The 111933-nt window shown below is 54.5% G+C and carries 109 protein-coding genes, 3 tRNA genes and 2 riboswitches (1 of these 114 only partly in view); of the genes, 55 read left to right on the top strand and 57 right to left on the bottom strand.

The window, feature by feature from the left end; genetic code table 11:
• Window positions 1–780, top strand: a 780-nt coding sequence (locus tag J4P41_RS11010; RefSeq protein ID WP_426067165.1) for a discoidin domain-containing protein, incomplete at its 5' end; no start/stop codon positions are given.
• A gap of 73 nt (window positions 781–853) precedes the next feature.
• On the opposite strand, the gene pqqE is transcribed toward J4P41_RS11010, so the two are convergent.
• The 5 genes from pqqE to pqqA form a co-directional block, all read right to left on the bottom strand.
• Window positions 854–1924: a pyrroloquinoline quinone biosynthesis protein PqqE gene (pqqE, locus tag J4P41_RS11015; protein ID WP_426067166.1), complete on the bottom strand. Its 1071-nt coding sequence runs from the start codon at window positions 1922–1924 to the stop codon at window positions 854–856.
• On the bottom strand, window positions 1921–2196 hold the full coding sequence (gene pqqD / locus J4P41_RS11020) for a pyrroloquinoline quinone biosynthesis peptide chaperone PqqD (protein WP_426067168.1): 276 nt from the start codon (window positions 2194–2196) through the stop codon (window positions 1921–1923). Before pqqD ends, pqqE begins: the two co-directional genes overlap by 4 nt.
• Window positions 2193–2912: a pyrroloquinoline-quinone synthase PqqC gene (gene pqqC, locus J4P41_RS11025; RefSeq protein ID WP_426067170.1), complete on the bottom strand. Its 720-nt coding sequence runs from the start codon at window positions 2910–2912 to the stop codon at window positions 2193–2195. Before pqqC ends, pqqD begins: the two co-directional genes overlap by 4 nt.
• Complete coding sequence (gene pqqB, locus J4P41_RS11030; RefSeq protein WP_426067171.1) at window positions 2909–3823, bottom strand: pyrroloquinoline quinone biosynthesis protein PqqB; 915 nt, start codon at window positions 3821–3823, stop codon at window positions 2909–2911. Before pqqB ends, pqqC begins: the two co-directional genes overlap by 4 nt.
• 89 nt (window positions 3824–3912) lie before the next feature.
• On the bottom strand, window positions 3913–3993 hold the full coding sequence (gene pqqA, locus J4P41_RS11035) for a pyrroloquinoline quinone precursor peptide PqqA (protein WP_010502998.1): 81 nt from the start codon (window positions 3991–3993) through the stop codon (window positions 3913–3915).
• 174 nt (window positions 3994–4167) lie between these two features.
• Between pqqA and J4P41_RS11040 the strand changes: the two genes are divergently transcribed.
• The 3 genes from J4P41_RS11040 to J4P41_RS11050 all read left to right on the top strand — a co-directional run bounded on the left by J4P41_RS11040 (window position 4168) and on the right by J4P41_RS11050 (window position 8953).
• Window positions 4168–5433: an AI-2E family transporter gene (locus J4P41_RS11040; RefSeq protein ID WP_211567943.1), complete on the top strand. Its 1266-nt coding sequence runs from the start codon at window positions 4168–4170 to the stop codon at window positions 5431–5433.
• A 95-nt stretch (window positions 5434–5528) separates the two neighbouring features.
• Complete coding sequence (gene gmk, locus J4P41_RS11045) at window positions 5529–6161, top strand: guanylate kinase (protein ID WP_211567942.1); 633 nt, start codon at window positions 5529–5531, stop codon at window positions 6159–6161.
• 185 nt (window positions 6162–6346) lie between these two features.
• Window positions 6347–8953 (top strand): TonB-dependent receptor plug domain-containing protein, encoded by a 2607-nt coding sequence (locus J4P41_RS11050; protein WP_426067172.1) that lies wholly within the window; start codon window positions 6347–6349, stop codon window positions 8951–8953.
• Window positions 8954–8997: 44 nt separating this feature from the next.
• Here J4P41_RS11050 and J4P41_RS11055 read toward each other — a convergent pair whose 3' ends face one another.
• Complete coding sequence (locus tag J4P41_RS11055; RefSeq protein ID WP_023944324.1) at window positions 8998–9771, bottom strand: SDR family oxidoreductase; 774 nt, start codon at window positions 9769–9771, stop codon at window positions 8998–9000.
• 129 nt (window positions 9772–9900) lie between these two features.
• On the opposite strand from J4P41_RS11055, the gene J4P41_RS11060 reads away from it, so the two are divergent.
• Window positions 9901–10806, top strand: coding sequence for a LysR family transcriptional regulator (locus J4P41_RS11060; RefSeq protein WP_426067173.1), 906 nt, complete (start codon window positions 9901–9903; stop codon window positions 10804–10806).
• A gap of 2 nt (window positions 10807–10808) precedes the next feature.
• Here the strand turns inward: J4P41_RS11060 and J4P41_RS11065 are convergent, their stop codons facing one another.
• Both J4P41_RS11065 and J4P41_RS11070 read right to left on the bottom strand, forming a co-directional pair.
• Window positions 10809–11732, bottom strand: coding sequence for an SPFH domain-containing protein (locus J4P41_RS11065; protein WP_426067175.1), 924 nt, complete (start codon window positions 11730–11732; stop codon window positions 10809–10811).
• Entirely contained in the window at window positions 11729–12172 is a 444-nt protein-coding gene (locus tag J4P41_RS11070; protein ID WP_426067176.1) for a GntR family transcriptional regulator, read from the bottom strand. Before J4P41_RS11070 ends, J4P41_RS11065 begins: the two co-directional genes overlap by 4 nt.
• A gap of 118 nt (window positions 12173–12290) precedes the next feature.
• Between J4P41_RS11070 and hisG the strand changes: the two genes are divergently transcribed.
• Both hisG and hisD read left to right on the top strand, forming a co-directional pair.
• Window positions 12291–12995, top strand: coding sequence for an ATP phosphoribosyltransferase (gene hisG / locus J4P41_RS11075; RefSeq protein WP_426067177.1), 705 nt, complete (start codon window positions 12291–12293; stop codon window positions 12993–12995).
• Window positions 12992–14290, top strand: a complete 1299-nt coding sequence (gene hisD / locus J4P41_RS11080) for a histidinol dehydrogenase (protein ID WP_426067178.1) — start codon at window positions 12992–12994, stop codon at window positions 14288–14290. The genes hisG and hisD overlap by 4 nt, the downstream gene beginning before the upstream one ends.
• A 749-nt stretch (window positions 14291–15039) precedes the next feature.
• Here the strand turns inward: hisD and J4P41_RS11085 are convergent.
• Entirely contained in the window at window positions 15040–15888 is an 849-nt protein-coding gene (locus tag J4P41_RS11085; protein WP_426067179.1) for a DUF6311 domain-containing protein, read from the bottom strand.
• Window positions 15889–16167: 279 nt separating this feature from the next.
• Between J4P41_RS11085 and infA the strand changes: the two genes are divergently transcribed.
• From infA to J4P41_RS11110, 5 genes are all read left to right on the top strand, one after another.
• The gene (gene infA, locus J4P41_RS11090) at window positions 16168–16386 is read left to right on the top strand and encodes a translation initiation factor IF-1 (RefSeq protein WP_007282896.1); all 219 of its coding nucleotides are present in this window, start codon (window positions 16168–16170) and stop codon (window positions 16384–16386) included.
• A gap of 13 nt (window positions 16387–16399) precedes the next feature.
• Window positions 16400–17047: a Maf family protein gene (locus J4P41_RS11095; protein ID WP_426067180.1), complete on the top strand. Its 648-nt coding sequence runs from the start codon at window positions 16400–16402 to the stop codon at window positions 17045–17047.
• Window positions 17044–18090 carry a ribonuclease E/G gene (locus J4P41_RS11100; protein ID WP_426067181.1) on the top strand — a complete coding sequence of 349 codons (1047 nt, stop codon included), beginning with the start codon at window positions 17044–17046 and terminating at the stop codon, window positions 18088–18090. The genes J4P41_RS11095 and J4P41_RS11100 overlap by 4 nt, the downstream gene beginning before the upstream one ends.
• Window positions 18087–18263, top strand: coding sequence for a DNA gyrase inhibitor YacG (locus tag J4P41_RS11105; protein ID WP_007282899.1), 177 nt, complete (start codon window positions 18087–18089; stop codon window positions 18261–18263). Before J4P41_RS11100 ends, J4P41_RS11105 begins: the two co-directional genes overlap by 4 nt.
• Window positions 18264–18324: 61 nt before the next feature.
• Window positions 18325–18400: transfer RNA gene (locus tag J4P41_RS11110), tRNA-Phe, on the top strand.
• 216 nt (window positions 18401–18616) lie between these two features.
• Here the strand turns inward: J4P41_RS11110 and J4P41_RS11115 are convergent.
• Together J4P41_RS11115 and J4P41_RS11120 are read right to left on the bottom strand one after the other, a co-directional pair.
• Window positions 18617–19087, bottom strand: a complete 471-nt coding sequence (locus tag J4P41_RS11115; RefSeq protein ID WP_023944334.1) for an MgtC/SapB family protein — start codon at window positions 19085–19087, stop codon at window positions 18617–18619.
• A 34-nt stretch (window positions 19088–19121) separates the two neighbouring features.
• On the bottom strand, window positions 19122–19412 hold the full coding sequence (locus J4P41_RS11120) for a hypothetical protein (protein ID WP_426067182.1): 291 nt from the start codon (window positions 19410–19412) through the stop codon (window positions 19122–19124).
• Between the two features lie 187 nt (window positions 19413–19599).
• Between J4P41_RS11120 and J4P41_RS11125 the strand changes: the two genes are divergently transcribed.
• From J4P41_RS11125 to J4P41_RS11145, 5 genes are all read left to right on the top strand, one after another.
• Window positions 19600–20565 carry a bile acid:sodium symporter family protein gene (locus J4P41_RS11125; RefSeq protein WP_426067183.1) on the top strand — a complete coding sequence of 322 codons (966 nt, stop codon included), beginning with the start codon at window positions 19600–19602 and terminating at the stop codon, window positions 20563–20565.
• A 145-nt stretch (window positions 20566–20710) separates the two neighbouring features.
• Window positions 20711–21457, top strand: coding sequence for a sulfotransferase family 2 domain-containing protein (locus tag J4P41_RS11130; protein ID WP_426067184.1), 747 nt, complete (start codon window positions 20711–20713; stop codon window positions 21455–21457).
• Window positions 21458–21673: 216 nt separating this feature from the next.
• Complete coding sequence (locus tag J4P41_RS11135) at window positions 21674–24166, top strand: TonB-dependent receptor (protein WP_426067185.1); 2493 nt, start codon at window positions 21674–21676, stop codon at window positions 24164–24166.
• Window positions 24167–24325: 159 nt separating this feature from the next.
• Complete coding sequence (locus tag J4P41_RS11140; protein WP_426067186.1) at window positions 24326–24832, top strand: DUF892 family protein; 507 nt, start codon at window positions 24326–24328, stop codon at window positions 24830–24832.
• Between the two features lie 258 nt (window positions 24833–25090).
• A complete protein-coding gene (locus J4P41_RS11145; RefSeq protein WP_426067187.1) occupies window positions 25091–25957 on the top strand; it encodes a helix-turn-helix domain-containing protein in 867 nt (288 codons plus the stop codon).
• A gap of 1 nt (window position 25958) precedes the next feature.
• Here J4P41_RS11145 and rfaE1 read toward each other — a convergent pair whose 3' ends face one another.
• The 5 genes from rfaE1 to flgE form a co-directional block, all read right to left on the bottom strand.
• A complete protein-coding gene (gene rfaE1 / locus J4P41_RS11150; protein WP_426067188.1) occupies window positions 25959–27401 on the bottom strand; it encodes a D-glycero-beta-D-manno-heptose-7-phosphate kinase in 1443 nt (480 codons plus the stop codon).
• A 129-nt stretch (window positions 27402–27530) separates the two neighbouring features.
• Entirely contained in the window at window positions 27531–29396 is a 1866-nt protein-coding gene (htpG, locus tag J4P41_RS11155; protein ID WP_426067189.1) for a molecular chaperone HtpG, read from the bottom strand.
• Window positions 29397–29463: 67 nt separating this feature from the next.
• A complete protein-coding gene (locus J4P41_RS11160) occupies window positions 29464–30531 on the bottom strand; it encodes a flagellin (RefSeq protein ID WP_426067190.1) in 1068 nt (355 codons plus the stop codon).
• A 2-nt stretch (window positions 30532–30533) separates the two neighbouring features.
• Entirely contained in the window at window positions 30534–32048 is a 1515-nt protein-coding gene (gene flgK / locus J4P41_RS11165) for a flagellar hook-associated protein FlgK (protein WP_426067191.1), read from the bottom strand.
• Window positions 32049–32074: 26 nt separating this feature from the next.
• Entirely contained in the window at window positions 32075–33334 is a 1260-nt protein-coding gene (gene flgE / locus J4P41_RS11170) for a flagellar hook protein FlgE (protein ID WP_426067192.1), read from the bottom strand.
• 299 nt (window positions 33335–33633) lie between these two features.
• Between flgE and J4P41_RS11175 the strand changes: the two genes are divergently transcribed.
• Window positions 33634–34929: an MATE family efflux transporter gene (locus J4P41_RS11175; RefSeq protein WP_415514793.1), complete on the top strand. Its 1296-nt coding sequence runs from the start codon at window positions 33634–33636 to the stop codon at window positions 34927–34929.
• Between the two features lie 38 nt (window positions 34930–34967).
• Here the strand turns inward: J4P41_RS11175 and J4P41_RS11180 are convergent, their stop codons facing one another.
• Together J4P41_RS11180 and J4P41_RS11185 are read right to left on the bottom strand one after the other, a co-directional pair.
• The gene (locus tag J4P41_RS11180) at window positions 34968–36014 is read right to left on the bottom strand and encodes an aldo/keto reductase (RefSeq protein WP_034880817.1); all 1047 of its coding nucleotides are present in this window, start codon (window positions 36012–36014) and stop codon (window positions 34968–34970) included.
• Between the two features lie 118 nt (window positions 36015–36132).
• A complete protein-coding gene (locus tag J4P41_RS11185; protein ID WP_426067193.1) occupies window positions 36133–38034 on the bottom strand; it encodes an alpha/beta hydrolase family protein in 1902 nt (633 codons plus the stop codon).
• A 150-nt stretch (window positions 38035–38184) separates the two neighbouring features.
• Here J4P41_RS11185 and J4P41_RS11190 point away from each other — a divergent pair, with 150 nt between their 5' ends.
• A complete protein-coding gene (locus J4P41_RS11190; protein WP_426067261.1) occupies window positions 38185–38790 on the top strand; it encodes a DedA family protein in 606 nt (201 codons plus the stop codon).
• On the top strand, window positions 38787–39758 hold the full coding sequence (locus J4P41_RS11195; protein ID WP_426067194.1) for an SDR family oxidoreductase: 972 nt from the start codon (window positions 38787–38789) through the stop codon (window positions 39756–39758). The genes J4P41_RS11190 and J4P41_RS11195 overlap by 4 nt, the downstream gene beginning before the upstream one ends.
• A gap of 16 nt (window positions 39759–39774) precedes the next feature.
• Here J4P41_RS11195 and galE read toward each other — a convergent pair whose 3' ends face one another.
• From galE to hemE, 5 genes are all read right to left on the bottom strand, one after another.
• On the bottom strand, window positions 39775–40761 hold the full coding sequence (gene galE / locus J4P41_RS11200) for a UDP-glucose 4-epimerase GalE (RefSeq protein WP_426067195.1): 987 nt from the start codon (window positions 40759–40761) through the stop codon (window positions 39775–39777).
• Window positions 40762–41012: 251 nt separating this feature from the next.
• A complete protein-coding gene (locus J4P41_RS11205) occupies window positions 41013–42533 on the bottom strand; it encodes a glycosyltransferase family 2 protein (RefSeq protein ID WP_426067196.1) in 1521 nt (506 codons plus the stop codon).
• Between the two features lie 155 nt (window positions 42534–42688).
• The gene (gene hemJ / locus J4P41_RS11210; RefSeq protein ID WP_023944354.1) at window positions 42689–43135 is read right to left on the bottom strand and encodes a protoporphyrinogen oxidase HemJ; all 447 of its coding nucleotides are present in this window, start codon (window positions 43133–43135) and stop codon (window positions 42689–42691) included.
• The gene (locus J4P41_RS11215; RefSeq protein WP_426067197.1) at window positions 43132–43836 is read right to left on the bottom strand and encodes an HAD family hydrolase; all 705 of its coding nucleotides are present in this window, start codon (window positions 43834–43836) and stop codon (window positions 43132–43134) included. The genes hemJ and J4P41_RS11215 overlap by 4 nt, the downstream gene beginning before the upstream one ends.
• Window positions 43833–44882, bottom strand: a complete 1050-nt coding sequence (hemE, locus tag J4P41_RS11220) for a uroporphyrinogen decarboxylase (protein WP_426067198.1) — start codon at window positions 44880–44882, stop codon at window positions 43833–43835. Before hemE ends, J4P41_RS11215 begins: the two co-directional genes overlap by 4 nt.
• A 354-nt stretch (window positions 44883–45236) precedes the next feature.
• On the opposite strand from hemE, the gene J4P41_RS11225 reads away from it, so the two are divergent.
• On the top strand, window positions 45237–45848 hold the full coding sequence (locus tag J4P41_RS11225) for a Maf family protein (protein WP_426067199.1): 612 nt from the start codon (window positions 45237–45239) through the stop codon (window positions 45846–45848).
• Between the two features lie 89 nt (window positions 45849–45937).
• Window positions 45938–46013 (top strand) — tRNA-Ala (locus J4P41_RS11230).
• A 64-nt stretch (window positions 46014–46077) separates the two neighbouring features.
• On the opposite strand, the gene J4P41_RS11235 is transcribed toward J4P41_RS11230, so the two are convergent.
• Window positions 46078–46563, bottom strand: coding sequence for an aminoacyl-tRNA deacylase (locus J4P41_RS11235; protein WP_211567914.1), 486 nt, complete (start codon window positions 46561–46563; stop codon window positions 46078–46080).
• Between the two features lie 97 nt (window positions 46564–46660).
• Here J4P41_RS11235 and J4P41_RS11240 point away from each other — a divergent pair, with 97 nt between their 5' ends.
• Genes J4P41_RS11240 through J4P41_RS11255 form a run of 4 tightly spaced genes read left to right on the top strand, consistent with a single transcriptional unit; the run spans window position 46661 to window position 49416 of the window.
• On the top strand, window positions 46661–47077 hold the full coding sequence (locus tag J4P41_RS11240; protein ID WP_010502927.1) for a lytic transglycosylase domain-containing protein: 417 nt from the start codon (window positions 46661–46663) through the stop codon (window positions 47075–47077).
• Window positions 47078–47134: 57 nt separating this feature from the next.
• Window positions 47135–47989 (top strand): metal ABC transporter solute-binding protein, Zn/Mn family, encoded by an 855-nt coding sequence (locus J4P41_RS11245; RefSeq protein WP_426067200.1) that lies wholly within the window; start codon window positions 47135–47137, stop codon window positions 47987–47989.
• A complete protein-coding gene (locus J4P41_RS11250) occupies window positions 47973–48632 on the top strand; it encodes a metal ABC transporter ATP-binding protein (RefSeq protein WP_426067201.1) in 660 nt (219 codons plus the stop codon). The genes J4P41_RS11245 and J4P41_RS11250 overlap by 17 nt, the downstream gene beginning before the upstream one ends.
• Complete coding sequence (locus J4P41_RS11255) at window positions 48625–49416, top strand: metal ABC transporter permease (protein WP_426067202.1); 792 nt, start codon at window positions 48625–48627, stop codon at window positions 49414–49416. Before J4P41_RS11250 ends, J4P41_RS11255 begins: the two co-directional genes overlap by 8 nt.
• On the opposite strand, the gene J4P41_RS11260 is transcribed toward J4P41_RS11255, so the two are convergent.
• The gene (locus J4P41_RS11260) at window positions 49413–49547 is read right to left on the bottom strand and encodes a hypothetical protein (protein ID WP_268828103.1); all 135 of its coding nucleotides are present in this window, start codon (window positions 49545–49547) and stop codon (window positions 49413–49415) included. The two genes, J4P41_RS11255 and J4P41_RS11260, sit on opposite strands and share 4 nt — an antisense overlap.
• 126 nt (window positions 49548–49673) lie before the next feature.
• Here J4P41_RS11260 and J4P41_RS11265 point away from each other — a divergent pair, with 126 nt between their 5' ends.
• Window positions 49674–51161 carry a sugar porter family MFS transporter gene (locus tag J4P41_RS11265; protein WP_426067203.1) on the top strand — a complete coding sequence of 496 codons (1488 nt, stop codon included), beginning with the start codon at window positions 49674–49676 and terminating at the stop codon, window positions 51159–51161.
• A gap of 32 nt (window positions 51162–51193) precedes the next feature.
• The gene (locus tag J4P41_RS11270; RefSeq protein WP_426067204.1) at window positions 51194–51634 is read left to right on the top strand and encodes an HIT family protein; all 441 of its coding nucleotides are present in this window, start codon (window positions 51194–51196) and stop codon (window positions 51632–51634) included.
• On the opposite strand, the gene J4P41_RS11275 is transcribed toward J4P41_RS11270, so the two are convergent.
• From J4P41_RS11275 to rfbB, 5 genes are all read right to left on the bottom strand, one after another.
• The gene (locus tag J4P41_RS11275; protein WP_426067205.1) at window positions 51631–52632 is read right to left on the bottom strand and encodes a glycosyltransferase; all 1002 of its coding nucleotides are present in this window, start codon (window positions 52630–52632) and stop codon (window positions 51631–51633) included. The genes J4P41_RS11270 and J4P41_RS11275 overlap by 4 nt on opposite strands.
• Window positions 52633–52699: 67 nt before the next feature.
• Window positions 52700–53590 (bottom strand): dTDP-4-dehydrorhamnose reductase, encoded by an 891-nt coding sequence (rfbD, locus tag J4P41_RS11280; RefSeq protein ID WP_426067206.1) that lies wholly within the window; start codon window positions 53588–53590, stop codon window positions 52700–52702.
• An 8-nt stretch (window positions 53591–53598) separates the two neighbouring features.
• A complete protein-coding gene (gene rfbC / locus J4P41_RS11285) occupies window positions 53599–54162 on the bottom strand; it encodes a dTDP-4-dehydrorhamnose 3,5-epimerase (protein ID WP_010502913.1) in 564 nt (187 codons plus the stop codon).
• A 95-nt stretch (window positions 54163–54257) separates the two neighbouring features.
• Window positions 54258–55130 carry a glucose-1-phosphate thymidylyltransferase RfbA gene (gene rfbA, locus J4P41_RS11290; protein ID WP_426067262.1) on the bottom strand — a complete coding sequence of 291 codons (873 nt, stop codon included), beginning with the start codon at window positions 55128–55130 and terminating at the stop codon, window positions 54258–54260.
• A 20-nt stretch (window positions 55131–55150) separates the two neighbouring features.
• A complete protein-coding gene (gene rfbB / locus J4P41_RS11295) occupies window positions 55151–56206 on the bottom strand; it encodes a dTDP-glucose 4,6-dehydratase (protein ID WP_426067207.1) in 1056 nt (351 codons plus the stop codon).
• 190 nt (window positions 56207–56396) lie between these two features.
• On the opposite strand from rfbB, the gene J4P41_RS11300 reads away from it, so the two are divergent.
• Entirely contained in the window at window positions 56397–58445 is a 2049-nt protein-coding gene (locus J4P41_RS11300) for a hypothetical protein (RefSeq protein WP_426067208.1), read from the top strand.
• Window positions 58442–59131 (top strand): histidine phosphatase family protein, encoded by a 690-nt coding sequence (locus J4P41_RS11305; RefSeq protein ID WP_426067209.1) that lies wholly within the window; start codon window positions 58442–58444, stop codon window positions 59129–59131. The genes J4P41_RS11300 and J4P41_RS11305 overlap by 4 nt, the downstream gene beginning before the upstream one ends.
• Window positions 59132–59284: 153 nt before the next feature.
• On the opposite strand, the gene J4P41_RS11310 is transcribed toward J4P41_RS11305, so the two are convergent.
• From J4P41_RS11310 to J4P41_RS11345, 8 genes are all read right to left on the bottom strand, one after another.
• Window positions 59285–59360 (bottom strand) — tRNA-Lys (locus tag J4P41_RS11310).
• 108 nt (window positions 59361–59468) lie between these two features.
• Window positions 59469–60347, bottom strand: a complete 879-nt coding sequence (locus J4P41_RS11315; RefSeq protein WP_426067210.1) for a ParB/RepB/Spo0J family partition protein — start codon at window positions 60345–60347, stop codon at window positions 59469–59471.
• A 6-nt stretch (window positions 60348–60353) separates the two neighbouring features.
• The gene (locus J4P41_RS11320; protein ID WP_062023480.1) at window positions 60354–61154 is read right to left on the bottom strand and encodes a ParA family protein; all 801 of its coding nucleotides are present in this window, start codon (window positions 61152–61154) and stop codon (window positions 60354–60356) included.
• Entirely contained in the window at window positions 61144–61725 is a 582-nt protein-coding gene (gene rsmG / locus J4P41_RS11325) for a 16S rRNA (guanine(527)-N(7))-methyltransferase RsmG (RefSeq protein WP_023944376.1), read from the bottom strand. The genes J4P41_RS11320 and rsmG overlap by 11 nt, the downstream gene beginning before the upstream one ends.
• Window positions 61722–63578, bottom strand: a complete 1857-nt coding sequence (mnmG, locus tag J4P41_RS11330; RefSeq protein WP_426067211.1) for a tRNA uridine-5-carboxymethylaminomethyl(34) synthesis enzyme MnmG — start codon at window positions 63576–63578, stop codon at window positions 61722–61724. The genes rsmG and mnmG overlap by 4 nt, the downstream gene beginning before the upstream one ends.
• Before the next feature lie 3 nt (window positions 63579–63581).
• A complete protein-coding gene (mnmE, locus tag J4P41_RS11335; RefSeq protein WP_426067212.1) occupies window positions 63582–64877 on the bottom strand; it encodes a tRNA uridine-5-carboxymethylaminomethyl(34) synthesis GTPase MnmE in 1296 nt (431 codons plus the stop codon).
• Window positions 64878–64991: 114 nt separating this feature from the next.
• Entirely contained in the window at window positions 64992–66428 is a 1437-nt protein-coding gene (locus J4P41_RS11340) for a c-type cytochrome (RefSeq protein ID WP_062023473.1), read from the bottom strand.
• Between the two features lie 34 nt (window positions 66429–66462).
• Window positions 66463–68727: a PQQ-dependent dehydrogenase, methanol/ethanol family gene (locus J4P41_RS11345; protein ID WP_023944380.1), complete on the bottom strand. Its 2265-nt coding sequence runs from the start codon at window positions 68725–68727 to the stop codon at window positions 66463–66465.
• A gap of 428 nt (window positions 68728–69155) precedes the next feature.
• On the opposite strand from J4P41_RS11345, the gene J4P41_RS11350 reads away from it, so the two are divergent.
• Complete coding sequence (locus tag J4P41_RS11350) at window positions 69156–69641, top strand: methylated-DNA--[protein]-cysteine S-methyltransferase (protein ID WP_426067213.1); 486 nt, start codon at window positions 69156–69158, stop codon at window positions 69639–69641.
• A 58-nt stretch (window positions 69642–69699) separates the two neighbouring features.
• Here J4P41_RS11350 and rho read toward each other — a convergent pair whose 3' ends face one another.
• The 3 genes from rho to J4P41_RS11365 all read right to left on the bottom strand — a co-directional run bounded on the left by rho (window position 69700) and on the right by J4P41_RS11365 (window position 73426).
• Window positions 69700–71001, bottom strand: coding sequence for a transcription termination factor Rho (gene rho / locus J4P41_RS11355; RefSeq protein ID WP_010504413.1), 1302 nt, complete (start codon window positions 70999–71001; stop codon window positions 69700–69702).
• 251 nt (window positions 71002–71252) lie between these two features.
• Window positions 71253–72782, bottom strand: coding sequence for a GMC family oxidoreductase (locus J4P41_RS11360; protein WP_426067214.1), 1530 nt, complete (start codon window positions 72780–72782; stop codon window positions 71253–71255).
• 14 nt (window positions 72783–72796) lie between these two features.
• Window positions 72797–73426, bottom strand: a complete 630-nt coding sequence (locus J4P41_RS11365; RefSeq protein ID WP_426067215.1) for a gluconate 2-dehydrogenase subunit 3 family protein — start codon at window positions 73424–73426, stop codon at window positions 72797–72799.
• Window positions 73427–73599: 173 nt separating this feature from the next.
• On the opposite strand from J4P41_RS11365, the gene sucB reads away from it, so the two are divergent.
• The 5 genes from sucB to J4P41_RS11390 all read left to right on the top strand — a co-directional run bounded on the left by sucB (window position 73600) and on the right by J4P41_RS11390 (window position 79376).
• Entirely contained in the window at window positions 73600–74697 is a 1098-nt protein-coding gene (gene sucB, locus J4P41_RS11370; protein ID WP_426067216.1) for a dihydrolipoyllysine-residue succinyltransferase, read from the top strand.
• Between the two features lie 110 nt (window positions 74698–74807).
• Window positions 74808–75806 carry a L,D-transpeptidase gene (locus J4P41_RS11375; RefSeq protein WP_426067217.1) on the top strand — a complete coding sequence of 333 codons (999 nt, stop codon included), beginning with the start codon at window positions 74808–74810 and terminating at the stop codon, window positions 75804–75806.
• 147 nt (window positions 75807–75953) lie between these two features.
• A complete protein-coding gene (locus tag J4P41_RS11380) occupies window positions 75954–77729 on the top strand; it encodes a TonB-dependent receptor (protein ID WP_426067218.1) in 1776 nt (591 codons plus the stop codon).
• 55 nt (window positions 77730–77784) lie between these two features.
• On the top strand, window positions 77785–78198 hold the full coding sequence (locus J4P41_RS11385; RefSeq protein ID WP_426067219.1) for a hypothetical protein: 414 nt from the start codon (window positions 77785–77787) through the stop codon (window positions 78196–78198).
• A complete protein-coding gene (locus tag J4P41_RS11390) occupies window positions 78195–79376 on the top strand; it encodes a histidine-type phosphatase (RefSeq protein WP_426067220.1) in 1182 nt (393 codons plus the stop codon). The genes J4P41_RS11385 and J4P41_RS11390 overlap by 4 nt, the downstream gene beginning before the upstream one ends.
• Window positions 79377–79457: 81 nt before the next feature.
• Here J4P41_RS11390 and J4P41_RS11395 read toward each other — a convergent pair whose 3' ends face one another.
• From J4P41_RS11395 to J4P41_RS11405, 3 genes are all read right to left on the bottom strand, one after another.
• The gene (locus J4P41_RS11395; protein ID WP_426067221.1) at window positions 79458–79847 is read right to left on the bottom strand and encodes a DUF3597 domain-containing protein; all 390 of its coding nucleotides are present in this window, start codon (window positions 79845–79847) and stop codon (window positions 79458–79460) included.
• Window positions 79848–79918: 71 nt separating this feature from the next.
• Complete coding sequence (gene ahcY / locus J4P41_RS11400; protein ID WP_426067222.1) at window positions 79919–81214, bottom strand: adenosylhomocysteinase; 1296 nt, start codon at window positions 81212–81214, stop codon at window positions 79919–79921.
• Between the two features lie 90 nt (window positions 81215–81304).
• Entirely contained in the window at window positions 81305–81658 is a 354-nt protein-coding gene (locus J4P41_RS11405; protein WP_062023457.1) for a hypothetical protein, read from the bottom strand.
• A 199-nt stretch (window positions 81659–81857) separates the two neighbouring features.
• Here J4P41_RS11405 and J4P41_RS11410 point away from each other — a divergent pair, with 199 nt between their 5' ends.
• Window positions 81858–82922, top strand: a complete 1065-nt coding sequence (locus J4P41_RS11410) for a transporter (protein WP_010504434.1) — start codon at window positions 81858–81860, stop codon at window positions 82920–82922.
• Between the two features lie 125 nt (window positions 82923–83047).
• Window positions 83048–83485 (top strand): hypothetical protein, encoded by a 438-nt coding sequence (locus J4P41_RS11415; RefSeq protein WP_426067223.1) that lies wholly within the window; start codon window positions 83048–83050, stop codon window positions 83483–83485.
• Window positions 83486–83575: 90 nt separating this feature from the next.
• On the opposite strand, the gene J4P41_RS11420 is transcribed toward J4P41_RS11415, so the two are convergent.
• Complete coding sequence (locus tag J4P41_RS11420; RefSeq protein WP_211567896.1) at window positions 83576–84019, bottom strand: hypothetical protein; 444 nt, start codon at window positions 84017–84019, stop codon at window positions 83576–83578.
• 234 nt (window positions 84020–84253) lie between these two features.
• Here J4P41_RS11420 and J4P41_RS11425 point away from each other — a divergent pair, with 234 nt between their 5' ends.
• Complete coding sequence (locus tag J4P41_RS11425; protein ID WP_426067225.1) at window positions 84254–85738, top strand: catalase; 1485 nt, start codon at window positions 84254–84256, stop codon at window positions 85736–85738.
• A gap of 81 nt (window positions 85739–85819) precedes the next feature.
• Here the strand turns inward: J4P41_RS11425 and J4P41_RS11430 are convergent, their stop codons facing one another.
• The 3 genes from J4P41_RS11430 to mutY form a co-directional block, all read right to left on the bottom strand.
• Window positions 85820–86998, bottom strand: a complete 1179-nt coding sequence (locus J4P41_RS11430; protein ID WP_211567894.1) for a Gfo/Idh/MocA family protein — start codon at window positions 86996–86998, stop codon at window positions 85820–85822.
• 109 nt (window positions 86999–87107) lie between these two features.
• Window positions 87108–87731: a hypothetical protein gene (locus J4P41_RS11435; protein ID WP_211567893.1), complete on the bottom strand. Its 624-nt coding sequence runs from the start codon at window positions 87729–87731 to the stop codon at window positions 87108–87110.
• Entirely contained in the window at window positions 87728–88789 is a 1062-nt protein-coding gene (gene mutY, locus J4P41_RS11440; RefSeq protein ID WP_211567892.1) for an A/G-specific adenine glycosylase, read from the bottom strand. The genes J4P41_RS11435 and mutY overlap by 4 nt, the downstream gene beginning before the upstream one ends.
• Window positions 88790–88799: 10 nt before the next feature.
• On the opposite strand from mutY, the gene J4P41_RS11445 reads away from it, so the two are divergent.
• Window positions 88800–89315, top strand: coding sequence for a DUF721 domain-containing protein (locus J4P41_RS11445; protein WP_426067226.1), 516 nt, complete (start codon window positions 88800–88802; stop codon window positions 89313–89315).
• 117 nt (window positions 89316–89432) lie between these two features.
• On the top strand, window positions 89433–90098 hold the full coding sequence (locus J4P41_RS11450) for a hypothetical protein (RefSeq protein WP_426067227.1): 666 nt from the start codon (window positions 89433–89435) through the stop codon (window positions 90096–90098).
• A gap of 15 nt (window positions 90099–90113) precedes the next feature.
• Here the strand turns inward: J4P41_RS11450 and serB are convergent, their stop codons facing one another.
• Window positions 90114–91007, bottom strand: coding sequence for a phosphoserine phosphatase SerB (gene serB, locus J4P41_RS11455; RefSeq protein WP_426067228.1), 894 nt, complete (start codon window positions 91005–91007; stop codon window positions 90114–90116).
• 42 nt (window positions 91008–91049) lie between these two features.
• Here serB and miaA point away from each other — a divergent pair, with 42 nt between their 5' ends.
• The 6 genes from miaA (at window position 91050) to speE (ending at window position 97278) form a co-directional block, all read left to right on the top strand.
• Window positions 91050–92057, top strand: a complete 1008-nt coding sequence (miaA, locus tag J4P41_RS11460; protein ID WP_426067229.1) for a tRNA (adenosine(37)-N6)-dimethylallyltransferase MiaA — start codon at window positions 91050–91052, stop codon at window positions 92055–92057.
• A gap of 9 nt (window positions 92058–92066) precedes the next feature.
• On the top strand, window positions 92067–93863 hold the full coding sequence (gene ilvB, locus J4P41_RS11465) for a biosynthetic-type acetolactate synthase large subunit (protein WP_426067230.1): 1797 nt from the start codon (window positions 92067–92069) through the stop codon (window positions 93861–93863).
• Entirely contained in the window at window positions 93863–94390 is a 528-nt protein-coding gene (ilvN, locus tag J4P41_RS11470) for an acetolactate synthase small subunit (protein WP_010504458.1), read from the top strand. Before ilvB ends, ilvN begins: the two co-directional genes overlap by 1 nt.
• Window positions 94390–95409 carry a ketol-acid reductoisomerase gene (gene ilvC, locus J4P41_RS11475; protein ID WP_010504460.1) on the top strand — a complete coding sequence of 340 codons (1020 nt, stop codon included), beginning with the start codon at window positions 94390–94392 and terminating at the stop codon, window positions 95407–95409. The genes ilvN and ilvC overlap by 1 nt, the downstream gene beginning before the upstream one ends.
• A 443-nt stretch (window positions 95410–95852) precedes the next feature.
• Window positions 95853–96332 carry an adenosylmethionine decarboxylase gene (gene speD / locus J4P41_RS11480; RefSeq protein WP_426067231.1) on the top strand — a complete coding sequence of 160 codons (480 nt, stop codon included), beginning with the start codon at window positions 95853–95855 and terminating at the stop codon, window positions 96330–96332.
• Window positions 96333–96405: 73 nt separating this feature from the next.
• The gene (gene speE, locus J4P41_RS11485) at window positions 96406–97278 is read left to right on the top strand and encodes a polyamine aminopropyltransferase (protein WP_415515886.1); all 873 of its coding nucleotides are present in this window, start codon (window positions 96406–96408) and stop codon (window positions 97276–97278) included.
• Between the two features lie 38 nt (window positions 97279–97316).
• On the opposite strand, the gene J4P41_RS11490 is transcribed toward speE, so the two are convergent.
• The 3 genes from J4P41_RS11490 to J4P41_RS11500 all read right to left on the bottom strand — a co-directional run bounded on the left by J4P41_RS11490 (window position 97317) and on the right by J4P41_RS11500 (window position 98465).
• On the bottom strand, window positions 97317–97682 hold the full coding sequence (locus J4P41_RS11490) for a MarR family winged helix-turn-helix transcriptional regulator (RefSeq protein ID WP_426067233.1): 366 nt from the start codon (window positions 97680–97682) through the stop codon (window positions 97317–97319).
• A gap of 203 nt (window positions 97683–97885) precedes the next feature.
• Entirely contained in the window at window positions 97886–98161 is a 276-nt protein-coding gene (locus J4P41_RS11495) for a putative hemolysin (protein WP_426067235.1), read from the bottom strand.
• 1 nt (window position 98162) lies between these two features.
• Complete coding sequence (locus tag J4P41_RS11500; RefSeq protein ID WP_034880839.1) at window positions 98163–98465, bottom strand: putative quinol monooxygenase; 303 nt, start codon at window positions 98463–98465, stop codon at window positions 98163–98165.
• A gap of 95 nt (window positions 98466–98560) precedes the next feature.
• Window positions 98561–98651, top strand: a riboswitch (glycine riboswitch).
• A riboswitch (glycine riboswitch) is annotated at window positions 98652–98728 on the top strand.
• Between the two features lie 61 nt (window positions 98729–98789).
• Between J4P41_RS11500 and gcvT the strand changes: the two genes are divergently transcribed.
• From gcvT to gcvP, 3 genes are all read left to right on the top strand, one after another.
• Entirely contained in the window at window positions 98790–99923 is a 1134-nt protein-coding gene (gene gcvT, locus J4P41_RS11505; RefSeq protein ID WP_426067236.1) for a glycine cleavage system aminomethyltransferase GcvT, read from the top strand.
• A gap of 17 nt (window positions 99924–99940) precedes the next feature.
• The gene (gcvH, locus tag J4P41_RS11510; protein ID WP_426067237.1) at window positions 99941–100300 is read left to right on the top strand and encodes a glycine cleavage system protein GcvH; all 360 of its coding nucleotides are present in this window, start codon (window positions 99941–99943) and stop codon (window positions 100298–100300) included.
• Between the two features lie 74 nt (window positions 100301–100374).
• Window positions 100375–103212, top strand: coding sequence for an aminomethyl-transferring glycine dehydrogenase (gene gcvP / locus J4P41_RS11515; RefSeq protein WP_426067238.1), 2838 nt, complete (start codon window positions 100375–100377; stop codon window positions 103210–103212).
• A gap of 67 nt (window positions 103213–103279) precedes the next feature.
• Here gcvP and J4P41_RS11520 read toward each other — a convergent pair whose 3' ends face one another.
• A complete protein-coding gene (locus J4P41_RS11520; RefSeq protein WP_010504474.1) occupies window positions 103280–103750 on the bottom strand; it encodes a YbaK/EbsC family protein in 471 nt (156 codons plus the stop codon).
• Between the two features lie 105 nt (window positions 103751–103855).
• Between J4P41_RS11520 and J4P41_RS11525 the strand changes: the two genes are divergently transcribed.
• Window positions 103856–104212, top strand: coding sequence for a putative quinol monooxygenase (locus J4P41_RS11525; RefSeq protein WP_061929144.1), 357 nt, complete (start codon window positions 103856–103858; stop codon window positions 104210–104212).
• Between the two features lie 84 nt (window positions 104213–104296).
• Complete coding sequence (locus J4P41_RS11530) at window positions 104297–104509, top strand: heavy-metal-associated domain-containing protein (RefSeq protein WP_062503366.1); 213 nt, start codon at window positions 104297–104299, stop codon at window positions 104507–104509.
• Window positions 104510–104526: 17 nt separating this feature from the next.
• Here J4P41_RS11530 and J4P41_RS11535 read toward each other — a convergent pair whose 3' ends face one another.
• From J4P41_RS11535 to glnA, 3 genes are all read right to left on the bottom strand, one after another.
• Window positions 104527–105519, bottom strand: a complete 993-nt coding sequence (locus tag J4P41_RS11535; protein ID WP_426067240.1) for an MBL fold metallo-hydrolase — start codon at window positions 105517–105519, stop codon at window positions 104527–104529.
• Window positions 105520–105548: 29 nt separating this feature from the next.
• Window positions 105549–106178 (bottom strand): trimeric intracellular cation channel family protein, encoded by a 630-nt coding sequence (locus J4P41_RS11540; RefSeq protein ID WP_426067241.1) that lies wholly within the window; start codon window positions 106176–106178, stop codon window positions 105549–105551.
• Window positions 106179–106262: 84 nt separating this feature from the next.
• Window positions 106263–107645 carry a type I glutamate--ammonia ligase gene (glnA, locus tag J4P41_RS11545; RefSeq protein WP_426067263.1) on the bottom strand — a complete coding sequence of 461 codons (1383 nt, stop codon included), beginning with the start codon at window positions 107643–107645 and terminating at the stop codon, window positions 106263–106265.
• A gap of 506 nt (window positions 107646–108151) precedes the next feature.
• Here glnA and J4P41_RS11550 point away from each other — a divergent pair.
• The 3 genes from J4P41_RS11550 (at window position 108152) to J4P41_RS11560 (ending at window position 111669) form a co-directional block, all read left to right on the top strand.
• Window positions 108152–109315: an aminotransferase gene (locus J4P41_RS11550; RefSeq protein ID WP_426067242.1), complete on the top strand. Its 1164-nt coding sequence runs from the start codon at window positions 108152–108154 to the stop codon at window positions 109313–109315.
• 77 nt (window positions 109316–109392) lie between these two features.
• A complete protein-coding gene (gene tldD, locus J4P41_RS11555; RefSeq protein ID WP_426067243.1) occupies window positions 109393–110856 on the top strand; it encodes a metalloprotease TldD in 1464 nt (487 codons plus the stop codon).
• A 600-nt stretch (window positions 110857–111456) separates the two neighbouring features.
• Window positions 111457–111669, top strand: coding sequence for a hypothetical protein (locus J4P41_RS11560; protein ID WP_426067245.1), 213 nt, complete (start codon window positions 111457–111459; stop codon window positions 111667–111669).
• 3 nt (window positions 111670–111672) lie between these two features.
• Here the strand turns inward: J4P41_RS11560 and J4P41_RS11565 are convergent, their stop codons facing one another.
• Window positions 111673–111933 carry the 3' portion of a YggT family protein gene (locus tag J4P41_RS11565; protein WP_010504486.1) on the bottom strand. The gene runs 45 nt beyond the window's last position, so the window shows 261 of its 306 coding nt (coding positions 46–306); its start codon lies beyond the right edge, outside the window — the gene reads right to left on this strand; it ends in the stop codon at window positions 111673–111675.

The raw sequence follows: 111933 nt of genomic DNA on the forward strand, positions 1-111933 counted from the left end.
GGCCAGCCGCTCTTCAACATCAAAGAAACCAGGCTGCTTCATCTGCCATCATCCCCAATCAACGCAGGAGAGATGGAATCACAGAGGAACCCTCAAATCCAGAAGGTTTTTCGAACCCTCCATCTCCATTCTGAGCGTTTTGATGACTTCACTATTGAAACCAGCCTTGATAGCGAAATATGGCGTACCGAATCTTTTGAACTTTCCAATCACCCTACAGACAAGACGATTTTTGTTACCTTCAGAGCACCGCCTTCAGCACGTTTTCTTCGTATTACCAGTCTGTCCAATGATTGCCTGCATCTACGCTCCTTAAAAGCACAGTCGCTGCCGCTAGGGTCAACTCAGGATCTGTCTCCTTATGCCATAGCTGACATGAGTACAGTTTCCTCCTACTCACAATCAGATGACACACAGGTAGAAGCTTCGTCTCTTTTTGTAGGGGCAGACGATTACAGCATCCACTCCAAAAATGAACCATACCCATGGTGGAAAGCCGAATTCGACCGATTGGTTGTCATTGAGCGCGTTAGAATATCCATTCGTTCCGGGTGGAACAGGCGCTTTATTCGCTTTGCATTCGAGACGTCTACCGATGGCAAAATCTGGACTGTCATACGCCTGGTTATGGACGGGAAAAGTCCTTCCGAAGCTCCTCAGAATGAGGTTATCTGGTCTCCGTCCAATCCCGCTGCCACACGCTATTTCCGTATTCGGTTACTCGAAAACGGAATTCTGAACCTGCAACAGATAGAACTTTCCGGTCGCCCGGCTCTGTAAAGTATTTCTCGAAAGGTCATCTGTCTCACAACTAACAGGATCCAGGCTCAGACCTATCGTACAACCAGTGTGGTTACAATCGACGATAGACAAATTCAGTAGTTGCGCCTGCATGTGTAACCGCTTCTTCAATTCTGTCATGAAATGGGGAGCGGCTACAGACCGGATCCATATTCGCCGCATTTCCTGTCAGGGCCAATGCCTGACAACGACATCCGCCCCAGTCGATCTCCCGGCGATCACAGACACGGCAGGCTTCCGGCATCCATTCCGTTCCACGAAACATGTTGAATAGACGGGAATTATTCCAGATCTCTGCCAAAGATTCATCCCGAACATTCGGAAAAGTTACATTGGGAATGATTTCTGCCGCGTGACAGGGCAAAACACGGCCGGAGGGGGAGATATTTACGAATCTCTGCCCCCAACCACCCATGCAAGGTTTGGGTCGGTCCGCATGATAGTCTGGCGTTACATAATCAATTGCCAAGCCACCTTTAGCACGTTCAGCTTCAACGGCCCGCGTGGAGTCTTCAAGCTGTTCTCGGGTCGGCAAGAGAGCATCCCGATTTTTCAGGCCCCAGCCATAATATTGTGTATGGGCGATCTCCACCCGTCCCGCTTTCAGTTCACGCGCTAACTCAAACATTTGCGGAATCCGCGCGACATTTTCCCTATGGACGACGAAATTCAGCGTCATGGGGATACCGGACTCCTCGATCAGCCGAGCAGCCTTCAGCTTGCGCTCCTGCGCACCTTTCAGGCCACCAATGCGCTCGGCACCTTCTTCCGTGACATCCTGAAATGAGAGCTGGATGTGATCCAGCCCGGCCTTATCCAGAGCTTCCAGTTTGTTAGCATCCAGCAGAACGCCGGATGTAATGAGATTGGTGTAAAGGTTCAGCTTTCGCGCGAGCGTGACCAACTCGACCAGATCCGGCCGCGCCATAGGTTCACCGCCAGAGAAATGGACCTGTAAAACACCCATCTCCGCTGCCTGCTCCAACACCCGACGCCACCCAGCCGTATCCAGCTCTGCCGCCTTCCGCTCCAGATCCAATGGATTAGAACAATACGGGCAGGCAAGCGGGCAACGATGGGTTAGTTCAGCCAGAAGGCTCATCGGGGGCTGGGGCAAGGTCATGCGCGAAGAACGCCCTTTTCCGTCAGATCAGAAAGAAGCGCGAGAACGTCCGTTGAGATGACCTCGCGGGGAGCAGAGAACTGTTCTGTCAACACCTCAATGATGATGCCGACAGTCCTCTCTCCGTCCACAAGACCCAAGATATGTGGGGCAGCGCCTTCTATAATAAAAGCCTTTTCGGGAGCCTGGACGAGCCAGAGATCCCGAACGCGGTCTTGTTGAAGGCGATGACCGCGCGCAAAAGACAGCACGGTGTCTTCCGTCACACTCATGGGACAAAAGCGCCCGGCGGGATATGGTCTTCCACATACGCATAATCCAGCGCATCCAGCATGGACCACAGAACGGAACACTTGAACTTCAGGGCGCCCAGAACTTCACGCTGTTGTTCCGGTGTACGGGCATTTTCCCTCACATACGCCAGCGCAAAATCGGAATCCCGAGGAGCCTGAGTGAGGCGCGGCGTAAAATAAGCCAGCGTTTCCTCAGAAATGAAGTCGTAGTGCCGCAACATACCAGAGACACGTTCGCTGATGATCGTTGGGGAAAACAACTCGGTCAGAGACGAAGCAATGGCAGCCAGTATGGACCGGTCTCGTACGAAATTTACATACGCATCCACGGCAAAGCGCGTAGCGGGCAACAGGCCGTCCGTGCTCTCCACGTAGTCCCGATCAAGACCCAAACCATCCGTCAACACGAGCCATCGGGCGACACCACCTGTTCCTGGCTCCGTGCCGTCATGATCTTCGATACGGCGACGCCATTCGCGGCGCAGCTCGGCGGTGGGAAGGCGAGCAAGGAGCGTTGCGTCCTTGGCTGGGATCTTGGCCTGATAATAGTAGCGATTCAGGGCCCAGGCCTGAACCTGCTGCTTTGTCAGCAGACCGTCATGCAGCTTGCGATGGAATGGATGACGGTTGTGGTAACGCTCAGCCCCGATCTGGCGGAGGCGGGCTTCGAGCTGGTCAGGTGTCAGGAGTGTCATGGTGTTTCCAGTCTGAAAGTCATGCCGTCTTCGGACACGGTCCACCCCGCGTTCTCGACGTCTTTGCGTTCCGGACTGTCTTCCATCAGAACCGGGTTCGAGTTGTTGATGTGAATCAAGACTTTACGCGGTTTTGAACAGGACGCGAAACACTCGACTGGTCCACCACTGTCCCGCACCGAAACATGCCCCATACGCTGACCCGTTTTCGGGCTCAGGCCCGCACGGATCATTTCATCGTCGCGCCAGAGTGTTCCATCGAAAAACAGGAGATCCGCCTGAGAGGCACGTTCGATAATGTCTGGTGTGATGTGGGCACAGCCGGGAATGAACAGAACCGTCTGTGTCCCATCAGTGATCGAAACCCCCAAAGTTTCATCAGGCCGCGAACCTTCAGCCTCAGCGTAAAGCGGTGCCTTCCCCGGAACCGCAAAAGCCGTCAGCGTCAGGCCAGACGGAGTACCATCTTTCAGGTTCAGTGCTGTCGGCGTGTCCAGCTTCAGAGTCACACGCGGGACAATCGCAGGGTCAAGCGCGCCGAAAATGGGATTGGCGGCCAGTTGGTCTAGTGTGGACTCGCTGCCCATCAGCGTGAAAGGCTCACGCTCACGTAGAGTCAGCAGGCCCGTGATGGCGTCGATTTCACCGCAGGTCAGGATGACACTCTGGATCGGCGTGCCACGAAGACTGCCCTGATGGTGAAGGGCTGGCATCTCGATGATCTGCTGTCGCAGGTCCGGGGAGGCATTGAGAACAAACCAATGTTCTCCATCAGCACTCACGGCGATAGAGGCCTGAGTGCGAGGGCGTGCGCCCTGTCGCGTGCGGGCAGCGACACATCCGGGAGCTGCGGAGTTCCATTGCGGGAATCCACCGCCGGCCGCGGAGCCGAGCACGATGACATCAATCATTTTTCAGAAAACCGTCTGGTAGGCGTCAACAGAAAAACGGCCGCCCCTGTGGGAGGCGGCCGCCATTTTCCCCAGAAAGGGAAAGATGATTACTTCTTCTCGCCGCAGACGTACGAGTTGATTTCTGCGCCCAGCGGAATTTCGGTAACTTTCGGCGTGTTCCAAGCCATGGCTGTTCTCCTAGCTCCAGGTTCGCCAACGGAGCAGGCCCCCGTCAGCTCTGATCATTATTTAGTGACCTCTTCCCACTGGAGTTCAAGAGGGTTTTTGGGCAGAACACGCAACTGTGTCCTCTGTCAGGTCTTCTCACCTGAACATCATCTCCTCCGATTCAGGCACCAAACATGTCCGGCCGTTCGACTGAGCCTTCCGCACTTCCCAGCCAGAAAGGCTCTCTTCCGCCGGAAGATGACGCCCCTTGTCCTCTTTCGGACTTTGTTAAAGAAGACGAGGATCTGCCGGACCCCACGCTGGATCGTGACATATTGCGTCAACATCTGAACGTCCGGGATATCTGTGTTCTAATCCTGACGATTCTGGCCGTTTTTTATTCTTTGTATTTCACAGCGCCCATTCTTCTGCCTTTCGTCTTCGCACTGGTGGTCAATCTCATGATGATTGCCCCAATGCGTTTCCTTCGACAGAAGCTCCACCTCCCCAAGCATCTGGCTGCGTTGCTTCTGATCGTCGCCATGTTTGGTGTGGTGGGTGGTATTGCCACGACGATCTCCGTTCCTGCAGCTGGCTGGATCTCCCGTGCTCCACAGACTCTTCCGGCACTTCAGAGCAAACTGGCCGTTCTGCGTGGCCCTATTGAAATGATACAGCGGGACTATCAACGGCTGTCCGGAGTGTTTGGCGGGTATCGGCCATCAGGCTCTCATGCCGTCGCTGGCCCTATTGGCGGGGAGACAGCGTTAAGCAAGTTGGGCACCTCTGTTCTTGCCGGCACACGGGAAGTCGCTGGAGGATTTTTCTCCATGCTGCTGATGCTGTTCTTTCTCATGACAGAGGGAGACACACTGCTTCGGCGTATTGTGGAAATCATGCCGACCTTTCGGAAGAAGCGCCGGTTGGTTCAGATCACAACCCAGATTGAGCGGAACGTATCTCTTTATTTGGCGACCATCACCATGATGAATTTCCTGGTGGGTCTGGCGAACATGATCCAGTGCTGGGCGACGGGAATGCCCAACCCTCTGCTCTGGGGTGTTTTGGCTTTTCTATTGAATTATATCCCCATCATCGGCCCGCTTACGGGTGTTGTGGTATATTTTTTCGTAGGGCTCTTTACCTTTCCATCCCTGCTTTACGCACTAGTTCCCCCATCCATCTACCTGCTGATCCATGTGCTGGAAGGCGAAACGATTACGCCGATGCTGCTGGCTCGGCGTTTTACGCTCAACCCCGTTTTTGTTATGGGATCACTGCTCTTCTGGGACTGGATGTGGGGAATTTCTGGCGCGTTCCTGTCCGTTCCAATGCTCGCGGTCTTCAAGATTGTCTGTGATCATATCGAAGTCCTCGCCCCGCTTGGACATATTCTGGGCGGCTCCCGCAGACGGTCACTCAGCAGCGCCATCACGGCACAACTTCAGTCCGAACCCTAAGAAGGTTGATTTGAGGAACATCTGGTCAGACAGGGGGTTTTCGGGGTAGAGGCTGCGGCATTGTCCGGCACAGGAACCATCTCAAGGAGACCTCCATGACCAAACAGTCCCGACGCGGCGTCTGTCTGGTGATCTCAGCCCCCTCCGGTGCGGGTAAATCCACGATCGCCAATGCCCTGCGTGCGTCAGAACCCAGCCTCAAGCATTCTGTCTCTGTGACGACGCGGAGCCCTCGCCCCGGTGAAGTAGAGGGCATTCACTATCACTTCCGGGATATCGAAGCCTTTCGTGCGATGGCTGAGGGCGGCGACCTTCTCGAATGGGCAGAAGTCTTCGGCCGTGGGTACGGCACTCCTCGATCCCCCGTAGAGGAAGCCCTGGATGCTGGTTATGACATGGTGTTCGACATCGACTGGCAAGGGCATAGGCAATTGCGTGCTGCGCTTCCGGAAGATGTTGTAAGCTTGTTCGTTTTGCCTCCCTCTCTGGAAGAACTCGAACGTCGCCTTCACAAGCGCGCCTCTGACGACCCTTCTGAAATCGAAAAGCGCATGAACGCTGCACTCAATGAAATCTCGCATTGGGCAGAGTTCGATCATACGATTGTCAACTCCGATCTCGATACCGCCATCTCTCAGGCGCGGTCCGTTCTAACAGCGGCACGGCTCACCACGCGACGTCAACGGAACCTTGTGAATGTTGTAGCGGGATTTAATCCTTCGCGCTGATTGGTCCTATCTTCACATAGAGTGCCTGCAAGGCTGCCCTCAGATAACGGCAGCCTTTTTATGACCTACCCACAAAACGACAAAACATTACGAAATAATAATTATCATAGTATATCGTAACGATTTCATTATGAATTACCGGGACAGCATCAGCTGCATCAAATTCCGTTCCGGGAGTCGCCAGTATGTCATCAAGACGTCTCTTTTTTCTTGCAACAACATCCCTACTGGCATCTTCCGTAGAATCACAAGCTCTCGCAGCAACAGATCCTACCGTTGTTCAGGCGCCTCCTTATCGAGCAGCCAGCCATACCAACAGGACGCTGTCCAGGACAAAGCAACAGATTGTTCATCCCCAGGCAACGCAGGCTGGCAACAACGAAACCATGATCGTTACGGGAACGCATGCAAGCAATAAGCATGCGCGTGAAAGCACAAGTCCGGTGACTGTCGTAACAGCCGCTACACTTCGTCGCTCAGGTCAAATGAATCTGGCTGACGCACTGACGCGAACCTACGCCTCGATCAACGTCTCTGCCAAGGGAAGCGATACGGCTGCTCTGACGTCCTCTATACGAATGCGCGGACTGAATCCGAACCAGGTTTTGATCCTGATTGATGGAAAGCGTCGTCACGTCACGGCCAATATCGTGCAGAATGCCGGACCACAGTTTGGTTCCACACCGGTTGATCTCAATATGATCCCGGCCAACATGATCGACCACATTGAGGTTCTCGAAGACGGCGCCGCCGCAATGTATGGTTCGGACGCGATTGCTGGCGTGGTGAATATTATTACCAAAAAGCAGGACCATGGTCTGAACATGTCTGCACAGACTGGTGCCAATGCCTATAACGGTGATGGGTGGCAGTACCAGCTTAATGCAGATGGTGGCTTCAAACTTGGCCACGATGGCTTCATGCACATCAGCGGGCAGGTCTATCATACAGACCATTTCGTTGCAGGAGCAAAAGATCATCGTCTTCTGGGGTACTGGCCTGCAGGAGCCAACACGAACGGTTATTACACCGGCGTTGTGGCTAACGCGCGAGGCGTGCCCACAGACTCCAACAAAATCATGAGCACCCCGGAAGAAACCCGTGAAAATCTGGGTATTGATTTCGGAAAGCCCATTACAGAGAAAATCGATTTCTATGGGCAGGTTACATATGCCCACCGTCATGCCGAAGCCATTCAGAATTATCGCGTTCCCAGCATTGCACCAACACTTTACCCATCCGGTTTCTCGCCGCTCGAAGTCATTGACGAAGATGATTATGCAGGAGAACTTGGTCTCAAAGGGCACGATTTTTATGGCTTCGATTGGGATCTGAGCACCGTTTATGGCGCCGACCAGGACAAAATCAGCAACAAGAACACAGCCAATACCGGTATGCTGGGATCGACCTGCAATAACGGTAACGTGGCCAATTATTCCTCAAGCGGTTGCGGTTGGTCTCCAACGACTGTTCGTGCACTGAACTATCGTAACGCGCAGTGGACCAACAATCTGGACTTCCGACGCAAGATCAACATTTTCAATACGGTGCCGATGGTTCTGGCTTTTGGTGGCGAACATCGTTTGGAAATGTATGACATCGTTGCGGGCGAACCCGCATCCTATGAAGTTGGCGGAACGCAGGGTTATGCCGGTCTACGCCCCCAGAACGCAGGCTCCTGGAGCCGTAACATCTGGGCCGCCTATATCGATGGTGACTTCCATCCGTTGAAGCACTGGGATCTCGATTTCGCAGGACGCTTTGAACACTACACGGATGTTGGCAATGCCCAGAACGGCAAGGTCTCAACACGTTATGATGCGACACCGTGGCTGGCATTCCGTGGTACGATCAGCACCGGTTTCCGTGCTCCAACACTTGCGGAACAGCACTACAGCACCATGAGCGTTAGCCCGACCAGCGCCAGTGGTCTGCTTCCCGTCAGTTCTGCTGCTGCCCGCATTCTTGGTGCCAGCCCACTCAAGCCGGAATATTCTGTCAGTTCCAGCGGTGGTGTTGTGGTGGAACCTGTGAAAGGCTTCCATGTGGAAGCGGACGTCTACCAGATCAATCTGCGTAATCGTATTTCACAGGGTGGTACGACCAAGGGTCAAGCGGCCGTCGATGCCATTCAGGCTATGGGTTATGCTCTACCCGTCAATTCGTTTGATATAAGCAATGTTTCTGCTTATTATTTCGCAAACGTAGCAAGTACACGAACGCAAGGTCTCGATATCAAAGCAGATTATACGTTCCATCTGCACCGTTATGGCAATCTTGCACTAAGCATGGCGCTAGACCTGAACCGTACCCGCATGCATCATGTCGCAAGTGATACGAATGGCAGCCCACTGCTTAATGCACAGACGATCGGCTACCTTACAACAGGCTATCCCCGCAGCAAAATTATCCTCAACGCTTATTACACAATTGGAAAATGGGATCTGAACATTCGCCAGACCCGTTACGGTGAAACAACATCCATGATGACGTATCAGGACTGGACGCCAGCTTCCGCAACCTGCCCCGCATCCGGCGGAGCGCTCCGCTACTCCAACGTCTGCTTTGGCCAATTCAAAAACACGCCACGCTGGCTGACAGATCTTGAAGTTGGTTATCGCTTTAACGAACATTGGCATGTCGCTGTTGGTGGCAACAACGTCTTCAACATTCGTCCGCGCAAGCTGCCTGAAGAGCTAAGCTCCTACGGTGCTGCTGTCTATGACTCCAACTCAGCACAGGTGCCGATAAACGGCGGTTACTACTACGGTCGTATCAACGCGACATTCTAATGCCCAACAGGACCGGTGAGGAAAATATCCTCACCGGTTTTTTCTTATTTGGTCGTATAGCCACCGTTGACGAGAATGGTCTGACCCGTCATCCACCATCCATCAGACACAAGCATCCGTACAAACGGTACAACATCCTCAATATCCGTCAGACCCGTTTTACTCAGTGCGGATAAAGCCGCCGCTGTCTTGTGGTATGCCACGGCATCCGCGCCTTCCTGTCCATAAAAGAAGGGCGTATCCATTGGTCCAGGGCCAATGGCATTTACGGAAATACCACGCGCTCCATATTCCTTGGACGCCGCACGCGTAAAATGCTCCACCGCTGCCTTGCTGCCAGCATAAGTGGAATAGAATGGCGTGTAGGCTCCCAGAAGGGATGTGACGAGCGTTAGAAGCTTACCATTGTCTTTGAGATGCAAACCGGCTTCCTTGATAAAAAAGAATGCCGACTTCGTATTCACATCGAACATCTCGTCAAATTCATCTTCAGACGTCTCGGCGATCGGTTTCTTCAGAACCTTTCCGACGGTATTGATGGCAATATCCGGCTGGCCAATCGCCGCCACAGTCTCTCTGAACAGGTCTGCGTTTCCGGCGGCGGTTCTCAGATCTTTCTGGAAGGCTACGGCCTCGGCGCCAGCCTGCCTAAGTGCGGCAAGAGTTTCATCCGCGGCGCCTTTTGTTTCTGCGCTATTATAGTGAATGGCAATGGCACGCACACCTTGAGCCGCAAGGTCCCGGGCAATAAGGCCGCCAAGATTTTTGGCACCACCGGCGATAAGAGCCGTTTTTCCCTTCAACGTATGATCTGCCATGATTGGGGTCTCCATCTTTCGCAATTAAGGCCCACAGGCTACCGTCCTGCGAAACAGGACCAAGACTCTATTCCTGATCATACCTGTCAGGAATTTCGAACAAACCTTCCCCAATATGACGAGGTTCTTTTGGATCGGATCGACCTTTTCCGCATTTTCATCAGAGTGGTTGAAACGTCCAGTTTCACTCGTGCCGCTGACATATTGAACATGCCTCGATCCACTGTGTCCACAGCCATCCGGGATCTGGAAATCCGGACAGGAACCCGGCTGCTTGCCAGAACCACCCGCGCCGTCTCTCTCACGCAGGATGGCAAAAAACTCTATGAGCACTGTCTGCGACTTGTCGCAGATGTGGAAGACATCGATACTTTGTTTCGAAAAAAAACCGATGGGCTTTCAGGTGTTTTACGCGTCAATCTTCCAGGCCGGATCGGACGGTTGATCGTTACGCCGGCACTGCCAGATTTTCTGTCCTGTCACCCCGACCTCTGCATCGAACTTGGCATGACGGACCGTGCCGTCAATCTCGTAAAGGAACAGACAGACTGTGTTCTGAGGGTCGGGCCACTTCAGGACTCAGAACTTATCAGCCGCAGGATAGGCGAACTCAGCCTTCTGAATGTCGCAAGCCCCGCTTATCTGGAGCAGTCTGGCATCCCGGCGCACCCGGATGACCTGACCCGTCATCATGTTATCCGCTACGCATCTCCTGTGACGGGTCGTGTAGAACCTTGGGAATGGATGGAAAATGGCGCAAATAAATCTACCCTTCCTCCAGCCCACATCACGGTTGATAATGCGGAAGCCCTGATTGCAGGTTGCCTTGCAGGAATGGGATTAATCCAGGTTCCTGCCTATGACGTGCAAGAGCATCTTCGAAACGGAGAGCTTGTAAGCGTCATGCCAGAATGGTGCGCAGAGCCCTTGCCGATGTCTATTCTCTATCCCCACAGACATCATACAGCGGACAGGGTCACCACATTCGTGGAGTGGCTGGAGCGTCTCCTCAAATGTCACGTGCTTCCGGACTGAATTTATTCCGCTGTCGTGTCAGGATCCGTTTGCGCAGCGGCCTGAACAGCCGCCGCGAAAGCCGTGGCATTCCCCATCGCATCCGCCATTGTCGTCGGCATCAGGATGGTCGTCCCGCGGTTCTTGTTCATTTCAAAAACGCGATTGATCTGAAGAATCTGGAGCGCGATGGGCGAAGCTTCATACGTCTTAGCCGCAGCGGCCAGTTCCACAGCCACCTGTCGTTCCGCACTTGCAAGCGTTACCCGGGCTGCACGCTCACGTTCAGCCTGCGCCTGTCGACTCATGGCGTCCTGCAGATTGTCAGGCAACTGAACATCGCGGATTTCCACGGCCTGAACCGTAACACCCCATTCCCGGGTCTTAACCTCGATCAGGTCTCGCAATTCATCATCAATGCGTCTGCGATCTTCCAGCAAAACGGCCAGATCCGAACTGCTGACCACTTCGCGCAGGGTCGTCAGCGCCACCATGGAGACCGAGCCTTCATAGTCATCCAGTTCTGTAATAGCCCGCAACGGATCATGCACCATCCAGAATACGACCGCATCCACATCCACGGGTGTTGTATCGCGCGTCAAAGTCTGACGTGTGTGGACAGGCACTGTTCGGATACGCTGGTCGACCACTTCACTAATCTGATCAACAAACGGAATAATCAGAAACAAACCCGGCCCACGCAGTCCCTGGATCTTGCCTGCACGAAGAACCAGCGCCCGTTGCCAGGCATTGCACATCTTCAGAGACAGAAGAATAAACACCCCTACAATTGCGCCAGCGATGACAAATCCGATCTGGCGGGTCGCAAGCTGAAGACCCACCCCGATTAGAAAGCACAGGATCGCCAGTGCCGCTGCCAGCCCGTTGAAGGGCAACCCACGACCTCTTCGGGATGAGGACGACGGAAATGTTGGATACTGAATCATGACTGTCCCTTTCCGGCGCCCGACACTGGCGCAATAGAAGATGAAGACTCCAGAAGTGTCTTCATCGCCTGAAGAACATGGTCTGGCTCAAGCCCCAGAGCATGGCTTCGGGCAATCGTCGAAGCTGCGAGATCCATGACCTCGCGCTCCCTCAGACCTGGATCTGGCTGGGGCGGATGGATGCTAACAAAACTGCCACGCGCCCGGAACGTCTCGATGGCTCCAAGTCGCTCTAGTTCCGCGTAAGCACGCTGAACCGTATTGAGATCGACCTGAAGATGGACAGAGAGCGCCCGCATTGTCGGCAACCGGTCTCCGGGTTTGAGCAGCCCGGACCCTATAGCCGTCAGAATACGCTCCCGCATCTGAACACGAAGCGGCAAACCTCCGGTCATCAGAAGCGGCGTGGGAAACAGTAGTGTCTCTATGTTTGCAGACATACATACAAGATAGTCATCATCGCAATCTTTCCGTCAAGAAATTTTGGAAGACCGGCGCTTCGTGATATGCGCTGCTGTTCTCTTTTCATTGGCTGCGGACAGCAAGGACAGACGCCTCATGACAGCGCCTCAGACCGAAACGGACACTTCAGACCGGAGCGGCTCTCCGCTGATCCTCGCCCTCCCGAAAGGGCGGATTCTCAAGGCGTTGGCCCCTGTTCTGAAACGAACCGGTATCGAGCCGGATGCGGATTGCCTTGAAGAAAGCAGCCGCCGCCTGCGGTTCGGAACATCCTACCCCAATCTGGATGTCGTCCGCGTCCGCTCTTTCGACGTGGCGACCTTCGTGGCTTATGGCGGCGCGCACATTGGCGTCTGTGGGGCTGATGTTCTCATGGAATTCGATTATCCAGACATCTATGCGCCCCTGGATCTCGGGATCGGCGGCTGCCGTATCTCCGTCGCACGCCCCAAAACTGTGATCGAAGATCCGGCCGCCTATCAGTCCCGCCTGCGTGTCGCAACAAAATATCCGACCATTGCCCGCCGTCACTTCGCCTCCCGCGCCATCAATGCAGAAATTGTACATCTGAACGGTGCCATGGAGCTTGCGCCGACACTCGATCTGGCCAGCGTCATCGTGGATCTCGTGGATACCGGTTCCACCCTCCGCGCCAATGGTCTGATGGAGACAGAGACCATCGCACACGTCACAAGTCGTCTGATCGTCAACCGGGTAGCCCTTAAGACACGGCCCGAGGAAATTGGCCTTCTGATCGAACGGTTCCGCGCCGCCCTGAGCGAAGAAGCAGCAGCGAAATGAAGCGCCTCAATACTCTCAACGCCGGTTTCGAAAACGATTTTGCCAGTCTAATGGCTGATCGCAGCAGTGAGGAACGGAGCGTCGCCGAACCGGTCCGCGCCATTCTGGCGGATGTCCGTGCCCGTGGGGACGAAGCGCTGTGTGACTATACAGCCCGTTTTGATCGTCTGACGCTTCCGGCTGACAAACTACGGATCAGCGCGGAAGAGATTGCCCGCGAGGCAGACCGTGTGCCTGCGGATCTGATGGAAGCTCTCAAGACAGCCGCCCGCCGCATCGAAGCCTTCCATGCAGCACAGATGCCAAAAGATCTGGATTTCACGGATGAAGAGGGCATTCGTCTTGGCATGCGCTGGACCGCCCTGGATGCTGTCGGCCTCTATGTTCCTGGTGGCAAAGCAGCCTATCCGTCCTCCGTTCTGATGAATGCGCTACCCGCTCGTGTGGCAGGTGTGCAGCGCGTGGCCATGTGCGTTCCCTCGCCCGATGGTGTGCTGAATCCACTGGTTCTGGCCGCCGCCCGTCTGTGTGGTGTTGAAGAAATCTATCGCATTGGCGGCGCGCAGGCTGTGGGTGCCATGGCCTATGGCACGGAGCGTATTGCGCCGGTTGATCGTATCGTCGGACCAGGCAACGCCTTCGTGGCCGAAGCCAAGCGCCAGGTCTTCGGCCACGTTGGCATCGACAGCATCGCCGGGCCGTCGGAAGTCGTCGTCGTGGCGGACGGCAACAACGATCCGCGTCTGGCCGCAATCGACCTGCTGGCACAGGCCGAACATGACGAGCAGGCCCAGGCTATCCTCATTACGACCGATGCCGCTTTCGGGGACGCCGTGAGTCAGGCCGTTTTGACGGAACTTCAGACACTCCCCCGCACAGCCATCGCAGCAAAAAGCTGGGCTGACCACGGCGCAATCATTGTCGTGAAAGATCTGAACGAAGCCGCACGCATCGTAAACCAGTTGGCCCCTGAACATCTGGAAGTCCTGCTGGACGAACCCCGCGCCTTCAGTGCGCTCGTACGCCACGCAGGCGCCATCTTCATGGGACGGTATTGCCCGGAAGCCGTAGGCGACTATGTCGGTGGTCCCAATCACGTTCTGCCCACAAGCCGTACAGCCCGCTTTGCATCCGGCCTGTCCGTCTTTGACTTCATCAAGCGTACGACAACCATCGAAGCCGATGAATCTGGCCTGAAAAAGATCGGCCCAGCCGGCGTGGCACTGGCACAGGCCGAGGGTCTGGACGCACACGCCCTGAGCCTCAGTCTGCGTCTGGATCAGCTTGGGATCTGACACGTCTGCCCGTCGTTCTACCGCGACGGGCAGATCTTCATCCCACTCACTTCCTGACAACGACGCCCCTGTGCAGGCTGAAATCCCCCTACATAGGCCTCAAGTGTCCCAGGCTGTTGCTCGGTAGTCGGCATTTCATGATTGCATAACAATTCTTTAGGCGTGCGAGACAAGTAAAATGTGTTGATCGGCCTACCTTGTTCAGCAGACAGGCGAAAAACGGTCATGATCCTATCCGCATCGGGCCCATAAAGGTCCAGTCCACAACCTGATACGGGATAAACAGCCACCTGACGCGAGGATGTGATCAGCCCAGTCAGAACCAGTGTATCAGGCGTAATGGGAAAATCTGCATTCCAAAGATCATGCGCCTGCGCCCTTAAGGAACGCGTATCCAAAAACTGTAACAGTGCGCAGAGAACCAACACCGCGCTCCCGACAGGCCTTGAGAAAGCACGGGATGAACGGATAGCCGCAATCAAGAGCCCGTAACCTACTGGCCAGAAACACCGCCCACTCGATCGAAAAACATCTGCAAGCGGCGGCAACAGGGAAATATGCCAAAGCTTGTAAGGTCCTGCATATCCGGTGTTGGAAATTGCATAGAGCATCATAAGACTCAGAAAGAACGATAATCCAGCATGTCGCTTTGCAGCGTTCAGTAATATCCGCCTGCAAAACACAAAATCGCAGATCAGAAGAGCAAGCAGCCCCCCTCCAAGATAAACATATCCTTCAAAGGACTGGGTCTACAGACCGTAATGCAGCCTAGGAAAATGCTTTAGCAAGTCCGATTGCATCGGCCAGACCGGTGACAGGAGGTTCATGGAAAACAATCCATACCCCCCAGCGCCATGGGCATAGCGAAAATATCCCAACATTTTACTCATGACTAAAATAAGGGCTGCGCTTCCCGCGCAGGTGCGTGCAACAGCACGCCATTCCTTCCGCCGCATCCACAGCAGCGTTAAAAACGAGGATGCAATAGTTCCAAAGGCCAGCAACATCAAAATGGGATGAATGAGCAGACAAATCCCAAGAAAAAACGGTGTTAAAACCAGAGCCCATGTTCTGCCTTGCACAAGCGAAAAATAGAGCGCGAAAGCCAGAAGAAGCAGGAACTGGCCCATCAGGCTAAGGTGAATGATACGGCCTAGAAAAAATGGTATACAGAGCGCCATGGCAGCACCGGCAATCAAGGCGAGGACTCGACGTTCTCCGGCAGCCGCAAGAGCTAAAACAGCTGATACAGCCTGCATAACAAAACAGAATATCAACCAGAACCTGTAAGGTACAAAACCTACAGGAAGCAGTACAATGAAAGGTTTGAACAACAGAAGCAGCAAAGGCGTGCTGTCTGTCATCGCCACGCTTGCTCCCTTCGGAGCAAAAAGAAATTTCGTGTCCAGCAAGGGCCAGTGCCAAACATCATTCAGAAAATAACGTTGCCCAGCCACAGCCTGGATTCCATCCTGAAATACCGGAAAGCGGCTCAGACTCTCCAGCGAAACCAAATGAATGCCTTCCGCTCCCCCCAGGAAAAGGGCGACAATAATGGTCCAAACCAGTGAAGGCACTCTGTTACGAAACGGTTTCATGCTTTCCTTCGTCAGGCGGGACTAATCCGTAGATGATTGCGCTGCCCCAGCCTTCACGACAAGAGACTCCCAGTCAGCAGCCAATCCTGGGGAAGTACGTTAACAAAACGCATCCTTGAACGAAGAGAACCGATCTTTTCCTGCAAAAATGCCCCAAAAGCTGCGTCAAGCTTGACGTTTGGCCCGACAGTCCGCACATAGCGGAACTGGATTTTCAGGCTCCCATCGGCGCCACTGCCTCGCGCAGACCTCTACCCTGTCTCTGTACCAAGGATTCTCATGTCAAAAGAAGACCTCATCGAGTTCACCGGCACCGTCATGGAACTGCTGCCAAACGCCATGTTCCGCGTCACGCTCGACAACGAGCACACCATTCTCGCTCATACGAGCGGCAAGATGCGCAAGAACCGTATCCGCGTTCTGGCTGGTGACCGCGTGAATGTTGAAATGACGCCATACGATCTCTCCAAGGGCCGGATCACCTTCCGCTTCAAGTAAGAGACTGCGGCGCATGGCCCCCTCCCAGCCTTCACTGTCGGACTCTGACAGTCTGAAGCGCCCGGCGCTTGTTCTGGCTTCGGCCTCTCCCCGCCGTCTCGCCCTTCTGGGTCAGATCGGCATCGTGCCAGATGACGTCGTCAGCACGGACGTGGATGAAGAACCCCGCCCAGGTGAACTGCCCCGTGCGCTGGCGCAGCGTCTGGCCCGCGCGAAGGCAGATCATGCAGCATCGCAGCGTCAGGATGCCGCTCTCATCATCGGGGCTGATACCGTTGTGGCTGTAGGACGACGGATTCTTCCCAAGGCGGAAGACGAAAAGACAGCTCGCGCCTGTCTCCGCCTCCTGTCTGGCCGGAACCACAAGGTTCTGACGGCTGTTGCCCTTCGCCCGACCGTGGGTTGGGTGGACGGCGTGGCCAACGAGCGTCTGGTGGAAACGTCCGTTACGTTCCATCGCCTAACAGACACTCAGATTGATGCCCTGATCGCTCACGGTGACTGGCAAGGTAAAGCTGGCGGGTATGCCATTCAGGGCGCCGCAGCAGCACATATCCGCCAGATCGGAGGCAGCTACTCCGCCGTGGTCGGGCTTCCGCTGTTTGAAACGGCACAGCTTCTCCGCGGGCAGCCCCGTCGTCAGGGTGGGTGGATCGCGTGATTGAAATCCGCGCCGCCTGTTCCCCGGGCGAGGTACGGATTGCTGTCACGGACCAGGATACGCTTCTCGATATCGGGCTCTGGCGCCCAGGGCGCCCCGATGGTCTCGACGACTGGCATATCGCACGCGTTCAGACTGTAGCATCGGCTCTGGGTGGGGCCTTCATCACGCTCCATGACGGGGAAAGCGGCTTTCTTTCCTGCCGCGATACGCTGATACAGGGACAACTTGTCTCGGTCCGTGTCAGTCGCTCTGCACAGAACGGGAAAGGCCTGCGCTTTCGCAAGGCAGAAGAGCCTCTTCAAGACAGCGACAATACACCACGCCTCATCGCCCGAGGTCCGACGCCTCTGGAAGAGCTGGCAGACCGGTATCCTGATGCGCGGCTCCATATTGATGACCCCGGCATCGCAGCACGACTGCCTGTGCGACTGCGCCCAAGACTCCAGCGATGCCAGCGAGCCTTTGACAGCACCTTAGAGAGCGAATTCGAGGAACTGCGGTCTGAAACGGCTGATCTGGGCCTGCTAACCGCTAGCTTCTTTCCCACTCCCGCGCTTATTGCGATTGATCTCGATAGTAACGCCAACCCCGACTTCAAAGGAAATGTCGCCAGCTTTCCTGCATTAAGCCAGCAGATCCGTCTCAGAAATCTCTCCGGCACGCTGCTCATCGACCCCGCAGGCGTCAAGACGCGCAAAAGACCTGCGCTGGTCAGCTTCCTTCGCGACGTCATGGCGCTGGACCCGCTCAAGCCTCAGGTTCTGGGCGCAACACCGTCGGGCCTGCTGGAAGTCACCCGCCCACGCAAACGTCCCCCCTTGCATGAACTGCTGTCCTCCCCACATGGCAGGGCGCTGGCAGCGTTACGCACCATTCTGCGGGAAGAGCGGAAAGGCCGCGTTCTGACGGCATCTATCCCCCTCATCCGGGCACTGGAAAGTGACCCGGATGCCCTGAACGATTTCATATCCCGCCGCGCCGCTCCAATAGAGCTGGTTCTGAACCCGAACGCGGCGCCTGAAAGCTGGAGCCTGTCATGAGTGCAACCTGCCCCATCTGTCACCGCCCCACGGAAGCCGCCTTCCGGCCATTCTGTTCGCGCCACTGCGCGGATGTGGATCTGGGCCGCTGGTTCAGTGGAAATTACCGCGTTCCCTCTTTCAGACAGGACAATGAAGAAGAGCTGGACGATAATCCTGAATCGAAGGGTTGATCCCAAACGAATCATGAGCTACACCCCGTTTCCGCAGCGGGTGTTTCACCTTAAGCCCGGTGCCCAAGTAGCTCAGTTGGTAGAGCATGCGACTGAAAATCGCAGTGTCACTGGTTCGATCCCGGTCTTGGGCACCATTTATCCCCTAAAATTTGGTAAAATGCTTTTTGGGGCCTGCTACCGTCTGCTCTGCGTCAGACCTTTCCTGTGCATCAAGACAGGCCATGGCTCCGCGAGATATATTACGGGAAATGCTTTGGTGCTGAAATAAAGCGTTTGCTGATGGCGGACACCGGATTCAGCCTCCGTCACACAGCTGCCCATCCAACCAATTCAATACGCCCTTTACCAGACTACTCCCGGTCCACAGGTTCAATCTGCGTTGGCAGACGTCGATCAATCCACTTGACCAGCACACGCAGAACAGTATTCGCGCCAAGGATGAATGCGGTCAGCAATGCCGCTTCTGCAATCATGTCGCAGCCTGTACAGGCTCCAATCGCCGCAGAGCACCAAAGCGTGGCTGCCGTGTTAAGGCCACGGACATTCGGGCCATCCTTCATAATGACGCCCGCCCCCAGAAACCCTACCCCCGATACGACATAAGCAATCACGCGAATGGCAGAGACATCTCCGCCAATTCGCTCGGCCAGATCCACGAATGCAGCCGCCCCAATCGCAACGAGAGCATTCGTCCGCAGACCCGCCGTACGCTGCCGGAACTGTCGCTCTGCACCGATCATCGTTCCGAACACAAAAGCCGCCAGATAGCTTCCAAAAGTATCCAGGAAAGAATGAGCGTCAAATGTCTGGGTAAAATGCACGTCCCTCTCCTTTTCAAAATGCCAGAACCTTCAGCTACATCGCCGTAGACCGATCCATGGTCTTATGAAGCGGATATAGACTCAGGTTCTCAACGGCTGCACCGGCATTAATCGCCTGAAGGCTGAGTGTGTCCAGCGGGCTTGAAGGGAACACCAGCGCCGTCCCGACAGTCGGTCGGTAAAGATCATCGATCTGCGTTCTGATGACAGGCTGATTCACTACCGCAGAATGGTTCCCCGGTTCCTGATGAGAATTGCTTGATTCATCACGATGGGGTGTCAGTGCCGAGATAGGAGTCTCTTCGACAACACGGGAAGCACTCACGAAAGCCCCACGGTCAGAATTGAAGCCAGGGCGTCGTGGTGGCCCAATGAAAGCCTGTCATTCTGATCCGTCATACCTGACAGCATACAGGACCTCACGGCATCCGACACTCTTTCACGAGAATGTCCATCATGAATGATAGAGAGACCAATTGCATGTTCATTGCGAATGCAGACATATGTTTTCCATGAAGCGTTTTGACCCTTTCCTCATGGCCCTGATCTTCGCGATTATTCTGGCCTCTGTTCTGCCCTGCCGAGGACAGATGCAGCATATCCTCCAGCAGGCAGTGACCGTCCTAATCACCCTGATGTTCTTCTTTCAGGGGGCCAAACTTCAACGTCATGCGATTGTCGAGAGCGTGCGGGACTGGCGGCTTCAGGGAACGGTGCTTCTGTGCACTTTTGCTCTTTTCCCCGTTCTGGGCGTAGGACTGCACCTGCTGTTCAAAAATATTTTCCCGGATGCCCTCTTTGGTGAAGACCTATGGTCCGGTATTCTGTTCCTCTGCTGCTTGCCTTCAACAGTTCAGTCCTCCATTGCGCTGACCTCTATCGCCCGCGGTAATGTCCCAGCAGCAATTTGTGCCGCTACAGTTTCAAATATTGCCGGTATTGCCCTGACGCCCCTCCTGACAGGCCTCGTTCTTGGCCATGGGAATGCTGGACATTCTCCGCTGGACAGCGTGCTGGACGTCGCAAAAGAACTTTTGCTCCCCTTTCTTCTGGGTCAGATCCTACAGACATGGGTGGGGCCCATTGTTCGGCGGCACAAATTTCTCATCTCCTTCACCGATCGCGGCTCTATTGTTGTTGTCGTTTACACAGCCTTCAGCTCTGCCGTGGTTGAAGGAATCTGGCATCGCGTTTCGATGACCCACCTTTTTGAAGTTGCCCTTCTGGACAGCGCACTGCTCGCACTTGTTCTGTTTCTCTCACATGCCATGGGCAAGGGCATGAAACAGTCTATTGAGAGCAGTATTACCTTGCAGTTCTGCGGTTCAAAAAAATCTTTGGCCTCAGGAGTACCAATGGCCAGCGTTATTTTTCCGGCATCTTCGGTAGGAATTATAGTACTTCCTCTAATGATCTATCATCAAATCCAACTTTTTACCTGCACACTTCTTGCAAGGAATTATAGTAGACGACCATAAACAGAATAAAAATTCTATTTTTTTGAGAAAAATAATTTTATAATAAGATTGTTAAAGTCGTTTCTTTTCGTCACGAGACGCTCTTTGACTGCCTTGTACCTATCTTTCACTGTCATCCCATCTTCAAAAATGGGGCTTTCACACGATGCTGCTACATTCTTCGGTGATCAAGGTGCCAGTTGAAGACCAGAAAGACCCCTCCTCTATACCGGACGGCTTCCCTCAGTCTCTTCTTTGCCAACTCTTTCGTATCAGCCAGTTCAATGGCATTCATGAGCGCGCTGCAGAACTCCGACTCCCTCTCCCCCTTGGAAAAAAACGCCTGAACCGAATTGAACGGATCCGAAAAGCCGGAACCCTTTTTATTCATGTTCCCAAAAATGGCGGAACTTCTCTTTGTACCCAGCTTTATGGCTGCTCCATGATGCACCAGACAATCAGATATTACCGGAGGGTCACACCGGATTTGTGTCGGAATCTGCCAAGCTTTGCTATCTGGCGTGATCCGGTAGAACGCTTCGTTTCTGCCTGGGCCTTCGCCAGAAAAGGCGGCACAGCAACTGTTAAAATTCATCCGTCCGTTAACAACCTTTACAGATCGTTTCACACACTCGATGACGCCATTTCATATGTGGAAAACCAGTCCTCTCCATATGCTGTAGACCACGTCTTCCGTCCACAATCCTGGTATGTATGCGAAAAGGATGGAACCCTCGCTGTTGACACTCTTTTTCCAATGGAGAAAATCTCACAGCTCCCTGATCTGCTTCCTGTCATGAACGGGCAAACCATCCTGCATCTGAACCAGAATCCACACTCTCAGAACGTTACCGCCGAGCAGATCCGTAGAATCCGTAAAGTTTATGCACAGGATGAAGCTTTACGTCCCTGATGAGCAAGAAAGCGAAATATTCTGGTATTTCTCTGAACTGTCACAAAACATACGTGTATTGCCCTATAAATGGCCATTTGCAGCCAAGCTTGTGGCGAAATTACCATATACCCTATGTGTCATAGTATGACTCGCATCATCTAATTGATACCATTTGTAAACCGTGGTTTTCCTCTGCCGAACCACCATGTCTGGCCGAGAAAGACCCAACAGACGATGCGCCTTACACGCCTCCTCTCGACCTCTGCGCTGATTGCATTCGGTACAATGCCGGCGCTTGCGGCTCCCGCTTCGGATGTTTCTGATGTGAAACACCACAAAGCTAAGCCAAAAACGGAAATTTCTGCTCCATCCATGATGGGCAACACGGCTCCAACCGACGTGCATGAAGAGCATGTCTCTGTCAGCGGTCACCATGCATTTGACGGTGTAACCCGTCGTGCGGTCGGTGGCGGTCTGATGGAGAAGCAGGATAGCGCCAAGTCTGTTTCGGCCGTATCTCGTGACTTTATCGAGAAGCAGGTACCGGGCGCAGACCCAATGCAGTTGATCTCCCTGCTTCCGGGCGCAAACGTATCGTCTGGGGATCCGGCAGGTATGACGGGCAGCTCCATGAGTATGCGCGGTCTCGACCAGTCCCAGATCGGCTTTACGCTTGAAGGTTTCCCGATCAACGACATCGGAAACTTCGCGGTCTACTCTCAGGAAATCGTAGACTCCGAAAACCTGCGGACAGTTCGCGTTGCCCAGGGTTCGGCTGACCTCGACAGCCCGCACATCAGCTCAACGGGCGGTGTGGTCGACATGTACATGATCGACCCACAGATGAAAGCCGGCGGCCGTCTGGGCGTCAGCTATGGTTCCTACGATTACACGCGCGGCTTCCTGCGTCTCGACACAGGCAAGATTGGTAACACCAATCTGCGCGCCTACTTCTCCGGTTCTTATGCAACGGAAGGCGTCAACAACAGCGACGCGACAAACCGCAAGCTGCACGCCGAAACCAAGATCGTGAACGACTGGGGCGACGGCAACCGCGTCTCTCTCGCCATCGTTGGTAACCGCCTTTACAACTACCTGACTCCCAACGTGAACATGGCCTCTTGGGATGCCTATGGTCGCGGGATCAAGGATCGCTATGTTGCTCCGGGCAAGAATGCTGCTGGCCAGAACATTTCCAACACGGTCTGGAATTCGACCTATAATCCAAATGCTTCTGACCACGGTGCATCGTATTACAAACTGCACCAGAACCCGTTCACCAATATTTATGCCAGCGCACCTTCTACCTTCAAGCTAGCAGATCACCTTGTCCTGACAGAAACACCATATTTCTGGTACGGCGACGGTAACGGCGGCAGTGCGTACTGGACGAATATGGACAAAATCAATTACGGAAGCACATCACTTAAAGGGACCCTTGAAGGAAAAGGCGGTGGCTACCGTCTTCTTTACAATCCCTCCAACACTCAGACCTATCGTCCTGGCGCTGTCACGAAGTTGACACTGACGACGGGAAACAACCGTCTGATGGTTGGTTACTGGTTTGAGTATGCCAAACAGCTTCAGTCAGGCCCATATTCGGGTGTCGGGCAAGACGGAAATCCATGGGATGTTTGGGGGGCTGCGGCAAACGTCGTACTCTCGAACGGTCAGACCTATATGTACCGTAACACCATTACCCAGACGCGCGTTCACACCATGTTCATCGGTGACACGCTGTCTCTGCTGAACAACAAACTGACGATCGATGCCGGTTTGAAATACTCCATCGTGATGCGCAGCGGCACTAACATGCTGCCGGATACGTCAACCGGGCGGAACACCAGCAAAACCTATTATGAACCCCTGCCAACCGTTGCGATCCGTTATCAGATCAATCCGGAAAACCAGATCTTCGTTTCCGGCGCGACCAACTTCCGTATGCCGACCAATTACTCGCTTTACGATGCTGGCGCTTATTATGCTGGCTCCGGATATGCAACGCACGCCAACCTGAACCAGAATCCTGAAATCTCGATTTCGGAAGAAGTAGGCTACCGGTACACTGGTAAGACGATCATGGGGTCGATCACCTACTTCCACTACGACTTCACAAACCGCCTGATGTCTTCCAGCCAGTGCGCAAACGAAAGTTGTGACAGCTATTTCAGCACCAACGTCAACGCTGGCGGCCAGACGACCAACGGTGTTGATGCTGAAATCGGCACCCGCCCGATCTTCCGTTACTTCCGCCCATATGTGTCCTTCGAATATGTTGATGCCCGCCTTGGCAGCAATCTTCAGGCTGGTAGCGGCTCCGGCATCGACTATCTGCGCACCAAGGGCAAGTTCGCACCGGAAACGCCAAAGTTCCAGGTCGGCTTCAACCTTGACTACGACGACGGTCATCTATTCGGTGGCTACAACCTGAAGTATGTGTCCCGCCAGTACTCCACGTTCATGAACGACCAGTCCATTCCGGGCTATGTTCTGATGAACGCAAACATTGGTTATCGCTTCAGCAACCTCGGATTCCTTCAGGCTCCGAACGTTCGGATCAACTTCTCCAACCTGTCCGACAAGGCCTATCTCGGCTTCGTCAAGGGTATTCAGACCAACGCCAAAAGCCAGCCGGGCATTTTTGGCAAGACGATCAGTGGTTCAACGCCGACTTATGCCATTGCCGCTCCATTCGCAGCGATTGCAAGCGTCAGCGCTGGCTTCTGATCTTTCAGAAAGCAGCGAGTTCCAATCCCCATGCCAGTTCTCTGGCATGGGGATTTTTTTATGGACGGCAAACAACATATTGCCCGCCGTTGACAGACCCGTTGTCCTACACAGATATAGGATAAAACCCCGTCGTCACGACGTTAGAGAGACTTTATTATGGCCAGCAGAACCAAATCCGCAGAAAAATCCGTAGTGGATATTTATCTGGAGCGACTGCAGGACCATCTGTCCATTGAAACCAAAACGATTGAAACTGTTCTTTCCGAGCTACCCGTTTGCGCATGTTATGAAACCCTGAACCACCAGATGAGACAGGATCTCGACATGCGGCGCGCTCATGCCGAAGACATCAAAACCCTATTGGATCGACATGGACAGCCTATCCCGGCAACTCATGAAACAGTCTCTTCAATTCTAAACACCGTCTCCAGCCTCTTTCATAACGGGGAAGACAGTGACCTTCTTAAGGGCGTCCTCACAAATATCAGTTATCGATCCTATCAGGTCGCATCTTTGGATATCCTGTTACTTCTGGCGGGACGTCTGGGCTTCGTAAGTGACATCGCGATTCTCAAGCGTCTGCATACAGAAGAAAATATATCCCTTGACCTCCTTCGTAAAAATTTTCCCGATATACTTACAGAATATTTGTCGACCATTTAATATAATTAGCAGTAGATAATAATATTTATAAATTATGAAGTCATTCCGAAATTGGAAATTAACTAACCATCATCCAGAAGGGATGGATTCTTCAAAAATAATTTAATCTAAAGATTTCTGTTTCTTTTTCAAAAAAAAGACCCAAAATGTCTCATCGAAAGCCACTCCCTGCCTTCTTCGAACATTTATGTGGCGCATGTGTCTCTGAAAGAGAAATCTCGGCCGCTACATTAGAAGTTTTCTTAGAGTTTTTTTGCCATGTCCAAAGATGGGCGTTCATCAGAGCTGCCCGCTCGCATTATTCCGCTTGCTACACTTCCCGCCCCTTCACGCGGTTTTGAACCTGTTGTGCAGCGCATACCAGCTTCCTGGCTTCACAAGCGAGAGACACTTACAAAATGCTTCGCACAGGAAAAAGCACTCGTTCTTCTCAGTCCCAATGAAGGCGGGATTCTCTATCTGAGTGCTAGCCACCTTTCTGTGGCTCCTGAAGATGAGGCTGTTCAAGCTGCCTTTCTTTCCTTTCGGGGAAACGACATTCTGGCTCTTTCCGTGCGAAAAGAAGCGCTTCTCGCTCAGTTGCCAGTCTTGTCCGGGTTGCCTCCTGTCACAATCCAGACCAGATCCGGTCCGGGTCATTTCCTGTTTGTGACCTGCAACCTCATTACTCAGGATATGTTGCTCTCATCTCCGTTGCAGACTCAATCGCGCATTCTCCAACATTTGACGAATCTGCTTCTCACAACCGTTCTGGACGCGCTTGATCTGGATCTCTCAACTGAAGGGCGCCGGCGACATCGACAAAAGCACATCCGCGCCTATATCGAATCTCAGCTGCACGAGCCTGACCTGACCCCGCAGGTCATCGCAAAAGCTTGTGGCATCTCAACCAGAGCACTTTATCTTCTATTCGACGGAGAACCGGGAGCTGTCTCTGGGTGGATTTTAAGCAGACGCCTTGAACGTATTCACAAGGATCTTCAATCCTTGGATTTTGCCTCAGAGACTATTGCCGAAATTGCTCTTAAACATGGCTTCAGAAATGCCGCGCATTTTTCGAGGCGTTTCCGTCAAAAATTTGGCCTGTCTCCCAGAGAGGCCCGGCCAAAACGACTTACCGGGTAAGTCAGATAGAACCTGCATTATTCATATTTCTGACAAGACGGGTGGTTGATTGGCCATTCACAAGGTCAACCAGAGCGACCCGTCCCCCGCAGGATTTTACGAAATCACCGCCAACGACCTGATCTTCGGTATAATCTGATCCCTTAACCAAAACGTCTGGCTTGATTGCCTGAATAACGTTCAGCGGCGTCTCTTCATCAAACAGAATAACAAGGTCTACCGCCCGTAACGCACCAATAACCGTAGCTCTTGCCTCTTCCCTCTGAATTGGTCGACTTGGCCCCTTCAAAGCGGCGACCGACCGATCCGTATTCAGAGCAACGATCAGTTTGTCTCCCTGCCGCGCAGCTGCTTGCAACAGGGAAATATGGCCCGGATGAACGAGATCAAAACATCCATTCGTCAAGACAACCCGTGCACCATGCCGCCGCCAATTTTCCGCGATACGCCTTGCTTCCTGCACGGTAACCAATGCCCCATTCTCTGGAACTTCCTGTCCCAGTTCGCGCGAAAGCTCTTCTTTCGAAACCGTTGCTGTTCCAAGTTTTCCTACCGAAAGAGAGGCTGCTGCCGTCGCTATGACCACAGCCGTTTCCAGGTCCTGCCCAGCGGAAAGAGCAGATGCGACAGTCGCAACGACCGTATCGCCGGCTCCAGACACATCGAACACTTCTGATTTCCGCGCGGCCACATGTTGATACGTCCCATCACGCCGCCACAGGGTCATGCCATCTTCCGATCGGGTAATCAGAACATCCCCACCAAACTGACCTGACAAAGCCTTTGCAACAGTCAGAACCTCTGCATCTGTCCGCGCAGACAGCCCCGTCGCCTGTTCGGCCTCAAGTCTGTTAGGCGTAACCAAAGTTGCGCCAGCATAAGCTTCCAGCGTGCGCCGCTTGGGATCAACCAGAACGGGAATCCCTTTTTCTCGTCCGGCCGCAATAACAGCTTTCAGAACAGCGTCATCAAGAACGCCTTTTGCGTAATCCGAACAGACCACAACGTCCGTATCTTCTATGGCTTTTTGAGCAGCCTGAATCAGACGCTGGCGAACATCTTCGTTCAGAGGAACGACTTTTTCCACGTCGATGCGAACAATCTGTTGTAAGCCACTGACAACCCGCGTTTTTGTAATTGTTGTCCAATCCGCCGATGAAATAATTCCTTCCTGACGAACAGACGGCCATTCATCCAGAGCATTTTTAAGCTGTTCCGCAGCCTCATCATGACCAACAAGCCCGACCAGTCTGACTTCTACGCCCAGAGCAGCCGCATTGACTGCCACGTTGGCAGCGCCACCGGGGACACGTCGGATTCCATCATTCAGAAGAACCGGCACAGGTGCTTCCGGAGAAATTCGACTGACACTTCCTGAGACATATTGGTCCAGAAGAAGGTCTCCAATGACCGTAATGCGGCCGAAGCGGAAATCATCAATCAAGACCAGTCTCTCCAGAACATGAAATGGTTCAAGCCCAGCAGTCGTCTCACAAGGTCTTATAAAAGAAAAGAGCGGAGGATGTTTCCCCCCGCCCCTGCTCTATTGCTCATCTGTTATCAAGCCAGATGATCAGGCTGCCGCTGAACCAGCAAGAAGGCCTGCCAGAAGGCGCGCAAACCCGGTCGGATCAGGAAGAGGCTCACCTTCCTGAACACGTGCCAGATCCAGCAGCACACGCGCCAGGTCCTTGATACTCTCGCCTTTCGATACCCGCTCGGAAAGAGCTTTGATCAAAGGGTGCCTCGGATTGATCTCCAGAATAGGCGGTGCTTCTGGAAGAGCCTGACCTGATCGACGCATCAGACGCTGCATAGCCAGATCCGGGCCTCCCTCCGACGTAATGACGACAGCACTATCCGTCAGGCGCACAGTTCCACGCACGTCCTTGACGGCATCACCCAATGCTTCCTTGAGGGCGGGAACGAGCTTTTCCAGATCTGCCGGTTCGACTGTCTCGTCAGTATCTGTCGGGAATTTTTCCAGATCGCCATGCGAATACACGACAGAACGCAGGATCTTGTCGTTATAAGAATGGAGCCGTTCCGGCCAGAACCCATCAACAGGATCTGACAAAAGAAGAACCTCCAGACCCCGGGCCCGGAATCCCTCAAGTTGAGCAGAAGCCTTCAATGCATCAAGATTATCGCCCGTCAGGAAGTAAATGACGTCCTGGCCATCCTTCATACGCGAGATATAGTCATCAAGCGTGGTCAGATCATCACTCTGAGTCGTGTGAAAACGAGCGAAACCTGCGATTTCCTGACGGTGCTCGCTGTCTTCCCACAGACCTTCCTTGATAACTGCACCGAAGTTCTCCCAGAACGCCGTGAAAGCATCATCGCCTGCCTTCGCACGGTTCTTGATTTCAGTAAGAACGCGCTTGGTAACAGCCTTGCGAATGCGGGCAAGAACAGGAGTTGCCTGAAGCATCTCACGAGAGACATTCAGCGGTAGATCTTCCGTATCTACGACGCCCTGAACGAAGCGCATCCAGCTTGGAAGAAGGTCGGCTTCATCTGTAATGAACATACGGCGGACATGAAGGTGAATCCGACTTTCCCGCGACTGCTCCATGAAATCAAATGGTCGGGCACTCGGCAAAAACAGGAGAGCGGTAAACTCCGTTGTGCCTTCAGCGTGCCAGTGCATGGTCGCATACGGCTCGTCAAAAGCACGAGCAATATGACGATAGAATTCCGTATACTGCTCAGGCGTAATTTCGGACTTTGGTTTACGCCACAGGGCTGTACCCTCATTGGCAGCTTTATCTTCCGTCGTGCCGTCTTCCTTGGTCTCCCTCAGAGTAATAGGCCAAGAGATATGGTCAGCCCATTTGCGGATAATCGACCTTAAACGCCAACTGTCCAGAAACTCATCAGCATCGTCCTTCATATGAAGAACGATATCTGTGCCCGGCGCAGAACGGGTTGAAGGCGTCAGGGTAAAAGAGCCCTTCCCGTCCGAAGACCACGTCCATGCTTCATCAGAACCGGCCTTGCGGGATGTGACATCGACACTGTCTGCAACCATGAATGCGGCATAGAACCCTACGCCGAACTGCCCAATCAGGCTTGGGCGGTCTTCTGCCTTTGCTGAACTCAGCTTTTCGCCAAAAGCACGGGTCCCGGACCGGGCAATCGTCCCCAGATTTTGAGCAAGCTCATCATGGGTCATGCCGACGCCATCGTCAGAAATGACCAGCTCTTTCTTGTCTTTTTCTGGCGTAATGCGGATACCCGCATTTTCCGGCAGAGCAAGAGCTGAGTCTGTCAGAGCTTCAAAACGACGCTTGTCGGTTGCATCCGCAGCATTGGCGACGAGCTCACGGAGAAAGATCTCACGATCCGAGTAAAGGGCATGAACAACGAGATCGAGCAGACGTCCGACCTCGGCACTAAATTCATGCTTTTCAGCCTGACCTTGGGTTGCATTCATGGTTACAAATCTCCTTTCAGGAAAGTAATCTGGATATGCGACGTCAGGTCGAGTTTTTCAACGCTCCTTAAAGATAACTTGCAAGGGTCATCCCCTTCATGTCTGCAATGATGGAATAAGACGCCTGTAACTGATTGTTGGTATCATTAATCTGAACTGAAACCTGTGCGAGATCAGCATCTTTTGTTGTTCCCAACTGCGTCGTCAGCGCGGATTTCATCTGCTCCAGCATAGCACTCTGGGTGGTCAGACTGTTCTGCTGAACACCAAGCACTCCACTCATATCCGATAGCCCATCTATCGCTGCTGTATTTGTATCCTGAAGGCCTTGAATAAGCTGTGTATAATTGGCTCCCTCAGAATCCACTGACCCAAGCGCTGCGACAACCATCAGGTTTCGCATCAAATCCCGAATAGGCGAACCTGTGGAACTTCCAGAAGACGCGTTTCCCTGCGTTGCAACTATTCCTGCCGTCGCTATCTCATTTTTTCCCGTCACAATCTGCAAATTCTGTGCTGACGCTGTTGTGGGATCTGTCGAAAGCGATGAGGAAAATGGCTGATTGTCAACAGTGTTACCCGCCAATGCCAGGGTGGACGACAGAACTGAGGACGCATCTGCTGTTCCCAGTTGGTTCACTGCCTGAGAAATGGATGATGCCAGATCAGAGTTTCCTGGATCACCACTCACCGGTGCTTCTGAAGACTGTAAGCCGGAGAATATATAGCTGTCTCCCTGCTGGGTATTAAGCAGATTACCAAGCGACGTAAGAGCTGTTTTAGCCTGCTGGGCAGCAGTGTCTATTGTGCTTGAGGACATACTCCCGGCGAGGGTGGACAGTGTTTCATTCAGATCACTGGCAATGGTCGAAATCTGGCTCAGAACAGACTGCGTTGTGGTTAACCTGTTCTGAGCAGTCGTAATATTACCACTCCATGCACTGACCTGTGTGATAGCAGGCTGAAGTGCCAAAGCCTGTGCCCGCGAATTTCCAAGTCCTACATAACTGTCTGACACTACACCGGTGGAAGCCTGTGCCTGCAAACCATCCTTTTTCTGAGACAGTGACGTCAGATTCAACGTCTGCTGAAGAGAAACGCCGCCATACCCAAAAGAAGTCACTGTCCCTGTCATTTTCAGCTTCCAACCGCATTCAGAAGTGCCGTAAACATACTCTGCACAGAGGAAATAACTTTCGCATTTGCGGAATAGGCATTCTGCAACGTCACGATATTGGCCATTTCTGTATCTACAGAAACGCTGGACGTTTCAGAAAGACTTGAAGACAAGCTGCTCTGTGTTGTCTGAGCAAGAGAAAGGTTACTTCTGGCTGTATTGGCCGTTACCGCTTGGTTAGCAGTCAACGATGTCGCAAGCCCGATGAGACTTTGAGAACCACTGTACCCCGTGGATAACTGACCCGTCACTCCAAGGCCGGTAATCGGTGCTTCCGTCTGGCTACTCCCATCTGACTGGGTTGTACCAAATGCATACGACAAAACATTCTGAACAACACTCGTGCTACCAGAAGCAAGCAGAGACGGATCATCCTGATAGGCTTGAGAAACCTGGATATCCTGTGCAAACCCTACACTTCCTGCCGGGGTGATTTCTGTTTGAGATGCTCCAGGAACAGTGCCATTCGAGGCAGTAAACAATGTCATTCCCTGTGCACTGAAACGACTGGCCGCCGTATAAGCCAGGGAATCAAGTTGAGCCTGCATTGTCGGAAGAGTTGTATCACGCAGAGTGATATTACCCCCCAGGGTTCCCCCTGTCAGATGTCCGGTAATATCTTTTCCGTTCAATGTAATAGCCGGAATGGAATTAACGTCTGAAGTTCCTGGATAGCTCATACTGGTCGAAATCTGAGCTTCTGAGGTCGTCAGAGGCCATGTCCTGGACACCGCATTGGTCGCCCCTGACGTCGTATTATGCGTTGGCAATGTCAGCCCGCCTGATGTCGTAATAGACATGTCGCCGTTGGCTGACACTTTCCATGAAACGCTCAAATCACTGGAAAGCGAAGATAATGCCGTGAACCGTTGATTTTCCAGATCAGCCGTATCAAGACCCTGACTTTTCAACGTCATGATTTTTGTTGAAAGATTTCCAATCGTTGTCAGGTTGGTATTGATATCTGACACAGATGAAACAACAGCATCCTGTGCATTTTGACGCTGAGTCTGCGTCGCTTCTGCCAGGGAGTTGAGCGATTGGGCAAAACTACTGGCAGCAGCAAGAACCGTACTTTGGGTTGTCGAACTGGAGGACGTTGCCGTTAGGGATGTCAGTGCTGATTGAAGATTTCCCAGTTGGTCTGAAAGCGTGCCACTACTGCCCGACGTCGCAGATGTAGACCCCTGAAGAGCGGTGATGGCTGAAAGGGAATTGCTGGTCGCTGTGTATTCTGCCACGTCAGCATTCTGTGAATACAGGGCGGCCTGAATATTCGTATTCGTCGCCAAAGTCGTCGTTGCCCGACGAACACCACCACCTGTTCCATCATTGACAACAGACTGAACGTTGGCGACTTCCTTGATATAGCCACCTGTAGATGCATTGGCGACATTCTGGGATGCCGTGGACATTCCATACTGCACAGCCTGCAGGCCGGATGCGGCAATCGAAAGTGAATCCGTCAAACCCATGATTCAGATCTTCCTTCCATGCAGCCTTACTGGATCATCGCCAGAGTGGTCTGAAGAAGCTGGTTAGCTGTGGTGACGATCTTTGTATTCGCGCCATAGGCCTGCTGGGCTACGATCAGTTTGGTCAGATCGCTGGTGAGATCTGTCGTGGAGCTTTCGGTAGAACTGGTGCTCAGCGTGCCTGCGCCATTTGTATTGACGGCATTGACAACCGGTGCCCCTGAAGACGCTGTAGCAGTATAGGCCTGTCCGTTCTGAGCTGAGAGACCATTCGGGTCTGCGAACGTGGTTAGTGGAATCTTGGCCAGTAATTGAGACAGACCATTATCGAACGTCGCCATGACCGAGCCATCTGTCTGCATCGAAAGACCGGTAAATGTTCCGCTTGTTACACTGTTCGTCGTCATGGTCGGATTTGTGCTGTAGCTTCCGCCATCCGTCGAAAGGCTAACTCCTGAACTGCTTCCAATGGTTCCAAGACTGACCGTCATGTCCTGAGGCGACCCTGTGTAAGAAAATGTCGCTGCAGATCCCGTTGACTGGGCGGCCCCGTTTACGGAGGCCAGTGTGCCGTCACTATTAAATGTTACGGTCGCCGAGTTACTGGCATCCGCCGAATTACTGACAGTCCATGTCAGAGGGTCTGAACTGGATTGTGCCCAGTTCAGGCTAACAGTCTGGGCATTTCCCTGACTGTCATAGGCCGTTGCCGTTGAGGTGTTGCTTTGGCCTGTTCCTGTCGTGCTGCCGATAGCCGCAGAAAGCGACATCGTCGTACTTTTCGTCGGTTGGAATGCAACCGAGTCCGGGATATGGATCGGAGCCAGCGTGCTGCTCAACGCACCTGTCGACCCCACCTGATAACCCTCAAGATAATAGCCGGATGTGTTGACCAGATAGCCTTGATTATTCTTGGAAAAATCACCGTTCCGGGTATAAAATTGCTGGTTGTTAAATGTAGGGGCCGTACTAGAGCCCGTACTCCCCGTTGGCTGCACAACATTGAAAAATCCGTTTCCGGAAATCGCAAGAGAAAGCGTATTGGTTGAGGAAACAACCATGCCCTGCGTATCCGTATGCTGCCGGGTTGTTGCGGCGACACTGTCGCTTAGAGACTGCCCGTCACTCGCCAGGTCATTACTCGTCACATAATCCGCAAAACTTGTCGTGGTGGCCTTGTAACCCGTCGTCTGGCTGTTTGCGATGTTATTGGAAAGATCGCTGAACGCATGAGACTGGGCGTTGAGGCCACTGACAGCTGTATTGAGAGAATTGATGATCGACATGGCGGACTCCGACAGAACTGAGGCTTCGGGCCACGCGCCCGATTGGTATCTGGTCTGACAGTTCCACAGGAAGCGTTAATGAAACCCTTACATGCTGGCTTTTTCCCAGAAGGCTTGGCCCTTTCCCTTGCTGATACTCTTCGAGAGCTCCACCAAACAAAGCATGATGACCTACTGGCTCTTTGGGCTGGAACAAGGCAATATATGAAGACATGCCAGTGCCATCCGATGACTCCTCGAAGCCCAGAATCCCTGACGATTCTCCCGTAAAACCTGCAAGATTTGTGCAGGGCAGCATCATGCGCCACGTCATCACGATGGCTGGGACAGGCGCTATCGGTCTGATGGCTGTTTTTGCGGTCGATCTTCTCAATTATTTCTACATTTCCCATCTGCACGACCCTGCCCTGACGGCAGCCATCGCCTTTGCGACGTCCCTGAGTTACGTGCAAATCTCGGTCTCAATTGGCATGACCATTGGTCTAGGGGCCTGCATCGGGCGTCTAATTGGTGCCCGACAGCACGCTGAAGCCCGGCGACTGGCTTCAGCCTTTATTGCCGTCATGGTCGCCATTGCAGCTGTTCTCGGTCTTCTGACGGCGATTTTTGCAACGCCGCTTCTTCAGCTTCTTGGCGCGCGGGGAACTGCTCTTCAAAGCGCCGCCACATTTCTTCACGTTGTTTCCCCGGCTTTGCCTCTGGTCTGTCTGGGAATGGCACTTTCCGCACTTCTTCGCGCGGTTGGCGATGCGAAGCGTTCAATGCGCATTACCCTCACCGGCGCGCTGGTTTCCGCCATTCTCGACCCTCTGATGATCTTTGTACTGCACCTTGGCCTGGAAGGTGCAGCGATCAGCACCATCCTGTCCCGGTGCGCCATTACGGCCAGCGGTTTCCTGAATCTTCGGGGGCACGCCATGCTTGAGTGGCCAAAGCGTGACGCTTTTGCTCCGGCTCTCCAGAAAATCGGCGGCATTGCCGTTCCTGCCATTGCGACAAATCTGGCCACCCCTACAGGAGCACTGTTCGTTACCCATGCGATGGCGCAGTTTGGGTTAAATGCTGTCTCCGGCCAGGCGACTATCGACAGGATTGTTCCTGTCGCTTTTGCTCTCGTCTTTGCCCTGACAGGGTCTGTTGGGCCGATCATGGCGCAGAATCTGGGTGCAAGACAGTTCGACCGCGTACGCGAAGCCCTGATGGCAGCCCTTAAACTCACCGCCCTATGCGTAGGAACGACTTGGTTCGTTCTTGCCGCCGGGCACAATATCATCCTGCATATGTTCAACGTGCAGGGAATTGGCGCGGAAATTGTTCGGTTGTTCTGTTGTTGGTTGGTGCTCAGCTATATGTTCGTTGGGCTGCTCTTCGTTGCGAATACAGCCTTCAATAACCTTGGCCATCCCTTTTACTCGACAGGCTTCAACTGGGGACGAGCAACCCTTGGCACCATCCCTTTCGTGTGGCTGGGGTCGGGCTATGGCCCTATCGGCATTCTGGTAGGACAGTCTCTCGGCGTCGTAATTTTTGGAACGCTGGCTGTTTTGACCGCCTTCCACGTTATTGGACGCCTGGGGCATCATCAGACGCATTGAGATGCGGAAGCGCTCAAGCCTCCGCATCCATACGTTTTTCAGGGCGCCGGGTTGGAGTGCACCTGATGGATCTCATTGATCTTCGCCTCAAGCTCCGGCGTGATCTCAAGATCAACAGAACCAAGAATGGTCTTCAACTGCTCTGTACTGGTCGCACCAATAATATTGGACGTCACAAACGGGCGTGATGTTACAAAAGCAACGGCTAGCTGGACAGGATCCAGTCCTTCTGCCTGCGCCAGTGCATGGTAGGCCTCAATTGCAACATCTACCCCAGGCTTCTCGTAGCGCTGGCCACGATTGAACAGCGTCGTACGCGCTCCAGCCGGCCGAGCCCCGTTGAGGTATTTCCCGGTCAGATACCCCTGAGCCAGTGGAGAGTAAGCCAGAAGTCCCACATTTTCCCGCAGACACATTTCTGCAAGACCGATCTCGAAGGTCCGATTAATCAGATTGTAGGCGTTCTGAATGGAAGCAACGCGCGGGAGCCCGGTTTTTGAGGCAGCCAAAAACTGCGACACCCCCCAAGCCGTCTCATTGGACAGTCCAACGTGCCGGATTTTACCCTCTGCAACCAGATCTGCCAGAGCACCAAGGGTCTCCTCAACAGGCACTTCATCAGCATCTGGCAGGTCACGGAATGTCGTCCCGCCTTCCCCGAACAGGCCCACTTTCCGGTCAGGCCAGTGAAGCTGGTAAAGATCCAGATAGTCTGTTCCCAGCCGACGCAAAGAGCCTTCAATGGCATAACGGATCTGTGCAGGCGTCAGCCGCGCTTCTTCCCCACCAGGCCGAAACCAGGGTGAAGAGCTGCGGCCGACAATCTTACTGGCAAGAACGATCTTGTCTCGCCCTCCACGCCCTTTCAGCCAGCTTCCGACAATGGTTTCCGTCGCACCATAGGTCTCGGCGCGCGGCGGAATAGAATACAGTTCGGCGGTATCGATAAAATTAATACCGCTCTCAAGCGCCATATCAAGTTGGGCATGACCTTCAGCTTCAGTGTTCTGCTGCCCAAAGGTCATCGTTCCAAGGCAGATTTCACTGACTTTAATGCCAGTACGTCCAAGTTCACGCTGTTTCATGTAGGAGCCTGATAAAAATATACAGAAGGATGAAGTGCGATGTTTAGCACAGCCAGACCAGTGACTCACTCTTGAGAAATTCTTGATTACCGTAACAAGAGCTCTTCATCTGATCGTGCTATTTCTGTTCGAAAACCTTTTGGTAAAAATTCAGCTCTCTTACCAAAGCGTCTTCAACAGCATTTCGGTCTCGAAACCCATGCCCTTCCTCTGGATAAACATGCAATTCTGACTGTTCGAGTTTTGTACTCATTGCCTCAGCCTGTGACAGAGGCACGACCTTATCTGCCCCTCCATGCAGGAACAGGACTGGAACATTGATTTTGGCAGCATGCGTTATGGGAGAACGTTCGAGGTACACAGCCTCGTCTTCTGGATAGCGCCCAATCAGACCATCCAGATACCGAGCTTCAAACTTATGTGTTTCTTCAGCCAGCGCCCGAAGATCCGTCACGCCGTAAAGCGACGCCCCGGCAGCGAACAGGTCTGAATGAGCCAGCGCAGCCAGAACAGTCAGGCCACCAGCACTACTGCCCCGGATGACACATCTGTCGGGATCCACCAGCCCACGCTCAATCACCGCCCGCACACCAGCCAGACAGTCTTCCACGTCCGCAATGCCCCATTGCAAATCCAGAGCCTGCCGGTATTGACGCCCGAACCCTGTTGAGCCTCGGTAATTCACATCAAGAACGGCAAAACCGCGCGATGTCCACCATTGAATCTTGAAGGCAAAAGACGGATTGGCTCGTCCCGTCGGACCACCATGGACCATTACGATCAACGGAGGTTTTTCGCCTTCCGCAAGACTGAACGAACTACTCGCCGGTGGATAGAAAAGAGCGTGAGCTTCCTTACCGTCTGCCGTCGGGAAGGAAAGTGGCTCAGGTTTGGAGAGATCGTCCTGCGTAACGCCGTCGGGAAAAGAAATGCTTGAACGAAAATATTCACAAGCACCGCTCATATCGCCAACGGCAAGAGCGGGAGCGGCATCTTCCGCAGCATTGATCCAGGCGAAATCACCATTCGTCAGTGGCTCCGGGACATTAACCGGAGCCCCCATCAAAACATCGCGCCACTGACCTTCTGAGAAATGCAGAACACAATTCCGGCCCTGACGAATTCCCAGCGTCAGGAGTTCTCCATGTGCGAGCGGCAAAAGCGTTCTCTGGCCAAAGACCCAATGTGGAAGACCGATTTCTGCATCTGTCGGAGGCAAAAAACAGACCGTCCAACTGTCCCCCTCACGAATGAACCGGAGAGGCGACCAGCGTCCACAGGCATCGGATGTTGCATACAGTGTTCCCTCCTCCGCCCATCTTGGTTCGATAATGCTGCATTTCTCGTCTCCACTCAGATCCGTCGCCGGGCCTAACGTCAAACTGCTTCGATCCAGAGAGGCCACATGCAGCGTTGTCGCCGTCCAGGGCATTTCCGGATTCTGCCATGAAAACCATGCCAGAAAAGCACCGTTAGGAGAGGGACGCGGTGCAGCATAGAAGTCTGCTCCTTCTGCAAGCACTCTCTCCGTTCCTGTCAGATCAATATAGACAAGCGCGGCGACAGGTATTCCGGTGCCATGCGTCTCCCGAACACAGAAAACGCCGTTTTCCCCCGGATCCCATGTCAGATCGGCATAGCGTCGTTCTGGCACGCATTGCCCATCAAGCACCCGCAAACAGCCCGCTCCATTACTGACCCAAAGGCCACCAGTTTTCCGATCACTAAAGACCACTTCTGGTTTGCCGTCGTTCAGCCGAACATCCCACGCACCACCGCCATATTCATGAACACGGGTGCCAACACTCCGCTCAGAAGGCGTCAGGTCCACCAGAGTGCCATCAGGTCTGCGACCCACAATGACCGATCGTCCCTGTTCTTCAGGCCGCGTCTCCAGCCAGAAAATCCAGTCCCCCGCAGTTTTCAGTTCAGTGAAAGAGAGCGTCCGTCCGGCAACAAGATCCGGACCGACCCAGGAAGGCCAGTTTCCAGCAACGGGGGAGTGGCAAAGCTCAGTCATTTTTCATCCTGTGTCTGATGTCCTAGTATCGTAACCGGCGGCTTTGTCTTCTGCCATCTTCTCTACGGGATCACGACACTGTTTCACCTCACGCAATTTCTCGATCATCTGCTCCAGCAATATGGTTATGGCGTCATTGGCGTGACAGTCATGCTGGAAAGCATGGGTTTGCCGCTTCCCGCAGAGAGCATCATCATCGCAGCCTCCCTATATGCAGGCAGCACGCACCACCTTCATATCGAGTGGATCGCATTGGCTGCGGTCACCGGTGCCATTATGGGGGATAATTTCGGATATCTGCTGGGCCATCATTTTGGCTACAGCATTCTGAAAAAGCACGGCAAAAAAGTCGGGTTGACGGAAGAGCGTCTCATGCTGGGACGATATCTTTTCCGCAAACATGGCGGCATTGTTGTTTTCCTTGGACGCTTCGTTGCCATCCTGAGGGTTTTCGTTGCCCTTCTGGCCGGAGCAAACCGAATGCCCTGGCATTCGTTTCTCTTTTTCAATGCCTTAGGTGGACTGTTCTGGGCTGGCGGCTATGCCTTCATCACTTACGAGTTGGGAAAGCAGATTGAAAAGATTACCGGACCGGTTGGCATCGGCCTCGCGGCCATCGGAGTCTGCTGCCTGATTGGAGCGTTTGTCTTTCTCAAAAAGAACGAAAAACGCCTGACGGATGAAGCCATGAAGCAGGCTGAAGAAGAGGAAAAGCATTCACATTCGAATGCGAAAGACAAAGGAAACCACGGATGATACGCTCCCCTCACGCGGCCTGGTCCCTCGACACACTGGAACGTCTGGATGGCCGGACCGCTCTCATTACCGGCTCAACAGGGGGGCTTGGATTTGAAGTGGCCTGTGGTCTGGCACAACGGGGAGCCTTCATTATTCTGAGTGGACGCAACCTTGAGAAAGGTCGTGCTGCTCTGAACCGTTTGTATGAGCGAGTGCCCAGCGTTCAGGGACGCTTCGAAGTTCTGGACCTTGCTTCCCTTGCTTCGGTCGCCAAATTCACAACAGCTTTACGAGACAGGGGTCAACCGATCCACCTGCTGGCCAACAATGCAGGTATTATGGCCCCCGCATCCCGACTGACAACAAAAGACGGGTTCGAACTGCAATTTGGCACAAACCATCTTGGTCATTTCGCTTTAACAGGCCGGTTATTGCCCCTGTTGGCTGCTGGCAATGCTACTGTCATGACCGTAGCCTCCCTCGCCGCCCTCAAGGGAGAACTACCATTTGGGGATCTGAACGCACGCCACCAATACAGCCCCATGGCGCGCTACAGACAAAGCAAATTATCCAACCTTCTCTTCGCTGCTGAACTGAACCGCCGGGCTCATAAGGCTCCATGGCCTATTCACTCACGGGCAGCCCATCCGGGCTGGGCCGCCAGCAATATCGTTGCCAATAATGGTGCACTGGATACAGCAGGCAACCCAATCAGCCGTTGGGGACGTCGCATTGCCCGCAGTTTCGCGGGACCAGTATTTCACGCTCTAGGACAGACGGTAGAGGAGGGAGCCTGGCCGCTCCTTTATGCTCTGGCGTCTCCAGAAGCGCGGGATGGGGAATATTATGGTCCGCAGGGAAAAGCTGAACGCACAGGTGTGCCAGGAGAGGCAATCTGGCCAGAGCTGGCTAAGGATCATCACCTGGCTGCACGGCTCTGGTCAGTGTCCGAAGAAATGACAGGTGTCAAATATGGTCTCCTGTGAGACCATATTCTGGTGTTCAGTCTCCGTAACCATTCGGATGGGCTTCACGCCACCGGAAGGCAGTCTCAACGATCTGGTCCAGCGTTCCAAATTTCGGCTTCCACCCGGTCTCTTTCTGAAGTGTCGTTGAATCAGCAACTAAAATTGCAGGATCGCCCTGTCTGCGTGGAGCAGCTTCCCAAGGGACTTTTCGACCACTGACCCGTTCAACGCTCTGAATGATTTCAAGGTTGGAATACCCGCGGCCATTGCCGATATTGTAAGCAACGCTTCGGGTTTCAATTTGCTCAAGGGCACGGATATGAGCGTCTGCCAGATCCGTTACATGAACATAATCCCGCACGCAGGACCCGTCTGGAGTGGGGTAGTCTGTTCCAAACAGCTGAAGGGAAGGACGACGTCCAAGAGAAGCATCGATTGTCAGAGGAATAAGATGCGTCTCAGGACGATGATCTTCGCCTGCTCGACCTTCTGCATCTGCTCCGGCTGCATTGAAGTAACGAAGGCTAGCACTTCGTAAACCATAAATAGAATCAGCCCAGTGCAGAACACGCTCAATCAGAAATTTGCTTTCTCCATAGGGAGACCCAGGAGCGATCAGAGCAACTTCCGAGATCGGCTCCGAGCGTTCCGGCCCACCAAATAAAGCTGCTGTAGATGAGAAAACGAGTTTTTTGACGCCCGTCTCAACACATGCCTGAATCAGATTCAGTGCTGTTAAATAATTCTGACGAAGATAATAAAACGGTGTCCTTATGCTTTCTCCTACTAGGGAAAGAGCTGCAAAATGTAAAACACCGTCCCACTTGCCCTGCGCAACTACCGAATGGGTAGCTTCATAATCTATTAAATCAATCTGATGAAACAAGACATTCTCTGGAACGGCTTCCCGGTGCCCAGTGCTAAGATTATCAAGGACAACAACCTCGTGCCCGGCATCGAGAAGTGCCAGAACGACATGACTGCCAACAAATCCCGCACCACCGGTAACAAGATAACGCATACGTGAAGCTAACCTCTTCCTGTTCCCTGAATTCAGTTAATATATTCGCCACCCTCGAGCGTTCTTGTCCACTCCAATTCCCAGCCCGGACCTAATTTTTCTCTCCACTCAAACCTTTTGATTTTAAATAGAAATGAGAAAAATTCCCAAAAAATAATCCTGTATTTTATATGATAGTATATTCAGTATAATTATCTATAATATTTATTATAATAGGACTAGATTATACTAATTTAGTCCTATCCCGATATTCAAATGAACGTCCAAAGCAATCCTGGCACACGATATGAAATCTCTTCTCTGACAGAAATGGGAACAGAGGCGAGAACCCGAAGAAACTCTTCTGCGGTTGGAGCAACTGCCGCACTTACGAGCCATACAAGAATATCGTGAGACGTCGTCTCTTTACCAGGAACAAAAGGAAGCGGAGCACGATTGGCAGCGTAGGAAATCTTCTCCGCAGGAAGAAGGCTAAATTTCTCCCATTCACTGACTTCACGGCGTTCTGCCGCGACCTGTTCGATACCCTGCGGCAGATCTCCATTAGGATTAGGTATAAAAACCAGATGCAAGCCGGTGACGGGATTATAGGCAGCGTATTTGTTTTCTCCGACAGAGCGGAGATTATAAACCAGTTCGCTTGCAAGACGGTCATCTCGCTGCATGTGCATAAGACGATGGGTTCCTGGTTGCCCATCTTCTTCATAGAAGAACGTCAAAACATTTGGCGTATCATTATGAACCGCTGCATATATTGGAACCAGATGGCTCTGTTCAGCAATATCGGCAGTCGTATGCATGATTCGATTTTCATTCGGAAGCAGGTAGAGGCTGGTATCAAAAGCCGACTTCACCTGAAAGACAGTCGCCCTTCCCTCTCCATGAGGTGCAAACATGTTTTCACCCTCAACCTTGTACCAGGTATCTCGTAGTGTTGAGATGGCACGGTCAAGCATGACACGATAGATATCTCGCAAAATACGGTGAGTTTGAGGAATGAAACGCAATGGCTCATGATCCGCCAGTTCATTGCGATTAAAATGATCCCAGTACACCGTGGAATCACCAACATCCGCGTTCAGACGTCTTTTGATCCGCTGGATGTAGTGTTCCATGCTGCGGCAGATATAATGCATGACAAAGGCATCATTCCAGTCGATGTCCTGATTTGCATCCTGTCCATTTACCAAACGACCGTCAGGCCTGACGTAACGATCTACCGGAATGTCATACCAATGAGGGTTATGGTAATGATCACCCAGTTTTTCGGGACGTACAAAGCTCTTGATCAAGCGATTATCGCCAAGTTCTGACGTAGAGTGCTGAACAAACGCTTCAACTGTTGTAATTTTAGGTCTTACGACGCGGTCAGAACTTCCTTGAATACGCCATGACAGAGCAACCGCATCAGCATGATCAAATTTTGAAAAGAATTCAGGCAAGCTATCTTGATGCTTCAGGTAGACATATTCGTCGCCATCGAGAAACCCGATCCAGTCGTAATGACCTTTAGCCATCTCGGCCGCAGCCATGAAACTTCTGCGCTGCCTTTGATAAAAATCAGGCTCCTCAATAGGATCTGTCCGCATGACTCTTACGTCGCAGACAGCCGCAGCAGACTGGATGATATCCCAGGTTCCATCGGAAGAATGATCATCAAAAATGAAAAACGTTTTGACGCCAAGCGCTCTATGCCAGGCAATCCATCCCGCAATGTCAGAAAACTCATTTTTGACAAAGAGCGCTATTGCTACGGTTGGAAAAGCCGTCATCTGCCTAGATCCACTTCAAAATGACCAACACGGTAAGTCTGTTTACGTTAACACCTAAGTGAGAAAAACCATATCACTCCGGTCGCATTAACCAAAATGAGGCTTCAAAAGCAGAGTTTCTCTATCTTTTTTCTGAAAGAAAAACATCCATTCAATCATGGCCTGACAACAATCATGATAACAATAATAACCATAAGAATAGTTGGGATCTCATTCGCTATTCTATAATACTTTTCTGAATGGTTATTCTGATCTTGGAGAAATAATTTTCTCCATCGACTGCATGCGCCATGAAATCCCATTAAAGCAACCACGCAAACCAGTTTCGTCCACCACCAAACGCTGTGCCAGTCTACCAAACCCGGAACTGAGGCCATAAGGCCACCAACAACAACTGTGACGATCATCGCCGGTGTCATGATCTGCCGAAGTAACTTGCGTTCCATAATCTTGAAACGCTCACTTTCAGAGGTACCCGGAACTGTTTGTGTATGGTAAACAAACAACCGAGGCAGGTAGAATGTTCCTGCCATCCACGCCGTAAACGCCATGATATGCAGGGAGAGAAACCAGTTCAGGTGCGTGGCAAGGAAATCTGTCATGCCTGTTTCTGGCTTTCAAGCACATCACGAAGCAGTGGTACCAACTGAGACAGGTGGGTAATTTTCACAAAACCTGGTGCAGGCCAGAACGAAGGGAGCGGCAGATCTTCTGAACGAAGTAATACACAGCTCATTCCAGCCTGGCGAGCAGCTTCTGCGCCTGTATCGCTGTCTTCAATCACAACACAGTTTTCTGGCAGAACACCTTCGCTCCTTGCCGCGTACAGATAAACTTCCGGAGACGGTTTCGGCGCATTCATGTCATTCGCTGAATGTACGCGGTTTTCCGGGAAAAAATGTCCCATTCCAGCACGCTCAAACTTGACTTCCATCTCTGCGACAGAAGAATTTGAACCCACACGAAACGGCATTCCCAAAGACCGTATTCCCTGCATCATTTCAGGCGCCCCATCTACAGGTTCAGCCATTTTTTTCATAATGCGTACAAGATTATCCCGCATTTTGAATGCCGTATTTTCTGGAAGAATACGGCCTAATTCGCCTTCCAGTTCTTCTACAATCTGGGGCAGGGCTTTGCCCGCAAAACGGTCATGAGCGACCTCATCCGAAATATCCAGACCAAGGGAACGAGCAAATTCTGCCGTTGCTTGACAAGACGCCCGCTCGCTGTCCACGAGCACGCCGTCGCAGTCAAAAATTACCAGTTTTAACTGGCCTTCTCCGTCAAGAGCCGTCGTCATACCGCCCTCACCGCGTCAACAAGAGCACCAACATTTTCAGGTGGCGTATGCTGCATGACACCGTGTCCGAGGTTGAACACGTGAGGTCGACCTTTCAGGGAATCCCGAATGGCCTTAGCTTCCCGTATCATAGCTTCTCCGCCAGAAAAAAGCGCCATAGGATCCAGATTACCCTGTAGGGTAATGTCCGGTACCAGCTCTGCGATCTGGGCAGGGTCTGCCACTGTATCCAGGGCCAGTGTGTTCACGCCGGTCTGCGCTGCATAGTCCCGCACCATGATTCCCCCCAGACGCGGGAAACCGATAATCGGCGTCCCGGGATGGATCTCCCGGATATGACGCACAATCTGGCGAGTCGGTTCGATAACGTAGCGCCGGAATGCTGCAGGCGGCAGAATGCCAGCCCAGGAATCAAACAGCATGACGGCTTCTGCACCCGCTTCAATCTGACCACACAGCATCTCTGCAGTACTGACCGTGAGAGTTTCGATCAAGCGGTCGAAAAGTGCCGGTTCGGTCTGCATCATCTGTCGGGTTGCTGCAAAATCGCGTGATCCACCGCCCTCAACCATGTAGCACGCCACAGTGAAAGGACTGCCTGCAAACCCTAGCAAAGTCGTAACGTCGGGAAGAGATTTGCTCAGACGGGAAAGAGTTTCCCGCACAGGAGCTGTGGCTTCCAGTACGCGTTTCGGGTCCAGCCTTTCCAGATCTGCAGCAGATCGGACCGCACCCAGAACCGGGCCACGACCATCAATGAATTCGAGCGACTGGCCCATAGCCCAAGGCAGGATCAGAATATCTGAAAACAGGATGGCTCCGTCCATGCCATAACGGCGAATGGGTTGAAGCGTCAGTTCTTCGGCCATGTCTGGTGTCATGCAGCGGGTTAGAAAATCAGCCTTGTCCCGCATGGCCCGAAATTCGGGAAGGTAACGGCCAGCCTGACGCATGAGCCAGATTGGCGGGGGCCAGACAGCTTCACCCTTGAGCGCTCTGAGAAGCGGTTTGGATGAGGGGGAGAGGGGTGCGTTTTCCGAATTCATGCCGCTCACTAACCATGAAAGAAAAAAGAAAGAAATCCTGGAGGATAAGATGATCCCTGTGGAAACTGGGGTACCCGGCTTTCTGAAAATGTACCCCGTCTTACTCACACTGTGTACAACTCCGAAAACCGCAGCGATGCAAGGGGCTCAGGATTCTATCCCGTTTTACTCACAGACCCCCTGTGTACAACCCCCAGTTTCGAGAGGTGTACCCAACAATCCACGGTACTCGGTACCTCATTCGGGGACTCCGAGTACTGTCCCCATGTACCCCAGTACTGACACAATCTTTTCACCGGGTCATACGCAGTACTCGCACAGACACATGTCGTCGATAGTTTGGAGTCGCATCTTATGACCACACTAAGTACTTCATTGATTCTCGCGAGCGGATCTTTGGCTCGACGAGTACTTCTGGAAGAAAGCGGTCTGACACTTCATCTTCGGCCCGTGGACGTGGATGAAGAAGATTTGCGAGCGACCTGTGAAGCAGAAGGCAAGTCTCTTGGTCAGACCGCAATGACTCTGGCAGAAGCAAAGGCATTGAAAGCTGCAGAAGCAGGGACGGAGACAGATCTGATCATTGCGGCAGACCAGATCCTTGATCTGGATGGGACAGTATTTGCCAAGCCCAAGACACTGGAAGAGGCGAAACACCATTTAAGGACACTGAGAGGCCGGACACATCACCTCCAGACGGCTGTGGTGCTTTATCAAGGTAATCAGAAAATTTGGGAGAATCTGGCTGTTCCAGAACTAACCATGCGAGAGTTTTCCGATGCTTTTCTGGAAACCTATCTCAAACGGGAAGGGGAGGCGCTTCTGGGCTGTGTCGGGGCTTACAGGCTTGAAGGACCGGGCGTTCAGTTGTTTTCACGCATTATAGGAGACCATGATGCTGTTCTCGGGTTGCAGCGTCTCCCTCTTTTGCAGGCTCTAAGAAGGCAGAATGTACTTCTGACTTAAAAAGTGCTTTTTTGGCTTGTCAGCGGAAAAGCATCCTTATATACCGCCCACACACGGCTTCGCCCCAACGAGGCCGTATATGAAACAGTGGGGCCATAGCTCAGTTGGGAGAGCGCTTGAATGGCATTCAAGAGGTCGTCGGTTCGATCCCGATTGGCTCCACCAGTTTCCCTAAGATTTTCATAAAATTATGTTATGCAACCATAGTATGATTATGGTTTGGCGTAGGTCAGCCAGGCGGCTTGACCAGATCAGCAATCATGCCCCCTGTTGCCAGTAACGCATCCTGAGGAGCTAGTTCCAGGAGGAGGCCACGATCTCCACCGTTTATAACAACGGGCGGTCCGTCCATGGCGCTTTGCTCGAAAGCTGTTGGTACGACGCTGCGCTGACCGAACGGACTGACACCTCCGATCCTGTAACCTGTTCTCTGCTCGGCATCCGGACGCGAAAGCATCTTGGCCTTTCTTCCACCAAAAGCCGTCGCTACGCGCGCAAAATCCAGTTCCCGATCTGCGGGAAGAACAACGCAGGCGGGGCGCCCGTCGATCTGCACCATCAGGGTTTTCAGCACATGATCAGGTGCCAAGCCCAGCGCAGTGGCAGCAGCCACCCCCAGCTTTCCGGCAGACGGGTCGTAATCGTAGATGCGGCGTTGATAGGTAATCCCCAGAGCATCCAGGGTTAATGTGGCTGAAGTGTCCTGTTCACTCATCAGTAAAGTCTCGTTCTTTGATATTTTCCTGAAGGATGACACCTCGGGTGAGGGGATGCTAGGGTCGTGATCTCTTCAAAAGAAAGAACAGGATGTTATGGCTGCTGCTATTCTGGCCTGCATGCTGGCATCTGCCATGCATTACCGGCTTCCACCTCGTGTTCTGCCCGCTATCCAGCGGGTTGAAGGCGGTGTGATGGGGAAAGTCAGCCAGAATACAGATGGATCTGTCGATATTGGCCTCATGCAGATCAATTCACGATGGATCCTGCCCATTGCTTCCATGACGCATCAGACACCATCACAGGTTGCGGCCAGACTGGCTCTGGAACCGTGTTTCAATGTCGCGGCGGCGGCAATGATTTTGAGAACAGCTCTGGATAACGAGCATGGTAATCTGCTGCGCGCAATCGGGGATTATCACTCCCGAACCCTTCCTCTGAACATGGCGTATCAGCGCAAGGTTATTGCTGCCGCCACCGAACTTTACGTCAGACAGCCTTCCCGAGGATAGCCAGACGGAAGATGTTATCTTATAACGTCCGTCCTTCTGGCTCCGTCGGGGAAACTCATGCATCGTTTCCGAACCCTGTGTCTGGTCGGTTCGCTGCTGACTGCACCTGTTGCTTCTGCCGCAACCATGCCTGTGGTCTGCGTTGAATCTGTCTGGTGTAATATTGTTGCTCAGATTGGCGGATCTGAAATTACGACGCAGGCTTTGATCTCAACGCCCGGTATTGATCCTCATGAACTGACGCCGACTCCTTCAATGGCACGTCAGACGGCGCATGCGGCACTCGTTGTGCTCAACGGCGCAACTTATGATGACTGGGCGCTTCCATTCGTTTCGTCTTCTGCATCTCGCGTTATTGCTGCGCAGGAAGCTGGGTGGAAAGTGGGTGACAATCCGCATCTGTTTCTCAATCCAATGGCCGTTCGTAAGGTTGCTCTGGCTACAGCACGTGCTTTGATCAAGCAGGGGCTGAATCAAGAAGCGGTTCAACAGCGCTTGGATATTTTCCTGAAACAGATTGATGATCTGGAAACACGTAGTGAAAAACTGCGTCAAAATTACGAGGGAACAGCCATCGCTGCGATGGAGCCAGTCGGGGCTGATCTTATCCAGAATATGGGGTTACATATTGTGGATACAGGTTTCGCTCTGGCCGCCATGCATCATGCAGAGCCTACTCCCCAGGATGTCGCAGCGCTTGAAACTGCGCTGGATAAGAAGACCGTCAGGCTGCTGATTGTAAACCCTGCTGTAAGGTCGCCGCAAATTGACCGAATGGTGGAGAAGGCCAAAGAGCGTGGTATGCCCATCGCTGTGATTGGGGAAACATTACCTCCGGGATTGTCATGGCAGGACTGGGTGTCTTCAATTATTGAGTCCGTTCAGAAGGCCCTTGATGGCGCATCCAGATAACCTTTTCCTTGACGGGGTTACGCTCTGTGCAGGGCGCAAAACCATTCTGGACCATGTCACGCTGACAGTTCCCATAACGGGAATGACACTTCTGGCAGGTCGAAACGGTTCCGGAAAATCGACTTTTCTAAAAGCCTGTCTTGGTCTTGTTCGCCTGCAAAATGGGGTCCTTCTTGTCAAAGGGCAGCCGCCTGAAACGGCCTGTAAACAGATTGGCTACATGCCTCAGGGTCTGAATAATGCTGCCTTGATGATCCCGGCGATCAGTCATGTCATGGCTGCGATGAACGGTGCGCAATGGGGCGTTCCTCTTCCGTCTCGCAGCCGGCGGGAGAATGCTGAACGCTTGCTGGCTCTGACGGGTGCGCTGTCTTTTGCTCGGCGGCCTCTTGGTCTGCTGTCGGGGGGCGAGCGCCAAAGGGTCTGCCTTGCCCAAGCCCTGACAGACAGTCCGAAGACGTTGCTTTTGGATGAACCTTTGGCGGCGCTGGATCACGAGGCGCAGCATCAGATTGTATCTCTGTTGAATACCCTGACACGGGAGCTTGGACTTTCCATTCTCATGACGTCTCACGAAACGGAGGCTCTGGATGGGAAAGTGTCGCGTATTCTGAAGCTGGAAAATGGCAGTCTGCATGTTTGAGTTTGAATTCATGCGACATGCGTTTCTGGGATGCACGATTGTTTCTGTATTGGCCGGAACGGTGGGATGGTTTCTGATTCTGAGGCGTCAGGCTTTTGCAGCCCACGCTCTGTCTCACATTGGCTTCAGTGGAGCAGCTGGGGCGGTCTGGCTGGGCGTTTCACCTCTTTATGGCATGATTGCTTTCAGTCTGCTCGCCGGTCTTGCGATGGGGAGTGAAGCAAAAGGCGTTGTTCTATCGCCCCACCGGGACAGCATGATTGGCCTCGTTCTTGCTGCCAGTCTTGGTCTGGGCACATGGTTTTTGCACGAAGCGAACGGCGCTTCCAGCATGGCAACAACGCTTCTGTTTGGAGATGTTCTTGGCATTGATATGCCCACGTTGCTGGCTCTAACGGGCGTTGCGGTATTGTGTTTGTCGGGACTGGTTTTTCTTGGCCGACCGCTTCTGTTTGCAAGTCTGATGCCGGATGTTGCTCAGGCCCGTGGAGTTCCTGTTCGCCTTACATCCCTCGGTTTTATGGCAATCGCGGCTCTAGCGTGTTCTGCCTGTGCGGAGGTTTCTGGCGCACTTTTGGCTTTCAGCCTGATGGTTGGCCCGGCGGCAACAGCGCTGAGGCTAGGTCTTGGACCTATTGCAGGCTTGGTAAGCGCCGTGGCTCTGGCTTTGTTTCTCTCTTGGGGAGGACTCGCTCTGTCATGGATGACAGACATACCCGTTCCGTTCTGGATCGGTCTTGGTGCCGCCGCCTTTTATGGAATGGCCTGTCTGGTCAGACGTTAATGGGCTGTCATTGTCACAAGACGAAAATGAATCAACCCGATAAAGGCAATCAGGCAAATATGAAGAATAATGAGCGCCTTTAGCGTAATGACGGGCGCATCACGCGTTGTATCCGGAGTCTGAGACGGCATTATAAACCTCCACACGTTTTCTGCTTATAGCCACTTTAAGGCCACACTATACGGAAAATATAGTTTTTTACGAAAAAACAGCGTAGGCGCGAAAAACCTGACAGATTGCTCTATGTTAGTATCGCTATGTCAAATGATACGAAAACATCTCGACCTGTTCGTGAACAGATAGATCTCTCCAAAATCGAGGTCTCACCGAATGCGAAACTGATCCTGATGCTGGCCGCTATGGTCGCCGCAATTTGCGGTGGTCTTTACGGCTACGATACGGGAATCATTTCTGGCACTCTTCCTCTTATCGGTGAAGACTTCCATCTGAATTCCACCATGAAGGAAAGCGTGGCTTCCGCTATTCTTCTGGGGGCAGTCTTTGGTGCTTTCGGAGCTGGTTCCCTTTCCGAGAAATTTGGCCGTCGGACAACAACCTGCATTGTCAGCGGGGTGTTTGTTCTTGGTGCGACAGCCTGCGCATTTTCTCCTGATGTCTGGAGCCTGATTGCGGCCCGTTTCGTACTTGGCCTTGCTGTTGGTGGCTCTACACAGGTGGTTCCGATGTATATTTCGGAACTCGCACCTCAGGAACGGCGCGGTAGTCTGGTGACAATGTTCAATGTTGCCATCGGTTTGGGCATTCTGCTTGCTAACATCATTGGTCTGACCCAGCGGACAAATTGGGGATGGCGCCCAATGGTGGGTATTGCCGCCATTCCTGCCGCCATCGTCTTCGTGTCCATGTTCTTTATGCCCAAAAGCCCTCGCTGGTCGGCTGAAAATGAGGGCATGAAGAACGCCATTCTCCATCTCAGTCGTATTCGGACGACTAAGCGCGCAGTCCGCAAAGAAGTGGAAGCGATCCGCGAGAACGCAACGGACATTGATCCTAAGAACCGCGGCTGGCGTGGCCTCTTCCAGCCTTGGGTGCGCCCGGCGCTGGTTGCTGCTCTTGGCGTCGCTTTCTTTACCCAGTGTGGCGGGCTTGAGATGATGATCTACTATGCCCCAACCTTCCTGAACGATGCTGGGTTTGGTGCGTCCTCCGCCCTATGGGCGTCCCTTGGCGTGGCAATTGTCTACTGCATCATGACTTTCCTGGGCTGTCTGTTTGTGGATAGGATCGGGCGCCGTCGTCTCATGCTGATCATGGGCCCAGGGGCAGCCCTGTCGCTGGTTGGTCTGGGCATCATGTTCATGAGCCATCCGGCTCCAGGGAGCGTTGGATCGTATCTGATCGTTGCTTTCCTTCTGCTGTTCATGATGTTCAACTCTGGTGGCATTCAGGTTTGCGGTTGGCTTCTTGGTGCGGAAATGTTCCCGCTTTCTATGCGTGGGCAGGCAACATCCCTGCACGCAGCGACACTGTGGGGGGCAGATCTGCTTGTGACCAGTACAGCACTGACAATGGCCGAAGGAATTGGCCTGACATGGACGATGTGGTTCTACGCCTTGGTCAACTTGGCCTCTGTGATCTTTGTGTTCTTCTTCGTGCCGGAAACTTCTGGTGCGTCCCTTGAAGACATCGAAGATGCCCTTCTGGAAAACCGTTTCCGTCCAACACGGGAAAACAAGCGTATTGTGCCTGAAGAAGATGCAGAGGACGCTCGGTCCGCAGCATGATACGGTTCCTCCTTTCTTCAGGAGGAACCAATATGGACGTTATCGCAAAACGGGTTATTGCTGCGCGAAGTGGCAATAACCCGTTTGTTATTGGGCGTATGAAATCCGGCTGGTTGGTGCTGGGTGAAACACAACCACTTCCAGGATATTGCCAGCTTCTGGCAGATCCCATTGTTTCATCCTTGAATGATTTACAGGGTGAGGCAAGGATCCAATATCTTCTGGATATGGCTGCTGCTGGAGACGCCTTGCTCGCTGTGACAGGCGCTTCGCGCATCAATTACGAAACATGGTGCAATTTAGCGCCGTCGCTTCATACCCATATCGTGCCTCGCTATGCGAGCGAGGAGGAAGACAAGCGCATCAAGGCTGCCAGTATTTCCTATGATTATGCCGCAGCAAGATCTTTCGATCCGGAGCAGGACAGAGCTTTCATGGATGCAATGAGACGGGAGCTAAGTGTGGAGGCTTAGTGGCAACGTGTTGCCAGAAGATACCAGAGACGAAAAACAGTAGTTTCACAAAAAGTCTGTCGTTGAAGCTCAGGTCGTTTCCAGATGAGTTTGAAGCGCGCCTTGAGCGTCCTGGCCCGAGACAGGTCTTCGAGGAGGTCTTTGGACTCCGCTGTCAGCATGTCCGGATAGCTGAGAAGACGCTGCACATTAGACTCAAACGTCGTCATGAAGGTGCTTGGGCCACGTTTTATCGCAGAGAGGCCTCGCTTGAGTTTGGAATGTTTTGCACCGACCGTATTGCGGGAATGCTGTCGGTAATAACTCACACAGCGGTTATCAAAAAAAATCTCACCGCCCGCCGCCATTGTCAGAAGATAGGCCCACCAGTCATGCAGGGTATGAGCAGGCGGAGTAGTGCCATGCATGAGGTGACAGGCAGCAGAGTTGATGACGGCCGTATGACCAGTTGCAATATTCTGGGTTAGGGCTGAGGCGAAGCAGGGACTCCGGTGTAGTCTTTCGGACTTGCGAAAAACATTCAGCTTACTATCTGTCAGATATTGGCGTGCACAATAGATCGCCGGGATATCTGAGGGCTGAGACCGAAGCCAGTCTATAGCCCATTCCAGTTTTTTGGGGTGCCAGACGTCGTCTTGGTCAGCAAAAGCGACAAATGGCGTTTCCGGGATCGATTCCAGCAGATGAAGGTAAGAGGCTCCGACCCCGCTGGCTTCCGGAAGAGATGTAATCTCGACGCACCGTCCATGGCCACGATGTGCTGCAAAAGAAAGCATGATGACGCGCGATGCATCTGTCGATCCATCATCTCGCCAGTAAAGAATCCAGTCCGTGTGCGATTGGGCCAGAATACTGTCGAGTTGTGCGTTGAGATAGGTTTCGCCGTTATAAAGCGATAGGAGAATGGCAACGCGCGTTGTTCTGACAGCACTTTGACTTGCTCCTCCCCGGATCATCTGCGGGTTCCAGCGGCGGTTGCCGGATTGAGGAGAAGACATGACATCCTTATCAGAACGGTAAAGACTGTGTGGAGCAGGCCATTCCGTCAGGAATGGCTCATAAAACTTACGAAGCCGTAAAGAGACGATGCACCGTACGGGCTACACTCTCACGCCATTCAGGCATTTTAACGCCAAAAATGCGGTGAAGTTTTGAACAATCCAGACGGGAATCCTGCGGACGCTTGGCCGGAGTGGGCCAGTCTTCTGTCCGGATGGCTGTAACCGTTGGCATGGCCTGACCATGCTTTTCGGCTTCTTCCAGCGCTGCGACTGCCAAACCATGCCAGGTCGTTTCGCCGGTTCCGCTGGCGTGATAGATGCCAGCATATTCCGGTTTCCAGCCGTCTTTTTCCACGAGAGCCAGAATGGCCAGAATGGCTTCAGCCAGATCGTCGGAACTGGTTGGGTTGCCGCTCTGATCTCCCACGACCTTCAGTGCTGGATTCTTGGCTCCTGCATTGATCATGGTCTTGATGAAGTTTTTGCCATGGGCCGAATAGACCCAAGACGTTCTAAGAACGATGCTCTTTGGATTGGCTGCGAGAACAGCTTGCTCTCCGTCCGCCTTGGTGCTGCCATAGACCGTCTCAGGATTGGTCGGATCTTCTTCAGTGTAAGGCGCACCCTTGTCACCGGAAAACACATAATCCGTAGAGACATGCACAAAAGGGATGCCAGCCTTGGCACAGGCTTCAGCAAGCGCCTTTGGGCCAGAACAGTTGGCGCGTTCTGCACCGTCTTTTTCTGTTTCGGCCAAATCGACAGCCGTCCAGGCTGCCGCATTTACAACAGCAGCCGGATGATACTTCTCAATCGCAGCGGCGATTGTTTCCGGCTTGTCGAAATCGAACTCAGGGCGGCCGACACGAATGATGCGGTCACCGCCCAAAGTGGCGAGAGATGTCGCAAGCTGGCCATTGCCGCCCGTGACGAGGATGAAACCTGTGCTGGACATGACGTTACTCACTTTTCGTACTGGAACCAGCCTTTCGCTTCGGAGAAGTGCGGTGCGATCTTGTCCTTGTCAGACAGAACCGCTTCTTCTTCGGAAACAGGCCAGTCAATGTTCAGTTCCGGAGAGTTCCAGATCACCGCGCGCTCGGAAACCTTGCTATAAAGAGACGTGCACTTGTACTGCACTTCGGTGTTCTCTTCGAGCGTCACGAAGCCATGTAGGAAGCCGGGTGGAACCCAGAGCTGGGACCAGTTTTCAGCAGACAATTCAGCTGCAACCCATTTGCCATAGGTGGGGGAGCCCGTACGGGCATCGACTGCCACATCCCAGATGGCGCCGCGCGTCACGCGGACGAGTTTGCCTTGCTCGTAGGGAGCTAACTGGCAATGCAGACCGCGGACAACGCCTTTTTCAACGGAAAGGCTCTGATTGTCCTGAACGAAAGGCAGGTTGATGCCGGCCTCTGTCATACGGTCAAAATTATAGGTTTCGGAAAAGAAGCCGCGATTATCGCTGAAGCGGGGAGGCGTAACGAGAATGACGTCTGGAATAGCGAGCCGTTCAACCTTCATGACGGTTTCCTTCAGAAAATAAACTCTGGAAATAAAGACAGACTGTGCCTTAACAGAAAAAACGCTGCCTGACCGGGTCAGGCAGCGCGGATAGTTCAGACGCCGTGGTCTGCCAGTTCAAGCAACAGGCGGCCTAGTTCAGTTTTACCCATTCGCTTTGCATGATCGCGAAGCTGGTCAGCGGTAATGAACTTGTTGCGGAAAGCAACCTCAGCAGGCGAACCAACCAGCATGCCCTGACGAGACTGAATGGTTTGTACGAAGCTGCCAGCCTGCATCAGGCTATCGGGCATGCCGGCATCGAGCCAAGCGCAACCACGGCTGAGGCGATCAACCTGCAACGTGCCTTCTTCAAGGTACATACGGTTGAGGTCGGTGATTTCCAGTTCGCCACGTGGGCTCGGCTTCACCTTTTTGGCAAAATCCACGACACGGTGATCATAGAAATAAAGACCTGTGATGGCCCAGTTTGATTCAGGGTTTTCCGGCTTCTCAACGACTTCGAGTGCTTTGCCACTCTCATCGAATGAAACCACGCCGTAACGTTCGGGATCACGAACCTGATACGCGAAGACCGTCGCACCTTCAGGACGGTTTGCGGCTGCACGTAGCAGCACACCCAGATGATCGGCAAAGATCAGGTTATCGCCGAGTGCCAGTGCGCATGGGCAGCCTTCAAGCCAGTCTTCGGCAATCAGGAACGCCTGGGCCAAGCCATCAGGGGAAGGTTGGATTCGATATTCAAACGTCACGCCGAACTGGGAACCATCGCCCAGAAGACGCTGGAACTGAGGCATGTCATGCGGGGTCGTGATGATCATGATGTCCCGGATTCCCGCCAGCATTAGCGTGGAAAGGGGATAGTAGATCATTGGCTTGTCATAGACCGGCAGAAGCTGCTTGGACGAAGCAAGCGTCATAGGATACAGGCGCGTGCCTGAACCGCCAGCCAGAATAATGCCCTTCATGGGCTTCGTGTCGATCGTGCTCATGCGCGTGTTCCCAGTCGCTGTCCCGTATATCGCTTGGAGCGGATACCTTCCCACCAGTCACGGTTGTCGAGATACCACTGAACCGTCTTGCGGATACCGGTTTCGAAGTCGTGCTTGGCTTTCCAGTCCAGCTCTTTTTCAGCATGGGACGGGTCGATCTCATAACGGAAGTCGTGGCCGGGGCGGTCCGTCACATAGCGGATCAGACGCTCACGCGGGCCTTCCGGATCTGGCAGGAGTTCATCCAGAACAGTGCAGATCTTCTTGACGACTTCCAGATTGGTGCGTGGCTGGCGGGCACCAATGGCGTAGGTTTCGCCTGGTTTGCCAATTTCAACAGCGCGGACCAGAGCTTCAGCATGGTCTTCGACGAAGAGCCAGTCACGGATATTCTCGCCCTTGCCGTAGACTGGCAGTTCACGCCCTTCGATGGCATTGATGGTCACGAGCGGGATCAGCTTCTCCGGGAAGTGCCAGACGCCATAATTGTTCGTGGTATTGGTTACGAAGGTTGGCAAACCGTAAGTGTGATACCAGGCACGGACCAGATGGTCAGACGAGGCCTTGGATGCTGAATACGGGCTGCGCGGATCGTAAGGTGTTGTCTCAGTGAATGGTGGATCGTTTGGCTCAAGATGGCCAAAGACTTCATCTGTAGAAATGTGATGAAAGCGGAACGCGGCCTTTTCTTCGTTTCCGAGGCCGTTCCAGTATTTGCGGGCAGCTTCCAGTAGTGAGTAGGTGCCAACGACATTGGTCTGAATGAAGACGCCAGGGCCATCGATTGAACGGTCCACATGGCTTTCAGCTGCCAGATGCATCACGGCATCCGGGCGATACTCTTCGAACAGACGTTGCATTTCAACGCCGTTCACGATGTTGGCGCGAGCGTGAGAGTAACGCGGATCGGAAGAGACTTCGGCAACTGTATCTTCAGAGGCTGCATAAGTCATGCAGTCAACGTTCAGCACGCTGTGTTCGGTGTTCTTGATGATATGACGTACCACGGCCGAACCAATGAAGCCGCAACCGCCTGTCAACAATATCCGCATTTCAACTCCTTAACATCACGGTAGGAGCATCAGCCCCGCCACAGGAAAGTACCTTACAGTGTTGTACAAGAGGCGCAAACAGAGCTGTCGGTAATACTAATGAAACTATTTCTACATTCATAAGGTCTCGCCCCCCAACGCTGAATGAGCTACCCAGACACTCCTGTGAGGCATGCAGGAGAACATAGGTATGCTGGCTGATATATTAACCCGCTCGCTCGTTGATGTGCTGGAACGCCCAGACCTTCGGGTTGTTGCGGCGGGTCTCATGCCAGAACTTGATATTTCCCTGCAGCAGCCTTTCCAACTGGGGAAAAATCTGAAGGCAGGCCATAAATCTCCTGCCGGACGCGCCTGTTTGAAGCTGGGAGAGCCCTGTCTTCGCAATCCGGCGCTCGCACCAACATTTCTACGACAGGCAGTTGAGCTTTTTAGGTTACTCCACGCGGGGGCAGATGCCCGTCTTGCCAGCTTTGCTGCCGCGCGTGTTGCCGCGCTGTTTCATGATCTCGATACGAATGCATCCTGTCCGCTTCCGACCGAACTTGCTCTCTGCGTAGAAAATGTGCCGGAGAGCGAGGTATTGCTCGATATCTGGACCAGTCTGAAGCTGTTGTTGCCAGAGGCTCCGGAGTTTACTTTGCAGGATGCCCACAGGTTGCAACCAATTCTCGTACGCTTGTGGCCCGTCATGGCGCCAGCAGAAACATTGATGAGTAGCGGAGGAGACTCTCGACTGACCGTCGACTCTGAAACAGGGCTGAACCGGTATTCCTGTTCGCATCGCCCACGGCCTTGGGCGGTCAGTTTTGGGTCATCAACCGCATCTTCTTTGTCAGAGCGTGGGTTTGGAGGAGCAGAAGCTGCCCGGTGTGCGATGATGAATGCACTCCTTTCAAAGCAGGACCCGGACCTTGTTCAGGAAACAATGGTCAAAAATGCGCGAGCTGGAATTGGACGACATTATGGCCTGCCAGAGGATGCCGTATTGTTGTCTGCCTCCGGAACAGATTGTGAACTGGCAGTTCTGGCTTTAGTAGCCGCAGGAACCAACCGTCCTATCAGTTCCATTCTGCTGGCTCCGGACGAGACTGGAAGCGGTGTGCCTCTGGCTGCGTGTGGACGTCATTTTGCGGCAGACAGTGCATGCGCCACCCAGGTTGGGAAAGGCGAGTTGATTGAGGGATTTCCGGCCGATACCCGTCTCATAGGTGTCACAATCAGGCATCCTGATGGAACTTCACGGGCCATAGAAGAGATTAATGCCGAGTGCCTCGAACTTGCGCGGCGAGAGGTAAAGGCTGGGTGTCATGTTCTAATGCACCGCTTGGATCAGTCTAAAACAGGTCTGGCCGCGCCTGATATGAACACCATCGAAACCTTGAGGCGTGAGCTTGGAGAGCATTTCAGTGTTGTAGTGGATGCCTGTCAGGCGCGTCTCAGCCCCTCGCGTGTTTTTGAGTGGGTAGAGAGCGGCTTGATGGTCATGGTTACGGGCTCGAAGTTTTTTACCGGACCGCCATTTTGTGGTGCTATTCTTCTACCGGAAACGTTGCGTGACCGCCTTCCGTTATTGTCCCTCCCGGTCGGTCTTAAAGACTATGCTCATCGTGATGAATGGCCAGAAGAGTCCGACGAAAACGCATTGAGCGCGGGCCATAATATTGGCCTCGCTCTACGATGGCATTCTGCTCTCGCCGAGATGGATGCGCTCTTTGCTCTGCCTGACGACACGATCCGTTATCGGTTAGCCTCTTTCATAGAAAAAGCTATCGACATGGTGGATCAGTGTCCGTCACTGACAATGCTTCCCATGGGACAGCCCGTTGATGACGGACGCTGGGATGCGGTTCCCACGATTCTGTCTTTTTTGGTAAGCGACCCTCTTGTGCCTGAGCGGCCACTCGCCCTGGAGGATGCGCGGAAGTTGCATCGTTGGCTGAACGCGGATCTATCACCCTGGGTGAGGGAAGGGGAACCAGCTTTGCTCTGTGTTCTGGGGCAGCCTGTTCCAGTTCCTCATCCACTTCTGGATGGTCCAGCGGGTGCATTACGCCTGTGTGCTGGTGCGAGACTAGTGTCAGGAGAGCCCTCTCACGCAGGACTGGATGAGACGCAAAGATTGCAACGGGAATGTGCGGATGCCCGCAGAGTGATCGCTAAGCTGGAATTGATCCTGAAACATTGGAATGTTCTGCTGGACGCCAACCCCGTTCCCCGTTACGCGCCTTTTTCATGACCCAGACAGATCACGTCGTTCCACACGGACATTTTCTAGATAGCCCAGAGCTTCCTCGGGGTATCACGCGTTTCTGGCTCGTGCGACATGCTGTCGTGGAGGCCGCCGCACGCAAGACAATGTATGGCGCCATGGATGTGCCTCTTTGCAAAGACGCCATGGCCAGTCAGCAGAGTGGTTATGCGGCACTTGCACGTCGTCTGCCTACAGATGCTGTCTGGTATAGTTCCCCTCTTCAAAGAGCGAGGGATACGGCGATCCAGATTCGCTGTGCTGGAGATTTTCAGTGTCCTGATGTGACGCTGGACACACGGTTTATCGAGCAGTCTATCGGCGACTGGCATGGAACACCTCATGAGCAGTTCCTGTCGCTTTTGCGTCTACCGCCAAACCCGTTCTGGTCTTTGTCAGCAAGCGAGCTTCCGCCGGGCGGAGAGAGCATGCTGGACGTCTGCGCGCGCGTATCTCATGGCCTGGAGGATCTTGCCAATACGCATCCTGGTCAGGACATGGTGGTAGTCAGTCACGGAGGCGCCATCCGGGCTGCTCTGTCCCATGCACTTGCCATTCATCCGGATATTGCGCTCCGGTTTACGATTCAGAATCTGTCCATCTCAATCATTGAACGCATCAATGGTTTATGGCGTGTTGTGGCTGTGAACGAGCTTCCAGATTTTCGGGGCTGAAAAATCCCCGAAAGAAAAAGTTTTCTAGCGTAGACCGGACTTTTTCCTGCGGAAGGGTCCGGAATGAGTCCGCGACTGCCAATGCAGCAAGCAGAACTAACGTTCCGACTTTACACAAAATACAATTTCAAGGGTAAGACCGGAAACGGAGCTTGGTGGGCACACAAGGGCTCGAACCTTGGACCCGCTGATTAAGAGTCAGCTGCTCTACCAACTGAGCTATGTGCCCGTCGCTCCGTTCCCGGTGAGGCGCGTTATAGAGCTAATTACGCGAGGTATGCAAGAGGGATTCGTGAGGAAAATAAATAAATCTGAAAATATCCTCAAAAACAGTAACTTAAGATCGATTTAGTAGCCGCATGAGACTCTCGAATTGTTCGAGAGACCGATAATCGATCTTGAGTGAGCCGCCTTTTTTACCATCGTAGGAAATCCGAACTTTCAGACCCAGACGAAGAGCGAGGTCTTCTTCGATCTGAACAATTTCAGCATTCCGTCGGCTTTTGGGAGCAAGCATCTTCTCCGATTTCTCGGCCGCAAGTGCTTCAGTCTGACGGACATTCAAGCCCTTTTCCAGAACGATCTTAGCGGCGGCCACTGGGTCAGGGTGGCCCAGCAGGGCACGAGCGTGACCGGCAGTTAACTCGCCCTGGCGCACATAGGCGCGCACTTCGGAAGGAAGGTTAAGCAGGCGCATCGTGTTGGTGATGTGTGGGCGGGATTTGCCAACAGCGCCGGCCAGTTCTTCCTGGGTTAGCGTATAATCATTAAGGAGACGCTGGAGCCCTTCAGCCTCTTCGATCGGGTTCAGGTCTGCGCGCTGAAGGTTCTCGACCAGTGCCGCAGCCATGGCATCCGTATCATCCAACTGACGCACATGGACCGGCACACTGTGCAGTCCGGCAAGCTGCGACGCACGCCAGCGACGCTCACCGGCGATGATTTGATAGCGCTCCGGATTGGCAGGGTCTGGTCGAACCAGAAGAGGCTGAAGAATGCCTCTGGAGCGAATGGAATTGGCAAGTTCCTCCAGGCGCTCGGGGTTCATATCTTGACGCGGCTGAAAGAGACTTGGTTCCAGCACATCGACGGGTAGGGAGGTATGCTGCTGCACTGGAGTATTGGCGCGTGTTGTGCGGGCAAGTTGAGGGGCTTGATCCCCCAGCAGGGCTGCAAGTCCACGACCGAGGCGCGGGGAAGTGTCCTTTTTGGCCATCGCAGCTTACGCCTTTGTCCTGTTCTCGGTTCGCTTCAGAAGTTCGTCTGCAAGTGCCACATAGGCAACAGCGCCTGTGGAGCGTGCATCATAGTTCAGCACCGGACTGCCGTGGCTCTGCGCTTCGGAAATACGGATATTTCTCGGGATCAGCGTTTCGAGAACCTGGTCTCCGAAGAACCCCCGTGCATCCTGTGCGACGAGCTCTGAAAGGTTGTTTCGTCGATCATACATTGTCAGCACAATGCCTTCGAGATGCAGATCTGCATTGAAAGCACGCCGCACACGGTCAATGGTGCGGACAAGTTGACTAATTCCTTCGAGCGCAAAGAACTCACACTGAAGCGGAACCAGAACACTGTCGGCGGCAACCAGAGCGTTCAGCGTTAGGAGGCCAAGGCTGGGAGGGCAGTCGATTAGGATGGTGTCGTAATCGCCTTCGAGGGCAAGAAGAGCGTCACGCAGACGATATTCCCGACGTTCATCCCCGATCATCTCCAACTCGGCGCCAGCCAGTTCGTTATTGGCTGTGATGATCGAAAGATTCTCGAACTCTGTCGGCTGAGCAAGGGCATGTGGCTCTGCTTCCTGCATCAGGGCAGCATAGGTGCCGACATTCCGCTGATCATACTCGATGCCCAACCCAGTCGAGGCATTACCCTGTGGGTCCAGATCAACGAGCAGGACGCGCTGTTTCCGTGCCAGCGCGGCGGCCAGATTGATTGTGGTCGTGGTCTTGCCAACACCGCCCTTCTGGTTGGTGACGGCAATGATACGAGTGGTGGGGGATACGGAATTAGACGACACGCTTGAAATCACTGACCTTGATGATGGCTCCGCCGGGGTCGGTGCGGCTGGGAAGAATGGTAGATGTCATGTGCCAGTCACGGCTTGCCTCGGTCAACTCATCCTGTGCCTTTATACCCTTGAGAAACAGACAAAATCCGTTTTCTTTCAGCAGAGGCCGCGCCCAGCCGAGCAGTTTGACCAATGGAGCCAGTGCGCGAGCTGTGATGATATCTGCTTCTGGAGGATTGGCCGCTTCAATTCTTTTGGGAAGAACAGTGACATTGGCTTCGCAGATACGGCCAGCCTCTCGAAGGAACGCGCATTTCCGCTGATCGGATTCAATGAGCGTGACCGGATTACCCGTCGCGATGGCCAGAATGACACCCGGAAAGCCGCCACCAGAGCCGAGATCTGTAATGGTGGCGCCTTGTGGGATCTGGTCTGCGAGTTGCAGGCTGTCCTGAATATGGCGGGGCCAGAGTTGGCCTAAATCTTTCGGACTGACCAGATTGATCTTCGCATTCCACTGCACGAGCAGATCAGCGAAGCGCTCCAGTCTGTCCTGCGTTTCACGTGAAACGGTGGTCATGACAGGGTCCTTACATGAGCCAGCAGGGCAACAAGAGCGGCAGGCGTTACGCCTCGAACGCGTTGTGCGGCTGCAAAGCTGGTCGGTCGGGCCTGAGTAAAACGCTCGCGCATTTCGTTACTCAGACCGCCAATGGCTGTGTAATCCAGATCGTCTGGCAGTGCGATGGCACTTTCCGATGCAAGCTGTTTGATCTCACGGTCCTGCCTGTGCAGATAGCCACCATAGCGGGCTTCTGTTTCCACATGACGGCGGATGCGAAGCGTAAATTCTGCGAACCAAGGCGCCAGATCGAGAACTCTGGAATGATCGCCATTGCTGGCCAGAACATCGAGAACGCTCCGGCGCCGTCCATCCAGTGAGACTTCAAACCCGACTTCTCTGAGTGTCTGGGGCAGGAATGTTGTCGAAGCGGCCTGAGCCATAGCCGCATCAATCTGGGTCTTCATATCTGTAAAAGCGTTGGCTCGTTCTGCAAGGACGCAGCCTGCATCCATACCTTTTGGGGTCAGGCGCAGGTCGGCGTTATCAGCGCGCAGGATCAGACGGTATTCGGCACGGGAGGTAAACATGCGATAAGGCTCGCTGATGCCGTGGAGCGTCAGATCATCAATCATGACACCCAGATAGGCATCGCTCCGATCCAGAATGAGCGGATCGTTTCCGGCTGTCGCGCGGGCGGCATTCAGGCCAGCAAGAAGACCCTGAGCGCCCGCTTCTTCATAGCCTGTCGTGCCGTTGATCTGCCCCGCCAGATACAGGCCCGGCAGACTACGCAACTGAAGCGATGGTAGAAGTTCACGGGGATCGACATAGTCGTACTCCACGGCATATCCGGCAGTCACGATCCGGGCTTTTTCAAGACCCGGCATGGAAGCGATCATGAGTGCCTGAACATCAGCCGGAAGGCTGGTGCTGATTCCGTTCGGATAGACGAGGTCACCGCCCGGATTGCCAGGAAGTGCTTCGGGCTCCAGAAAAACCTGATGGGAAGATCTCTCTGCGAAGCGGACCACCTTGTCCTCAATTGACGGGCAATAGCGTGGACCACGCCCGGCAATCGCCCCCCCATACATAGCAGAACGATGTAGGTTCTCGTTGATGATCCGGTGTGTTTCTGGCGTCGTCTGGCTGATGCGGCACGAGACCTGGTCGTTCGTGATGCGGTCTGTCAGAGGGCTGAAAGGCTCCGGAATATCATCACCGCGGTCTTCGGGAAGGTTGTCCCAGTCGATACTATCTTTGGCAATGCGGGGTGGTGTGCCGGTCTTGAGACGCCCCATGCGGAGATTGAGAGCCTCCAGACGCTCACCCAATTTCGTTGCCGGGGCTTCCCCAATGCGCCCGGCGAGTTGCTGCTCATGCCCGACATGGATCACGCCGCGCAGGAAGGTACCTGTCGTGAGGACTACGGCACCGCAACTGAAGGACCGGCCATCTTCGCAGATAACACCGCAGATCTGTCCGTTTTCTTCAATCAGATCCCCAACCGCTCCAGCCATGATCGTCAGGTTGGGCGTTTCTGCTAGAAGGGTTTGAATGGCCGTCCGGTAAAGGGAACGGTCAGCCTGTGCTCGGGGGCCGTGAACGGCTGGCCCCTTGGAGCGATTGAGCAGTTTGAAATGGATACCCGCGCGATCCGCAGCCTTGCCCATCAGGCCATCCAATGCGTCGATCTCGCGCACAAGATGCCCTTTGCCGATTCCACCAATAGCAGGATTGCAGGACATGGCCCCGATGGTTTCGAGCTTGTGTGTCAGCAGGAGCGTTCTGGCTCCAAAGCGCGCAGACGCTGCGGCTGCTTCGCACCCGGCATGACCGCCGCCGATCACGATGACATCGAAATCGCTCAAAACCTACTTCCCGATACAGAACTGCCCGAAAATTGCATCGAGCAGGGATTCAACATCAACACGTCCTGTCAGACGCCCCAGAGCCTGCATGGAAAGGCGAAGCTCTTCGCCCCGCAACTCAGGCCAGGTGGCACTCCGGGCGCGCTCCAGATGAGTGACGGATTCCTGAATACCTGCACGATGGCGTGCCCGGGTCAGGGGCGGTGCACCGGCGCTAGCAGTCAGTGCCGAGACACGTTCCGTCAATACGGACCGAAGTGCCGACAATCCATCACCTGTCTGGGTGCTGATGCCTAGCATGTTCGGCGGTGCAGAGGCGATGTCGATTTTTGTACGAACCGCAATTTCACTGTCGGACAGTGCGTCTGCTGTTTCGTCTGGCCCAATCAGATGCAGAATAACGTCTGCCTGTTTCACGTGAAACAAAGCGCGCCGGATACCTTCTGCTTCGATCTCATCTTCCGTCTCACGAAGTCCCGCTGTGTCGATCAGCCGGAGGCGGACACCATTTAAAATCCAGTCAACGGCAATGGCGTCTCGTGTTGTTCCTGCGCGATGCGTGACGATTGCTGCATCATAACCAGATAAAGCATTGAGAAGGCTGGATTTTCCAACATTCGGAGAGCCCGCGATTACGACTGTCAGACCCTGTCGCATCAGTTCGCCGCGATTGTCCTGCAAGTGAGCGGACATTTCATGATGGAGCGCTGACATCTCAGTCAGAAGAGTCTCCTCGACTTCTGGAGGCAGGTCTTCGTCCGGGAAGTCAATCAGAGCTTCCTGATGCGCCAAAACAAGCCGCAGTCGCTGCGCCCAGCCATCGTATAACCGACTGAGAGCCCCATCCGCTTGTTGAAGTGCCTGTTTACGCTGGCTTTCCGTCTCGGAATCGACCAGATCGGCGATAGCTTCGGCTTGAAGAAGATCCAGCCGACCTTTTTGTACCGCACGTTTGGTGAATTCTCCTGGTTCAGCAGGCCTCGCCCCCAGATCAGTCAGAGCATCCGCAACGCGGGCAATAACGGCTGGTCCGGCATGAAGATGGAGTTCGAATCCGTCTTCGCCGGTGTAGGATTTCGGTCCCGGAAGCCAGAGAACCACGGCATGATCCAGAACCTCTCCCTGATGACGAAGGCTGCGCAGGCTGGCGCGCCGAGGTTCTGGGAGAGAACCGCAGAGGCTCTTGAGAAGTTCCGCACTTCTTGGTCCGCTGGCGCGCATGATGGCAATGGCCGCACGACCTGCACCTGTTGCCAGAGCAAAAATAACCTGCGGGGTCGAAAAGGAGATGGGGATCATGCCCCTTATGTAATGCAGGATGTGGTTCTGTGAAAACGGATTGATGGCAAAAGAAAAAGGGTGGTTCGTTTCCGAACCACCCTTTCATGTCAGGCTAACAAAGTTGGGAGAGGCTTACTGAGCCTGATCCACACCTGTGTGCGTCTGAGGGGAGAAGGTCCAGCCTTCGCCATAAGGCTGCGGCATATAGGCCATCCAGCCCTTGGAAGAAACATTCCATCCAGCCGTGGAAACCGGAGCACCCGTTGTGCGGAGCTTGCGGATATCCGAAGCGGACAGCGTGCCAGGAGCCTGGTTGCCCCAGCTCTTACGCATGAAGTTGACGGCATCGGCGATCTGCTGGTCAGACAGATGATCGCGGAAGCCTGGCATGGCAACAGCGGACGGCGCCGTGTTCGTCGGAGGCAGGATGCCACCAAAAGTCACGATGTTCGCCATGGATGTCGCATCATCCGTAATGACAACCGGGTTGCCAGCCAGAGGCGGGAACATGCGGTTGACACCCGTACCGTCGTTCATATGGCAGATGGAGCAGTTATGCAGATAAACCTCTGCGCCTGCGTCCCCCTTGCCACCGGCTTCAAGCAGGGCCGTAGCCTTGCCGTCATCCTGACCGAGGTTCTTGCCTTCTGGCACGGCCGGCATGCTCTTCAGGTACTTGGCGGTTGCGTGCAGATCGTCATCTGTCCAGTGCTGGGTGCTGTAAGCCACCACGTCGGCCATGCCACCGAAGACGGCAGAATGGTCGATACGGCCGCTCTTCAGGAACTCGGCAATGTCTTCTTCAGACCAGCGACCCAGACCCGTATCGCTGTTGCTGCGTAGGCTTGGAGCGATCCAGTTGTCGATCGGTGCGCCACCGGAGAGGTAAGCGTTGCCGTCCTTCGTCGTATAACCCTTGACCTGCATGGCCATGCCACGAGGTGTATGGCACTCGCCGCAATGGCCCGGGCCATTCACAAGATATTCGCCACGGGCAATTTCCGGATCGGAAATGCTCTTGTCGAGGCCGGGTGTGACTGTCGGAACGAACATGGCGCGCCAGATGGCCAGCGGCCAGCGCATGTTCATCGGCCAGGAAATGTCCGGTTCCTTGTTCTGACGGGCCACCGGCTTCACGCCATGCATGAAGAAGGCATACATGGCCTTGATGTCGTCATCAGACAGGCGGGCGAACTCAGGATATGGCATGGCCGGATAGACCGTTGCACCATCCTTGCGGATACCCTTGCGGATGGCCTTCGTGAAGTCTTCCAGCGTGTAGCTGCCGATACCGTATTTCGGGTCCGGCGTAATGTTGGTGGAGTAGATCGTGCCGATTGGGCTCTTGATCTCCAGACCACCAGCATAAGGCTGGCCGTGCAGTGCCGTGTGACAGGCGACGCAGTCAGACAGGCGAGCCACATAGGCGCCGCGCTGAATCAGGGCGTCATCAGCGTCCTGGGCTTGGGCAGCGCCGAAAGACACTGCCATAAGGCCGACTGCGGCCGCGTATTTCCATCCCTGTTTCATCTCAGATACCAGTCTGTCCCGAGTTAATGCCTTGAGCATGTCACGTCATTCCTTTCAGCGTGACGGTTTCCCGTCACGGATGGTCCGGCGTTGCAGGCGCAACCGAACCCTGAGGGACGTTGAGGAATTCAGCGTTGGGGACGCCTGCCTCATTCTCTCGGGCCTTGACTTCGTCTGCGTAGGACTCGTTGGCACGCTTCACGAGGAAGTTGCGGATGTCTTCGATTTCAGCCGGAGACATGGACGTATCGAAACGATCCATACCGTAGGCCGTCAGAGCACCCTTGCCGACGAGCTTGTAGAACTTTTCCTGCCCGCGGATTGCACCGGACCAGCGCAGATCTGGCAGAACGCCACCGGAAATGCCGTTATCGCCATGGCAGGCTGCGCAATAGGTCTGGAACTGGAAGTAGCCATCCTTGAGTTTGGCTTCATCCCACTTCTCAGGCGGCTTCACAGGTACAAAGCCCAGTTCGTTCTTGACCGGAAGCTTGTCGCTGCCGTCGAGAGCGAATGCAATGATTCTGGAATGGTTGACCGTCCAACCGGACGTACGGGCCACGCCGCCAAGGAAGAACGGATAGATGCCGCCCCAGCCCACTTCCACAGCGACATACTGCTTGCCGTGTGCCGTGTAGGTCACAGGCGGAGCGATGATGGCGCTCTGGGCTGGGAAGGTGAAGAGGTCCTTGCCCGTTGTCGCGTCGTAGGCATGGAACTCGCCATTGGCGAGACCCTGGAACAGAACGCCGCCAGCCGTAGCCAGAAGGCCACCATTCCATGGACCCTTGTGGTCAACAGTAAAGACAGCCTGCTGCTTTGCGGGATCCCACGCAACGATCCAGCCCTTCAGATCCTTCAGGAACTGGGCCTTGTCAGCCTTGTGCTGTGGATCGTTGTCATCCAGCAGACCGATCTTGTTCATGTCGAGGCCAAGGTTCCAGCTGTCGTGGTGAGCCTTGAAGCCACCCTTCTGCGGATCGTAAACGAACGGAACCTGCTGGGCCGGGATATAAACCAGCTTCGTCTGTGGGCTGTAAGCCATGGCAGCGAAGTTATGGCCACCCAGATCGCCTGGGATGCCGTACCAGGGCTTGCCGTTCAGCGTCCAAAGAGCTTCTGGATTATAGTTCGGGCGGCCTGTTACAGGATCCAGACCATTGGCCCAGTTCTCATAGGTGTAAGGCTTGCCGGAGATGAACTTACCGGTCTTGGCGTCGATGATGTAGAAGAAGCCGTTCTTCGGAGCATGCACGAGGACATGGCGCATCTCGCCATTGATCGGCATGTCGAGCGCCATGATCTGCTGAACCGAGGTGTAATCCCACTGGTCCATCGGCGTTTCCTGGAAATGCCAGACGTATTTACCGGTGTCAGGATTGATGGCCACGATACTGCCAAGGAAGAGGTTGTTACCCTTTCCTTCAGAACGGAACTTGTAGTTCCATGGCGAACCGTTACCTACGCCCAGATAAACGAGATCCGTCACCGGATCATAGATCAGGGAGTCCCAGACGGTACCGCCGCCGCCCTGCTGCTTCCATGCGCCGCCCTTACCCCATGTCGGGTAAGCCTTGGACATCAGAACATCGTCAGACGCTGCGCCATCCGGCTTGTTGTCAGGGTTCGGAACCGTGAAGAAACGCCAGTCCATTTTGCCGGTTTCGGCGTCATAGGCCGTGACGAAACCACGGGCACCGAATTCTGCACCACCGTTACCGACGATGACCTTGCCCTTGGCAATACGCGGAGCGCCATCAAGCGTGTAAGAGCGCTGATGACCCAGCTGGGCTTCCTTGGGAACCGTATAGACGCTCCAGACCAGCTTGCCGGTCTTGGCATCCAGTGCGATCAGACGGCCGTCAAACGTGCCGAAATAGACCTTGCCGTTCCAGTAGGCTGCACCACGGTTGACCGTATCGCAGCAGCCGCGGTCAGCGATGTTGCCTGGAACTTTAGGATCGTAGGACCACAGCAGCTTGCCGGTCGCTGCATCCAGAGCCTTCATTTTGCTCCAGTTGGTAGTGGCGTACATGACGCCATCAACGATCAGCGGCGTACCTTCCTGACCACGATTGGTATCCAGATCGTAGTGCCATGCGAGCTTCAGGTTGCTCGCATTGTCCTTGGTGATCTGATCCAGCGGGCTGTATCGCTGCTCGGAATAGGTCCGGCCATAGCTCATCCAGTCTCCCGGATGCTGGTCGGCGTTTGTAATGGCTGTCCCTGTGTCCTCAGCTAGGGCGACAGGAGAGGCGGCGCAGAATGCCAAAGCGGCAGCGCAACCCAGAAGGCGCTTCTTCGTAACGTTGATCGGCGTCAGTAGACCAGAAACCATGATCCGACTGTCCTCTTTGCAAAGACTGTTCCTGTTACTGGTATTTCGGACCCCTTAAGTCCTGATAGGCTCCTCTCACGCGATAAAGGTGCCATCAGTTTCTCAAGTTGTCTGGAAAACCAGCATCACGAGAACTTACTACTCCTTATTTTATTGTTTGTAGAAAACTGGGCTTCTGACGTTTCCGTGAGCGGTATGTTTGAGAAATAGTCTTCTTGATTAGATGAGAATTATTCTTAATAAGAAACAAGCAAACATCTTTGGTACCTGTCGCAGGTTTGAGACAAAAAATGGCAGTTTCTCAACAAGGTGAGTAATATTTCGTAAAATCATACAAAAATGATCCCATATGTTATTTGAGAATACCGGCTTCCCGGCATATGCGTGACACGCATGTGTTTTTTTCATAGGGACTCTTTTAGGGAAGCATGATTGACGCTTTCCTGGGGATGAGGCAGCGTATCTGCATGCCACAGCTTTCCTGTCATTCCCCTCTTGGAGCCCTGACCATCAGCGAAGATGAAGGGCGTATTGTTGCTCTTGATTGGGGCTGGGGTCGCGATCAGGAAGAGACGCCACTTCTGGTGAAGGTCCGCGATCTTCTTGAAAAATATTTCGATGGGGAGCAGGTCGACTTCAGCGATCTTCCATTTGCGCCCTATGGAACGGCTTATCGCAAGAAAGTCTGGAAAACCATTTTGGAAATCCCATACGGAGAAACGCGGACTTACGCTGAAATTGCCGCACAGGCTGGAGGGTCAGCGCGCTCTATTGGTGGGGCTATGGGAGCCAACCCAATTCCGGTTCTCATCCCCTGTCACCGCGTCGTAGGGGCCACCGGGCTTGGGGGATATTCCGGATTGAATGGTGTTGAAGACAAGAAAATCCTTCTTGATCTCGAAAAAGGCGACTGAAAACACCAATAAAAAAGGGGAGCCGAAGCTCCCCTTTTTTGCATGAACAGAGAATAAATCAGTTATTCATGGCTTCAAAGAAGTCGTGGTTGGATTTGCTGTATTTCAGCTTGTCCAGCAGGAAGTCCATGGCATCCATCGTGCCCATCGGTGCGAGGATACGGCGCAGGACCCACATCTTGGACAGTTCAGCACGGTCAACCAGCAGTTCTTCCTTACGCGTGCCCGACTTGGTGATGTCGATAGCAGGGAAGGTACGCTTGTCAGCCAGTTTGCGATCCAGGATGAGTTCAGCGTTACCGGTGCCCTTGAACTCTTCAAAAATCACTTCGTCCATACGCGAACCGGTATCGATCAGCGCCGTAGCGATGATGGTGAGCGAGCCACCTTCTTCGATGTTACGGGCTGCACCGAAGAAGCGCTTCGGGCGCTGCAGAGCGTTGGCGTCCACACCGCCGGTCAGTACCTTGCCTGATGATGGCACAACGGTGTTGTAGGCGCGGGCCAGACGGGTAATGGAATCCAGGAGGATCACCACGTCCCGCTTGTGCTCAACGAGACGTTTAGCCTTTTCGAGAACCATCTCCGTGACCTGAACGTGGCGTGTTGCCGGTTCATCGAAGGTGGAGGAAACGACTTCACCGCGCACGGAGCGGGCCATGTCCGTTACTTCTTCCGGACGTTCGTCGATCAGAAGAACGATCAGGAAAACTTCCGGATGGTTTGCTGAGATTGAGGCTGCGATGCTCTGGAGCATCACGGTCTTACCCGTACGCGGCGGAGCGACGATCAGGGCGCGCTGGCCCATGCCGATCGGCGTGACAAGGTCGATGACACGCGGTGTGTAATCGCGCTGGTCTTTCTTGCCCTTGCTGCGAGGAGATGTCTCGGAAACAGCAGGTTCGGACTGTTCAACTTCCATCTTCAGGCGACGCTCAGGGTAGAGCGGCGTCAGGTTATCGAAGTTGATACGCGTCCGGACGACGTCCGGGTCTTCGAAGTTGATGGTGTTGACCTTGAGGAGCGCGAAGTAACGCTCGCCATCCCGCGGGGCGCGGATCTGGCCTTCAACCGTATCACCGGGGCGCAGACCGAAACGGCGGACCTGCGTCGGGGAAATGTAGATATCGTCTGGGCCGGGAAGGTAATTTGCTTCCGGGCTCCGCAGGAAACCAAAACCATCCGGCAGGATTTCCAGTGTTCCCTCGCCGTAGATCGCCTGATCGCGCTCGGCAAGGGTCTTGAGGATAGCAAACATGATGTCCTGCTTGCGCATGGACGAGACGTTCTCGATCTCCAGTTCCTCTGCATAAGCCAGCAGATCGGCCGGAGATTTTTTCTTGAGTTCGGCGAGATGCATGAAAAACGCGCCTTATGTGCCCTTGGGGCAAACCTTATGGGGGAAGGATGGGCCTGCCTGATGCTGAATGATCAGAACAGAGGCTACGGACGTCAGGCACCTTTTCAGGGCGTGGCATCGGAAGCAAACGTCATCCGGTTAGGAAAGGAGACCGGGTGGCTAGATAACCACCAGGAAGTCCCTGTTGGATTACCGGAGCGCGCGAAGGAGTGTCAAGCCTGACGCGCTCGGTGACATGACTTTGATATGAATCAATGGGTCAGCATGGCGTCTGCCGTGCGAAGGGCCAGAGCCATGATGGTAAGGGCAGGGTTGGCAGCGGTGGCACTTGGAAAGGTAGAGTGATCGCTGATCCACAGGTTATTGATATCGAAGCTCTGCCCGTAAGGCGTCACAACAGCAGAGCCGGAATCTTTCCCCATACGCGCCGTGCCCATCATGTGCGCCGCCCGATCAAGAATACGAAGATCCTTCGCGCCAATGGCGTCCCACATACGGGTCAGCAGGCGGGAGGCATGCGCATGCATGGCCAGCTCGTTAGGGCCATAACTGTGCGTGATCAGAGGTTTCGGGATACCGAAAAGGTCTTTCTCGTCTGAGAGCACGACGCGGTTTTCAGGGCTGGGCATGCAGTCTCCGTGAATCCCCATGCCGATGCTACGATTATACCCTGCGAGCGTACGGACAAGATCCGCCCCACGACGGGTAGATCCGCGTGCGATGTTGGAAGCCCAGGTGATGGGCATCATGCCAAGAGATTGAATCAGATATCCCCCAGCGAAATCTGCGTCTTTCGGACGCATCATGTCTTCAGTAATTGTCAGGGAAGGATAACCGCGATTGGGGCGAACCTCCTGGTCAATCTCGCCCCAGATCTGGGTTGAGATATGAGTCATGTAATTTTCCCCAACCTGCCCTGAACTGTTAGCCAGCCCGTTATGCAGAAGCAGACGGGCTGTTTCGACAGCACCGGCAGACAGAACCAGTTTCTCGCAGCGCTGTCGGATATCCTGGCCATTCTGCTTATAGACAACACCCGTCACGCGACCGGCCTGGTCTGTTTCAATGGTATGAACGAAACAACCCGGTCGTATTTCGGCGCCATATGCAACAGCCAGCGGAAGCCATGTGTTGTCAGTGCCTGATTTTGCACCATTCCGGCATCCCTGATGACAGGCTCCACAACTGACGCAGCCTTGCCGTTCACCAAAATACGGTTGATTGAAAGGTCGTGTGATCAGCGCTGTTGGACCGTCAGCATGACGAAGGCCTAAAGCGTCGCAGGCGTCGCGCATTTTCAGGGCTGCCGGATTTGCTGGCGGGGGCGTGTAAGCATATTGCCGGGAGGGATCCCATGGATATTGGGCCGGGCCAGAGACACCAATGAAGGATTCTACTTCTTCAATGTAAGGAAGCAGTTCCTCGTAACGGAAAGGCCAGTCCACGCTGCGTCCCGTTTCCGTATGAAGCTGGAAGTCCCGGGCGTCCGGGCGAGGAAGAAAGGCACCATAGTGCAGCATGGATCCACCAACGCCCGTTCCACTATTGTTGCCTCCGAAAGGCTGAGGATTACGTCCCCCGGAAAGACGTTCGTTGAGCCAGTAGATTTCGCGGGCTTCGATTTCGTCAGATGTATAATGTGCAGGAGTGAATTTTGGTCCTGCTTCCAGCACAAGAACGCTCTTACCTGCCTGCGCCAGCCGTGCGGCGAGAGGGGCTCCACCGGCGCCGCTTCCAACAATAATGACGTCCAGAATATCGGTCTCAGCATAAATCTTCATTTTTCACATATGCCTTATGCTGCGGAGGAGATTTTTGTGGCAGGTTCGAAATCTTCCCGTTCATTGACCTGAACGGTTTCAAAGCCCTGAAATCTTTCGTCACCACCATTCAGGTTGGCAGACATTCCAAGTCTGTCCTGAACGCGAGGATCAGCCAGAAAGCATTCGATAACGTCTGCACGCAGATCGAGAGCCCATTTCTGCATCTGTGACGGATTCAGACGGCTAGGCCTGTCCAAACCAACTTTCCCCTCTCCCATGGCATCCAGAAATGCCGCGACGGCGCTTTCTTCGAGCAAAGAAAAAGGGCGCTCAAATTGTGAAGTGGAAAGATCATTCAGAGTCAGGAGGGCTTGCTCCCATGCCTGACTGTCGGAAGGAAGTTCCGCAAAGCGCCAACCATCCCGCGGTCCGCTCAAAGCCAGATCAACTCGCAAAGCGAGATTGAGCGTTTGTTGGCCCAAAATCTCTTCGTGCGGCAAGAGAACGGTCACAAGGCGTTCCAAAACCGAAAAAGCGGTCGAAGAAAGCGTTCGTGGTGTGCCTGACGAATCTTCTTCGAGGCGTCCCTTCAGAATGTCATGAGTGCGGCGGGAAAGATGATCTGAGGCCAGAAAGGGAGGAAAATCAGACGAGTTTGTCATGTCGGCGTCCTTTGCTTCATTTTTCAAAGTCCCGGCATAGGGATAGTTCCTGTCTCCCGCTCAGGATCAAGATGCACTATCCTGCTTCAGTTACCCTGTCGGGCATCCGGCGGAATGAGAGTTAGAAGAGATCCATCCCCTGATCGGGATGTTTGTGCAAGTGAGGAGAGACGATGGCGGTCGAGATCCGGGTGCCGGCGCTAGGAGAAAGCCTGACGACCGCGACTGTCGCGCGCTGGCTGAAGCAGGCGGGTGATTACGTTCAGCATGACGAGACGGTTGTCGAACTGGAGACGGACAAGGTCAGTGTTGAGGTCACGGCACCTTCTGCCGGACGCCTTGAGAACTGCATTCCGTTGGGGACGGAAGTTGAGATCGGTGGTCTTCTGGGGCAGATTGATGAAACCGCTGAAGCCCCAGTGATGACCACATTTGAAGTTCGGCCTGTTGAGGCTGTATCTTCTGAGCCTGTCGCGCCGTCGGTTGTTGAGCCTTCACCTGCGCCAAAACCGGCTCCCGCACCGGTAATCACGGAGCCGCCTGTTGCCGGTAATTCTGAAGATAATATCTCTCGGGAACGTCGCGTTCCGATGTCGCGACTGCGGCAGACGATTGCACGAAATTTGAAAGCAGCACAGAATACGGCTGCAATCCTGACGACATTCAATGAAATTGACATGTCTGCGGCCAAGGCACTTCGGGCCGAATACAAAGATGAATTTGAAAAGAAACATGATGGTGCCCGATTGGGCTTCATGTCTTTCTTTGCCAGAGCCGTAGTCGGGGCACTTCGTGATTATCCGGCCTTGAATGCCCAGATTGAAGGGGATGAGATCGTTTATCGTGATTTCGTCAATCTCGGGATCGCGGTTGGAACAGAGCGCGGACTGGTTGTCCCCGTTCTTCATGACGCTGACCAGATGAGTTTCGCGGAACTGGAGCGTCGTATTGCGGATTACGGCAAACGTGCGCGAGTGGGGTCGCTCAAACTGGACGAACTGTCACACGGGACGTTTTCAATCACGAACGGTGGTATTTTCGGATCGCTGCTTTCAACACCAATTCTGAATACGCCGCAGTCGGGTATTTTAGGTATGCATGCCATTCAGGATCGTCCTGTTGTGCGTGACGGTCAGGTCGTCGTTCGTCCCATGATGTATGTTGCATTGTCTTATGATCACCGTCTCGTAGATGGACGCGAAGCTGTGAGCTTTCTTGTTCGTGTGAAACAGCTTGTTGAGGATCCGCCACGGCTTTTGCTCGATCTCTGATCTTTTCCGGAAGACGCAACGTTAAGGCGTTGTGTCTTTCGCTGAACGCTGGACGATTTACCGTTCCCCCGCGTTCATTTAACCATTGTGAACCGAGGGTCATCCCAGTTATGTCGCCTGCTTTCCGATCGTCTTATTCTTTCCAAGTTTTCGTATTGGCGACTGCTCTGGGAGGTGGCGTCCTGCCCCTGACAGCCTGCGCGCAGGCGGACAAGGCTTCAGCCGTGAAGCCACAGGCTGTTGCAGCAACGGGCATTATTGGAGATGTCCCAGTGCCGCCGCCCGCCACCAATGTACCGACGGATGTCGCGCCAGAAGTCCCTCCTGTAAACATTCCCCCTCTTCCGGTTCTCACCAACGCTGAAGCTCATAAAGAAGCTGCACGGCTGGAAAAAATGATGGCGAAGACCATCAAGGGATTTTCAACTTACAAACCTGAACGTCGGGAAACCTTTATCGCACTGGCCAGAGACGAGCTGTTAAAATCAAGAATGCCAATTTCACGCCCACAACTTATTATGGTTGTGGATCGTAATGAAAAAATTCAGCGTCTAGACTTTGTTTTGGCGTTTCCAGATGAACAGTGGGTTTCAATCGGCGGCACACCTGTTTCCACTGGAACGACAGGTCGTAAGTACTATTACATAACGCCTGTTGGCGTTTTTCAGAACACTGCGGATCGCCTAGGGTATCGTGCAGAGGGGACCAAGAATAAATACGGTATCCGTGGAATCGGTGCCAAAGGATCCCGCGTTTGGGATATGGGCTGGCAAACGGCCATGAAAGGCTGGTTGCCTAAACACGAAACGGGGCAGATCAGGCTGGAAATTCACGCTACCGACCCTCAGTTCCTTGAGTGGCGTCTTGGACATCCTGCTTCTGAAGGGTGCATTCGTATCCCGGCAACCATGAATCACTTCATGGATCATTACGGCTTGATAGACGCTCTTTACGAGCAGGCCGCCGGCTATGACCCACGGTTCGCAGCTTTGTTACCAAAAGACCGGGAACAGACACCTCTTGCTGGAGACTTAGTCATTGTCGTGGATTCTGGTCCCTTAACAGAGCCGAAAATCGATCCTATTGCTGATAAAAGGCCGCTTCCATAAGGGAAGAAAACGTAACTATTACAAAATAAGTATGACGCTTCGGGGTAAACTGTATGAAATTTCCATGACGAAATGGTAATACAGGTTTTCAGTATCAGGAAGCATGAGTAATGAGCGTCTTCTCTACCACGGGAGTACGCGATTTCCATGAAAAACGTTCGAAAAGGTTTTGCCCTGTCTACAGGACTGGTAACGGGGTCGATTCTTTTTGTTTCTGCGGCTTATGCTTCGGATGCTAATTCGGATCATAAAAAGAAAGCATCTGAACAGGCTCCGAAAGTCGAGAAGCTAACGGTTCTTGGTCACGCATCCCGTATCGCTCCAGCAACAGTGCCTCTTGATATTACGCAACCGACATCAAAAATTCAGTCAGGATTTTTGATGAATAATATTATTCCGCTAGCAAGCGTTGACGATATTATTCAATTCCAGCCAAGCGTATTTTCCCAGAACCCCAATGGTCCGGGAATGGGAAAGGCTGAAACCATGAGTCTGCGTGGTTTTCAGGATGGCCAGTACAACATGACGTTTGATGGAATACCTTTCGGAAATGCAACAGATATGGGGCATACGACCTCTGCGTTGTTTATTTCGCACTTTCTTGGTGAGGCGCAGATTGACCGTGGACCAGGAACTGCTTCCACAATAGGGAACGCGACATTTGGCGGCACTATGGGATTTACATCTAAAAATCCCGCTGCACGAATGGGAACAACGCTTTACGGTACCTATGGTAGTTTTAATACTCGTGCAGGTGGAATTGAGTTCGATACAGGCAAGACCAGAATGGGTCGTGCATTTATCGATATGCAACATGAAGAAACCAACGGCTATCTGACCAATTCTTCTGAGCGTCGCAGCAATCTGATGTTCAAGGATGTTGTTGATCTTGCTCCAGAAACAACACTGACCATTGAAACGACCTATAACAAAGAGTGGCAGTATACGACTCAGGGGGCGACGCTTGCTGATTACAAGACGTATGGTAAAAATTATGGATTATGCAATGATCCGTCTAGGCAATGTTATTATGGATATCAGCCGAGTGTCTACACGTCTGATTTTGATTACATTGCCCTTAAAACCAAGCTTTTATCTTGGTTGACGCTCGAAAATCAGATTTACACAAGCGGTTTTGAGCACGATTATTCCGAGAGTACTGATGCAAGCCAACGGTCGACAGCAGCAAATGGCGTAACATTTTACAATGCCGCCGGAAAAAAGGTTGCAACCTATAAAAATGATATTCCCGGAAAATATGCTGATGCTTCTTATAGAACTTACGGTGATACGTTGCGTCTGAAAGGGCATACTTCCTATGGTGATATTCTTTTGGGAGTCTGGGCTGATGTTCAGAAAGATCGCCGTTATACATATGCCATTGATTTAAGTCGGAATTCCATTCCCGTTCCGGGGAAAACAGGTTCGCCATTCAGTTATGATATTTCAGATCTGAACACGACAATTCAGCCTTATCTTGAACTGAATGTTCATCCATGGAAAGGAGCAACAATCAAACCGGGTATAAAATATTCCATTTTTAAAAGGGATTATGATGCGGGTATAAATAAGGGAACAAAACTTCCGCTAAAAGATACGCAGAATTATGGATCGTGGCAGCCATCTATTGCGATAAATCAACGTATCATAAAAAACTGGAGCGCGTATGCACAGGTTGCCCGCGGGTTTCTTGCTCCGCCGTTGTCTGTTTTCCAGGTAAGTTCTGTCGGGAGTGTGAAGCCTGAAACAACCCTGAATTATCAGGTTGGTTCAGTTTATCATGGTCGCAACTGGATGCTGTCTCTGGATGGCTACTATATTAATTTCTCAAATTATATTGCCGCTGCACAGATTTATGTTCCTAATATTGGTACGACATCGACATATGTGAATAGCGGGGGGGGCGGTTTACCGAGGGATTGAGCTCGAAGGCCAATACGTCATCGGCTACGGCTTTTCCCTGTATGGGAATTACAGTGTGAATGACGCGAAATATAAGCACAGCCATGTTCGCGTCGCGCAGACGCCGAATGCATTGGCGTCTTTCGGTCTGCTTTACGAAAGCGACCATGGTCCGTATTTTTCTCTTATGGGTAAATATGCTGGTAATCATTGGGGGCTGGACAGCACGACAAATGATGCGGGCGATACGGTTTTCAAAAACCAGTATAAAATTGGCAGCACTGTAACTGCTGATCTTGCCATGGGCTGGCGCATTCATCACATCGGTTCATTCTTCAGAGACGTGACGCCGAGTATCAAAATCGCCAACCTTTTCAATAATCGTTCGATCAGCGATTATGCAGGCACCCAGTCTTACGGAGATGCGCCGTTGTTCTGGCGTATTGCAGGACGGAGTGTTTTCTTCAACATGACCGCAACGATGCCATGATCCGTCAGATTTCTTCTCTGATTGTTCTTGTTGCTCTGGGAGGATGTGTCTCTCAGACGCAGGGAGACGTTCTGGAAAAGGTCGTTTTCCTGGGACGACATGGTATTCGTAGTCCTACAGTCTCTCCTCAGGAGATGCAGCACCGCACAGGGCATGTTTGGCCGGTGTGGTCTGTTGCCCCTGGAGAAATGACGGGCCATGGGACAGATGCTTTAAGAGCAATGGTGCAAGCCGTTCGAGGGTATTACAGCCAGACATCCCTTTTCCGGTCTTTACAATCCTGTCAGGCGGTGGCGCAGGAGGCTGTTGTCTGGGCTGATACCGCCGATCACAGAACACGACAGACAGGCGAAGTCTGGGCCAAGGAAATTGCGCCCGGATGTTCTTTGCAGGCCAGGTGGGCCTTTACGACCGCTGATCCGGTTTTTAATGCGCTTGGAAGCCCGGCGGCGTCAGTTGATTCCTCCGTCCTTGAGCGCGATTTTGATACAGCCAAGGATACACTGCCAGAGCCTGCTTCTGATGCAGCGTTAAAAGCGCTTCAGGGGCTTCTGGCTTCTAATGCATGCACAGAAAAGCCTGCTTCGTCGCAATGCTTGACTACTCCCACGACCCTTGAATGGAAAAAGGGAGTGCCTCGTCTTAAGGGGGGATTTGTAACGGGTGGAATGGCGGCAGAAAGTTTGCTTTTGACGTACGCCGAGGGGTTGCCGCTGACGGAGTTTGGGATCTCCGAGAGGGGTGTTCCTCATATTCTTGAAACCGTTATGCCTGCACATGAAGCAGAAAACCACCTTCTGCGTCGTCTTCCAGAATATGCTCGAGCGCGCAATGGGATGATGGCGAAGAGTATTCGTGCGTTTCTTTCGGACCAGTCGGTGTATGCAATTCCGGGCATTCTGCCGTCAACGAAGGTACTGGTTCTAGCGGGGCACGATACCAATCTGGCAGCCATGATGGCGTTATTTGGGGTGGACTGGTCCTTTTCGGATCAGCCTGATTCTACGGCACCGAATACCGTTCTGGCATTCGAGCGCTGGCGTCGTTCCGACGGCACACGAGAGGTCAGACTCAAGGTCTTTCATCAATCCCTGGAGGAACTGCGTGAGGCGAAGACCCCGGATATCGGGAAATCCGCCATTACGCTATCTCCTGCGCAGCCGTTTTTTGCTCCCTAGCGCTAAGAACATCATGGAAAAACAAAAAAAAGCCCGGATGAGAAACATCCGGGCTTTTTCGTAGCAGCACTTAAGGAAGGCTTAGTGAGCCCAGCCTTCAGGAACCTTGCCGCCGTTCTTGGCCAGCTCGGCATAGACCTGCTTGATGAGCCAGACGTTCATCGTTGCTGAGTCGTCCGTGCTGCCCGTGTAGTGCAGTTCGCCTGCAAGCTGCTTACGTGCTTCCAGGGAGCTGTCGAGACCGAGCAGCTTCAGAAGATCCACAATCGAGGTCTTGTAGTTCAGCGGTTGGCCAGCCTTGGATGCCAGATCGGAAAGAACGGCATCCACGTCCACTGGTGCGGCTGGGGTAGCAGGTGCCGCAGCACCCGGAGCGCCAGCGGAAGCCTGTGCATCAGCCGTGCCGGACGTTGGCGTGGCTGCTTCTGCATGTCCGAAAATCTTGGACATGATCGTGCTGAAAAGACCCATAGGAAATACTCCTGACGGTTTGAAAAATGGTGTCGGGGTAGACAACGCCTACCCCGTGTCACCTGTTCCGCTCAGTAACGATATTCTTCGTGCTTGAACGGACCGGCAACCGGAACGCCAATGTAGTCAGCCTGCTTCGTGGACATCTTGGAGAGTTCGGCGCCGACCTTTGCGAGGTGCAGGGCAGCGACCTTTTCGTCCAGAGCCTTTGGCAGGGTATAAACCTTCACCTCGTACTGGCCCGGCTTGGCGGTCCAGAGTTCGATCTGGGCCAGCGTCTGGTTGGTGAAGGAAGCGGACATCACGAAGGACGGGTGACCTGTGGCGTTGCCAAGGTTTACGAGACGGCCTTCGGAGAGCAGGATGATGCGGCGGCCTTCGGCCAGCTCGACTTCGTCAACCTGCGGCTTGATGTTGTTCCAGCGATAGTTGCGCAGGGCTTCGACCTGGATTTCACTATCGAAGTGACCGATGTTGCAGACGATCGCACGGTCCTTCATTTCGCGCATGTGGTCGATCGTGATGATGTCCACATTGCCCGTGCAGGTGACGAAAATGTCGCCGCGCGGTGCTGCGTTTTCCATGGTGACGACTTCATAGCCTTCCATGGCGGCCTGAAGGGCGCAGATCGGGTCGACTTCGGTCACGAGAACGCGGCAGCCTGCATTGCGCAGGGAGGCAGCGGAACCCTTGCCCACGTCGCCGTAACCGGCAACCACGGCAACCTTGCCGGCCATCATGACGTCTGTGCCACGGCGGATGGCGTCCACCAGGCTCTCGCGGCAGCCGTACAGGTTGTCGAACTTGGACTTCGTGACGCTGTCGTTCACGTTGATGGCTGGAACCTTCAGTGTGCCAGCCTTGGCCATCTGCCAAAGACGATGCACACCTGTCGTCGTCTCTTCGGACAGGCCGCGGACGTCCTTCAGGAGTTCCGGGAACTGGTCGTGCATCATGACTGTGAGGTCGCCGCCGTCATCGAGGATCATGTTCGGCGTCCAGCCGTCCGGACCCGTGATGGTCTGCTCGATGCACCAGTTGAATTCTTCTTCCGTCAGGCCTTTCCAGGCGAAGACGGGGATACCGGCCGCAGCGATGGCTGCTGCTGCGTGATCCTGCGTGGAGAAGATGTTGCAGGACGACCAGCGGACCGTTGCGCCGAGAGCCGTCAGCGTCTCGATCAGCACGGCGGTCTGGATGGTCATGTGGAGGCAGCCAGCGATACGGGCGCCCTTGAGCGGCTGGGTGTCCTTGTATTCTTCGCGGAGTGCCATCAGGCCGGGCATTTCGCCTTCAGCGATGGAGATTTCCTTGCGGCCCCAGTCTGCGAGGGAAATGTTGTGTACCTTGTAGTCCTGCGTGGTCATGATTGGCCCTTACTGCCCGTCTTGGATGGCAGCAGGTATAGAGGCTTGGTGGAGCCACGCAAAGTGTGGCTCCGTCGCATCTGGTCTGTGTCAGTTCGGCTGTGCGGTGTCGGTCTTGGTTTTGACCGTCCGCGGTGTCTGATGTGTGCGCTTCAGATGATGCCTGTATTCGGTCTTGCCCTGCTTTGTGGTGTCCGTCATGGCGTGAGGCGCCTGAGGGGCGGGCTGGTCCGGCTGTTCTGTGATGGTACGGGGGTTCGTCGGCAGGTGATTGGCAGGCTGGTCAATCGTGGAATTCTGCGCTTTCTGCGTCGCGGAACTGGACGTCTGGGGTTGATCGTTGCTCGGGCTGCTGACGGCCTGCGCGAAAGCTGCTGATGAAACGGCAGGGGAGGCCATGATAACGGCTGCGGCAAGCAGGGAGGCTTTCAGGCGAATGGACATGTCTTGAATTTTCCTCTGCAAAGGGAAGAGCTGGCTCCTCCGGGAATAATCTGATAACTCCCGGACAGCGTGACAGTTGCTCCGATGCAGCATATTGCGTCAGTTGCCCGGGCATGTCAGAGAACGGCAGATCACCTTCTGTCGTGTTGTTCGAAACCGGCGCTGGTCCAGAATACCCCCTGAAGAACAGGAGGCTGCCGTGTCAGAGAACCCCACTTACAACTTTCCTTTCACGGTGCTTGATCCGGCGTTCCAGGAAACTGGAAAACCTGCCTTCGCCAATGGTCTTGTCTGGGCTGTACATGCGATTCCGGGACAGGAATTGCGGTCTCTGGGGGCGGGCGAAGTTGAAGAGCTGTTGCTTCCGGGACGTGTGCCATCGTCCGAAGGGTGGTTCTGGCTTCATTTTGATACTGTTCACAGTTCTGCCCGGTCCTTTGTCGCGCATCTGCCAGGGCTGCCGGAAGACGTGCGCGCCATGCTGGCGGAAACGGAGTACGGTATTGCGCTTGAGGCCGTTGACGATCTGATCTGGGGAGCGCTTCCGGCATTTGATGATGCATTGGCGGAAGACGACCGGGAAATCTGTGCCTGGCGTTTTGCCATGCGGCCTGACCTGCTGATTACAACACGACGCAATCCCATTCCTGTTCTTGGGGCGGCCTACCGGTCCCTCAGGCCTGACCATATTCCGCCGACCCCTGCGGGGATTGTGGATCGGGCATTACGGGAATTTACGGGAACCGTGCGTCGGCAGCTTGGCCAGCTTGATGATGATCTGGATCGGGCGGAGGATGTTCTTCTGTTGATCGAGCATCGGTCTGATCTGGGGCATCTGGGTGGTATCGTCGGTAAGGTGCGCCGTCGGGCGACGGAACTCAGACGTGTTGTTACGCCGATTGACCGTGTTCTGAAGGATGAGGATCTGGACCTTCCTGAATGGGCGGAAGACGAGCTCCGTGACCGTGCGGAGCGTCAGGTTCATGCGGCTTTGGATGATCTGATTGCTTTGCAGGATCGGGCGCGTTCCCTGCAGGACGAATTGGGGTCCAATCAGGCGGAAGAAACCAACCGTCGCCTGTACATTGTTTCGGTAGGAACAACGTTGATGCTGCCGGCAACATTTGTGACTGGCTTCTTCGGTATGAACACGGGCGGCATGTTTCTGGCGCAAGGGGCGTGGGGAACAATCGAAGCCGGGTTTGTGTGTTTCGTGTTCATGGCTGTGACGTTTCTGTTCATGAAACTCGCACGATTGCTCTGAAAGTTTTAATGGGGCTGGATAAGGTCTTATGGTTGCCTGCTGAGGTTATTCATGACCAGATTTGCAGATAATATAGTCCGGAAATATTCCTCTGGATTGTAATCTGTTTCAGGACCTGAACACCCATGCGTGTATTCCAGATACTTCTTGCGCTGTCTCTTGTAACATTCGGGCTGGGGGCTTGTGGCTCTGGAATTTATACGCCTGAGACTACCAACGTAGCGCTCAAAGCTGATCCTTCAGGAGTGGTGGGAAAGTTCAGGATCACTGTAAGAGGGGTTGTCTGGCACAATGACAGTCTGTTCCTGATATCGGATCAGAATTATCGGAATCCCAATGCTGTTGTCGTTATGCTTGATGACGATACGGTGAGAGATATTCTGAGGGGCAGGACACAAACGGCTGAGCAGTATTTTATGGGCCATGAGATTCTGGCTACCGGATTGGCCAGAAAAATTCGAATTGTTGTGAGGGATCGTGAGGGCAATCTGACAGGGGCGTCCTACGAACAGGTGCGCATCGTCATTGGAGATGCGGCTGATCTGGACGTTTTGTCCCGGTAACAACCGTTCTTCTGGAATAGGGATACTTGGTACCGTTTTCCAAGCGGTGATGGGCTGGCTGACAACCCATCGTCGCTACAGGATATAAGATCAGGGATTTTTCTTGGCAGGTCCGCTGGATGTTGCGGGTGTTTGACCGAGGGCGGACGACGTTGTGTTGGGATCTGTCGTCTGACGTATGTCTGATTTTTGGGTGTCTGATTCCGGGGCGGGTGTTGTGGAAACCCCGTGAGGCTGTTCAGCAGCGTATTTTTCGAAAGCTTCTGGCGTGCCAACGAAGGCGCAGTCACACAGGTCCCGATCTGCATAGATGTAGCGCAGACCCTCGGGGGTTTTGCGTGTCAGGAAGACGTGTTGCGGCATGAGTTGCAGCTCTGCGCGGCGAGACGGAGAGTTGGCGGGGTGTCTGACGAACCCTGCGGAGATGAGCTGCTTTTCCTGTGGGCTGGTATTGTCGTTAACGCAACCGGCGAGACCGAGGGCGGCAGACAGCGCTGCGACAGGAAGGGAGAGGGAAGAAAGAGTTTTCAGCATATCAGTCTCCTAACAGCTTTGATGCCATGGGGTTTCATGGGCAGGGCCGATCTTACGGATATTGTCGAAGGGTAGGGGAAAAAGAAAATCTGTGCAGGAAATGGATCAAACACTGACGCAAACTTGAAAGGTTTTTAAAAGGAAAAACCGAACACAGATAAAAAATAAATCGGTTTAACCTTTTATTTGTGTATCGGCTAACTGGTCTCACTTGTTAAGACAGGAGATCAGGCCATGGCCGACCGGACTATCATTCGCACCACCGCAGGTGCCCCTTGGGTCAGTAATCAGGATAGTAAGACAGCAGGTCCACGTGGGCCGCTGCTTCTGGAAAATTATCAGTTGCTCGAGAAACTGGCGCATCAGAACCGGGAGCGTATTCCCGAGCGGACAGTGCATGCCAAAGGCTCAGGCGCGTTCGGCACGTTTACGGTCACGCATGACATTACCCGCTTCAGCAGGGCATCCATTTTTTCTGAGGTCGGCAAGGCTACGGATATGTTGGCGCGTTTTTCCACTGTTGCGGGTGAGCGCGGTGCGGCGGATGCCGAGCGGGATGTTCGGGGATTTGCCCTGAAATTCTATACCGATGAGGGGAACTGGGATCTTGTTGGGAACAACACGCCTGTCTTCTTTGTCCGTGATCCGATGAAGTTTCCTGACTTCATTCATACGCAGAAGCGCCACCCGCGTACGAACCGCCGGTCTGCGACAGCGATGTGGGATTTCTGGTCTTTGAGTCCGGAAAGCCTGCATCAGGTGGCGATCCTGTTTTCCGATCGTGGGCTGCCGCAGGGCTACAGGTTCATGAACGGGTATGGCAGCCACACGTTCTCCCTCTGGAATGCGCAGGGTGAGCGTTTCTGGGTGAAGTTCCACTTCAAAACCCAGCAGGGGCACCGTTTCTGGACGAATGATGAGGCCAATGCTGTCATCGGTCAGGATCGTGAGAGTGCGCAGGCTGATCTTTACGAGGCCATTGAAGGCGGCGATTTCCCGAAATGGACCGTGTTCATTCAGGTGATGGAAGAGGCTGAGGCGGAGCGCGTCAGTTTCAATCCATTCGATGTGACGAAGGTCTGGCCTCATGCGGATTATCCTTTGCAGGAGGTGGGCGTCATGGAGTTGAACCGGAATGCCTTGAATTATTTTGCTGAGATCGAGCAGGCGTCTTTTTCACCCTCCAATATCGTGCCGGGCATTGGCTTCTCGCCTGACAGGCTTTTGCAGGGGCGTCTGTTTGCTTATGCAGATGCGCATCGTTACCGGGTGGGGACGCATTATGAATTGCTGCCAGTGAATCGTCCGCAGATTGCCGTGAAAAATTATCACATGGATGGTCCCATGCGGTTTGATGCGCCTGAGCCGGGGGACGGCAGATATTATGAGCCGAATTCGTTTGGCGGACCGGTTGAAGACAGTGCTGCCATGGAGCCGCCTCTGCGGATCAATGGGGATGCGGACTACTACGAGCATCGCACTGACGGGGATGATTTTGCGCAGCCGCGGGCGTTGTTCCGTCTGTTTGATGCTGCTCAGCGGGAGCGTTTTTTCAATAATATTGCCGGGGCCATGACCGGTGTTCCGGCAGAGATCATGGAGCGGCAGTTTGCTTTGTTCCGGCAGGCAGATCCGGAATGGGAAGCCGGTGTACGGCAGGCTGTTACGCGGGTCATGACGGGGCCGTCCTCTTCTGCGCCGACGACGCAGGGCGACTGAGGGAAGCCGTCTTCCTGGTCAGCTGCGTTCAGAACATGCTGACCAGAAAGATTCCTCCGATCGCCAGGAAGAACAGGACTTTCATGACGTCGGGGACAGGTGGATCATTCGTCCTGTTTTTGCGGACTCATAGAGGGACTCCATGAGTTTCTGATCGCGCAGTCCCTCTTCGCCGGGGGTTCTGGGGGTGAGATCGTTCAGGATACAATCTGCGAAATGGTCGATCTCAAGAGCAAACTGGTTTTCTGCGGGAAGCCGCCATTCGCTGACAGTTTTATGGTTGCCTTCCCGTCTGCCGATCCGAAGGCGATGGCCGGTGTAGGAGAAAGCATTTTCAAGGGTGATCCAGCCTTTTTCGAGCTGGATTCGAAGATCCTTGCTTTCATGGGCTCCGTAGCTGGTCGCACAGTTTGCGATTACGCCGGAGGGAAAGCGGAGCATGAATGAGAATGTTTCATCCAGATCTTTGTAGCGCGGGTCATTTGGGGGGCAGACCATTTGAGCGAAAAGGCTTTCCGGCTCTTCTCCGAGGACGGCACGTGTGCCGTTCAGGCAGTACAGTCCAATATCTGGTAACGCTCCGCCGCCTGCCAGTTCCGGTTTGAGACGCCATTGGTCTGCGCTGCCCTGCATTTGAGTGTTGATGGCTTCCACGAGTTTCGGGCGGCCCAGTTCTCCGCTCTGGACCAGTTTGCGGACCGCCTGATTGAAGGGCTCGTAATGGCAGCGATAGGCGATCATGAGTTTGAGGTGTGCTTTCTGACAGACGTCGATCATGTGCTGGGCTTCTGCACTTGAATTGGCCATCGGCTTTTCGCACAGGACGTGTTTTCCGGCTGCAGCGAGAGCTTCGACCTGTTTTTCGTGAAGAGCGTTGGGGGTGACGACATATACGGCCTGAATATCGGGGCGATCTTCCAGCCGGTGGATGTCGTCATATGTAAAGAGGGAGTCGTCACTGATGTCGTAGCTGCGTGCGATGAGACGCGCTTTCTCAGGTCGTCCGGAGATGAGTGCTACAGGTTTTGCGAGGTGGCAGTTTGCGAAGGCGGGGAGGATTTCCCCGAGGGTCAGGCGGCCAAGACCCATGATGGCGAACCCTACCCGTTCTGATAGAGGAAGAGGTTGTGGAGGCTGATTTTCGGGAACATCAGCGTCTCCGCGCCAGTTTCCAAAGGTGATCTGGCCTTTCTCGATCCTTCCCGTATCTAGGATGGACGGAACGAGATGTGGAATACCGACGGGGATATCGTGAGACATTGCGGATTGCTTTCCCTTAGGGATGTCTGGGAATGCAACGCTGGGTCAAGGCGGTAGGTCCGATTTTTGCGGGAGGTCACATCAATTGTGACGTCTGTGTCATAGGATCTCAGCCAGGGCGTTGAACGCGGATGATAAGTGGTGTGTCTTTGCCTTCTTCCTGAAAGGTAATGTCAGCTGCTTGTCCTGCAGAAAGGCTGCCAAGATGTTCGATGGCTGATGCATTTTTGGCGAGAGAAATCCGTTTTCCGCTTATCTCACCGAGAAATCCGATATGTAACTGGATTGGTGAGAGATGTTCTCCGGTTTGCGGGTCTGTCAGGGTGGCAGCTTGTGGAACAAGGAGTGCGGAAAGGCCGCGCAGGAAGTTTTCGCTCATCGGAAGAAAGGTTTCCCATCCGGCAACATGGGGAGATGTGGCAACGACTTCTCCGCCGCCGGGAAAGCGGGCGCTTTTGAGGTAGGTGCCTTTGTCTTTTACCTGGAAGCACACAAGACCGTTGGGTGCGGCCTGCATTTCAAATCGGGGGAGCGGGCGAGGCATGGAGACCCGTTTTTCCAGAACGACATCGCAGGGCAGGATCAGTGGGACAGAGAGCTGTACTGACAGTCCGGGGTGGATGCCGGGTTGAAAGGGAGCCTGTGAGAAATCATCCCGAAGGGGGTCGTGGCTGAGAACCTGACGGTGCCAGTCCATGAACCACAGGCGTGTCAGGAAAGGGGTTGCGTTCATCGTGTCTCCAAATCAGCAACTGCGAGGGCCAGGCATTTTTTCATGACACCTGGCAGGGCGGCGCGCTCTGTGGACCGGAACGTGCCAAAAGAGGGATCGATCCCTGCATTGTGGCCTGCAGGGAGGGCTGCGGCGTAAATCATGAGCCGAAGCGTGAAATGGGTAAAGACATGCGTGACTTCTCCACAGGCTGTCCAGGGGCCCAGGATCGGAGCCGCTGCGAGGGCGTCTTTCTCGTCCCATGGGGTTGCGCGCCAGTCTGTACCGGGAAATTCGTCCATGCCGCCGAGCAATCCTTTTTCAGGACGTGTTCTGATCAGCATATGCCCGGATGCATCCTGAAGAACGAAGTGAGTGCCATAGCGGGTTGGTTTTGCCTGTTTGGGGGCTTTGCGGGGAAGGGTGGCCGCAATTCCATTAGCGTGACCCTGACAGGCCGGGCGCCAGGGACAGGTGAGGCAGGACGGGTTGCGAGGGGTACAGAGTGTGGCGCCAAGGTCGAACAACGCCTGAGCGAAGTCGGAGGGGCGTTGCTGTGCGTCTTGGAACTGGTTCAGCAATGCGGCCTGTCGTGCCAAGAGAGGCCGGGATGCAGGAAGCGGGTCGTCAATGGCGAAGAGCCGTGACGTGACACGCTCTACATTTCCATCAACCGGGACAACCGGTTGACCAAAGGCGATGGCTGCAATCGCGCGCGCTGTATATGCACCGATGCCTGGGAGCTTGAGCAACTCATCAACGGTGTCTGGGAACTGCCCGAGTTCAGCGACGCGTTTTGCGCAGGCGTGCAGATTTCTGGCGCGGGCATAATAGCCGAGCCCGGCCCAGAGACGAAGCACATCTTCCTGTGGGGCAGCGGCCAGATCCTGTACAGTGGGGTAATGCGTGAGAAAGCGTTCGTAATACGCTATGACAGCTTTTACCGTCGTCTGCTGAAGCATTATTTCGCTTAGCCAGACGCCATAGGGATCGGGGCGTTCGCCGGGGAGGCTACGCCAGGGCAGGGTGCGGCGGTGCGTATCGTACCAGCGCAGCAGGTCGGAAGCATCAGGAGTCACGGAGAGGGATATGACGAAGGATCGGGGCCCAAACAAGAACCTTCGTGATCGGACTGATACATTTACGCCCAAACAGAACTGGACGGCTAAACGGGGTGGAGCGCGGCAGATCGGGGCTTTGGTGCCGGGAATTACCCAGCCCGCGTTCAAAAAAAAATCGCCATTGCTGGTTCGATTGTCCATGGATTGGGAAGATTTTATCGGGCCGCGCCTGTCTAAAGTGACGGAGCCGCGCCGGTTTTCTGCGGGGACGTTGACGCTGGCCTGTTCTGGGCCTGTGGCGATGGAGCTTCAGCATCTTGCGCCTCAGATTATCGAACGGATCAACACAACCTGTGGCCTGCGGGGAGAGACGATGATCGTGCGCCTTAAAATCGTGCAGGATATGACGGCGTTTGAGCGGCCACGTCCGGCTCGGCCAAGGCCCATTCAGGTCGATGTTCCGGAAATTGAGGACGATGAGCTTCGAGATGCGTTGCAGCGTCTGGGGGGACATATCGGGGCCCGGGGTAAGCGCCGCCGGTGACTGGTATGTTTCACGTGAAACGACTTGTTTCATGCCCTGAAACGGCCCTTTTCAGAGAACAGGGTGTTACCGATATTTACTGAAGACAGAATACGGCTCTTTCCGAGGAGACAGGCCATGAACATCACGAAGAAAACCGTCGGAGCATTGTTGATGGCTGCCCTTGCTGGAAGCCTCCCGATAACGGCGTTCGCCCAGCAAGGAGGCGGTGACCCGGGAGGCGGTCATGGGGGCGGACCTGGCGGAGGCGGTGGCTTCCGTGGTGGCCCTGGCGGTGGTGGCTTCAGGGGAGGAATGGGCGGCGGTCCAGGTGGTGGTTTCCGTGGTGGACCCGGTGGAGGTGGCTTTCGCGGCGGACCTGGCGGAGGGCCGGGTGGATATGGCGGCGGGTTTCGCGGTGGATATGGTGGTGGACCGGGCTGGGGATTCCGGCCGGGCTATGGGAACTGGAGCGGAGGCTGGGGTGGCCCGCGCTTTATGGGGTGGGGACGTCCCGGATGGAGCGGCTGGAACGGCTGGGGTGGCCCCGGTTGGTATGGCTATGGTTGGGGGGTACCGGGCTGGGGTGGCGGCTGGGGTTGGGGCGGTTGGGGCCTTGGCGCCGCCGCGCTGGGCGTTGCTGCTGGAATGGCGATTGAGAACGCCGCCTCGGGATGTCCCGCCGGATATTATCTGACCCAGTATCAGGGGTGTATTCCCGCAGGGGGATATGCCGTGCCGCAGGGGTATTACGGTGCTCCGGCCTATGACGGGGGTGTCCCGCCCTATACCTGGGGGTATTGAGGCGGGTGCACGAGGTTAGTCCGTGACGAAATCGGCTGCCTTGTAGCCCTGAGCAAACAGATGGGCGCGCAGATTGGCAAAATTGATCTGCGTGCCGATGATTTTTTTCACGTTTGGCTTGGCGCGGAAGGCAAGGCCGAGGCCCGCGTTGGCCAGCATCGGAATGTCGTTTGCGCCATCGCCGGTTGTGAGCGCGGCCTTGAGCTGAACGCCGCGTTCGGCGGTCAGGGATTCGAGGTGGCTCAGTTTGGCATCTGGGCCTAGAACCGGGGCATCGAGACGACCGGTTATTTTTCCATCCACGATTTCAAGGCTATTGCCGTAGTTCTCGTCGAAGCCACAGAGTTCAGCGACCTTCTGGGTGAACCAGGTAAAGCCTCCTGAGACGAGTGCCGTGCGGGCATTGTGCTTGCGCATGGTGCAGACGAGTTCGCGCGCACCTTCTGTCAGGGTGACGGTTTTCCAGACCTCTTCAAGAACAGACGCAGGGTGACCGGCTAGCAGGGCGACGCGCTGTTCGATGGAGGTTTCGAAGTCGATCTCTCCATTCATGGAGGCGCGGGTAATGGCCGCGACCTGTTCCCCGATGCCGAGCAGGGCTGCCATTTCGTCCAGCGTTTCGCCGGTGACGATGGTGCTGTCCATGTCCGCGACCAGAACGGCTTTACGGCGGCCGCGGGTTTTCAGAAGCAGGGCGTCTGTTTGATAGGGCGCAAGAGTAGCGCGGATTGTCGCGGCACTCGCCGAGCCAGGGCCGGGCGTGGGGCATGGAATATCGACAGCTTCCCCGTCCGACAGGACGATGGGGGCCTTGCCTTTGACCAGCGACCGGGCGACGTCGATGGCTTCTGGTTTGAGGGAGCCGGCCTTGCGGTCAGCAATGAGGGTCAGAACGGAAGGAAGGGACATAAGCTCTCGTAACGGTCCAGCGCGTGTGGCAGGAACAGGGGGATGAACGCCCCGAAGACAGCACTCATTGTGGCTGGCCCGACGTGCTCCGGCAAGTCGGCTCTGGCTCTGGACCTTGCCCGGACTTTTCGGGGAACGGTAATCAATGCGGATTCCATGCAGGTTTATCGTGATCTGCACATTCTGACGGCCCGGCCTGACGCTGCTGATGAGGCCGCTGTTCCGCACAGGCTTTATGGTGTGCTGGATGCGGCGATGCCGGGCAGTGTGGCCTGGTGGCGGTCACGGGCGCTTGAGGAAATGGAGACCGCTTGGGCGTTGGGACGTCTGCCGATCCTGTGTGGCGGTACGGGGATGTATCTTCGGGCGTTGACGGATGGACTGGTAGAAGTGCCCGATCCCGGCGACGAAGCGCGCCAGGAAGCGCGGGCGCTGGCCGAAGAAATTGGTCCAGCGGCATTGCATGCCCGGCTTGCGGAGGTGGACCCCGAAACGGCGGAAGCGCTTCGCCCGAATGACACGCAGCGGATTTCGAGGGCCTGGGAAGTGTGGCGCGGGACCGGGCATGGTTTGGTATGGTGGCGTACCCAACCGGGGTTGCCGCCTGCGCCGTGCCGGTTTGTGTCTGTTCTTCTGGACCCACCGCGTGATGTGTTGCGGCAATCTCTGAATATGCGGTTTGAGCAGATGCTTGAAGCTGGCGCTCTGGAAGAAGTGCGTCGTCTTGTTGCGAGGGGGCTGGATTCTGTTCTGCCTGCCATGCGTGCGCATGGGGTTCCGGAACTTGCGGCGGTTCTGCAGGGTGACATGACGCTTGAAGCCGCACAGCAGGCGGCTGTTCTGGCGATTGGACGATATACGCGCCGTCAGGCTACCTGGTTTCGGCATCACGCTTTGGGTGTGGAGGCTGATTCAATGATTTCATTTCAAAGATATGCCCATTTTGCGCAAGAATCGAAAACTGAATACGAAAAAATAGAACATTTTATATCTGGACGAGTTGACGGCCCCCCTCAATCTGTCCTAAATCCCGCGCCTCATACCCCTTAGGAGGATACGGTGACGGCTGCTGCTGAAAGAGACGCAACAACAGGCAACGAAGCGCTGAATGGCGCGGAGGTGCTTCTGCGCGTTCTCGATGAACAGGGCGTAGAGGTGGTCTTTGGCTATCCGGGGGGCGCTGTCCTTCCAATCTACGATGCGCTCTTCAAGCAGGACCGTATTCGCCACATTCTTGTCCGCCATGAGCAGGCTGCCGTTCATGCGGCTGAGGCCTATGCGCGTTCGACGGGCAAGGTTGGCGTTGTTCTGGTGACATCTGGTCCGGGTGCAACCAATGCCGTGACCGGCCTTGTTGACGCGCTGATGGATTCGATTCCGCTAGTTTGTCTGACCGGTCAGGTGCCGACGAAGCTGATTGGCAATGATGCGTTCCAGGAAGCGGACACGACAGGCATTACTCGCCCGGCCACGAAGCACAACTATCTGGTACGGACGCCGGGCGCTCTGGCGCAGACGGTGCGTGAGGCTTTCGAAGTGGCGCGTTCTGGTCGTCCGGGGCCGGTGCTGGTGGATCTGCCCAAGGACATCACGGTGGGGCAGGCTCCGCTGACGGCGCCTGCCATGTCCCGGCTGAAGCGTTTCCGCCATCAGGGTGGGTCGGATGCCGAGGCGATTGCCCGCACGGTTGAAGCCATGAAGACGGCCAAGCGTCCGCTGTTCTACACGGGCGGTGGCATCATCAATTCCGGGCCGGAAGCGTCTGAGCTGCTGCGTCGTCTGGCGCGCAAGACGGGTTTTCCGGTCACGTCCACGCTGATGGGGCTGGGCGCGTTTCCGTCTCCTGATCCGCAGTTCCTGGGCATGCTGGGCATGCACGGGTCTGTTGAGGCGAACATGGCCACGCATGGCTGTGATCTGCTGATTGCTCTGGGTGCGCGTTTTGATGATCGCGTGACGGGGCGTGTGGATGCGTTTTCGCCGAACTCGTTCAAGGTTCATGCGGATATTGATCCGAGCCAGATCGGCAAGATCATTCGTGTGGATGTGCGTCTCGAAGGGGATGTTCGCGATACGCTTCAGGCGTTGCTGGATGCGTGGGACGACACGCCAGCACCTGATCTGAGCACATGGTGGAACCAGATTGCGTCCTGGCGCAGCGTGGATGGCTTCGGCTTCACGCAGGATATGACGCCGTCTGCGGTGATCCGTCCGCAGCATGCCATTCGTCGTCTGTATGAAATGGCGATGGAGACGGGGCGTGATACGTTTGTGTCCACCGAGGTTGGCCAGCATCAGATGTGGGCAGCCCAGCACTTCCAGTTTGCCAAGCCGAACCGCTGGCTGACTTCCGGTGGTCTGGGAACGATGGGCTACGGTCTGCCGGCTGCTGTGGGTGCGCAGGTAGCGCATCCGGATGCGCTGGTGATTGATATCGCGGGTGAAGCCTCGACCCTGATGAACATTCAGGAACTGGGGACGATTGCGCAGTATCGTCTGCCAGTGAAGATCTTCATTCTGAACAACCAGTATATGGGGATGGTGCGCCAGTGGCAGGAGCTGCTGCATGGGTCACGCTATTCCCAGTCTTACAGCGAGGCGCTGCCAGACTTTGTGAAGCTGGCGGAAGCGTTTCAGGCAACTGGAATGCGTGCGACCTGCGTGGGCGAACTGGATGATGTCATTCGCCGGATGCTGGAGCATGATGGTCCTGTCATTGCGGATATCTGCGTGGCTGAAAACGAAAACTGCTATCCGATGATTCCGTCGGGTGCGGCCCATAACCAGATGCTGCTTGGCCCGGATCAGGATTCCGCGGCGGCAGGTCTGACCGAAGAAGGGATGATGTTGGTCTGATGACGGAGACAATCCAGAATTCGGTCATCTCGGTTCTGATTGAGAACGAGAGTGGCGCGCTGGCCCGTGTGGTGGGTCTGTTTTCCGGCCGTGGCTACAATATCGAAAGCCTGACGGTTGCGCTGGTGGATGCCGAGCGCAGTCTGTCACGCATTACGGTTCTGACGTCCGGGACGCCGCAGGTCATTGAGCAGATCAAGGCGCAGCTGAAGCGTCTGATTCCTGTTCATGCTGTCTGTGATCTGATGGAAGAAGGCCCGTATGTGGGCCGCGAGCTTGCTCTGGTAAAGGTTGTGTCTCGCGGCGAAAGTCGTACGGAAGGTCTGCGGATTGCGGACTCCTTCCGGGCACGCCCGGTTGATACGACGGCTACCAGTTTTGTGTTCGAACTGACGGGGTCTCCCGCCAAGATCGACGCTTTTATCGAGTTGATGCGCCCCCTTGGCCTGGCTGAGGTTTCGCGCACGGGGATTGCGGCCATTGGCCGTGGCCCTTCTGTCTTTCACGTTAACGAGGAACATGTCTGATGCGGGTGTATTACGATCGCGATGCCGATCTGAATCTGATCAAGAGCAAGAAAGTCGCGATCATTGGCTACGGCAGCCAGGGTCACGCTCACGCCAACAACCTGCGTGACAGCGGCCTGACCGACATCGTCATCGGCCTGCGTCCGACGTCCTCTGCCGTCAAGAAGGCAGAAGAGGCTGGTTTCAAGGTCATGTCCCCGGAAGACGCTGCTGCGTGGGCCGATGTGGTCATGGTTCTGACACCGGATGAAGGCCAGGGCGCTCTGTACAAGGATAGCCTTGAGAAGAACCTGAAGCAGGGTGCCGCTCTTGCGTTCGCGCATGGCCTGTCCATCCACTTCCGCATCATTGAAGCCCGTCCGGATCTGGACGTGTTCCTGATCGCGCCGAAGGGGCCGGGCCACACGGTTCGTTCCGAATACCAGCGTGGCGGTGGCGTGCCGTCCCTCGTTGCTGTGGCCCAGAACGCTTCCGGCAAGGCTCTGGACATCGCTCTGTCCTACGCTTCCGCAAACGGTGGCGGCCGTGCAGGCATCATCGAGACGACCTTCAAGGAAGAAGTCGAAACCGATCTGTTTGGTGAGCAGGCTGTTCTGTGTGGTGGCGTTGTTGACCTGATCCGTGCTGGTTTCGAGACGCTGGTTGAAGGTGGCTATGCCCCGGAAATGGCTTACTTCGAGTGCCTGCACGAAATGAAGCTGATCGTGGATCTGATCTACGAGGGCGGTATTTCCAACATGAACTACTCCATCTCCAACACTGCGGAGTATGGTGAGTATGTGACGGGTCCGCGCATTATCACGCCGGAAACGAAGGCTGAAATGAAGCGCGTTCTGACGGACATTCAGGATGGTACGTTCGTTCGTAACTTCATCCTTGAGAACCAGTCCGGCGGCGTTGGCTTCAAGGCTATCCGCGCTCGCAATGACGCTCACCAGATCGAGAAGACCGGTGAGAAGCTGCGTGCGATGATGCCGTGGATTGCCAAGGGCAAGCTGGTCGACAAGGCCAAGAACTGATCTCTAAGGGTTGGGGTCCCTCAGTGGTTTTCTGTTGAGGGGCAGGAAAAGCACGCGTTTCGGGGCTGGAATGTTTTCCGGCTTTGGGACGCGTGTTTTTATGTCCAGGAAAAAACGAATCGTTTTTCTGGGTGGAGAGGTTGTTCTTTGGAGTGTTGGGTGTCAGGTCGCCGATGTGTCGGCTCATCCCAGCGTGAGGCTTGTTTTAAGGGGCTTCCAGAAGGGTTTGTGTGCCGCTATCCCAGTTGTGAAGTGCGCCAGAGCCATGATGGGCGCAGTGTTAGGAAGCGCAAACGGAAGCCTCTTCTTTCCTGCAATATGACATATTAACGCATCGGGACAGAAAACCCTTGCATCTGCGGGGAGAGGCCTCTAACACCGCGCTTCTTGGCCCAAGGGGGCGGTTTCGCCCAACAGGCTGTCTACTGGTTTGGGGGTACGTGATGAACGCACTTGCTCAACTGGGGATGGTATCGGAACTCCCGAGAGATATCCAGAACAGCGATGCTCACTCTGTTGAAGAGGAGCGCAAGGACTACTTTATTGAACGGGATGGCGAACGCTATGCCGGCAATCACCTGCTGATCGATTTCTGGGATGCCCGGAATCTTGATGATCCGGCACGCATTGATGAGACTCTGTGCGAGTCAGCAATTGCTGCTGGGGCAACGATCCTGCACAGCCATTTCCATCACTTCACGCCGAATGGTGGCGTGTCTGGTGTGATCGTGCTTGCTGAGAGCCATATCTCGATCCACACGTGGCCAGAGCGGAATTACGCTGCGGTTGACGTCTTTATGTGTGGCGCATGTGATCCGAATCTGTCGATTCCGGTCATGCAGCGTCTGTTCCAGGCTGGCCGCATCGAAGTTGATGCCGTGCGCCGTGGACGCGTCCAGAACAGGAACGCTAGCGCGTCCTGAGCCTCAGGCAGGGATCGGCCCAGTGTGGCCGGTCCTGCTTCTGCATTGAAATCCCGACAAGGAATTGAAGACCATGGCTGAAACATGGATCAACGAAACCCTGTACCCGGACTGGGGACAGCGTTTTCTGGTCACGCGTGAACTTGCGCGCGTTAAATCTGATTTCCAGGACGTGGTGGTTTTTGAAAGTTCCAGCCATGGTCGTGTGCTGGTTCTGGATGGTGTGATCCAGATCACGGAGCGCGATGAGTTCGTTTATCAGGAAATGCTGACGCATGTGCCGGTCCTGGCGCATCCATGTGCCAAGCGCGTTCTGATCATTGGTGCTGGGGACGGTGGCGTTCTGCGTCGCGTTCTTGAGCACAAGACTGTTGAAAAAGCCGTCATGGTGGAAATTGACGGTGCGGTGATCGAGCTTTCCAAGCAGCATCTGCCGAACATTGCAGGGGATGCCTGGAACGATCCACGTGCGGAAGTGATCGTTGGCGATGGCATCGACTATGTTGCCAAGGCTGCTGATGGTTCTTTTGATGTCATCATCGTTGATAGCACGGACCCGATTGGCGTTGGTGAAGTTCTGTTTACGGATGAGTTCTACAGCAACTGCGCGCGTATTCTGTCGGATGAAGGTCTGATTGTGAATCAGTGCGGTGTGCCGTTCATGCAGGCTGATGAGCTGTATGAGACGAGCCTGCGTCGTGCGAAGTTCTTCCCGCATGTCTCGGCCTATGTTGCTGCTGTTCCGACCTATGTCGGCGGCTTTATGACGTTGGGTATGGCGTCCAAGGGGCAGTCACCGAACACGCAGACGGTGGAGCAGATCCGCGCACGCGCAGAGGCGGCCAATATTCTTGGAACGACGCGGTACTGGACGCCGGAAATTCACGTCGGGTCTTTCAATCTTCCGCCGTATATTGCCGAGCACCTTCCGAAGACGGACAAGTAAGGTGTTTTTCCCCTCACTTTTCTAAAGGTGAGGGGATTTTAAAGACAGCGTTCGAGGTTGCTGCTCATCCGTTCCAGGAGCGTTATGAGGATGTCTCGCTCGAGTGGGGTGAAGCCTTGGAAGGCTTCCTCGCTCGCTTCTTCCATAATCGGAATGATTTTCTGACTTTTTATGAGTCCGTCTGGTGTCAGGCGAATCTGGCTGACGCGTTTGTCGCTGGGATCGGTTTCACGCTCGATAAGGCCGTCGCGTTCCATGCGGGCCAGCAGGGTGGCCATGCCGGGCTGCTCGATGCCTGCGAATTCGGCCAGATATTTCTGATTAAGGACTTCCCCTTTTCCTAAAGCGAGAAAGACCGGGATCTGGCCTGCGCGCATTCCGGCGGGTTTCAGTTTCTGCTCCATCAGGCGCGTAAACAGGCGCCCTGTTGTGGTGGCGAGGAAGCCGATGGAGAGACAGGGCGCCTGGGTCCGCATGGGGGAAACTGCCTTGGGTGGATAATGTGGATAAAATATATAACATGTTATATATTTACTTTGAAAGGCTCAATGTGCAGAAGAAGCCGTTCCCCGACGACATTGGAGGCAGGGGAAACGGCTGACGAGGATTATGGTTTCGTGGTCTGCGATGTGCTCTGGCAGCGGTGGTCGCGGAACAAAGCCCACTCTTCGCAGGTCTGTCCAGACGGAAGGTGGCACATTCCACTTTGACCGGTGGGCCCGTTGACGATTTCGAGAGTGCCGCCCTGTTTGATGCAGCTTGCGCTAGCAGGGTTCGGCATGCCGATGATGCGGTGTTCTGGTGTCTTCTGGTTAGGGGAAGCGGCACAGGCCGTGACCAGCAGGAAAGCGCAGCCGAAAAGACTGTTTTTCAGTTTGTGCATATTATGGGGCTGTCCTTGTAAAAAAGCGGACGCTTTTTTCGACTGCGCCCAGAGCTTTTGTTGTTGCGGCAAATTTCTCGAAATGAGGTGTTTTGAGATGTGTGTCGAAGGCGGCCTGATCCGTGTAGCGCTCGACCAGCACGATGGTGTTGGGATCTTCGTTTGAAGTGATGACGTCGAAGGCGAGGCAGCCGGGTTCGTCTGCGTTGGAGCGCTCGCTGTCATAGGCGCAGTTTTCCAGAAAAAGAGAGCGGTTTTCCGGATTGATGGAGAATTCTGCGATGACGGTCAGTTCGCCAGCCATTGTGGCTCCTTTCAAAGTCTAAAATTGTCCAGAAATCGTAACGCGGAACAGATCGTAACGATTGCGAAGAAATTGGGAAACTGGCAGGATTAAGTCCGACCAATACGGGAGAGACCAGCTTTTAGAGCTGGCGCCGAAGGAGCAACCGCCCCGGAAACTCTCAGGCCAAAGGACCGAGTTGGTCGGTAAATTCTGGAGAGAGGTGCGCCTGACGCACCCGCCGACGGGATAGCGATCTCAGGCAAAAGGACAGAAGGGGCGGCGTATTCCGGAAACTCCGGGCGCGTCTGCACCTTCATGTTTTGACCGGGCCGGACCTACCCTATGACCGACTCTCTCCAGCGTACTCCTCTTCACGCTCTCAATCTGGAACTTGGCGCCAAGATGGTGCCGTTTGCGGGTTATGAGATGCCGCTTCAGTATCCGGCAGGGCTGATGGCCGAGCATTTGCACACGCGTAGCAAGGCGGGGCTTTTTGATGTGTCCCATATGGGGCAGATCCGGATTTCTGCCCGCAGTGGTGATGTCCGGGATGCGGCTCTGGCGCTCGAAAGCCTGATTCCGGCTGATTATGCGGGACTTGCGAAGGGACGGCAGCGCTACGGATTTCTGACCAATGATGCCGCAGGCATTCTGGATGATCTGATGGTCGCCAATATGGGCGATGGTCTGTTCGTTGTGGTGAATGCGTCCTGCAAGGAGCAGGATGCGGCGTTGATTGAAGCGGCTCTTTCCGACCGTTGTGTTGTGACGCGGCAGTTTGATCGCGCGCTGATGGCGTTGCAGGGGCCGCAGGCTCAGGACGCGATTGCGCCTCTCTGTCCGGCAGCGGTCGATATGCGTTTTATGGACGTGATTGAGACGGAGCTTGCTGGTGTTCCGGTGACGCTGTCGCGTTCGGGTTACACGGGTGAAGACGGGTACGAGATTGGGTGTGCAGCGGCTGATGCGGAGACTGTCGCGCAGGCGTTGCTGGCCCAGCCGCAGGTTCTTCCCATTGGGCTTGGAGCCCGGGATTCGCTTCGTCTGGAAGCGGGGCTTTGCCTGTATGGCAATGATATCGATACGACGACCACGCCGATTGAAGCGTCTCTGGCCTGGGCTATTCAGAAAGCCCGGCGCGAAGGGGGGGCTCGTGAAGGAGGCTATCCGGGCGCGGAGATCGTTCTGCGTCAGGCCCGTGAAGGTTTCAGCCGCAAGCGTGTTGGCCTGATGGCGGAGGGGCGTGCGCCTGTTCGTGCAGGGGCGAAGCTTTTTGCGGATGCGGAAGGCCAGAAAGAGATCGGCCTGGTAACGTCAGGGGCGTTTGGCCCGACGGTCCAGGCGCCGGTGGCGATGGGATATGTCGCAACAGACTACGCGGGAAATGACACGGCGCTGTTCGCCGAACTGCGTGGAAAATTCGTTCCGGTTCATGTTCGGGCGATGCCGTTCGTGACGCCCGGTTTCAAGCGTTAAGCCAAGGAAAAGCAGCGATGACGACTTATTATACCAAATCGCATGAATGGATCCGTCTGGACGGGGAAAACGCGACCGTAGGTATTACGGCTCATGCTTCTGAAGAGCTGGGCGAGCTGGTGTTCGTGGAAGCCAAGGACGAGGGCACGGACGTGGCGGCGGGCGATGCTGCTGCGGTTGTGGAATCCGTCAAGGCGGCGTCTGACATTTATGCTCCGGTTGCCGGTGTGCTGTCGGGTTTCAATACGAAGCTGTCCGACGAGCCGACGCTGGTTGGTAATGACCCGGAAGGTGAGGGCTGGATCTTCAAGATGAAGGTTTCCAACCCGGATGACGTGACGTCCCTTCTGACGGCAGAGCAGTACAAGAGCCTCTGACGTTCTGTGATGGGTCTGGCTTCTGCCGGACCCATTTTTCTTTTTTGCCTTTAAGACTTCCAGAGAACGATACCGTGACGATCCTGTGGCCTGAACAGACCGAAGACTTCAGCTCCCGCCATATTGGCCCGCGCTCCTCTGAAATTACGGAGATGTTGCAGACAATCGGGGCGTCCAGCCTTGAGGATCTGATTGACCGGACGGTTCCGAAAGCCATTCTTGATCGTGGCGATCACGGAATTGGCGCGGCGTTGACGGAACAGCAGGCTCTGGCGCGTTTGCGGGAGATTGCGTCCCGTAACCGTGTTCTGACGTCCATGATCGGGCAGGGATATTACGACACGGTTCTGCCGCCGGTCATCCAGCGCAATATTCTGGAAAATCCGGCCTGGTACACGGCTTATACGCCGTATCAGCCGGAAATCAGTCAGGGCCGCCTTGAAGCACTGCTGAACTTTCAGACGCTTGTGGCGGATCTGACGGGGCTCGATATTGCCAATGCGTCCCTGCTGGATGAGGGCACGGCTTGTGCGGAGGCGATGGCGCTGGCCAAGCGTGTCTGCAAGTCCAAGTCTGACAGGTTCTTCGTAGATGCTGATACGCATCCGCAGACGCTGGCTGTTCTGAAGACGCGGGCCGAGCCGCTGGGCTGGGAGCTTGTGGTGGGTGATCCGGCGACGGATCTGGATGCGGCGTCCGTGTTTGGTGTGCTGCTGTCCTATCCGGGGTCGTCCGGGGCTGTGCGTGACCCGCGTGGTGTGATTGAGGCTGTTCATGCTCAGGGCGGTATTGTTGCCGTGACCTGTGATCCGCTGGCTCTTGTGATGCTGGAAAGCCCGGGGGCTCTGGGTGCGGATATCGCTATCGGGTCCATGCAGCGTTATGGCGTGCCGATGGGCGGTGGTGGCCCGCATGCAGGGTTCATGGCAACGAAGGATGCTTACAAGCGGCATATGCCGGGGCGTCTGGTGGGTGTGTCGCGTGATAGTGCAGGGCGCCCGGCGTATCGGTTGGCGTTGCAGACCCGTGAGCAGCATATCCGCCGCGAGAAGGCGACGTCCAACATTTGTACGGCGCAGGTTCTGCTTGCCGTCATTGCGTCCATGTATGCGGTGTATCATGGGCCGGAGGGGCTGAAGGCGATTGCGGGGCGTACGCATCGTCTGGCGGCTATTCTGGCTGCGGGGCTGAAGGCTCTGGGCGTGACTGTTGAGACGGACACGTTCTTCGATACGCTGACAGTTCAGGCTGGTTCCGACGCGCAGGGCATCCTTGCCAAGGCTCTGGATGCCGGGATCAATCTGCGGGATGCTGGCGAAGGACGGATTGGTCTGTCCTGTGATGAGACGACGACGCCTGAGACCATCCAGACGCTGTGGCAGTGTTTTGGGGCGGATGAGGCGCGTGTTGCGGTTCTGGAGCGGGAGCTTTCTGTTGAAGATGCTCTACCGCAGGTGCTGTCTCGTCAGGCGGCTTTGCTGACGCATCCGGTGTTCCATGTTCATCGTTCGGAGACGGATCTGCTACGGTATATGCGCTCGCTATCCGACAAGGATCTGGCGCTGGATCGGACGATGATTCCGCTGGGCTCCTGTACGATGAAGCTCAATGCGACGGCGGAGATGATTCCCATCACCTGGCCTGAATTCGGGCGAATTCATCCGTTTGCGCCGAATGATCAGCAGGCTGGGTATGCGGAACTGTTTGCGTATCTGGAACGGACGCTGTGTGCGATTTCTGGCTATGATGCTGTGTCGCTTCAGCCAAATTCTGGTGCGCAGGGGGAGTTTGCGGGGCTGCTGGCGATCCGTGGGTATCATCAGGCGCGGGGGGATATGGATCGGGATGTGTGCCTGATTCCGGCGTCCGCACATGGGACAAACCCGGCGTCTGCCCACATGGTGGGGATGCGTGTTGTTGTGGTGGCCTGTGACAGCAATGGCAATGTTGATGTGGAGGATCTGAAGGCGAAGATCGCGCAGCATGACGGGCGTGTGGCGGCCATCATGATTACCTATCCGTCCACGCATGGTGTGTTTGAGGAACGGATTGTCGAGATCTGTGATCTTGTTCATGCGGCTGGTGGGCAGGTTTATCTGGATGGTGCGAACCTGAATGCGCAGGTTGGTCTGGCACGACCGGGCCTGTACGGGGCCGATGTCTCGCATTTCAATCTGCACAAGACGTTCTGCATTCCGCATGGCGGTGGTGGGCCGGGCATGGGGCCGATTGGCGTGGGAAGCCATCTGGCGCCGTATCTGCCAGGTCAGAACGGGATTGCTGTTTCTGCTGCGCCGTATGGGTCAGCGTCCATTCTGCCGATCTCTGCGGCGTACATCATGATGATGGGCGATGAAGGGCTGCGTCGGGCGACGGAAGTGGCCATTCTGAATGCGAACTACATCGCGGCGCGTCTGGAAGCGCATTACCCGGTGCTTTATCGGGGCAGTAATGGCTTTACGGCGCATGAGTGCATTGTTGACCTGCGGCCGATCAAGGATGCGGTTGGTGTGACAGTGGACGATATTGCCAAGCGTCTGATTGACCATGGGTTCCATGCGCCAACGGTCAGTTTCCCCGTAGCGGGGACGTTCATGATTGAGCCGACAGAGTCTGAGGGGAAGGTCGAGCTGGATCGGTTCTGCGATGCCATGATTGCCATTCGGAAGGAGATTTCCGAAGTGGAGGCTGGTGCTGTGGCGATCGAAAACAGCCCGCTACGTTTTGCGCCGCATACGACGGCGGATCTGGCGGGTGCGTGGGATCGATCTTACAGCCGTGAGACCGGATGTTTCCCTGGGGGTGTTTCCACCTCCAAGTACTGGTGTCCGGTGGGGCGTCTGGATAATGCCTGGGGTGATCGGAATCTGGTTTGTTCCTGCCCGGATATTTCCACTTATGCAGACGCGTAAGCTGTTCTGTTTTTGATGCAAAAGGCGCCCTGAGAGGGGCGCCTTTTTTGTTGGATAGGGGCGAGGATCAGGTGCTGACTTTGACCCATGTGGCGGACGTCAGTTCTGCAAGGCGTTGCGGTGTGAGGATTACGGAAGCGTTGGTGGCTCCGCCAGCAGGGATGATCTGTTCAAAGGCGCGCAGAGAGTCATCGCAGTAAACAGGTAGAGGCTCGGGGAGGCCGAACGGGCAAACGCCGCCCGGTGGGTGGCTTGTCAGGGCCAGAACCTCTTCACCGTTGAGGAAGCGGGGACGACCGCCGAGCGTTTCTTTCGTCAGGCGGTTGTCCAGGCGTTTTGTGCCTGCCATCACGACGAGAACGGTTCTGGCATTTGGACCTGATCCGACTTTGACGCCGAGGGTTTTGGCAATCTGGTCGGGTTCGACGCCATGTGTGGCGGCGGCTTCTTCGACTGTTGCTGTGGAGCTGCTGGTCACGACGACGGAGAGGTCAGGCGCACGGGTGGCGAGATCTGCTTTGACGCTTTCGAGACTCATGGATGTTGGTTCCGACGAGGGGAAAAGGATGTTTCATGTGAAACATGGGCGAGACTTCTGGAAACCGATCTTTTAGAAACAGGCTTTGGCAGGGCCGGGGATCGGATGGTTCATGACGGTGCTGCGTTTCGTTTCCTGAAGGATCTTATGATGAGCCATTCTGCCTGTGTTGTCGCTATCCTGACTGTTTCTTCTGACAGGGCGCGCGACCTGGAGCTGGAACTGGTGCGCTGCACGGTAGCGTCCCGCAAGGAAGAAGGCTGCCAGCGTTACGTGATCAGTCGGGATATGGAGACGGCAGGACGGTTTACGGCGGAGGAGCGCTGGGCGTCTACGACAGCATTTGAGCAGCATCTTGAGACGCCGCATTTCCGGGCTCTGGCGGGGCTTCTGGATCGACTGGATGCCACGGTGCAGCTGATGCGCGTGGAGCCTCTGGATGAAATCAGTGACGGGGTCTGAAAGCTGTTTCAATTTGAATAGGAATGTGTCTCTTCTGGGAAGCCGCTGTTGGAGCGATGGAACAGGGATAAAGGAGAGACACCCATGACTGCATCTGTGACGTTCAAGGTTGAGGGCATGTCCTGTACGGGGTGTTCAGGCAAGTTGCAGAAGGCGCTTGAGGCTGTGCCGGGTGTGTCGGCAGCGGAAGTCACGCTGGAGCCCGCTCAGGCTGTCATTCAGTTTGATGAAGCAAAGGTTTCGCCTTCTGCACTGAAAGACACTGTTGAAGATGTTGGTTTTGACGTTGTTGGCTGATTGAAGCCGACTGGCAATCAGAGTCTGAGATGTAGGCTCTGACGTGCCATGATGAAATGGACGCCCGTCGTGTTCGTCGCGTTCAATTCTCCGAAAATACGGGCCGCGGGATCGTCCTGACGTTTGAGCGTTGGCTTGACGTGCGTGATGATGACGGGAAGGCCTTGGAGCCTGGTTCCTGCGACCGTTTGCAGATCCTGTAGTTCTTTCTGGACCCAGTGTGGTGTCAGATGGCCATAGAGGTGGTTTGTAGGCTGGCTGTTGTCATACGAGCATTCCATCAGGATGGCATGCAGGTGTTTCTGATGGACCAGTGGTGCGATGGCTTGCCAGAGGTGATGCAGATTGTCTGAGTGCTGGGGGGTATCTGGGCCTGTATCGCCCAGATAGAGCAGGGCGTCTGATCCGCTGGTCAGCAGAAAAGCGGTTGATTCCACGCCGCCATGATTGAGGGGATAAGCCTGAACCTGAAGCGGGGTTTGTGGCAAGAGGACAGTTCTTCCGGGTTCAAGGTCCTGATAATGATACAGGCCGAGGCGGGGTGTGGGGCCGCGGTCGCTCATGTTGGGCCAGACCTGCCAGTTGAAGACGTGTTCCGCCAGAACGGCGTTGACGGACGGAAGTGCCAGAATGGGTTTGGGGGCGTCATCTGGCGAGACGGCAACGAGGCCGGCGATATGATCCAGATGGGCATGGCTGATGAGGTAGGCGGTGATCCTGTCGTGAAGGATTTCGCCTTCCGGGGACAAGGTCTTTGATGCCAGGGCGTGTTTATCAAAAGCGCCAGCTTTTGTTGCTTCCTTCAGGCCGTGCAGGATGGTTCCTGCATCGCAGAGGACGCCTTTGTCTGACGTGGTTGGACGGATGAAATAGGCGCTTAGGTTTCCGTCTTCCAGGCCACCCTCTGCACCGAGAACAACGATGTCAAAATCTGCTGCATGGCTGCATGCGGGAGCTATGAAGAACGGAAGCGCTATCAGAAGCTTTTGCAGGCAGGTTACGAAGCGCATGGGTGATGGTCTTTCCCGCTTGAGAGGCGTTATTTCCGGTAATGAGGAAGTCCAAGCCCTTTGATGAGAGCCAGGGCGCGCAAGGCAAAACCGGCCGTAATGGCGATTGCGGCTGCAAGTGTTGTGCTGAGGCCTGCGGCGGTCAGAAACACATAGCTGCATGAGGAGAGGGCCACGGCCGTCACGTAGAGTTCCGGGCGGATGATGATGGAGGGGACACCCGCCAGAACGTCACGGAAGATGCCGCCCATGCAGGCGCTGACAATGCCCATGAGGGCTGCTGGAATGAGTGGGATGCCGTAAGCGATGGCTTTGGCTGCCCCGTACACGCCGTAAGCGGCAATGCCCATTCCATCGAACCAGTCCACGGCGCGTTCTGACCAGAGGCGCCCGGGGGTGAACCAGACGAGCAGGGCGCAGACCATGCAAACGGTGATGCCGGCGGAGTTGTGCATCCATGCGACCGGGGCGCCGATCAGCAGATCGCGGACGGTGCCGCCTCCGACGCCTGTGATGGCGGCGAAGAACATGAATGTCAGGATCGTCAGGCGTTCACGAGCGGCCGCCAGTGCTCCTGAGACGGCGAACACAGCGGTGCCGGCGATATCCAGAACCGGCAGAATGGAAGTTGAGAAAGCCTCGAAGGCGGGGTGCATCATAAGGGATGCCGTAGCAGGGAAACTGCATACAAAAAAGCCCGGCGCGATGGCCGGGCTTTCTCGTTTGACAGATGTCTGTTCGGATCAGACCGAATAGTACATTTCGAACTCTGCCGGGTGCGGCGTGTGCTCGAACTTGTAGACTTCTGCCCACTTGATGTCGATGTAGCTCTCGATCTGGTCCTTGGTGAAGACGCCGCCTTCGAGAAGGAACGCGTGATCTTCCTTGAGGGCTTCGAGGGCTTCACGGAGCGAACCGCAGACCGTCGGGATCTGGGCCAGCTCTTCCTTCGGCAGTTCGTACAGATCCTTGTCCATGGCGTCGCCCGGATGGATCTTGTTGCGGATGCCGTCCAAGCCAGCCATCAGCATGGCAGCGAAGGCGAGGTATGGGTTTGCCGTCGGGTCCGGGAAGCGGACTTCAACGCGCTTTGCTTTCGGGTTCGTCGCGTGCGGGATACGACAGGAAGCGGAGCGGTTGGCTGCGGAATAGGCGAGCAGCACAGGCGCTTCGAAGCCCGGGATCAGACGCTTGTAGGAGTTGGTGGACGGGTTCGTGAAGGCGTTCAGGGCCTTCGCGTGCTTGATGATGCCGCCGATGTAGTACAGGGCTTCATCAGACAGGTCCGCATACTTGTCGCCAGCGAATGTTGGCTTGCCGTCACGCCAGATGGACTGGTGAACATGCATGCCAGAGCCGTTGTCGCCTGCGATCGGCTTCGGCATGAACGTGGCCGTCTTGCCGTAGGAGTGGGCGACGTTGTGCACGCAGTACTTGTAGATCTGCATGAAGTCAGCGGACTTCACGAGCGTTGCGAACTTCGTGCCAAGCTCATGCTGGGACTGTGCAACTTCGTGATGGTGCTTCTCGATCGGCAGGCCCATTTCGCCCATCGTGGAGAGCATTTCGGCGCGCAGGTCATGCTCGCTGTCCACTGGAGGGACAGGGAAGTAGCCACCCTTGACGACAGGGCGGTGTCCCATGTTGCCTTCCGGGTAGGCCTTCAGGGATGCGCCCGGGCCTTCGATGCTGTCGAGCTGGTATGTGCCGAAGTTCGGGCCTGTGCCGAACTGCACGTTGTCGAAGATGAAGAACTCGGCTTCCGGACCGAAGAATGCCGTGTCACCGAAGCCGGCTTCTTTCAGATAGGCTTCTGCGAGCTTTGCGGTCGAGCGCGGGTCACGGTTGTAGAAACCACCGGTCTTCGGGTCGACGATGTCACAGAACAGGATGAGCTGCGGCTTCGCGGAGAACGGGTCCATGACGGCCGTTTCCGGGTCCGGCAGCAGAACCATGTCGGACTCGTTGATGGCCTTCCAGCCCTGGATGGAGGAACCGTCGAACATGAAGCCTTCAACGAAGGTGTCATCTTCAATGGTAGAGACTGTCTGGGTCGTGTGGTGCCACTTGCCCTTGGGATCAGTGAAGCGCAGATCGACGAACTCAGCCGCGTGCTCCTGGATCATTTCGAAAACGCGCGCTACGGCTGCGGGGTTCGGTGCCGGCGGCTTGCCAGCTGCGGCTGTGGTCTTTGGTGTTGCTGCCTTGGCGGAAGCGCGGCGCGGAGCAGCGGCTTTCGGTTTGGCGGTGGAAGAAGTAGGGGCTTTTCTGGCCATCGATCTGTCGCCTTGCATCGTGTGAACGGCTTCAAAACGATTACGGGACAATTTCCCATCTGTCGAGTACGACACAGCGCTTCATTTTATCATCTTTTGAAGAAAGGAAATGTCCGGAAACGGGGTTTGAACTGATCGGGTATGGCTTTCTGTCGTATAAGGTATGGGAAGAATGTTTCCTGTTCTGTGTTGTCCGATCGGGAAAAATTTTACGATTTCTAAGGTGAGGGTGCTTCTATCTGTGTCATCATGGGGCAAGTGTTTAGAGCCGCCCTTCAAGGACGGAGTGGCTTTTCACACGACGCTCCTCCTGCAATGGTGAAAATTCCTTTCTGCTCCTGTCAAAGTCCCGGTTCATGAAAACGCCCAATCGCTATCTTTCGTCACTTCCCACGACTGTGTTCACGGTCATGTCCCAGCTTGCGGTCAAGCATGATGCGATCAATTTGGGGCAAGGGTTTCCGGATACGGAAGGGCCTGCGGATATTATCGCGGTTGCCGCCGAGGCTTTGAAGGATAACCGGAACCAGTATGCCCCGTTGACCGGGTTGCCTGAGTTACGGGAAGCGGTTGCGGCATCTAACCAGCGTTTCTATGGGCTGGAGATTGATCCCGCGACGGAAGTGGTCGTGACGTCTGGTGCGACGGAGGCTCTGGCAGCCTGTTTGATGGCGGTTGTGGAAGCGGGTGACGAAGTGGTTCTGATTGAGCCGCTGTATGATACCTATCTTCCCATGCTGAAATTGATTGGGGCTGTTCCGAAATGTGTGCGTTTGCAGCCACCGCACTGGGAGCTCCCGGAAAAGGAGCTCAGAGCCGCTTTTGGTCCGAAGACCAAAGCGATGATTCTGAACTCCCCCATGAATCCAGCTGGGAAAGTCTTTTCGCGGGCAGAGCTGGATCTGATTGCGGAGCTGGCTCGGGAACATGATGCGTATGTGGTTTGCGATGAGGTGTATGAGCACCTGACGTTCCACGTGAAACATATTCCGTTGATGACGCTGCCGGACATGCGCGAACGGTGCATGAGAATTGGCAGTGCGGGGAAGAGTTTCTCCCTGACGGGGTGGAAGGTCGGGTATGTGACTGCTCCCGCTGCCCTGGCGTCTGTGATTGCGAAGGCGCATCAGGTGATGGTTTTTGCCACGGCTCCTAATCTTCAACGTGCGGTCGCTCACGGTCTGAACAAGGACGATGAGTACTATCAAGGCCTGTCAGCTGATCTGGAACTGCGCCGGGATCTGTTGCGGAATGGTTTGCATCGTCTGGGATTTGAGACGTTGCCTGCTGATGGAAGTTATTTCATCGTGGCGGACATTACGGGCCATGCGCAGGGGCGCACGGATGTAGAGTTTGCAAAATGGCTGGTTGAGCAGGCCGGTGTTGCGACCATCCCTGTTTCTGCGTTCTACGATCCTGAAGGCCCGGCTACTCCGCAAAATCTGATCCGCTTTGCATTCTGCAAGAAGCCTGAAATCCTTGAAGAAGCGCTTCGCAGGCTGGAAAAGGCTCTGTCCTGAGCCTGCCCTCTTCTCTTCAGCGTCTCGCACACTATCTCTGAACCTCGTTTCGCCCTCTCAGCCAGGAGATCAAGACCATGTCCATTGCCGCAGAAGCGCTGGGGGCTCTTGCCACAACGGATGCCCTGTTTTTCGACCGCCCGGGATCCCGACTGACGCGGGATGGCGCAGAGGCTCTGGTGGCGCAGGGCTTGGAAGGCCTGGATGATGGGGAGCTGTTTCTTGAATATCGCGAGAACGAAGGTATCTCTTTGGATGATGGTACGATCCGGTCTGCCAGCTTCACGACGTCTTCCGGATTTGGTTTGCGCGCGGTTCTCGGGACCGAAACGGCTTTTGCTCATTCGGACGAAATGAGTGAGGAGGCTCTTGCGCGAGCGGTGAGCACGGTTGGAGCTGTGCGACAGGGGCGTAGCGGCATTATGGCGCCCGGACCACGGTCTACAAACCAGCGGCTTTATGCTGATGCCAGACCTCTGGAAGGTACGGATTTTGCAGCGCGTGCGGCGGTTCTGGGCGAGATTGATACGTATGCGCGGGCGCTGGATTCGCGTGTTGTGCAGGTGAGCGCCAGTCTGAGTTCCGAGTGGCAGGCTGTGCAGATCATGCGTCGGGCTGATGCTGGTGGCCGGGTTGCTGATCTGCGGCCGCTGGTTCGTCTGAACGTGTCGGTTGTTGTGGAAAAAGATGGTCGCCGCGAGAGTGGTGGGCATGGGCAGGGCGGTCGATACGAGTTGTCTCGGCTTCTGGATGCCGGAACATGGAAAGCGGCTGTGGATGAGGCGCTGAGGCAGGCGCTTCTGAACCTGGATGCGACTCCTGCGCCAGCCGGTGAAATGGACGTGGTTCTTGGTCCGGGCTGGCCGGGCATTCTGCTGCATGAGGCTGTGGGTCATGGGTTGGAAGGGGATTTCAACCGCAAAGGGACATCGTCATTTACGGGGATGGTCGGAAAGCGTGTGGCTTCGTCGGGCGTGACGATTATTGATGATGGCACGTTGCCGGAACGTCGTGGGTCGCTGAGCATTGATGATGAGGGGACGCCGACGGGTCGCACGGTTCTGATCGAGGACGGTATTCTGACGGGGTATTTGCAGGACCGTTTGAATGCGCGCCTGATGGGGGTGTCTCCGACCGGGAATGGTCGGCGTGAGTCTTATGCTCATGCGCCGATGCCCAGGATGACGAATACCGTCATGTTGGAAGGGAGCGCGACTACGGAAGAGATGATCCGCTCAACGAAGCGGGGTCTGTATGCGGTCAATTTTGGCGGTGGTCAGGTTGATATTACGTCCGGGAAGTTCGTTTTTGCGGCGTCAGAGGCGTATCTGATTGAGGATGGAAAGGTGACGCGGCCTGTGAAGGGCGCCACTCTGATTGGTAATGGCGCAGATGCCATGAACCAGATTTCCATGATTGGGTCTGATATGGCGCTTGATCCCGGGATCGGGACCTGTGGAAAGGCCGGGCAAGGCGTACCGGTTGGCGTGGGGCAACCGACGCTGAAACTCTCGGGTTTGACGGTTGGTGGGACGGCCTGAGGTTTCTGAATTTCCGGATTTCGAAAATATGCAGGCACGAAGGGCTGGTTGAGAGTTTAGGTGGGTCAAAAGTTGCGTAGGGTGGAAGTAATTTGTTCCATCGACCGACTTAATGATGCTGTAATATCAATATTCGTGCTTTCTTCTGCTTTTTTTGCGGTTTTCTGTTGTTTGGATAGTTTGTCGGTTTCAAAGGCTTTTTCGTCTTCTCGGATCCTTCCTGAGCAATGGTATACGGGATCTTTAGTCTTCGTCCTCTTCAGCAGAAGCAAAAGCTGGTGTTCTTGCGGTTGAGCCACATTCTCAGGGGCTGTCCCTTCAGGGCGATTTGATGCGCTAGGAGAAATCCGGGCCTGTCACGATTCAGAGGTCAGTATTCTCAATACACACTGATTAAATATGGTCCGACAAAACACCGGGTGATGTCTCTGGATTTTTATGGAATTTGGTCCGGCTCTTATAACCTTGGTCCGGCAATAGAGTATAAATGGAACCCGGCCATAGGTTTTATTGGCGGGGTTATCGTCCTATTTACAGGACATAATGCGTCTAGAGCCATCATGTAGACTTGGAATGTCTGATTGAAGGAGGGCTACTGTTATGGGGCATAATTATGCCAAGCCGCTCACCAGCCAAGTGCGTCTGGAGCGCGTTCTCAGTCGTTTGCCTGAGGATTGGTCGTTGCGGATCGAACGGGACGCAGGGAAGGGATGGCGTGTCTGGATGCAACCTCCTGCCCATGATGGGCAGTGGAGTGAACCGCACGATGTTCTTGCCGATGCAATGGAAGAAGTGTGGCGCGCGGTGAGGTAGGGTTCAGAAGGCCGGGTGATAGATCAGCATTGCGAAGACACGGTTCACAAGTGGATAGACAAGGAACTGGATCAGCAGCAACAGGATCATTGGGGCGAAATCCATGCCACCCGTACTGGGCAGGATGTTCCTGATAGGAGAGAGCAGAGGTTCGACAACGCGGGCCAGTGTGTTGAACAGCGAATAGAAAAACCGGTTACGGATATCCAGAACGCCAAAGCCCAGAAGCATGGACAGGATACAGTAAGCCAGAAGGGCCCAGAC

Origin of the sequence: Gluconobacter sp. NFX36, assembly GCF_049887835.1 — a bacterium.
In the GTDB taxonomy this organism is placed as follows: Bacteria; Pseudomonadota; Alphaproteobacteria; order Acetobacterales; family Acetobacteraceae; genus Gluconobacter; species Gluconobacter japonicus_A.

What these genes read in the sequence shown, in the direction of transcription:
- pqqE (WP_426067166.1), bottom strand. Translation starts at nt 1,924, where the DNA reads ATGACCTTGCCCCAGCCCCCGATGAGCCTTCTGGCTGAACTAACCCAT.
- pqqD (WP_426067168.1), bottom strand. Translation starts at nt 2,196, where the DNA reads ATGAGTGTGACGGAAGACACCGTGCTGTCTTTTGCGCGCGGTCATCGC.
- pqqC (WP_426067170.1), bottom strand. Translation starts at nt 2,912, where the DNA reads ATGACACTCCTGACACCTGACCAGCTCGAAGCCCGCCTCCGCCAGATC.
- pqqB (WP_426067171.1), bottom strand. Translation starts at nt 3,823, where the DNA reads ATGATTGATGTCATCGTGCTCGGCTCCGCGGCCGGCGGTGGATTCCCG.
- pqqA (WP_010502998.1), bottom strand. Translation starts at nt 3,993, where the DNA reads ATGGCTTGGAACACGCCGAAAGTTACCGAAATTCCGCTGGGCGCAGAA.
- J4P41_RS11040 (WP_211567943.1), top strand. Translation starts at nt 4,168, where the DNA reads ATGTCCGGCCGTTCGACTGAGCCTTCCGCACTTCCCAGCCAGAAAGGC.
- gmk (WP_211567942.1), top strand. Translation starts at nt 5,529, where the DNA reads ATGACCAAACAGTCCCGACGCGGCGTCTGTCTGGTGATCTCAGCCCCC.
- J4P41_RS11050 (WP_426067172.1), top strand. Translation starts at nt 6,347, where the DNA reads ATGTCATCAAGACGTCTCTTTTTTCTTGCAACAACATCCCTACTGGCA.
- J4P41_RS11055 (WP_023944324.1), bottom strand. Translation starts at nt 9,771, where the DNA reads ATGGCAGATCATACGTTGAAGGGAAAAACGGCTCTTATCGCCGGTGGT.
- J4P41_RS11065 (WP_426067175.1), bottom strand. Translation starts at nt 11,732, where the DNA reads ATGATTCAGTATCCAACATTTCCGTCGTCCTCATCCCGAAGAGGTCGT.
- J4P41_RS11070 (WP_426067176.1), bottom strand. Translation starts at nt 12,172, where the DNA reads ATGTCTGCAAACATAGAGACACTACTGTTTCCCACGCCGCTTCTGATG.
- hisG (WP_426067177.1), top strand. Translation starts at nt 12,291, where the DNA reads ATGACAGCGCCTCAGACCGAAACGGACACTTCAGACCGGAGCGGCTCT.
- hisD (WP_426067178.1), top strand. Translation starts at nt 12,992, where the DNA reads ATGAAGCGCCTCAATACTCTCAACGCCGGTTTCGAAAACGATTTTGCC.
- J4P41_RS11085 (WP_426067179.1), bottom strand. Translation starts at nt 15,888, where the DNA reads ATGAAACCGTTTCGTAACAGAGTGCCTTCACTGGTTTGGACCATTATT.
- infA (WP_007282896.1), top strand. Translation starts at nt 16,168, where the DNA reads ATGTCAAAAGAAGACCTCATCGAGTTCACCGGCACCGTCATGGAACTG.
- J4P41_RS11095 (WP_426067180.1), top strand. Translation starts at nt 16,400, where the DNA reads ATGGCCCCCTCCCAGCCTTCACTGTCGGACTCTGACAGTCTGAAGCGC.
- J4P41_RS11105 (WP_007282899.1), top strand. Translation starts at nt 18,087, where the DNA reads ATGAGTGCAACCTGCCCCATCTGTCACCGCCCCACGGAAGCCGCCTTC.
- J4P41_RS11125 (WP_426067183.1), top strand. Translation starts at nt 19,600, where the DNA reads ATGAAGCGTTTTGACCCTTTCCTCATGGCCCTGATCTTCGCGATTATT.
- J4P41_RS11130 (WP_426067184.1), top strand. Translation starts at nt 20,711, where the DNA reads ATGCTGCTACATTCTTCGGTGATCAAGGTGCCAGTTGAAGACCAGAAA.
- J4P41_RS11135 (WP_426067185.1), top strand. Translation starts at nt 21,674, where the DNA reads ATGCGCCTTACACGCCTCCTCTCGACCTCTGCGCTGATTGCATTCGGT.
- J4P41_RS11140 (WP_426067186.1), top strand. Translation starts at nt 24,326, where the DNA reads ATGGCCAGCAGAACCAAATCCGCAGAAAAATCCGTAGTGGATATTTAT.
- J4P41_RS11145 (WP_426067187.1), top strand. Translation starts at nt 25,091, where the DNA reads ATGTCCAAAGATGGGCGTTCATCAGAGCTGCCCGCTCGCATTATTCCG.
- htpG (WP_426067189.1), bottom strand. Translation starts at nt 29,396, where the DNA reads ATGAATGCAACCCAAGGTCAGGCTGAAAAGCATGAATTTAGTGCCGAG.
- J4P41_RS11160 (WP_426067190.1), bottom strand. Translation starts at nt 30,531, where the DNA reads ATGACAGGGACAGTGACTTCTTTTGGGTATGGCGGCGTTTCTCTTCAG.
- flgK (WP_426067191.1), bottom strand. Translation starts at nt 32,048, where the DNA reads ATGGGTTTGACGGATTCACTTTCGATTGCCGCATCCGGCCTGCAGGCT.
- flgE (WP_426067192.1), bottom strand. Translation starts at nt 33,334, where the DNA reads ATGTCGATCATCAATTCTCTCAATACAGCTGTCAGTGGCCTCAACGCC.
- J4P41_RS11175 (WP_415514793.1), top strand. Translation starts at nt 33,634, where the DNA reads ATGCGCCACGTCATCACGATGGCTGGGACAGGCGCTATCGGTCTGATG.
- J4P41_RS11180 (WP_034880817.1), bottom strand. Translation starts at nt 36,014, where the DNA reads ATGAAACAGCGTGAACTTGGACGTACTGGCATTAAAGTCAGTGAAATC.
- J4P41_RS11185 (WP_426067193.1), bottom strand. Translation starts at nt 38,034, where the DNA reads ATGACTGAGCTTTGCCACTCCCCCGTTGCTGGAAACTGGCCTTCCTGG.
- J4P41_RS11190 (WP_426067261.1), top strand. Translation starts at nt 38,185, where the DNA reads ATGCTGGAAAGCATGGGTTTGCCGCTTCCCGCAGAGAGCATCATCATC.
- J4P41_RS11195 (WP_426067194.1), top strand. Translation starts at nt 38,787, where the DNA reads ATGATACGCTCCCCTCACGCGGCCTGGTCCCTCGACACACTGGAACGT.
- galE (WP_426067195.1), bottom strand. Translation starts at nt 40,761, where the DNA reads ATGCGTTATCTTGTTACCGGTGGTGCGGGATTTGTTGGCAGTCATGTC.
- J4P41_RS11205 (WP_426067196.1), bottom strand. Translation starts at nt 42,533, where the DNA reads ATGACGGCTTTTCCAACCGTAGCAATAGCGCTCTTTGTCAAAAATGAG.
- hemJ (WP_023944354.1), bottom strand. Translation starts at nt 43,135, where the DNA reads ATGACAGATTTCCTTGCCACGCACCTGAACTGGTTTCTCTCCCTGCAT.
- J4P41_RS11215 (WP_426067197.1), bottom strand. Translation starts at nt 43,836, where the DNA reads ATGACGACGGCTCTTGACGGAGAAGGCCAGTTAAAACTGGTAATTTTT.
- hemE (WP_426067198.1), bottom strand. Translation starts at nt 44,882, where the DNA reads ATGAATTCGGAAAACGCACCCCTCTCCCCCTCATCCAAACCGCTTCTC.
- J4P41_RS11225 (WP_426067199.1), top strand. Translation starts at nt 45,237, where the DNA reads ATGACCACACTAAGTACTTCATTGATTCTCGCGAGCGGATCTTTGGCT.
- J4P41_RS11235 (WP_211567914.1), bottom strand. Translation starts at nt 46,563, where the DNA reads ATGAGTGAACAGGACACTTCAGCCACATTAACCCTGGATGCTCTGGGG.
- J4P41_RS11240 (WP_010502927.1), top strand. Translation starts at nt 46,661, where the DNA reads ATGGCTGCTGCTATTCTGGCCTGCATGCTGGCATCTGCCATGCATTAC.
- J4P41_RS11245 (WP_426067200.1), top strand. Translation starts at nt 47,135, where the DNA reads ATGCATCGTTTCCGAACCCTGTGTCTGGTCGGTTCGCTGCTGACTGCA.
- J4P41_RS11250 (WP_426067201.1), top strand. Translation starts at nt 47,973, where the DNA reads ATGGCGCATCCAGATAACCTTTTCCTTGACGGGGTTACGCTCTGTGCA.
- J4P41_RS11255 (WP_426067202.1), top strand. Translation starts at nt 48,625, where the DNA reads ATGTTTGAGTTTGAATTCATGCGACATGCGTTTCTGGGATGCACGATT.
- J4P41_RS11260 (WP_268828103.1), bottom strand. Translation starts at nt 49,547, where the DNA reads ATGCCGTCTCAGACTCCGGATACAACGCGTGATGCGCCCGTCATTACG.
- J4P41_RS11265 (WP_426067203.1), top strand. Translation starts at nt 49,674, where the DNA reads ATGTCAAATGATACGAAAACATCTCGACCTGTTCGTGAACAGATAGAT.
- J4P41_RS11270 (WP_426067204.1), top strand. Translation starts at nt 51,194, where the DNA reads ATGGACGTTATCGCAAAACGGGTTATTGCTGCGCGAAGTGGCAATAAC.
- J4P41_RS11275 (WP_426067205.1), bottom strand. Translation starts at nt 52,632, where the DNA reads ATGTCTTCTCCTCAATCCGGCAACCGCCGCTGGAACCCGCAGATGATC.
- rfbD (WP_426067206.1), bottom strand. Translation starts at nt 53,590, where the DNA reads ATGTCCAGCACAGGTTTCATCCTCGTCACGGGCGGCAATGGCCAGCTT.
- rfbC (WP_010502913.1), bottom strand. Translation starts at nt 54,162, where the DNA reads ATGAAGGTTGAACGGCTCGCTATTCCAGACGTCATTCTCGTTACGCCT.
- rfbA (WP_426067262.1), bottom strand. Translation starts at nt 55,130, where the DNA reads ATGAAGGGCATTATTCTGGCTGGCGGTTCAGGCACGCGCCTGTATCCT.
- rfbB (WP_426067207.1), bottom strand. Translation starts at nt 56,206, where the DNA reads ATGCGGATATTGTTGACAGGCGGTTGCGGCTTCATTGGTTCGGCCGTG.
- J4P41_RS11300 (WP_426067208.1), top strand. Translation starts at nt 56,397, where the DNA reads ATGCTGGCTGATATATTAACCCGCTCGCTCGTTGATGTGCTGGAACGC.
- J4P41_RS11305 (WP_426067209.1), top strand. Translation starts at nt 58,442, where the DNA reads ATGACCCAGACAGATCACGTCGTTCCACACGGACATTTTCTAGATAGC.
- J4P41_RS11315 (WP_426067210.1), bottom strand. Translation starts at nt 60,347, where the DNA reads ATGGCCAAAAAGGACACTTCCCCGCGCCTCGGTCGTGGACTTGCAGCC.
- rsmG (WP_023944376.1), bottom strand. Translation starts at nt 61,725, where the DNA reads ATGACCACCGTTTCACGTGAAACGCAGGACAGACTGGAGCGCTTCGCT.
- mnmE (WP_426067212.1), bottom strand. Translation starts at nt 64,877, where the DNA reads ATGATCCCCATCTCCTTTTCGACCCCGCAGGTTATTTTTGCTCTGGCA.
- J4P41_RS11340 (WP_062023473.1), bottom strand. Translation starts at nt 66,428, where the DNA reads ATGCTCAAGGCATTAACTCGGGACAGACTGGTATCTGAGATGAAACAG.
- J4P41_RS11345 (WP_023944380.1), bottom strand. Translation starts at nt 68,727, where the DNA reads ATGGTTTCTGGTCTACTGACGCCGATCAACGTTACGAAGAAGCGCCTT.
- J4P41_RS11350 (WP_426067213.1), top strand. Translation starts at nt 69,156, where the DNA reads ATGATTGACGCTTTCCTGGGGATGAGGCAGCGTATCTGCATGCCACAG.
- rho (WP_010504413.1), bottom strand. Translation starts at nt 71,001, where the DNA reads ATGCATCTCGCCGAACTCAAGAAAAAATCTCCGGCCGATCTGCTGGCT.
- J4P41_RS11360 (WP_426067214.1), bottom strand. Translation starts at nt 72,782, where the DNA reads ATGAAGATTTATGCTGAGACCGATATTCTGGACGTCATTATTGTTGGA.
- J4P41_RS11365 (WP_426067215.1), bottom strand. Translation starts at nt 73,426, where the DNA reads ATGACAAACTCGTCTGATTTTCCTCCCTTTCTGGCCTCAGATCATCTT.
- sucB (WP_426067216.1), top strand. Translation starts at nt 73,600, where the DNA reads ATGGCGGTCGAGATCCGGGTGCCGGCGCTAGGAGAAAGCCTGACGACC.
- J4P41_RS11375 (WP_426067217.1), top strand. Translation starts at nt 74,808, where the DNA reads ATGTCGCCTGCTTTCCGATCGTCTTATTCTTTCCAAGTTTTCGTATTG.
- J4P41_RS11380 (WP_426067218.1), top strand. Translation starts at nt 75,954, where the DNA reads ATGAAAAACGTTCGAAAAGGTTTTGCCCTGTCTACAGGACTGGTAACG.
- J4P41_RS11390 (WP_426067220.1), top strand. Translation starts at nt 78,195, where the DNA reads ATGATCCGTCAGATTTCTTCTCTGATTGTTCTTGTTGCTCTGGGAGGA.
- J4P41_RS11395 (WP_426067221.1), bottom strand. Translation starts at nt 79,847, where the DNA reads ATGGGTCTTTTCAGCACGATCATGTCCAAGATTTTCGGACATGCAGAA.
- ahcY (WP_426067222.1), bottom strand. Translation starts at nt 81,214, where the DNA reads ATGACCACGCAGGACTACAAGGTACACAACATTTCCCTCGCAGACTGG.
- J4P41_RS11405 (WP_062023457.1), bottom strand. Translation starts at nt 81,658, where the DNA reads ATGTCCATTCGCCTGAAAGCCTCCCTGCTTGCCGCAGCCGTTATCATG.
- J4P41_RS11415 (WP_426067223.1), top strand. Translation starts at nt 83,048, where the DNA reads ATGCGTGTATTCCAGATACTTCTTGCGCTGTCTCTTGTAACATTCGGG.
- J4P41_RS11420 (WP_211567896.1), bottom strand. Translation starts at nt 84,019, where the DNA reads ATGCTGAAAACTCTTTCTTCCCTCTCCCTTCCTGTCGCAGCGCTGTCT.
- J4P41_RS11425 (WP_426067225.1), top strand. Translation starts at nt 84,254, where the DNA reads ATGGCCGACCGGACTATCATTCGCACCACCGCAGGTGCCCCTTGGGTC.
- J4P41_RS11430 (WP_211567894.1), bottom strand. Translation starts at nt 86,998, where the DNA reads ATGTCTCACGATATCCCCGTCGGTATTCCACATCTCGTTCCGTCCATC.
- J4P41_RS11435 (WP_211567893.1), bottom strand. Translation starts at nt 87,731, where the DNA reads ATGAACGCAACCCCTTTCCTGACACGCCTGTGGTTCATGGACTGGCAC.
- J4P41_RS11445 (WP_426067226.1), top strand. Translation starts at nt 88,800, where the DNA reads ATGACGAAGGATCGGGGCCCAAACAAGAACCTTCGTGATCGGACTGAT.
- J4P41_RS11450 (WP_426067227.1), top strand. Translation starts at nt 89,433, where the DNA reads ATGAACATCACGAAGAAAACCGTCGGAGCATTGTTGATGGCTGCCCTT.
- serB (WP_426067228.1), bottom strand. Translation starts at nt 91,007, where the DNA reads ATGTCCCTTCCTTCCGTTCTGACCCTCATTGCTGACCGCAAGGCCGGC.
- miaA (WP_426067229.1), top strand. Translation starts at nt 91,050, where the DNA reads ATGAACGCCCCGAAGACAGCACTCATTGTGGCTGGCCCGACGTGCTCC.
- ilvN (WP_010504458.1), top strand. Translation starts at nt 93,863, where the DNA reads ATGACGGAGACAATCCAGAATTCGGTCATCTCGGTTCTGATTGAGAAC.
- ilvC (WP_010504460.1), top strand. Translation starts at nt 94,390, where the DNA reads ATGCGGGTGTATTACGATCGCGATGCCGATCTGAATCTGATCAAGAGC.
- speD (WP_426067231.1), top strand. Translation starts at nt 95,853, where the DNA reads ATGAACGCACTTGCTCAACTGGGGATGGTATCGGAACTCCCGAGAGAT.
- speE (WP_415515886.1), top strand. Translation starts at nt 96,406, where the DNA reads ATGGCTGAAACATGGATCAACGAAACCCTGTACCCGGACTGGGGACAG.
- J4P41_RS11490 (WP_426067233.1), bottom strand. Translation starts at nt 97,682, where the DNA reads ATGGAGCAGAAACTGAAACCCGCCGGAATGCGCGCAGGCCAGATCCCG.
- J4P41_RS11495 (WP_426067235.1), bottom strand. Translation starts at nt 98,161, where the DNA reads ATGCACAAACTGAAAAACAGTCTTTTCGGCTGCGCTTTCCTGCTGGTC.
- J4P41_RS11500 (WP_034880839.1), bottom strand. Translation starts at nt 98,465, where the DNA reads ATGGCTGGCGAACTGACCGTCATCGCAGAATTCTCCATCAATCCGGAA.
- gcvT (WP_426067236.1), top strand. Translation starts at nt 98,790, where the DNA reads ATGACCGACTCTCTCCAGCGTACTCCTCTTCACGCTCTCAATCTGGAA.
- gcvH (WP_426067237.1), top strand. Translation starts at nt 99,941, where the DNA reads ATGACGACTTATTATACCAAATCGCATGAATGGATCCGTCTGGACGGG.
- J4P41_RS11520 (WP_010504474.1), bottom strand. Translation starts at nt 103,750, where the DNA reads ATGAGTCTCGAAAGCGTCAAAGCAGATCTCGCCACCCGTGCGCCTGAC.
- J4P41_RS11525 (WP_061929144.1), top strand. Translation starts at nt 103,856, where the DNA reads ATGGTTCATGACGGTGCTGCGTTTCGTTTCCTGAAGGATCTTATGATG.
- J4P41_RS11530 (WP_062503366.1), top strand. Translation starts at nt 104,297, where the DNA reads ATGACTGCATCTGTGACGTTCAAGGTTGAGGGCATGTCCTGTACGGGG.
- J4P41_RS11535 (WP_426067240.1), bottom strand. Translation starts at nt 105,519, where the DNA reads ATGCGCTTCGTAACCTGCCTGCAAAAGCTTCTGATAGCGCTTCCGTTC.
- J4P41_RS11540 (WP_426067241.1), bottom strand. Translation starts at nt 106,178, where the DNA reads ATGATGCACCCCGCCTTCGAGGCTTTCTCAACTTCCATTCTGCCGGTT.
- glnA (WP_426067263.1), bottom strand. Translation starts at nt 107,645, where the DNA reads ATGATCCAGGAGCACGCGGCTGAGTTCGTCGATCTGCGCTTCACTGAT.
- J4P41_RS11550 (WP_426067242.1), top strand. Translation starts at nt 108,152, where the DNA reads ATGAAAACGCCCAATCGCTATCTTTCGTCACTTCCCACGACTGTGTTC.
- tldD (WP_426067243.1), top strand. Translation starts at nt 109,393, where the DNA reads ATGTCCATTGCCGCAGAAGCGCTGGGGGCTCTTGCCACAACGGATGCC.
- J4P41_RS11560 (WP_426067245.1), top strand. Translation starts at nt 111,457, where the DNA reads ATGGGGCATAATTATGCCAAGCCGCTCACCAGCCAAGTGCGTCTGGAG.